The sequence below is a fragment of the Paraburkholderia tropica genome (genome assembly GCF_914484835.1).
GTDB lineage: Bacteria > Pseudomonadota > Gammaproteobacteria > Burkholderiales > Burkholderiaceae > Paraburkholderia > Paraburkholderia tropica_A.
In genome coordinates this window covers 36,305-148,035 of sequence record NZ_CAJZAR010000090.1, presented here as the reverse complement: position 1 = coordinate 148,035, position 111,731 = coordinate 36,305, and the positions used below count along the sequence as shown (strand labels likewise).

At 66.6% G+C, this 111,731-nt stretch carries 104 protein-coding genes, 2 tRNA genes, 1 pseudogene and 2 riboswitches (1 of these 109 cut by a window edge); of the genes and pseudogenes, 54 read left to right on the top strand and 53 right to left on the bottom strand.

Annotated elements, in window-relative coordinates; translation table 11 throughout:
* Positions 1–378 carry the 5' portion of a LysR family transcriptional regulator gene (locus LDO54_RS33905; protein ID WP_224016532.1) on the bottom strand. It extends 660 nt beyond the left edge of the window, so only the first 378 of its 1,038 coding nucleotides appear in the window; its start codon is at positions 376–378; its stop codon lies beyond the left edge, outside the window.
* 43 nt (positions 379–421) lie between these two features.
* A complete protein-coding gene (locus tag LDO54_RS33900) occupies positions 422–574 on the bottom strand; it encodes a hypothetical protein (protein ID WP_224016530.1) in 153 nt (50 codons plus the stop codon).
* Here LDO54_RS33900 and LDO54_RS33895 point away from each other — a divergent pair.
* The 4 genes from LDO54_RS33895 (at position 560) to ribB (ending at position 4,522) form a co-directional block, all read left to right on the top strand.
* On the top strand, positions 560–955 hold the full coding sequence (locus LDO54_RS33895) for a VOC family protein (protein WP_224016528.1): 396 nt from the start codon (positions 560–562) through the stop codon (positions 953–955). The two genes, LDO54_RS33900 and LDO54_RS33895, sit on opposite strands and share 15 nt — an antisense overlap.
* Positions 956–1,035: 80 nt before the next feature.
* Positions 1,036–2,226: an MFS transporter gene (locus LDO54_RS33890; RefSeq protein WP_224016526.1), complete on the top strand. Its 1,191-nt coding sequence runs from the start codon at positions 1,036–1,038 to the stop codon at positions 2,224–2,226.
* Between the two features lie 250 nt (positions 2,227–2,476).
* The gene (locus LDO54_RS33885; protein WP_224016523.1) at positions 2,477–3,301 is read left to right on the top strand and encodes a helix-turn-helix domain-containing protein; all 825 of its coding nucleotides are present in this window, start codon (positions 2,477–2,479) and stop codon (positions 3,299–3,301) included.
* A gap of 148 nt (positions 3,302–3,449) precedes the next feature.
* A riboswitch (FMN riboswitch) is annotated at positions 3,450–3,622 on the top strand.
* Between the two features lie 174 nt (positions 3,623–3,796).
* Positions 3,797–4,522: a 3,4-dihydroxy-2-butanone-4-phosphate synthase gene (gene ribB, locus LDO54_RS33880; RefSeq protein ID WP_224016521.1), complete on the top strand. Its 726-nt coding sequence runs from the start codon at positions 3,797–3,799 to the stop codon at positions 4,520–4,522.
* A gap of 133 nt (positions 4,523–4,655) precedes the next feature.
* Here the strand turns inward: ribB and LDO54_RS33875 are convergent, their stop codons facing one another.
* Positions 4,656–5,342 (bottom strand): HAD family hydrolase, encoded by a 687-nt coding sequence (locus tag LDO54_RS33875; RefSeq protein ID WP_224016519.1) that lies wholly within the window; start codon positions 5,340–5,342, stop codon positions 4,656–4,658.
* A 287-nt stretch (positions 5,343–5,629) separates the two neighbouring features.
* Here LDO54_RS33875 and LDO54_RS33870 point away from each other — a divergent pair, with 287 nt between their 5' ends.
* Complete coding sequence (locus LDO54_RS33870; RefSeq protein WP_224016517.1) at positions 5,630–6,007, top strand: hypothetical protein; 378 nt, start codon at positions 5,630–5,632, stop codon at positions 6,005–6,007.
* A 321-nt stretch (positions 6,008–6,328) separates the two neighbouring features.
* Here the strand turns inward: LDO54_RS33870 and LDO54_RS33865 are convergent, their stop codons facing one another.
* Positions 6,329–6,526 (bottom strand): hypothetical protein, encoded by a 198-nt coding sequence (locus tag LDO54_RS33865; protein WP_224016515.1) that lies wholly within the window; start codon positions 6,524–6,526, stop codon positions 6,329–6,331.
* Between the two features lie 877 nt (positions 6,527–7,403).
* Here LDO54_RS33865 and LDO54_RS33860 point away from each other — a divergent pair.
* Positions 7,404–8,237, top strand: a complete 834-nt coding sequence (locus tag LDO54_RS33860; RefSeq protein ID WP_310629857.1) for a ferritin-like domain-containing protein — start codon at positions 7,404–7,406, stop codon at positions 8,235–8,237.
* 113 nt (positions 8,238–8,350) lie between these two features.
* Here the strand turns inward: LDO54_RS33860 and LDO54_RS33855 are convergent, their stop codons facing one another.
* The 5 genes from LDO54_RS33855 to LDO54_RS33835 all read right to left on the bottom strand — a co-directional run bounded on the left by LDO54_RS33855 (position 8,351) and on the right by LDO54_RS33835 (position 13,599).
* On the bottom strand, positions 8,351–9,982 hold the full coding sequence (locus LDO54_RS33855; RefSeq protein ID WP_224016513.1) for a DEAD/DEAH box helicase: 1,632 nt from the start codon (positions 9,980–9,982) through the stop codon (positions 8,351–8,353).
* A gap of 227 nt (positions 9,983–10,209) precedes the next feature.
* Positions 10,210–10,830 (bottom strand): PAQR family membrane homeostasis protein TrhA, encoded by a 621-nt coding sequence (gene trhA, locus LDO54_RS33850; RefSeq protein WP_224016510.1) that lies wholly within the window; start codon positions 10,828–10,830, stop codon positions 10,210–10,212.
* A 203-nt stretch (positions 10,831–11,033) separates the two neighbouring features.
* Positions 11,034–12,329 (bottom strand): c-type cytochrome, encoded by a 1,296-nt coding sequence (locus tag LDO54_RS33845; RefSeq protein ID WP_224016508.1) that lies wholly within the window; start codon positions 12,327–12,329, stop codon positions 11,034–11,036.
* 21 nt (positions 12,330–12,350) lie between these two features.
* Complete coding sequence (locus LDO54_RS33840) at positions 12,351–13,106, bottom strand: c-type cytochrome (protein ID WP_224016507.1); 756 nt, start codon at positions 13,104–13,106, stop codon at positions 12,351–12,353.
* A gap of 145 nt (positions 13,107–13,251) precedes the next feature.
* Positions 13,252–13,599: a hypothetical protein gene (locus LDO54_RS33835; protein WP_224016505.1), complete on the bottom strand. Its 348-nt coding sequence runs from the start codon at positions 13,597–13,599 to the stop codon at positions 13,252–13,254.
* A gap of 243 nt (positions 13,600–13,842) precedes the next feature.
* Between LDO54_RS33835 and LDO54_RS33830 the strand changes: the two genes are divergently transcribed.
* Positions 13,843–14,769: a CopD family protein gene (locus LDO54_RS33830; RefSeq protein ID WP_224016503.1), complete on the top strand. Its 927-nt coding sequence runs from the start codon at positions 13,843–13,845 to the stop codon at positions 14,767–14,769.
* 40 nt (positions 14,770–14,809) lie between these two features.
* Here the strand turns inward: LDO54_RS33830 and LDO54_RS33825 are convergent, their stop codons facing one another.
* Both LDO54_RS33825 and dgoD read right to left on the bottom strand, forming a co-directional pair.
* Positions 14,810–15,109, bottom strand: a complete 300-nt coding sequence (locus LDO54_RS33825) for a hypothetical protein (RefSeq protein ID WP_224016655.1) — start codon at positions 15,107–15,109, stop codon at positions 14,810–14,812.
* A gap of 395 nt (positions 15,110–15,504) precedes the next feature.
* Positions 15,505–16,653, bottom strand: coding sequence for a galactonate dehydratase (gene dgoD, locus LDO54_RS33820; RefSeq protein ID WP_065059323.1), 1,149 nt, complete (start codon positions 16,651–16,653; stop codon positions 15,505–15,507).
* A gap of 179 nt (positions 16,654–16,832) precedes the next feature.
* On the opposite strand from dgoD, the gene LDO54_RS33815 reads away from it, so the two are divergent.
* Entirely contained in the window at positions 16,833–17,510 is a 678-nt protein-coding gene (locus LDO54_RS33815) for a FadR/GntR family transcriptional regulator (RefSeq protein WP_356792439.1), read from the top strand.
* Positions 17,511–17,647: 137 nt separating this feature from the next.
* Positions 17,648–18,658, top strand: coding sequence for a sensor domain-containing diguanylate cyclase (locus LDO54_RS33810; RefSeq protein WP_224016501.1), 1,011 nt, complete (start codon positions 17,648–17,650; stop codon positions 18,656–18,658).
* 150 nt (positions 18,659–18,808) lie between these two features.
* Here LDO54_RS33810 and LDO54_RS33805 read toward each other — a convergent pair.
* The 4 genes from LDO54_RS33805 to LDO54_RS33790 form a co-directional block, all read right to left on the bottom strand.
* A tRNA-Met gene (locus LDO54_RS33805) sits at positions 18,809–18,885 on the bottom strand.
* Between the two features lie 115 nt (positions 18,886–19,000).
* Positions 19,001–20,659 carry an MFS transporter gene (locus tag LDO54_RS33800; protein WP_224016498.1) on the bottom strand — a complete coding sequence of 553 codons (1,659 nt, stop codon included), beginning with the start codon at positions 20,657–20,659 and terminating at the stop codon, positions 19,001–19,003.
* Positions 20,660–20,994: 335 nt separating this feature from the next.
* Positions 20,995–22,611, bottom strand: a complete 1,617-nt coding sequence (locus LDO54_RS33795; RefSeq protein ID WP_224016496.1) for a sensor histidine kinase — start codon at positions 22,609–22,611, stop codon at positions 20,995–20,997.
* 12 nt (positions 22,612–22,623) lie between these two features.
* Entirely contained in the window at positions 22,624–23,412 is a 789-nt protein-coding gene (locus LDO54_RS33790) for a response regulator transcription factor (protein WP_224016494.1), read from the bottom strand.
* Positions 23,413–23,695: 283 nt separating this feature from the next.
* Between LDO54_RS33790 and recA the strand changes: the two genes are divergently transcribed.
* The 8 genes from recA to LDO54_RS33750 all read left to right on the top strand — a co-directional run bounded on the left by recA (position 23,696) and on the right by LDO54_RS33750 (position 32,784).
* Entirely contained in the window at positions 23,696–24,772 is a 1,077-nt protein-coding gene (gene recA, locus LDO54_RS33785; protein ID WP_224016492.1) for a recombinase RecA, read from the top strand.
* 341 nt (positions 24,773–25,113) lie between these two features.
* Positions 25,114–26,028, top strand: coding sequence for a recombination regulator RecX (recX, locus tag LDO54_RS33780; protein WP_224016490.1), 915 nt, complete (start codon positions 25,114–25,116; stop codon positions 26,026–26,028).
* A gap of 139 nt (positions 26,029–26,167) precedes the next feature.
* Complete coding sequence (locus LDO54_RS33775; protein WP_224016487.1) at positions 26,168–26,860, top strand: DUF2889 domain-containing protein; 693 nt, start codon at positions 26,168–26,170, stop codon at positions 26,858–26,860.
* Positions 26,861–26,911: 51 nt separating this feature from the next.
* Positions 26,912–28,078 carry an ADP-forming succinate--CoA ligase subunit beta gene (gene sucC / locus LDO54_RS33770; protein ID WP_224016485.1) on the top strand — a complete coding sequence of 389 codons (1,167 nt, stop codon included), beginning with the start codon at positions 26,912–26,914 and terminating at the stop codon, positions 28,076–28,078.
* A 94-nt stretch (positions 28,079–28,172) separates the two neighbouring features.
* A complete protein-coding gene (gene sucD, locus LDO54_RS33765; protein WP_224016483.1) occupies positions 28,173–29,054 on the top strand; it encodes a succinate--CoA ligase subunit alpha in 882 nt (293 codons plus the stop codon).
* A gap of 179 nt (positions 29,055–29,233) precedes the next feature.
* The gene (locus LDO54_RS33760) at positions 29,234–29,944 is read left to right on the top strand and encodes a TerC family protein (protein WP_224016480.1); all 711 of its coding nucleotides are present in this window, start codon (positions 29,234–29,236) and stop codon (positions 29,942–29,944) included.
* 172 nt (positions 29,945–30,116) lie between these two features.
* The gene (locus tag LDO54_RS33755) at positions 30,117–30,752 is read left to right on the top strand and encodes a pilin (RefSeq protein WP_224016478.1); all 636 of its coding nucleotides are present in this window, start codon (positions 30,117–30,119) and stop codon (positions 30,750–30,752) included.
* Positions 30,753–30,981: 229 nt separating this feature from the next.
* Positions 30,982–32,784 (top strand): PglL family O-oligosaccharyltransferase, encoded by a 1,803-nt coding sequence (locus LDO54_RS33750; RefSeq protein WP_224016476.1) that lies wholly within the window; start codon positions 30,982–30,984, stop codon positions 32,782–32,784.
* Positions 32,785–32,923: 139 nt separating this feature from the next.
* On the opposite strand, the gene moaC is transcribed toward LDO54_RS33750, so the two are convergent.
* Entirely contained in the window at positions 32,924–33,412 is a 489-nt protein-coding gene (gene moaC / locus LDO54_RS33745; protein WP_224016474.1) for a cyclic pyranopterin monophosphate synthase MoaC, read from the bottom strand.
* Between the two features lie 280 nt (positions 33,413–33,692).
* On the opposite strand from moaC, the gene LDO54_RS33740 reads away from it, so the two are divergent.
* Positions 33,693–35,732 (top strand): M48 family metalloprotease, encoded by a 2,040-nt coding sequence (locus tag LDO54_RS33740; RefSeq protein ID WP_436975745.1) that lies wholly within the window; start codon positions 33,693–33,695, stop codon positions 35,730–35,732.
* A 10-nt stretch (positions 35,733–35,742) separates the two neighbouring features.
* On the opposite strand, the gene LDO54_RS33735 is transcribed toward LDO54_RS33740, so the two are convergent.
* From LDO54_RS33735 to LDO54_RS33710, 6 genes are all read right to left on the bottom strand, one after another.
* Positions 35,743–36,369 (bottom strand): DUF2946 family protein, encoded by a 627-nt coding sequence (locus tag LDO54_RS33735; protein ID WP_224016472.1) that lies wholly within the window; start codon positions 36,367–36,369, stop codon positions 35,743–35,745.
* On the bottom strand, positions 36,362–37,477 hold the full coding sequence (locus LDO54_RS33730) for a YheT family hydrolase (protein WP_436975744.1): 1,116 nt from the start codon (positions 37,475–37,477) through the stop codon (positions 36,362–36,364). Before LDO54_RS33730 ends, LDO54_RS33735 begins: the two co-directional genes overlap by 8 nt.
* A 215-nt stretch (positions 37,478–37,692) precedes the next feature.
* Positions 37,693–38,139 carry a nuclear transport factor 2 family protein gene (locus LDO54_RS33725; RefSeq protein WP_224016470.1) on the bottom strand — a complete coding sequence of 149 codons (447 nt, stop codon included), beginning with the start codon at positions 38,137–38,139 and terminating at the stop codon, positions 37,693–37,695.
* A gap of 230 nt (positions 38,140–38,369) precedes the next feature.
* Positions 38,370–39,395 carry a lipopolysaccharide heptosyltransferase II gene (waaF, locus tag LDO54_RS33720; RefSeq protein ID WP_224016467.1) on the bottom strand — a complete coding sequence of 342 codons (1,026 nt, stop codon included), beginning with the start codon at positions 39,393–39,395 and terminating at the stop codon, positions 38,370–38,372.
* A 359-nt stretch (positions 39,396–39,754) separates the two neighbouring features.
* The gene (locus LDO54_RS33715) at positions 39,755–39,949 is read right to left on the bottom strand and encodes a zinc-finger domain-containing protein (RefSeq protein ID WP_224016465.1); all 195 of its coding nucleotides are present in this window, start codon (positions 39,947–39,949) and stop codon (positions 39,755–39,757) included.
* A 60-nt stretch (positions 39,950–40,009) separates the two neighbouring features.
* On the bottom strand, positions 40,010–40,171 hold the full coding sequence (locus LDO54_RS33710) for a hypothetical protein (RefSeq protein WP_224016463.1): 162 nt from the start codon (positions 40,169–40,171) through the stop codon (positions 40,010–40,012).
* Between the two features lie 520 nt (positions 40,172–40,691).
* Here LDO54_RS33710 and LDO54_RS33705 point away from each other — a divergent pair.
* Positions 40,692–41,891, top strand: a complete 1,200-nt coding sequence (locus LDO54_RS33705; RefSeq protein ID WP_224016461.1) for a phosphoglycerate kinase — start codon at positions 40,692–40,694, stop codon at positions 41,889–41,891.
* Here the strand turns inward: LDO54_RS33705 and LDO54_RS33700 are convergent.
* Positions 41,888–42,331 (bottom strand): hypothetical protein, encoded by a 444-nt coding sequence (locus LDO54_RS33700; RefSeq protein ID WP_224016458.1) that lies wholly within the window; start codon positions 42,329–42,331, stop codon positions 41,888–41,890. The two genes, LDO54_RS33705 and LDO54_RS33700, sit on opposite strands and share 4 nt — an antisense overlap.
* On the opposite strand from LDO54_RS33700, the gene pyk reads away from it, so the two are divergent.
* Positions 42,330–43,766 carry a pyruvate kinase gene (pyk, locus tag LDO54_RS33695; RefSeq protein ID WP_224016454.1) on the top strand — a complete coding sequence of 479 codons (1,437 nt, stop codon included), beginning with the start codon at positions 42,330–42,332 and terminating at the stop codon, positions 43,764–43,766. The two genes, LDO54_RS33700 and pyk, sit on opposite strands and share 2 nt — an antisense overlap.
* A 152-nt stretch (positions 43,767–43,918) precedes the next feature.
* Here pyk and LDO54_RS33690 read toward each other — a convergent pair whose 3' ends face one another.
* Positions 43,919–44,206, bottom strand: a complete 288-nt coding sequence (locus LDO54_RS33690; RefSeq protein WP_224016452.1) for a hypothetical protein — start codon at positions 44,204–44,206, stop codon at positions 43,919–43,921.
* A gap of 27 nt (positions 44,207–44,233) precedes the next feature.
* Here LDO54_RS33690 and fba point away from each other — a divergent pair, with 27 nt between their 5' ends.
* The 5 genes from fba (at position 44,234) to LDO54_RS33665 (ending at position 49,460) form a co-directional block, all read left to right on the top strand.
* Positions 44,234–45,298, top strand: a complete 1,065-nt coding sequence (fba, locus tag LDO54_RS33685; protein ID WP_224016449.1) for a class II fructose-bisphosphate aldolase — start codon at positions 44,234–44,236, stop codon at positions 45,296–45,298.
* Between the two features lie 198 nt (positions 45,299–45,496).
* Positions 45,497–46,387, top strand: coding sequence for a phosphoribosylaminoimidazolesuccinocarboxamide synthase (locus LDO54_RS33680; RefSeq protein ID WP_224016447.1), 891 nt, complete (start codon positions 45,497–45,499; stop codon positions 46,385–46,387).
* 76 nt (positions 46,388–46,463) lie between these two features.
* The gene (gene purE / locus LDO54_RS33675) at positions 46,464–46,982 is read left to right on the top strand and encodes a 5-(carboxyamino)imidazole ribonucleotide mutase (RefSeq protein WP_224016444.1); all 519 of its coding nucleotides are present in this window, start codon (positions 46,464–46,466) and stop codon (positions 46,980–46,982) included.
* Between the two features lie 196 nt (positions 46,983–47,178).
* Positions 47,179–48,396 (top strand): 5-(carboxyamino)imidazole ribonucleotide synthase, encoded by a 1,218-nt coding sequence (locus tag LDO54_RS33670; protein ID WP_224016441.1) that lies wholly within the window; start codon positions 47,179–47,181, stop codon positions 48,394–48,396.
* Positions 48,397–48,410: 14 nt separating this feature from the next.
* A complete protein-coding gene (locus LDO54_RS33665) occupies positions 48,411–49,460 on the top strand; it encodes an L-threonylcarbamoyladenylate synthase (RefSeq protein WP_224016437.1) in 1,050 nt (349 codons plus the stop codon).
* Positions 49,461–49,555: 95 nt separating this feature from the next.
* Here LDO54_RS33665 and LDO54_RS33660 read toward each other — a convergent pair whose 3' ends face one another.
* The 3 genes from LDO54_RS33660 to dacB form a co-directional block, all read right to left on the bottom strand.
* Complete coding sequence (locus LDO54_RS33660; protein WP_224016434.1) at positions 49,556–50,812, bottom strand: SGNH/GDSL hydrolase family protein; 1,257 nt, start codon at positions 50,810–50,812, stop codon at positions 49,556–49,558.
* A 117-nt stretch (positions 50,813–50,929) separates the two neighbouring features.
* Positions 50,930–51,847: a sterol desaturase family protein gene (locus LDO54_RS33655; protein ID WP_224016432.1), complete on the bottom strand. Its 918-nt coding sequence runs from the start codon at positions 51,845–51,847 to the stop codon at positions 50,930–50,932.
* A gap of 494 nt (positions 51,848–52,341) precedes the next feature.
* The gene (gene dacB, locus LDO54_RS33650; protein ID WP_224016430.1) at positions 52,342–54,162 is read right to left on the bottom strand and encodes a D-alanyl-D-alanine carboxypeptidase/D-alanyl-D-alanine endopeptidase; all 1,821 of its coding nucleotides are present in this window, start codon (positions 54,160–54,162) and stop codon (positions 52,342–52,344) included.
* A gap of 524 nt (positions 54,163–54,686) precedes the next feature.
* Here dacB and LDO54_RS33645 point away from each other — a divergent pair.
* The 6 genes from LDO54_RS33645 to LDO54_RS33620 all read left to right on the top strand — a co-directional run bounded on the left by LDO54_RS33645 (position 54,687) and on the right by LDO54_RS33620 (position 60,893).
* Entirely contained in the window at positions 54,687–55,349 is a 663-nt protein-coding gene (locus LDO54_RS33645; RefSeq protein WP_224016428.1) for a response regulator, read from the top strand.
* 16 nt (positions 55,350–55,365) lie between these two features.
* Complete coding sequence (locus LDO54_RS33640; RefSeq protein WP_224016426.1) at positions 55,366–56,667, top strand: ATP-binding protein; 1,302 nt, start codon at positions 55,366–55,368, stop codon at positions 56,665–56,667.
* Positions 56,668–56,936: 269 nt separating this feature from the next.
* Positions 56,937–58,451 carry a DegQ family serine endoprotease gene (locus LDO54_RS33635; RefSeq protein ID WP_224016424.1) on the top strand — a complete coding sequence of 505 codons (1,515 nt, stop codon included), beginning with the start codon at positions 56,937–56,939 and terminating at the stop codon, positions 58,449–58,451.
* Positions 58,452–58,771: 320 nt separating this feature from the next.
* On the top strand, positions 58,772–59,314 hold the full coding sequence (locus LDO54_RS33630) for a carboxypeptidase regulatory-like domain-containing protein (protein ID WP_224016422.1): 543 nt from the start codon (positions 58,772–58,774) through the stop codon (positions 59,312–59,314).
* Positions 59,315–59,714: 400 nt separating this feature from the next.
* Complete coding sequence (locus tag LDO54_RS33625; protein ID WP_224016420.1) at positions 59,715–60,080, top strand: DUF427 domain-containing protein; 366 nt, start codon at positions 59,715–59,717, stop codon at positions 60,078–60,080.
* 93 nt (positions 60,081–60,173) lie between these two features.
* On the top strand, positions 60,174–60,893 hold the full coding sequence (locus tag LDO54_RS33620) for a CoxG family protein (RefSeq protein WP_224016418.1): 720 nt from the start codon (positions 60,174–60,176) through the stop codon (positions 60,891–60,893).
* A 60-nt stretch (positions 60,894–60,953) separates the two neighbouring features.
* On the opposite strand, the gene LDO54_RS33615 is transcribed toward LDO54_RS33620, so the two are convergent.
* Positions 60,954–61,985, bottom strand: coding sequence for a helix-turn-helix domain-containing protein (locus LDO54_RS33615; RefSeq protein WP_224016416.1), 1,032 nt, complete (start codon positions 61,983–61,985; stop codon positions 60,954–60,956).
* Between the two features lie 233 nt (positions 61,986–62,218).
* Here LDO54_RS33615 and LDO54_RS33610 point away from each other — a divergent pair, with 233 nt between their 5' ends.
* Positions 62,219–62,854 (top strand): cysteine hydrolase family protein, encoded by a 636-nt coding sequence (locus LDO54_RS33610; RefSeq protein ID WP_224016414.1) that lies wholly within the window; start codon positions 62,219–62,221, stop codon positions 62,852–62,854.
* Between the two features lie 99 nt (positions 62,855–62,953).
* Here the strand turns inward: LDO54_RS33610 and LDO54_RS33605 are convergent, their stop codons facing one another.
* Entirely contained in the window at positions 62,954–63,619 is a 666-nt protein-coding gene (locus tag LDO54_RS33605; RefSeq protein ID WP_224016412.1) for a TetR family transcriptional regulator, read from the bottom strand.
* Between the two features lie 504 nt (positions 63,620–64,123).
* Here LDO54_RS33605 and LDO54_RS33600 point away from each other — a divergent pair.
* The 5 genes from LDO54_RS33600 (at position 64,124) to LDO54_RS33580 (ending at position 71,077) form a co-directional block, all read left to right on the top strand.
* A complete protein-coding gene (locus tag LDO54_RS33600; RefSeq protein ID WP_224016410.1) occupies positions 64,124–65,380 on the top strand; it encodes an efflux RND transporter periplasmic adaptor subunit in 1,257 nt (418 codons plus the stop codon).
* 15 nt (positions 65,381–65,395) lie between these two features.
* A complete protein-coding gene (locus LDO54_RS33595) occupies positions 65,396–68,641 on the top strand; it encodes an efflux RND transporter permease subunit (RefSeq protein WP_224016408.1) in 3,246 nt (1,081 codons plus the stop codon).
* Between the two features lies 1 nt (position 68,642).
* Positions 68,643–70,205, top strand: coding sequence for an efflux transporter outer membrane subunit (locus LDO54_RS33590; protein ID WP_224016406.1), 1,563 nt, complete (start codon positions 68,643–68,645; stop codon positions 70,203–70,205).
* 198 nt (positions 70,206–70,403) lie between these two features.
* Entirely contained in the window at positions 70,404–70,832 is a 429-nt protein-coding gene (locus tag LDO54_RS33585; RefSeq protein ID WP_224016404.1) for a hypothetical protein, read from the top strand.
* Positions 70,833–70,861: 29 nt separating this feature from the next.
* On the top strand, positions 70,862–71,077 hold the full coding sequence (locus LDO54_RS33580; protein WP_224016402.1) for a hypothetical protein: 216 nt from the start codon (positions 70,862–70,864) through the stop codon (positions 71,075–71,077).
* A 90-nt stretch (positions 71,078–71,167) separates the two neighbouring features.
* Here the strand turns inward: LDO54_RS33580 and LDO54_RS33575 are convergent, their stop codons facing one another.
* Complete coding sequence (locus LDO54_RS33575) at positions 71,168–72,634, bottom strand: nucleobase:cation symporter-2 family protein (RefSeq protein WP_224016400.1); 1,467 nt, start codon at positions 72,632–72,634, stop codon at positions 71,168–71,170.
* 598 nt (positions 72,635–73,232) lie between these two features.
* Here LDO54_RS33575 and LDO54_RS33570 point away from each other — a divergent pair.
* The 5 genes from LDO54_RS33570 to LDO54_RS33550 all read left to right on the top strand — a co-directional run bounded on the left by LDO54_RS33570 (position 73,233) and on the right by LDO54_RS33550 (position 77,717).
* Positions 73,233–74,717 carry a xylulokinase gene (locus tag LDO54_RS33570; RefSeq protein ID WP_224016398.1) on the top strand — a complete coding sequence of 495 codons (1,485 nt, stop codon included), beginning with the start codon at positions 73,233–73,235 and terminating at the stop codon, positions 74,715–74,717.
* A gap of 31 nt (positions 74,718–74,748) precedes the next feature.
* Positions 74,749–75,594: an S-formylglutathione hydrolase gene (fghA, locus tag LDO54_RS33565; RefSeq protein ID WP_224016396.1), complete on the top strand. Its 846-nt coding sequence runs from the start codon at positions 74,749–74,751 to the stop codon at positions 75,592–75,594.
* A gap of 174 nt (positions 75,595–75,768) precedes the next feature.
* Positions 75,769–76,152, top strand: coding sequence for a hypothetical protein (locus tag LDO54_RS33560; RefSeq protein ID WP_224016394.1), 384 nt, complete (start codon positions 75,769–75,771; stop codon positions 76,150–76,152).
* A gap of 100 nt (positions 76,153–76,252) precedes the next feature.
* A complete protein-coding gene (locus tag LDO54_RS33555) occupies positions 76,253–76,711 on the top strand; it encodes a hypothetical protein (protein WP_224016392.1) in 459 nt (152 codons plus the stop codon).
* Between the two features lie 4 nt (positions 76,712–76,715).
* Positions 76,716–77,717, top strand: a complete 1,002-nt coding sequence (locus tag LDO54_RS33550) for a CBASS cGAMP-activated phospholipase (protein WP_224016391.1) — start codon at positions 76,716–76,718, stop codon at positions 77,715–77,717.
* Between the two features lie 103 nt (positions 77,718–77,820).
* Here the strand turns inward: LDO54_RS33550 and LDO54_RS33545 are convergent, their stop codons facing one another.
* Genes LDO54_RS33545 through LDO54_RS33535 form a run of 3 tightly spaced genes read right to left on the bottom strand, consistent with a single transcriptional unit; the run spans position 77,821 to position 80,506 of the window.
* Complete coding sequence (locus LDO54_RS33545; protein WP_205997702.1) at positions 77,821–78,609, bottom strand: metal ABC transporter permease; 789 nt, start codon at positions 78,607–78,609, stop codon at positions 77,821–77,823.
* Complete coding sequence (locus LDO54_RS33540) at positions 78,602–79,549, bottom strand: ABC transporter ATP-binding protein (RefSeq protein WP_224016389.1); 948 nt, start codon at positions 79,547–79,549, stop codon at positions 78,602–78,604. Before LDO54_RS33540 ends, LDO54_RS33545 begins: the two co-directional genes overlap by 8 nt.
* 27 nt (positions 79,550–79,576) lie before the next feature.
* Positions 79,577–80,506: a metal ABC transporter solute-binding protein, Zn/Mn family gene (locus tag LDO54_RS33535; protein WP_224016387.1), complete on the bottom strand. Its 930-nt coding sequence runs from the start codon at positions 80,504–80,506 to the stop codon at positions 79,577–79,579.
* A 371-nt stretch (positions 80,507–80,877) separates the two neighbouring features.
* On the opposite strand from LDO54_RS33535, the gene LDO54_RS33530 reads away from it, so the two are divergent.
* From LDO54_RS33530 to LDO54_RS33505, 6 genes are all read left to right on the top strand, one after another.
* Positions 80,878–81,681 (top strand): L-iditol 2-dehydrogenase, encoded by an 804-nt coding sequence (locus LDO54_RS33530; protein WP_224016385.1) that lies wholly within the window; start codon positions 80,878–80,880, stop codon positions 81,679–81,681.
* Positions 81,682–81,793: 112 nt separating this feature from the next.
* A complete protein-coding gene (locus tag LDO54_RS33525) occupies positions 81,794–83,116 on the top strand; it encodes an ABC transporter substrate-binding protein (protein ID WP_224016383.1) in 1,323 nt (440 codons plus the stop codon).
* A 141-nt stretch (positions 83,117–83,257) separates the two neighbouring features.
* A complete protein-coding gene (locus LDO54_RS33520) occupies positions 83,258–84,205 on the top strand; it encodes a carbohydrate ABC transporter permease (protein ID WP_224016381.1) in 948 nt (315 codons plus the stop codon).
* Positions 84,202–85,080 carry a carbohydrate ABC transporter permease gene (locus tag LDO54_RS33515; RefSeq protein ID WP_224016379.1) on the top strand — a complete coding sequence of 293 codons (879 nt, stop codon included), beginning with the start codon at positions 84,202–84,204 and terminating at the stop codon, positions 85,078–85,080. Before LDO54_RS33520 ends, LDO54_RS33515 begins: the two co-directional genes overlap by 4 nt.
* 11 nt (positions 85,081–85,091) lie before the next feature.
* Complete coding sequence (locus tag LDO54_RS33510; protein WP_224016377.1) at positions 85,092–85,799, top strand: HAD family hydrolase; 708 nt, start codon at positions 85,092–85,094, stop codon at positions 85,797–85,799.
* An 87-nt stretch (positions 85,800–85,886) separates the two neighbouring features.
* On the top strand, positions 85,887–86,996 hold the full coding sequence (locus LDO54_RS33505; RefSeq protein ID WP_224016375.1) for an ABC transporter ATP-binding protein: 1,110 nt from the start codon (positions 85,887–85,889) through the stop codon (positions 86,994–86,996).
* A gap of 127 nt (positions 86,997–87,123) precedes the next feature.
* Here the strand turns inward: LDO54_RS33505 and LDO54_RS33500 are convergent, their stop codons facing one another.
* Both LDO54_RS33500 and LDO54_RS33495 read right to left on the bottom strand, forming a co-directional pair.
* The gene (locus LDO54_RS33500) at positions 87,124–87,573 is read right to left on the bottom strand and encodes a hypothetical protein (RefSeq protein WP_224016373.1); all 450 of its coding nucleotides are present in this window, start codon (positions 87,571–87,573) and stop codon (positions 87,124–87,126) included.
* Between the two features lie 12 nt (positions 87,574–87,585).
* Positions 87,586–88,299 carry a M35 family metallo-endopeptidase gene (locus LDO54_RS33495; protein WP_224016371.1) on the bottom strand — a complete coding sequence of 238 codons (714 nt, stop codon included), beginning with the start codon at positions 88,297–88,299 and terminating at the stop codon, positions 87,586–87,588.
* Positions 88,300–88,664: 365 nt separating this feature from the next.
* Between LDO54_RS33495 and LDO54_RS33490 the strand changes: the two genes are divergently transcribed.
* Positions 88,665–89,318, top strand: coding sequence for a hypothetical protein (locus LDO54_RS33490; protein WP_224016369.1), 654 nt, complete (start codon positions 88,665–88,667; stop codon positions 89,316–89,318).
* Between the two features lie 40 nt (positions 89,319–89,358).
* Here the strand turns inward: LDO54_RS33490 and LDO54_RS33485 are convergent, their stop codons facing one another.
* From LDO54_RS33485 to mutL, 5 genes are all read right to left on the bottom strand, one after another.
* Positions 89,359–90,312, bottom strand: coding sequence for a sugar-binding transcriptional regulator (locus LDO54_RS33485; protein WP_224016367.1), 954 nt, complete (start codon positions 90,310–90,312; stop codon positions 89,359–89,361).
* 90 nt (positions 90,313–90,402) lie between these two features.
* Entirely contained in the window at positions 90,403–91,890 is a 1,488-nt protein-coding gene (gene xylB / locus LDO54_RS33480; protein WP_224016365.1) for a xylulokinase, read from the bottom strand.
* Positions 91,891–92,042: 152 nt separating this feature from the next.
* Positions 92,043–93,449 carry a D-arabinitol 4-dehydrogenase gene (gene dalD, locus LDO54_RS33475; protein ID WP_224016363.1) on the bottom strand — a complete coding sequence of 469 codons (1,407 nt, stop codon included), beginning with the start codon at positions 93,447–93,449 and terminating at the stop codon, positions 92,043–92,045.
* A gap of 300 nt (positions 93,450–93,749) precedes the next feature.
* Entirely contained in the window at positions 93,750–94,718 is a 969-nt protein-coding gene (gene miaA, locus LDO54_RS33470; RefSeq protein ID WP_224016360.1) for a tRNA (adenosine(37)-N6)-dimethylallyltransferase MiaA, read from the bottom strand.
* 11 nt (positions 94,719–94,729) lie between these two features.
* Positions 94,730–96,919 carry a DNA mismatch repair endonuclease MutL gene (gene mutL / locus LDO54_RS33465; protein WP_224016358.1) on the bottom strand — a complete coding sequence of 730 codons (2,190 nt, stop codon included), beginning with the start codon at positions 96,917–96,919 and terminating at the stop codon, positions 94,730–94,732.
* 234 nt (positions 96,920–97,153) lie between these two features.
* Here mutL and LDO54_RS33460 point away from each other — a divergent pair, with 234 nt between their 5' ends.
* Positions 97,154–97,840, top strand: coding sequence for a VTT domain-containing protein (locus LDO54_RS33460; RefSeq protein WP_224016356.1), 687 nt, complete (start codon positions 97,154–97,156; stop codon positions 97,838–97,840).
* A gap of 176 nt (positions 97,841–98,016) precedes the next feature.
* Here the strand turns inward: LDO54_RS33460 and LDO54_RS33455 are convergent, their stop codons facing one another.
* Positions 98,017–98,841, bottom strand: coding sequence for a mechanosensitive ion channel family protein (locus LDO54_RS33455; RefSeq protein WP_224016354.1), 825 nt, complete (start codon positions 98,839–98,841; stop codon positions 98,017–98,019).
* 435 nt (positions 98,842–99,276) lie between these two features.
* Here LDO54_RS33455 and LDO54_RS33450 point away from each other — a divergent pair.
* Positions 99,277–99,891 (top strand): annotated as a pseudogene (locus LDO54_RS33450) (ParB-like protein); the annotation flags it as partial.
* 100 nt (positions 99,892–99,991) lie between these two features.
* Here LDO54_RS33450 and LDO54_RS33445 read toward each other — a convergent pair.
* Positions 99,992–100,387 carry a hypothetical protein gene (locus tag LDO54_RS33445; RefSeq protein WP_224016352.1) on the bottom strand — a complete coding sequence of 132 codons (396 nt, stop codon included), beginning with the start codon at positions 100,385–100,387 and terminating at the stop codon, positions 99,992–99,994.
* Between the two features lie 387 nt (positions 100,388–100,774).
* A complete protein-coding gene (locus tag LDO54_RS33440; RefSeq protein WP_224016350.1) occupies positions 100,775–101,692 on the bottom strand; it encodes a LysR family transcriptional regulator in 918 nt (305 codons plus the stop codon).
* Between the two features lie 106 nt (positions 101,693–101,798).
* Between LDO54_RS33440 and LDO54_RS33435 the strand changes: the two genes are divergently transcribed.
* The 3 genes from LDO54_RS33435 to LDO54_RS33425 all read left to right on the top strand — a co-directional run bounded on the left by LDO54_RS33435 (position 101,799) and on the right by LDO54_RS33425 (position 103,699).
* Positions 101,799–102,362 (top strand): cytochrome b, encoded by a 564-nt coding sequence (locus LDO54_RS33435; RefSeq protein ID WP_224016347.1) that lies wholly within the window; start codon positions 101,799–101,801, stop codon positions 102,360–102,362.
* Positions 102,363–102,452: 90 nt separating this feature from the next.
* On the top strand, positions 102,453–103,040 hold the full coding sequence (locus tag LDO54_RS33430; protein ID WP_224016345.1) for a YceI family protein: 588 nt from the start codon (positions 102,453–102,455) through the stop codon (positions 103,038–103,040).
* A gap of 68 nt (positions 103,041–103,108) precedes the next feature.
* Complete coding sequence (locus tag LDO54_RS33425; RefSeq protein ID WP_224016342.1) at positions 103,109–103,699, top strand: YceI family protein; 591 nt, start codon at positions 103,109–103,111, stop codon at positions 103,697–103,699.
* Positions 103,700–103,850: 151 nt separating this feature from the next.
* Here LDO54_RS33425 and LDO54_RS33420 read toward each other — a convergent pair whose 3' ends face one another.
* From LDO54_RS33420 to ydfG, 10 genes are all read right to left on the bottom strand, one after another.
* On the bottom strand, positions 103,851–104,294 hold the full coding sequence (locus tag LDO54_RS33420) for a BspC domain-containing protein (protein WP_224016340.1): 444 nt from the start codon (positions 104,292–104,294) through the stop codon (positions 103,851–103,853).
* 148 nt (positions 104,295–104,442) lie between these two features.
* Positions 104,443–104,518, bottom strand: a tRNA-Lys gene (locus LDO54_RS33415).
* Between the two features lie 220 nt (positions 104,519–104,738).
* Positions 104,739–105,488, bottom strand: a complete 750-nt coding sequence (gene ybgF / locus LDO54_RS33410) for a tol-pal system protein YbgF (protein WP_224016337.1) — start codon at positions 105,486–105,488, stop codon at positions 104,739–104,741.
* A gap of 24 nt (positions 105,489–105,512) precedes the next feature.
* Entirely contained in the window at positions 105,513–106,022 is a 510-nt protein-coding gene (pal, locus tag LDO54_RS33405) for a peptidoglycan-associated lipoprotein Pal (protein WP_224016334.1), read from the bottom strand.
* 18 nt (positions 106,023–106,040) lie between these two features.
* Entirely contained in the window at positions 106,041–107,333 is a 1,293-nt protein-coding gene (tolB, locus tag LDO54_RS33400; RefSeq protein WP_224016331.1) for a Tol-Pal system beta propeller repeat protein TolB, read from the bottom strand.
* 123 nt (positions 107,334–107,456) lie between these two features.
* On the bottom strand, positions 107,457–108,467 hold the full coding sequence (tolA, locus tag LDO54_RS33395) for a cell envelope integrity protein TolA (protein WP_224016329.1): 1,011 nt from the start codon (positions 108,465–108,467) through the stop codon (positions 107,457–107,459).
* Positions 108,464–108,910 (bottom strand): protein TolR, encoded by a 447-nt coding sequence (tolR, locus tag LDO54_RS33390; protein WP_224016325.1) that lies wholly within the window; start codon positions 108,908–108,910, stop codon positions 108,464–108,466. The genes tolA and tolR overlap by 4 nt, the downstream gene beginning before the upstream one ends.
* A 24-nt stretch (positions 108,911–108,934) precedes the next feature.
* Positions 108,935–109,612: a protein TolQ gene (gene tolQ, locus LDO54_RS33385; RefSeq protein ID WP_027817805.1), complete on the bottom strand. Its 678-nt coding sequence runs from the start codon at positions 109,610–109,612 to the stop codon at positions 108,935–108,937.
* A 154-nt stretch (positions 109,613–109,766) separates the two neighbouring features.
* Positions 109,767–110,270 carry a tol-pal system-associated acyl-CoA thioesterase gene (gene ybgC / locus LDO54_RS33380; protein ID WP_224016322.1) on the bottom strand — a complete coding sequence of 168 codons (504 nt, stop codon included), beginning with the start codon at positions 110,268–110,270 and terminating at the stop codon, positions 109,767–109,769.
* Between the two features lie 67 nt (positions 110,271–110,337).
* Positions 110,338–111,084 carry a bifunctional NADP-dependent 3-hydroxy acid dehydrogenase/3-hydroxypropionate dehydrogenase YdfG gene (gene ydfG, locus LDO54_RS33375; RefSeq protein WP_224016317.1) on the bottom strand — a complete coding sequence of 249 codons (747 nt, stop codon included), beginning with the start codon at positions 111,082–111,084 and terminating at the stop codon, positions 110,338–110,340.
* Between the two features lie 227 nt (positions 111,085–111,311).
* Positions 111,312–111,527: riboswitch (ZMP/ZTP riboswitch) on the top strand.
* The last annotated feature ends 204 nt before the right edge of the window (positions 111,528–111,731 follow it).

The following is a 111,731-nucleotide window of genomic DNA, read 5'->3' as shown; positions in this document are numbered from 1 at the left end:
CGTGAGCGCGAAACGCACGTCGGGATAGCGCGCGCGGAATTCGTCGAGCCACTTCATCAGCAGATTGCGCCCGAAATCCGAGGTCGCCGAAATGCGCACCTTGCCGCGCACCGCGTTCTGGCCCTCCTGGAGCGCGGCCTTGGCGTCGTCGAGCGAGCGCAGCGCGTGTTCGCTACAGGTGAGATAGGCGCGGCCTTCGTCGGTCAGACGCAGCTGGCGCGTGGTGCGGTCGAACAGGCGCGCGTGCAGCTCCGCTTCGAGCCGCGCGAGGCGGGCGCTGGCCGCCGCCGGCGTGAGACCGAGCTTGCGGCCTGCCGCCGACAGGCTGCCGAGCCGCGCGGCTTCCACGAAGAGGCGCACGTCGCCGAGATTGTCCATGTCGATACCAGGAGGATTGCCGGGCGGATCGCCGCGACGATTATTAGACCGCGTTTGAAAATCCTTCAAATGCTACGCCAATTATCAAGTCTGCGCCGAAGCCGGACAATGCGCCTGTTTTCAGAATTTCGCGCTGCGGTTGAGAGTTCGCGCCGCGCTTCACGAACGCAAGGACGCCGCCATGCAACTCGATCACGTCACGCTCGTCACGCCCGATCTGGACGGCGCGCGCCGCTTCTTCTGCGAGATCGCGGGGCTGGAGGACGGGCCGCGCCCGCCGTTTTCCGTCGATGGGCACTGGCTCTACGCGCAGGGCCGCGCGGTGATCCATCTGGTCGAGGCGACCGTACCCGCGCAGCGCGCCTCGGCGGCCATGCGCACGGCGCCGCGTCTCGATCATTTCGCGCTGCGCGTCGCGCCCGGCGACGAATGGCACGCGCTGCTCGCGCGGTTTCAGACGCACGGCGTGCCGTACCAGCTCGCCGACGTGCCACTGAGCGGCGAGCGCCAGGCGTTCGTCGCGCTCGCGCCGGGCGTGGTCGTGGAGTTCGTGACCGCGTCGGACGGCGCGGCCTGAATCGCAACGCACGCAAACGCAGACACGCAAACGCACCAGCACACACAACGCAGCACCCAGGCTGTCATTTGGAGATTTCGATGCCTATTCCCTTGCTCGCGCTGGCGATCAGCGCCTTCGCCATCGGCACCACCGAGTTCCTGATCATGGGCTTGCTGCCCGACGTCGCGCGCGATCTCGGCGTGACGATTCCCGCCGCGGGCCTGCTCGTCACCGGTTATGCGCTCGGCGTCGCCGTGGGCGCGCCGCTGCTCGCCGTGCTCACCAGCCGCATGCCGCGCAAGCTCGCGCTGCAATTGCTGATGGGCGTGTTCATCGTCGGCAACGTGATGTGCGCGGTCGCCGACAACTATTCGCTGCTGATGGTCGCGCGCGTCGTCGCTTCGTTTGCGCACGGCTCGTTCTTCGGCATCGGCGCCGTGGTCGCGGCCTCGCTCGTGCCGCAGGAAAAGCGCGCCAGCGCCATCGCGATGATGTTCACGGGCCTCACGCTCGCGACCGTGCTCGGCGTGCCGTTCGGCACCGCGATCGGCCAGCAGTTCGGCTGGCGCGTGGCGTTCTGGATCGTCAGCGGATTCGGCGTGATTTCGCTGATCGGCGTGACCGCGCTCGTGCCCAATCTGCACGATCACGCGCCCGCCGGACTCGGCCACGAAGTGCGCGTGCTGCGCGACCCGCAGGTGTGGATCGCGCTCGGCATGACGGTGCTGGGCTTCGGCGGCGTGTTCGTCGTGTTCACCTACATCGCGCCGATTCTGGAGCAGGTGAGCGGTTTCTCGCCGCACGGCGTGACGCTGATGCTCGTGCTGTTCGGCGTGGGCCTCACGCTCGGCAACATGCTCGGCGGCAAGCTGGCGGACCGCGCGCTGATGCCCTCGCTGATGGGCATTCTGGTCGCGCTCGCCGTGGTCATGGCGATCTTCACAAAGACGAGCCACGCGGAGATTCCGGCGGCGATCACGGTGTTCGTCTGGGGCATTGCGGCGTTCGCGACCGTGCCGCCGCTGCAGATGCGCGTGGTGGCGAAGGCCGCCGCCGCGCCCAACCTGGCCTCGACGCTGAACATCGGCGCCTTCAACGTGGGCAATGCGATGGGCGCGTGGCTCGGCGGCCTCGTCATCACGCGCGGCCTCGCGCTCGACGCGCTGCCGTGGGTGGCCGCCGCCGTCTCGATCGCGGCGCTCGCGCTGACCTGGCTGGCGTCGCGGCTCGATGCGCGCGAGACCGGTGTGTCGTCGGCGCGCGTGGCGGTTGGGCAGGACGCTTGCTGATCGCGTATCGCTGACGTCGCGCTTGGTTCGCTTACGTCGCTTACGTCGCTCAGGTCGCTCAGGTCGCCCGTATCGCGACTTGAGCGCACAGTCTGGACATATCGCTCCCGCGCACAAGCATTCCCGAAAACGCGCTCTGCAATGCTGATATCAGTGTGAAGATAACTTCGTTGGGCGCGGCGGGGCGCGATGCTAGTCTTGCCTCCATTCAAGCACTTGCGCCGGTTCGCGGCGCGTCTGGGAGGCTGCCATGCATTCACCGCTCGCGCTCGTGAGCCACGCGCAGGCCGATCGTCCGGCCGCACATCGCGGTACGGCGCATCGCCGCGACGACGATCTCGCCGTCGACATCGACACTGTTTCGGATCACGAAGGAATCGTTCGCGGCATCGACGAACGTTCGGCGTTCAACGCCGCGCAGGTTGCGCAAGCTACGGCGCAAACCGAGGCGCACGACAGCGCCGCCAACGCGTTCGACGCGCTCGAACATCTGGTCGGCGTGAACCTCGCGCGTCTGCGCGCCGAGCGTCAGCTTTCGCTCGATGCGCTGGCGCGCGCCTCGGGCGTGTCGCGCGCGATGCTCGCCCAGGTGGAGTCGGCGCGCAGCGTGCCGTCGATCAAGGTGCTCTGCAAGGTCGCGGCGGCGCTCAAGGTGTCGGTGTCGGCGTTTCTGCGGCGGCATGCGGTCAACGGTTTCGAGCATCTGCCCGCCGACCGCGCGCCGCGCCGCGTGAGCGCCGACGGCCGCTATTCGGCGCGCGCCCTCTATCCCGAGGACGAGCCCGCCGCCGCCGAGTTTCACGAACTGCGCATCGCGCCGCTGCACACCGAGCCGGGCACGCGCCGCGCGCCGGGCACGACGGTGAACCTCGTGGTCAGCGAGGGCACGCTCGAAGTGAGCGTGCACGACCGTCGCCAGTTGCTCGCGACCGGTGACGCCATCGTGTTCGACGCCGACCAGCCGCACAGCCTGCGCAATCCCGGCGACACCGAGGCGCGCGTGTTCCGCGTGACGCGCAACGCCGAGACGCCGCCGCGCTGGGACGTGCCGCAAGCCGCGCCGCAGCCGCTCTGAGCCCGCGGATTCCTTCGGAATTCTCGCGATGAGGCGGCGCACACGACGCGTGCGCCGCCGTTTGTCCGCCTTGTCTAGTGGATCTTTACCGCGCTGCACGATCAGGCGCGACGCGGTATGCTCCGTTCTCCGGTTCAACCGGTAATCAGTGCGTCTTCAGGGCGGGGTGCAATTCCCCACCGGCGGTATGCCGGCCGCGCCGCAAGGCCAGCCAGCGAGCCCGCGAGCGCCTGCGCGCGTTGTTTTTTCCCGCGCGCAGGGTCAGCAGATCTGGTGCGAAGCCAGAGCCGACGGTCATAGTCCGGATGAGAGAAGATGTGCAGATGGTCATGTTTGCCCATCCGCCGCGGCGTCCAGCCTGCGTGCGCGTGGCGTCGTCCGGCGTCGTGCCGGGAGCGCCGCGTCGCGCTCGCGAGCCTCCGCGTGCCGGGGATTCCTGTCTGTTTGCAATGCCCTGAAACGTTTTTCGCCCAACTCTTGCGAGGAGCGTTTCACATGTCCTTTACGTCTTTCAGCCGCAACACCCCGGTCGAGCAGCCGCTCGACGCCATCGCCGATCTTCCCTTGCTCGACACCGAGCCGGTGCCGCCGCGCATCGCCGCCGCGCTGCAGGCCATGCGCGAAGGCCGTCCCGTCGTCCTTCAGGACGATCACGACCGCGAGGACGAAGCCGATCTCGTCTGCGCCGCCGAGAACCTGACCAACGAGACGATGGCGCTGTTCATCCGCGAATGCAGCGGCATCGTCTGCCTGTGCCTCTCCGACGAGAAAGTGCGCGCGCTCGAGTTGCCGCCGATGGTCGCGCGCAACGAGAGCCGCAACCGCACCGCCTTCACCGTCTCGATCGAGGCGCGCGAGGGCGTGAGCACGGGCGTGTCGGCCGCCGACCGCGTGACGACGATCCGCGCGGCGATCGCCGCCAACGCGAAGCCCGCCGATATCGTGAGTCCCGGCCACGTGTTCCCGCTGCGCGCGCAGCCGGGCGGCGTGCTCGCGCGCCGCGGCCACACCGAAGGCACCGTCGACCTGGCGGCGCTCGCCGGTCTGGAACCCGCGGGCGTGCTGTGCGAGCTGATGAACCCGGACGGCACGATGGCGCGCGGCCAGCAAGTCGACGACTTCGCGAAGCTGCACAACTTGCCGATGCTGACGATCGCCGAGCTGGCGGCATTCCGCGCCTCGCTCGCCGTGGCGCGCGAGCGCAGCGCCGAGCTGGTGTAAGGCGCGGCTCTCGCGAATCGCGCGATTCGTGACCAGGCGGCCGGTCCTGCGTGACCGGCCCCGAAATGCAAACGGCGCGTGAGCCTTGCGGTTCACGCGCCGTTTTTTTATCGGCTTTTGTCGACGGATCGCGTTACGACTGCACGTCGCCGAACTCGCCGCGCACGCCCGCTTCGACGAGCGCGGGCAACTCGTCCATGTGTTCCATGATGCGCGTGATGCCCATCTCGCGCAGCACGTCGGCATAGCCCGACGGGATATGGCTCGCGCCGACGAACGCGATGGTCTTCATGCCCGCCGCGCGCGCGGCGTTCAGGCCCGAGAGGCTGTCCTCGACGACGAGACAGCGCGCCGGCTCCACGCCGAGCGTTTTGGCCGCATGCAGATAGACATCGGGATAAGGCTTGGGGCGCGCGACCATTTCGGCGCTGAAGATGCGCTCGCCGAAGAGGGTGTCGAGCCCGGCGCGGCGCACCGACGCGTGCACGCGCGTGAGGCGGCTGTTCGAGACCACGGCGGCGGGCAGCGCGACCTTGCGCAGCGCGTCGCGCACACCGTTGATCGGGCTCACCGATTCGGCGATCGCGACTTCGCAGTTGTGATCGATCGTCTCGAGAAAATCCTCGGGCATCGTGAGATTGAAGCGCTCGGCGACGTCGGCCAGAAAGCGCGAGGTCTGCTGGCCGAACGCGGAGGCCACGGCGGCGCGGAAATCCACGCCGGGAAAGGTGCGGCTGAGCGTATCGAAGAGTACGTGGTCGGCGATGACTTCGCTGTCGACGAGCACGCCGTCGCAGTCGCAGATGAGATGGTCGATCATGCGTAAGACGAAAAAGCAGCCGTAGAGGCCTTAGGGGCGGACGAAAACACGTGGCGGCGCTCGGACGCGCGAGGCGTGCCGCGCGGACCGGCAAGGCGGGACGCTGAAAGCCTCATGATACGTGCTTTTGCACGCGCGGCCCGGCTATTGCGTGGATGTTTTCCGATTCCCGGCGATGGCTGCCCAACGGCGCCAGGGCGTCGTTAGCCGTACGGCCAGGGTGTGGCACGCGCCGCGCGATGCGACAATGAGCGCTGGAACAATCAGTCGATTTCGGGGAGAACGCAATGCGTGGACTTGCGATGATCGGTGCGGCGATGCTCGTCGCGGGATGCGCCAATTCGTCGGGCCTGGTGGGCGCGTGGAGCAGTCCGCCGCCTTTCGCCACGCTCCAGCAGATGTGTGGCGGCGAGGCGCGCGACTATGGCGCGGACACCCAGGCGGTCTATTCGGCGGTCTACGACGCCTATGTCGCGAACCGTCACGGCAAGCTGCCGCAGGAGCGCTTTTGCAGCTTCCAGGCGGGTCTCGCGCAGCAGTACGCGGCGCATGGCGCAAGCGGCGACGCGCAGTCGCGCGATCAGTGGGTGGCGTATCTGAACGACCAGCGCGCGCAGGCGTTGAACTGGCGCGCGACCGTCGATCCGACCTTGCGCGGCGGCTGAGCACAAGCGGGCCGTCCGCGAGCAGGGCGGAGCGTGGGCGCAGCGGCGCGAAAAAAATGGTCACGCGGGCATGAAGCGCGCGGGTCCGCGTGACCATGCACTGCAGGCGCGAACGTCTACAGCCGTGCGCCTGCATCGGGGATGGGCTCGACACAGCGTTCTGGCGGACGATCCCGGCGTCCGCGCAGGTCGAGAAAAGGTCGGGCGTTGGTGCAGTTGAGCGGTGATCGAGCGGCGGTTGAGACTGGAAGGGCCGGCGGCGTCATGGCCGCGTGCTGGTCCGTCAGGCCGTCGCCGCGCAATGGCCGCGCAGCGCCCGTCTCACGAACATCGTTTGATGGCGCGTAACGCGGAGTCGCCGATTTCGGTGAGTCGCCACCGCTGGAGGCCGGAGGCCAGGCGTTCCAGCTGGACGAGCTGTCGTTCGAGCAGGGCGTCCAGTTCTTCGCGTTCCATATCGAGCTGGTTGGGGGCGTCCTTCACTAGCAGCAGAGTGGCGAATTCATGCGGACTCAGCATCGTTCTCTCCATGTTGCCGCATCAGAGGTCGACGTTCGCGGCCCGTCGTTGGGCGGCGCGGCGACAGTCATGCGGTGGGCGTGAGCGAAAGCCAGCAACGGCGCGCGGTCGGGAATCGGCTGGATGGTTGGCGGTCCGTTCGAGGCTGTCCGGGCGTGTCTTTCGCGATCATCCGTCGACCTTGCCCTGGCAACTCAAACAGCATCCAGCCCGGACGCGGCGCCGGGGAACTGGAGTGTAGTCAACGCCTTTGCGTTGTACAAACCACACCCCGAAAATATTCCCTTTGACATTCGCTGCCTGCGGCGGCGGTCGCGGCGCGCCCACGAATCCGCGAATTCACTTGAAGTTCGTGGCGCAGCGCGCAATGCGAACGGGTTCACGTCCGCGCTCGGGCACCGATTCGCCACGCATCGCGCGCGGACGCAGCAACGACGCTCAAGTTGCGCGCCGTCAACCGGGCGGTTTGGAAGTTTTCTTCGGTTCGCGTCGCGCGTTTAATGTGAGCCTTCACTTCAACATGCCTGCGGCGCTTCGCGGTCCGGTCGCGTATCGCCGCCAGGCCCGTGGCTTGCGGCTTTCAGGTGATCGGCGCGCGGTATGACGTAGCGTCGTGCTCGCGGCACGCGGTATTGCTGCGTAACAAAATCAACGCTACGACTGCCTTACAAGTCGACTCTTCCCGGAACTGGCGCTTGCGGGACTGGTCTGTGCTCTCAGACTGCAGCTTGAAGAAACAACGGCTAATATGAATTTAATATGGCCGGTACCTTTCACTACGCGGCGAGAGAGCAAATCCAGGGCACCGGCGGCGAGTCGAGCCGGTTCCGGGCGCGAGGCGCCGCGCGAGCAGATACCGCTTTCGGAGTACGACACAATGCGTAACGACATTGAGCCTGGCCACGTGATGCCCTGGCGCATCGAAGACATCGATCTCACGCGGATCGACCGCAAGCTCGCGGCCGCCAACGAAGACCTGCTGCTGCTGCTGTGCGCGGCATCGTTCATCGAAAGCGGCTCGGACCTCTACACGAGCAATCTGAGCGTGTTTTTCAACGGCGACCCGGAAGTTTCCGCCTGGCTCAACAACGAGTGGGAGCACGAGGAGCTTCAGCACGGCCGCGCGCTGAAGACCTACATCAACTACGTCTGGCCCGAGTTCGACTGGGACACGGCGTTCAACAGCTTCTTCGAGGAATACTCGAAGACCTGTTCGTTCGAGGAATTCGAAAAGACCCGCGCGCTCGAAATGGTCGCGCGCTGCGTCGTCGAAACGGGGACGGCCACCTTGTATCGCGCGATCGGCGAATGCTCGAGCGAGCCCGTGCTCAAGGAAATCACCGACAACATCCGCTCGGACGAAGTGCGCCACTACAAGCACTTTTTCCGCTACTTCAAGAAGTACAACCAGGTCGAGGGGCATGGCCGCCTCGCGGTGCTCGGTGCGCTCATGCGCCGCGTGATGGAGATCAAGAACGAGGATTCGGAGATCGCGCTGCGTCACGTGTTCGCGATTCGCTATCCCGACCGCGCGAAGGATTCGGCCTATAACCGCGAGCTCACGACGCGCGTGAACAAGCTCGTGCGCCACAATCTGTCTGCCGACATGTGTCTGAAGATGCTGCTCAAGCCGCTCGACATTCCCGCGAAGATCCAGCCGAGTGTGTTGTATCCGCTCGCGAAGATCACGCAGCACGTGTTTTTCCGCTGAACTTCCGCTGAGCGCGGCGGTTCGTACACGTTCGCGCAGGATGCAAAAAGGCCCGCTGGGAAGCGGGCCTTTTTCATGGCTGATTGCCGCGCGGCGCGGGGCCGCGCGTTGGCTTAGCGATCGCCGCGCTGACCGTCGCGGCGCGAGTTGCCGCCCGGACGGCCGCCGAGCAGGGCGCCCGGATTCGATTGCGGCTTGCGCTGCTGACGGCCGAGCGCGCTTTCGTGCGAGACGCCGCGCTGGCTTTCGCGGCGCGTATGTTCGCCGCGCGCGCCTTGCGCGCCGTGATTCGACGCCGTTTGCTGCTTCACCGGCTTGGCCGTGCGGATGCCGTTCTGCGCGGGCTTGGCCTGGCGTTGTTCGCCGCGGTTTGCATCGCGGTTACCGTCGCGATTACCACCGTTGTTGCCACCGGCGTTGGCGCGGCCTTCACCGCGGCCTTCGCCACGGCTTTCACCCCGCTGGCCGCCTTCACGCTGGCCGCCGCGCGGCGCGCCGCCGTTCGAGGCACCGCGTCCCTGGCCTTGCTGGCTCTGACCTTGCCCCTGACGCTGACCACGGCCTTGCTGCTGGCCACGGCGCTGGATCGGCTCGGGCTTGGCGTTCGGGTCCGGCTCGAAGCCCGGAATGACTTCCTGCGGCACCGCGCGCTTGATGAGCTTCTCGATGTCCTTGAGCAGCTGGTGTTCGTCCACGCAGACGAGCGACACCGCTTCGCCCGTCGCGCCCGCGCGGCCCGTGCGGCCGATACGGTGCACGTAATCTTCGGGCACGTTCGGCAGGTCGTAGTTGACCACGTGCGGCAGCTGGTCGATGTCGATGCCGCGCGCCGCGATGTCGGTGGCCACGAGCACCTGCAGCGTGCCGTCCTTGAACTCGGAGAGCGCGCGCGTGCGTGCCGACTGGCTCTTGTTGCCGTGGATCGCGAGCGCGCTGATGTCGTCCTTCGTCAGCTGTTCCGCGAGGCGGTTCGCGCCGTGCTTGGTGCGCGTGAACACGAGCACCTGGAACCAGTTGTGCTGGCGGATCAGATGCGTGAGCAGATCGCGCTTGCGGTCGCGGTCGACCGGATAGACCTTCTGCGCGACCGTTTCCGCCGTGGTGTTGCGGCGCGCGACTTCGATCAGCGCGGGCGAATCGAGCAGGCTGTCGGCGAGCGCCTTGATTTCGTCGGCGAAGGTGGCCGAGAACAGCAGGTTCTGGCGCTTCGGCGGCAGCTTCGCGAGCACGCGCTTGATGTCGTGGATGAAGCCCATGTCGAGCATGCGGTCGGCTTCGTCGAGCACGAGAATTTCGAGCTGCGAGAGGTCGATGGTCTTCTGCTGCATGTGATCGAGCAGACGGCCCGGCGTGGCGACCACGATGTCGACGCCGCGCTTGAGCGCGTCGATCTGCGGATTGATGCCGACGCCGCCGAACATCACGGTGGACTTGAGCTTCAGATACTTGCCGTAGGCGCGCACGCTTTCCTCGACCTGCGCGGCGAGTTCGCGCGTGGGCGTGAGGATCAGCGCGCGCACGACGCGCTTGCCGCCCGCGGCGGCCGGCATGTCGGTCAGGCGTTGCAGGATCGGCAGCGTGAAGCCGGCGGTCTTGCCGGTGCCCGTCTGCGCGCCCGCGAGCAGGTCGCCGCCGCCGAGCACGGCGGGGATGGCTTGCAACTGGATGGGCGTGGGCGTGGTGTAGCCGAGTTCGTTGACAGCGCGGACCAGCGGTTCGGACAAGCCGAGAGAATCGAAAGACATAAAGACCTGTTGTATTGCAGTATCGCGAGCGGCTGGGCGCTGCCGGTGACGGCGCGCCGCGTAAAGCTGAACGCGGGCGCTCGCGTGTATTCGGACGGCGCGCCAGTGCGCGCGCCGCTTGTCGACGGTTCATGCAGACCCGTCGGCTGGCATAAAGTTGCATCGCGCGGCCGCGGACACTGCGGCCGCCGCGCGACAATCTTCGTGGAGATTCCCGGTGGGATGCGTCAGGCGACGTAGCCCGCGACGCTCACGAATTGACAGACGCTCCCGGCGAGCACGAACAGATGCCAGATTCCATGTCCGTGCCGGATGCGCTCGTCGTTGATGAAAAAATAGATGCCGACGCTGTAAATGATGCCGCCGGCCAGCAGCCACGCGGTGCCCGCTGCGGGCAGCGCGCCGATGAGCGGCTTGACCGCGACCAGCGCGAGCCAGCCCATCACCACGTACAGCACCATCGACAGCATGCGCGTGCGGCGCCCGAGCGTGAGCTCCTGCACGATGCCGAACGCGGCGAGCCCCCAGCTCACGCCAAAGAGCGACCAGCCCCAAGGCCCGCGCAGCGTGACAAGCGTGAACGGAGTATAGCTGCCCGCGATCAGCAGATAGATCGCGGCATGGTCGCACTTCTGCAGCACGGCTTTCAGGCGCGGTCCGCGCACGCCGTGATACAGCGTGGAGATCGTGTAGAGCGCGCACAACATCGCGCCGTACACAGCGAAACTCACGACCTTGTATGCGTCGTGATCGAGCGCCCCGAGCGTCACGAGCGAAACCAGCCCCGCAACCGACAACATCGCGCCCACCAGGTGAGTAATGCTGTTCAGACGCTCACCAGCGTGCATGACGACCACTCCTTGTTCTTCTTGCCCTGCGTTTCTGCTTCAAAACCATCAGTTCGAGAGCGAATTCGACAGCGTGCGGCTCGCGCCGCGCGGCCTCGTGCCGCAATCAACGCGCGGCGCGCGGCCAAATAGCGAAGGGCGCAGCCGGCGGCGTTTTGCCGGCTGCGCCCTTGTCAGGCAGACGCCACTATAACAAACGTGGCTCAGTCGAGCGGCGCGGAACGCAGATCTGACACCTGTTGCGGCGAGACCGGCGTGCCCTTGTTCCCCCACGACATGCGGATAAAGGTCACGACCGCCGCCACTTCCTGATTGGACAACGACTGCGCGAACGGCGGCATGCCGTACGGGCGCGGATTGCCCTGCGTGCTGGGCGGATAGCCGCCGTTGAGCACCATACGGATCGGATTCACCGCCGATTTCATCTGGATCGACTGGTTGTTCGCGAGCGGCGGGAAATTCGGCGGCATGCCGAGGCCGTTCTCCGCGTGGCACTTTGCACACTGGTCATGGTAGATCTTCTGACCTTGCTGTAAGAGTTCGCCGCCGAACGCTTCGGAGGTTTCCATCTGCATCGTCTCGGGCGCTTCCTTGCGCTGCGGGATCGTCTTCAGATAGGTCGCCATCGCCTTGATGTCGTCGTCGGAGACGTATTGCAGACTGTTGTGGATCACGTCCGCCATCGGCCCGAACACGGCGCCGCGCTCCGAAACGCCGGTTTTCAGCAGATTGGAGATGTCCTTGATATCCCAGTCGCCGAGGCCGCCTTCGCTCGACGTGAGCGAGGGCGCGTACCAGTTCTGCAGCGGAATCAGCCCGCCCGCGAACGCCGACGAGTTGACCGGCGCGCCCATCATGTTGATCGACGTATGGCACATGCCGCAGTGGCCGAGCCCTTCGACCAGATACGCGCCGCGATTCCACTCGACCGATTTGGTCGGATCGGGCTTGTACTCGCCCTCGCGGAAGAACAGCGTGCGCCAGCCGATCAGCAGGTTGCGGTTGTTGAACGGGAACTTGAGCTCGTGCGGGCGGCTCGCCACGTGCACCGGCGGCACCGAGCGCAGATAGGCGTAGATCGCGTCCGAATCCGCGCGCGTGACCTTCGTGTAGCTCGTGAACGGGAAGGCCGGGTAGAGCAGGCTGCCGTCCTTCGAGCGGCCCGTGTGCATGGCGCGATAGAAGTCGTCGCTGCTCCATTTGCCGATGCCGAACTGGTCGTCGGGCGTGATGTTCGGCGTGTAGAGCGTGCCGAAGGGCGTCGCCATCGGCAGGCCGCCCGCGAAGGTCTTGCCGCCGCGCACGGTGTGGCAGGCGACGCAGTCGCCGGCGCGGGCCAGATATTCGCCCTTCTTGATGAGCTCGGCCTGGTCGGCGGGCGTGGCCGCCTGCGCCGAGGCGCTATGCAGATAAGTGTTGCCGGTCCACAGCACGGGCACGAGCGCCGCCGCGGCGGCGAGCACGACTGCGGACAGAGCGAACAGGGACTTGCGGTTCATATGGCTGTCTCCCCCGGCGCCTTATTGCGGTTCGCTGCCGCATGCGAGCGGCGTCTTCAACGAGCCAGCCGGGGCCGGCACGGGATTTTGCGGCGCGTTCTGCGTGGCGAGCCAGGCCGCGACGGCGTTCACGTCGTCGTCGGTGAGACGCGTGGCGATCTCGTGCATGCAGTCGGGCGCCTTGGCGTGACGCGAGCCCGAACGCCAGGCGCCGATCTGCGCGCTGATGTAGTCCGCGTGCAGCCCGACGAGGCCCGGAATGGCCGGCTCCATGCCGGTCAGCTTCGCGCCGTGGCAGGCCGCGCAGGCGGGCACCTGGCGCGCCGCGTCGCCGCGCAGGACGATGGCCTGGCCGCGCGCGAGCGTGCTCTCGCTGACCGTGGCTTTCGCGGGCGGCGGGTAGGGCGGCCGCTGCTGCGAGAAGTACGTGGCGATCTCGTGCAGGTAATCGTCGGAGAGATAGGTGACCAGATAATTCATCGGAGGGTACTTGCGGCGGCCCTCGCGGAAATTCATCAGCTGGTTGTAGAGATACTCGGCCGGTTTGCCGGCCAGACGCGGGAAGTAGTCGTTGTCGGTGCCCTGACCGTGCGTGCCGTGGCACGCCGTGCAGCCCTGCACGCGCGATTCGATCGTGTCGGGGGCTTTGGGTTGCGGGGTCTGGGCGCAAGCAGCGCTGAAGATTCCACACGTGCCGAACAGCAAGGCGGCCAGGAGCGGCGCGGCGAGCGGAATGAGCGGTCGGACGAGACGTCTTGGGGACACGCGTGACTCCATTCTTTATCGTGGACCTGCCAGGCTTCGAGCGACCCGGCTTCCAGGTTGCGCGCGATAAAAGCAGACGACCCGTGCGCGCTGCGGCGACGCAGCCGATTCTAGCATCGCCTCATAGTGACTATTTGCCACATGCGCTCCGGGCCGCCTACGCGGGCTTGCCCGAACGCGCGGTGACCCGGCCCGGATCCGATCTCCAGGATTGCGGCCAAGGGTCGCGACGTCGCCGGTTATGATTCTGCACCCGTTGGCCGATTCGTGACTCGGGATTGACCCTGCTTGACCTCGCTTCGATGCCATCCGCATGGCGGTTGATGAAGCGCAGTGAAAGCGCGCGCGACGGGATGGCGGCGAAGGCGTTTCGCTTTTGCCGCGCGTCTTCGGCGTTGCGCCGACGTTTCGCCTCGTCGCATGATTCGATCCCGTATTGACTCGAACGGCGGAACCGAACGGCGCGGCGGCTATCGAAGCAGGCGCTTGCCGGAAAGTCGCGCATCGTTACGCACCGTCGCCTGGGTCGTTGCACGGGTCGTTGCGGGGCTATGTGCCCTGCGCCGCGTCACGATCGCCTCTGGCCTCGCCCGGTTCTCGCTGCGATCCTCGTTTGCTTTCTTGTTGTTTCCTTGCCACTCGTATCGATGACTCCCATTGCACTTTCCCCGCCGATGCAGCTGCCGTCCCCGTCTCAACTTGCCGGAACCTTCGCCGGAACCCCCGAATGCCGGGAGGGCGCGCGCCGATGAAAGCTGACTGGCTCTGGATCGGGCAGGTCGCGATGGCCGCCCTCGTGAATCTCGCCTACGCCTTCGCGCTCGGCTCGACGCTCTACGGCGCGTGGCTCGAAAAGGACGCCCGCAGCGCCGTCGCGCCCGCGCGGCCCGCCTGGCTGCGCGCGCAACGCTCGCTGCGCACGGCCTCGCTCGTGCTCGTGATCGCGCTCGTCATGTGGTTGCTCTACGAGAGCGCGTCGATCAGCGGCCAGAGCTTGCCCGCGTCGTTTGGCGTGGTGCCGACGGTGCTCTCGCAGACGCACGTGGGCCACGCGTGGTCGGTGGCGTTCGGCGGCGCGCTCGTCGTGCTGTTCGCCGCGTTCGCGGGCGCGAGCCCGCTGCGCGACGGCGTGCTGTGGCTCGCGCTGATCGCCGTGGCCGCGGGCCGCGCGGGACTCGGCCATGCCGCCGATGCGGGCTTCGCCTCGGCCGCGCTCGGCCTGAACACGCTGCACGTGCTGAGCGCGAGCGCGTGGAGCGGCATCGTGATGGCGGGCGGGCTGGCGGTGTTGCCGGCGCTGGGCGCGTCGACGGCGCGCGGCGTGCTGATCCGCACGGCGGGCCAGCTCTCGAACGTCGCATTGTTCGCGGTGGGACTCGTGCTCGCGACCGGCGTGTTCAACACGCTGCGCGGCACGGGCGGCTCGCTCGACGCGCTCACGGGCAGCGAGTGGGGCCGCGTGCTGCTCGCGAAGCTCGCACTGGTGGCGCTCGCGCTCGCGCTGGGCGGCTTCAACCGCATGATGGCGATGCCAGAATTGCGTCGCTCGGCGTCGACGGGCGCGGCGCGCCGCTTCGTCAACGTGCTGCATCTCGAAGCGCTGGTGATGATGGCCGTGCTCGTGATCGCGGCCGTGCTCGGCCATAGCGTGCCGGGCTACGTGTTGCAGGGCTGAAACACGCGCCCGTCGCGCGCTGATTCTCGCCGACTCGCGCTTATTCGTAACCGAGCTTGTGGCTGAGTATCGGCGAGAAGAACAGGGCGATCGCGCAACCGATCGCCTTGCCTTCGAGTTCGGCGAGCGCGAGCACCGACGACGGATGCGCGATCAGCTCGACGAGTTGCGGCGCACACCAGAGCACCGCGAGCCCGATGAAACTCTGTTCGACGGCGAGAATGCGCCAGCCGCGCGTACAGGCGACGGCGGCGGCGATCACGCGCATCAGGCCGAAGGTGACGAGCGCACCCACGGTAGCCTGTTCGCGGATCAGGTAGTCGGGCAGCATCGCGTCCATGTGAATCCCCGTATCGTTCGATTTGTCGTACAGGGGATTCAGCAAGGAGCAGGCCAAAGCAGCGCGCCGTTGAAGCGCACGCGCCGCGCGACGCGTGCGTGATGGCGATGCCGCAGCATTTCACCTTGCGCGGCAAGGATTTAGCGTCACGCGCGAACACGCTCGCTATGTGCGAAAACGACGAACGCCGCGCCCGCCCGAAGGCGAGACGCGGCGTTGTGGTCTCAAACCGGCCTGAAACGTTACGGCGCTGAAACGTGGCGCGCGCAACGCGTCACGTAACGCGTGCGAGACGCGCTGCGCGGTTCGCGGATGAAGCTTTCGCGAAACGTGAGATCAAGTGCGCTCAAGCGTGCATACACACAATCACGCGCCGATCTGTGCGTTAGCACACATCACCATTCGGCGACGCTGCCATCCTCGTGACGCCAGACCGGATTGCGCCAGCGATGACCGACCTTCGCCATCTCGCGCACCTTCTCCTCGTTCACTTCGATGCCCAGACCCGGACCTTGCGGAATCGACACGAAGCCGTCTTCGTACTTGAAGACTTCCGGGTTCTTGATGTAGTCGAGCAGGTCGTTGCCCTGGTTGTAGTGAATGCCGAGGCTCTGTTCCTGGATGAACGCGTTGTAGCTCACCGCGTCGATCTGCAGACAGGTCGCGAGCGCGATCGGGCCGAGCGGGCAGTGCAGCGCGAGCGCCACGTCGTAGGCCTCGGCCATCGACGCGATCTTGCGGCACTCGGTGATACCGCCCGCGTGCGAGGCATCGGGCTGAATGATGTCGACGTAACCGCCCGCGAGAATGTGCTTGAAATCCCAGCGCGAATAGAGACGCTCGCCGAGCGCGATCGGCGTGCTCGTCTGATTGACGATGTCGCGCAGCGCCTCGACGTTCTCCGAGAGCACCGGCTCCTCGATGAACATCAGCTTGAACGGATCGAGTTCCTTCGCGAGCACCTTGGCCATCGGCTTGTGCACGCGGCCATGAAAGTCCACGCCGATGCCGACGTTCGGGCCCACGGCCTCGCGCACGGCCGCGACGTTGTTGATCACGCCCTGCACCTTGTCGAAGGTGTCGATGATCTGCAGTTCTTCCGAGCCGTTCATCTTCACGGCCTTGAAGCCGCGATCGACCACGGCGCGCGCGTTGTTCGCGACGTCGCTCGGACGGTCTCCGCCGATCCACGAATAGACCTTGATCTTGTCGCGCACCTGGCCGCCGAGCAGCGCGTGCACCGGCACGCCGTGATGCTTGCCCTTGATGTCCCAGAGCGCCTGGTCGACGCCCGCGATCGCGCTCATCGTGATCGGGCCGCCGCGATAGAAGCCCGCGCGATACATCACCTGCCAGTGGTCCTCGATCAGCAGCGGATCCTTGCCGATCAGGTAATCGGAGAGTTCTTCGACGGCGGCGGCGACCGTGTGCGCGCGGCCTTCGACGACGGGCTCGCCCCAGCCGATGATGCCTTCGTCCGTTTCGATCTTGAGAAAGAGCCAGCGGGGCGGCACGACGAAGGTTTCGAGCTTGGTGATTTTCATGCGGTGTCTCCAGAACGGTTCGATGGGCGCTCGGCGCGAGCGGCGTGCCCGGCGCGTCTCGGAGCACATGCTACTGCAAAACTCGCGTTTAAGTGCTATTAATAGTATTATTTTGCATCGATTCCCATTATCTGGGCGATCGCACCACGTACCCGCACCTCGTACATAAGGAGAACGTCATTCAGCGCGATCTGCACGGCACCGTCGCCTTCGAACTCGGCAGCGCGATCCTGCGCGGCGACTACGCGCCCGGCGCGACGCTGCCGCGCGAAGCGGACCTGATGGAGCGCTTCGACGTGAGCCGCACGGTGCTGCGCGAGGCGCTGCGCACGCTCACCTCGAAAGGGCTCGTGGAATCGCGGCCGAAAGTCGGCACGCGTGTGCGTTCGCGCGATGCGTGGAACCTGCTCGACGCCGACGTGCTCGACTGGTACGCGCGCGTCGCGCCGCCGCTCGCGTTCGCGCTCAAGCTGCAGGAAATGCGCGAGATGATCGAGCCGTACGCCGCGCAGCTTGCGGCCGGCGCGCACGACGAAGCGTCGTTCGCCGATCTCGCCGACGCCCACGCGGCGATGACCGATGCGCGCAACGTCGACGAATGGGTGCGCGCCGATCTGCGCTTTCACCTCGCGGTGCTCGCCGCCTGCCGCAACGAACTGCTGGTGCCGCTCGGCACGCTGATCGAGCGCACGCTCGAAGGACAGTTGCGCGTGAACGCCAAGCGCGCCGATGTGTTCAACGCGGCGCTGCCGGACCACACGAAGGTGTTCGACGCGATCGCGCGGCGCGACGCGCTCACGGCGCGCGAGGCGATGGCCGCGCTGCTGCGGCTGACGCGCGAGCGTATCGAGGGTTGAGGCAGGTTGAGCCAGGCGCGAAACGGCCCGTAAAAAGACAACGCTGAAAGCAGGGACACGAGTTTGTTATGCTTGCGCGTCCCGCCCGTGGTGCGCCTTGCTGCGCCGAAAGGGCCTTTACGCAAACGTTTGACGCCATGAAAAACGACCTCGGCGGCCCTCGGCTCGACAACGCCACGCTCCTCGAAATCATCCGCGCGCAATCCGACATCGCGAGACTCGGCCTCGATCTCGGCGGCGTGATGGCCTTCGTCGCGGAACGCACCGAACATCTGACCGGCGCGCAGGGCGCTGCCGTCGAACTCGCCGAAGGCGGCGAGATGGTCTATCGCGCGGCCTCGGGCAGCGTGGCCGGCATGCTCGGCCTGCGCCTCGCGCGCGAATCGAGCCTCTCCGGCCTGTGCGTGAGCACGGGCGAAATCCTGCGTTGCGACGACTCCGAAGCCGATCCGCGCGTGGACCGCGAAGCATGCCGCCGCGTCGGCCTGCGCTCGATGATCGTCACGCCGCTCAAGCATCTGGACGCGACCGTAGGTGTGCTGAAGGTGGTGGCCCCCGAAGTCGGCGCCTTCGACGACGACGACATCGAAACGCTCTCGCTGATGTCCGGTCTGATCGCCGCCGCGATGTTCCATGCCGCGCGCCACGAAACGAGCGAGCTTTATCTGCGCGCGACGCACGACGCGCTCACCGGCCTGCCGAACCGCGCGCTGTTCTACGACCGTCTGCGTCAGTCGGTCGATCTGGCGGTGCGCTCGGCGGGCGGGCTGGGCGTGCTCAATCTCGACATGGACGGCCTGAAGCCGATCAACGACCGCTACGGCCATCGCGCCGGCGACGCGGCGATCCGGGAAACGGCGGCGCGCATCGCGAGCAACAGCCGCCGCGTGGATACGGCCGCGCGCGTGGGCGGCGACGAGTTCGCGATGATCCTGCCCGGCATCGATGGGCGGGGCGACGCGGAGGTGTATTCGCGCAGGATTCGCGAGAAGGTCGGCGAGCCGTTCGAGTTCGAAGGCCAGTCGATCGAACTGGGCGTGAGCGTGGGCGTGGCGGTGCTGCCCGAAGACGGCGTGGAAATGACGCGGCTGCTCGATCTCGCGGATCAGGCGATGTATGTGGCGAAGCGGGGGAAGGGCGCGGGGTGAGTCTTTGATGGACAGATGGACGGCGGGCGATGCTTTGCGTTGCCCGCGCCGCACTGTGCACGCACTGTACAGAATGTGCGCTGAAGTGCATCGAAACCGGAAGCGCAATAGAAAAAGCCGCTGTCCTTGTGGGACAGCGGCTTTCGCATTTGGTGGCGAATCAGGGATTCGAACCCCGGACCTGCGGATTATGATTCCGTCGCTCTAACCGGCTGAGCTAATTCGCCGCAGAAGAAAGATTATGCGGATAGTCCCGGGGTCTGTCAAGCACTATCTCCAACTTTTTTCGAGACCACCGGGCCGGGGTTGAATCGGCCGGGCTTGAACCGCCCGGCCAGTCACTCAATCCTGCGCGTAGATATCCGAGTCCTTCGTCTCCTTCACGAACAGCATGCCGATCACGAAGGTCGCCAGCGCGATGATGATCGGATACCAGAGCCCCGAGTAGATATCGCCGCGCGCCGCCACGATCGCGAAGGCCGTCGCGGGCAGGAAGCCGCCGAACCAGCCATTGCCGATGTGATAGGGCAGCGACATCGACGTATAGCGGATCCGCGTCGGGAACATTTCCACCAGCATCGCCGCGATCGGCCCGTACACCATCGTCACGAAGATCACGAGGATGGTCAGGATCACCACGGTCATTGGCCAGTTCAACTGCGCTGGATCGGCCTTGAGCGGATAGCCCGCGCTCTTGAGCGCGCCCGAGAGCGTCTTGTCGAACGCCGCGCCTGCCTCCTTCGCGCCTGCCGCCTTGCCGTCGAAGGTGTCGATGGTCGTGTCGCCCACCTTGATCTGCGCGAGCGTGCCCGCCGGGGCGGCCACATTCGAGTAGTTCAGGCCGGCCTTCGAGAGCGCGCTCTTGGCGATGTCACACGAACTCGTGAACTTCGAGGTGCCCACCGGATTGAACTGGAACGAGCACTCGTCCGGGTTCGCGATCACGACGATCGGCGCGCGCGCCGTGGCCGCTTCGAGCGCCGGGTTCGCGTAGTGCGTGAGCGCCTTGAACAGCGGGAAGTAGGTCAGCGCGGCGATCAGGCAGCCGGCCATGATGATCGGCTTGCGGCCGATCTTGTCCGACAGCGAGCCGAAGAACAGGAAGAACGGCGTGCCGATCAGCAGCGCCAGCGCGATCAGGATGTTGGCGCTCGCGCCGTCGACCTTGAGCGTCTGCGTGAGGAAGAACAGCGCGTAGAACTGGCCCGTGTACCAGACCACGGCCTGGCCCGCCGTCACGCCGATTAGCGCGAGGATCACGACCTTGAGGTTCTTCCACTGGCCGAACGCTTCCGAGAGCGGCGCCTTCGAGATCTTGCCTTCGGCCTTGATGCGCTTGAACGCCGGCGATTCGTCGAGTTGCAGACGGATCCAGACCGAGACCGCGAGCAGCAGGATCGACGCGACGAACGGCACGCGCCAGGCCCAGGCGCCGAATGCTTCTTCGCCGACGGTCGTGCGCACGCCGAGGATCACGAGCAGCGAGAGGAACAGGCCGAGCGTGGCGGTCGTCTGGATCCATGCGGTGTAGAAGCCGCGGCGTCCGGGCGGTGCGTGTTCGGCGACGTAGGTCGCCGCGCCGCCGTATTCGCCGCCGAGCGCGAGGCCCTGCAGCAGACGCATGAGGATGAAGATCACCGGTGCCGCAATGCCGATCGACGCATAGCCGGGCAGGAAGCCGACCACGAAGGTCGACAGACCCATGATGACGATGGTGACGAGGAACGTGTGCTTGCGGCCGACGAGGTCGCCCAGACGCCCGAACACGATCGCGCCGAACGGCCGCACCGCGAAGCCTGCCGCGAAGCCGAGCAGCGTGAAGATGAAGCCCGCCGTGGGATTCACGCCGGAGAAAAAGCTCTTGCTGATGAAGGCCGCGAGCGAGCCGGCCAGATAGAAGTCGTACCACTCGAACACGGTGCCGAGGGACGACGCGAAGATCACGCGTTTTTCGTCCTTGGTCATCGGCGCGTGCGAGACTTGTCCGCCAACGGTTGCCATAGATGTCTCCAGTTTTGATATGCGTGTGGGGGCCGCTCCGGCAAACCGGTCGCGGCGGTCCTGCGATGCATTATTCGAACGGAAACTTACGGGGTTCTGACGAGTAGACGGGCTGTCGCAGCGTGGCGATGTGCGGGTTTCTGCTCATTAACGTCGCGCAAAATTTATTAATTGACTCGCAACGTCTGTTTAAATTTGCCAATTTGGTTTGGCTTGAATTGGCTGGCGACGTGCCGCTAAGGGAAAGTCCCATCCCGCCTGACGCCCAGGACTTCACCTGATGCCGTCAGTTTCAGCGACGTAATCGCCGTGAAGTTGTCGCTAAAACCCGTCGCTCAACCCGCGCCGCGCATCGCGAGCGTCACGCGCACCAGCGTCCCCGCGAGGCGCGGCGCGTCCTGATAGACGTTGTCGTCGATGGCGAGCGCGCCGCCGTGCATCGTCACGATCTCGCGCACGATCGCGAGGCCGAGGCCGCTGCCGTCGCCGTCGCGCCCGAGGATGCGGTAGAAGCGTTCGAGCACGCGCTCGCGCTCGGCCGCCGGAATGCCGATGCCCGTGTCCTCTACCTCCAGATGCACGGCGCGCGCCGTGGGCTCGGGCCGCACGCGCACGGTGATGCGCCCGCCCGCGGGCGTGTAGCGGATCGCGTTGTCGATCAGGTTCGAGAGCATTTCGCGCAGCATCACCGGATTGCCGTCGACGAGCACGGGCGTGTTGTCGATGTCATGGTCGTGATCGTCCGCGCCGGGATTGTCGGGGCCTTCGTAGCCCAGATCCATGCGCTTGGCGAGCGCCGGCTGCACCCAGTCGCGCACCGCGAGCCGCGCCACCTCGGCGATATCGACGGGCTGGAAGATCTGCCCCGTCATGCGGTTTTCGGCGCGCGCGAGCGCCAGCAATTGCGTGACGAGCCGCGCGGCGTGCTCCGAACTCGTCGCGATCTGTTCGAGCGAGCGGTGCACCTCGGCGGGCGCGTCGTGGCGCAGCGCGAGTTCGGCTTGCGTGCGCAGGCCCGCGAGCGGCGTTTTCATCTGATGCGCGGCGTCGGCGATAAAGCGCTTTTGCAGCTGCATGTTCTGTTCGAGGCGCGTGAGCAGGTCGTTGAACGAGGTCACGAGCGGCTCGATCTCGGGCGGCGCGCGGCGCGCTTCGAGCGGCGAGAGATCGTCGGGGCGGCGCATGCGCATGTTCGACTGCAGCGCGTGCAGCGGCGCGAGGCCGCGCGAGAGCCCGAACCAGACCAGCAGGATCGCGAGCGGCAGGATCACGAACTGCGGCAGGATCACGCCCTTGATGATGTCGTTGGCGAGCGCGCGGCGCTTGTCGAGCGTTTCGGCCACCTGTACGAGCACGGGCTGCGCGCCGCCCAGATGCGCGGGCTCGACCGTCGTATAGGCCACGCGGATGTCGGTGCCGTGCAGCGTGTCGTCGCGGAATTCGACCACGCCGGGCGGCGGGCGGTCGTCGTCGTGCGGCAGCGGCATGTCGCGGTCGCCGCCCACCAGTTCGCCGCGCGTGCCGAGCACCTGGTAATAGACGCTGTCGACGTTATCGGCACGCAGGAAGTCGCGCGTGGAGTCGGGCAGCGAGAGTTCGGCCACGCCGTTGACCGGATGGATCTGGCGCGCGAGCACGTAGGCGTCGGTTTCGAGCGCGCGGTCGAACGGCCCGTTGGCGATCGACTTCGCGACCAGATAGGTCACCGCGATGCTCATCGGCCAGAGCAGCAGCAGCGGCGCGAGCATCCAGTCGAGGATCTCGCCGAACAGCGAGCGCGGACGCTTGTCGGCGGCTTCGGCCTCGTCGGGCGGGGCGAACGGATTGGCGTAGCGGGCGTCGCGCGCGTCGTCGTCGTCGTCGAGTGTGTCGTCGTTGGCGGCGGCCGCGGCGTGTGGCGGGACGCCCGGCGGCGTGCCGTCGGCGGACGCGGAGCGCGCGGGCCCGGCCATGATCGTGCCCGCTTACTTGTAGTAGTGGCTGGCGGGCATCGCGGGCGCGGCGCTGCCTGTGCCCGTTGCGCCGCTCGTGCTGCTTGTGCCGCTCATGCCCGTCGTGCTGGCGGCCCCGGCGTCCTTCGCGCCGTTCGCTTCCTTTTCGAGGCAGTAGCCGAGGCCGCGCACGGTCACGATGCGCACGCCGCCCGCTTCGAGCTTCTTGCGCAGGCGGTGCACATAGACCTCGATGGCGTTGTTGCTGACTTCCTCGCCCCATTCGCACAGGTGATCGACGAGCTGCTCCTTCGAGACGAGCCGCCCGATCCGCTGCAGCAGCACTTCGAGCACGCCGAGTTCGCGCGCCGACAGATCGAGCACCTGCTCGTTGATGTGCGCGACGCGCCCGACCTGGTCGAACGCGAGCGCGCCGTGGCGCACGACGGTCGGGCCGCCGCCCGCGCCGCGCCGCGTGAGCGCGCGCACGCGCGCTTCGAGCTCGTTGAGCGCGAAGGGCTTGGCCATGTAGTCGTCGGCGCCGAGGTCGAGTCCTTTCACGCGTTCGTCGACGCTGTCGGCGGCGGTGAGGATCAGCACGGGGAGGTTGGAGTTGCGCGCGCGCAAGCGGCGCAGCACTTCGAGGCCCGTCATTCTGGGCAGGCCGAGGTCGAGGATCAGCAGGTCGAACGACTGCATCGACAAGGCTGTATCGGCGTCCACGCCGGTGGGCACGTGATCGACGGCATAGCCCGATTGGCGGAGTGATCGGACCAGACCGTCCGCGAGTATGCTGTCGTCTTCGGCAATGAGAATTCGCATGATGCGCCTGCGTCGCCTTCGAGGCGGACTGTGACTCTGGCTTTGAGCCGATCGACGTCGAGTCAGGCCTCGTCGCGCCTGCGCCATACCGCACGTAGGGCGGGCGGCGCGCGGCGGTCTCCCGAAAAATTCGCGGTTCTGGCGGGCGCGTACGAAAAAGCGTGCGAAAAACGCGCTTGCCAAAACCACTGTTTTTTTATACAGTGTCTGCGTTCATGCGTGTGTGTGCAAAAGCACGCCCGCATCGTCACGAGACGCCGTTCATCATAGCAAAGGACGATTCATGGAAGATAGCAAGAAAGGCTCGGCTGGGCTGACTGCTGAAAAGGGCAAGGCGCTGGCTGCCGCGCTCGCGCAGATCGAAAAGCAGTTCGGCAAAGGGTCGATCATGCGACTCGGCGACGGCGATGCGGTCGAAAACATTCAGGTGGTGTCCACCGGCTCGCTCGGTCTCGACATCGCGCTCGGCGTCGGCGGCCTGCCGCGCGGCCGCGTGGTCGAAATCTACGGTCCTGAATCGTCGGGTAAGACCACGCTCACGCTGCAGGTGATCGCGGAGCTGCAAAAGCTCGGCGGCACGGCGGCGTTCATCGACGCGGAACACGCGCTCGACGTGCAGTACGCGTCCAAGCTCGGCGTGAACGTGCCGGAACTGCTCATTTCGCAGCCGGACACGGGCGAGCAGGCGCTCGAAATCACCGACGCGCTGGTGCGCTCGGGCTCGATCGACATGATCGTGATCGACTCGGTCGCGGCACTGGTGCCGAAGGCTGAAATCGAAGGCGAAATGGGCGACTCGCTGCCGGGTCTGCAGGCACGTCTGATGTCGCAGGCGCTGCGCAAGCTCACCGGCACGATCAAGAAGACGAACTGCATGGTGATCTTCATTAACCAGATTCGTATGAAGATCGGCGTGATGTTCGGCAACCCGGAAACCACCACGGGTGGTAACGCGCTGAAGTTCTACTCGTCGGTGCGTCTGGACATTCGCCGTATCGGTTCGATCAAGAAGAACGACGAAGTCATCGGCAGCGAAACGCGCGTGAAGGTCGTCAAGAACAAGGTCTCGCCGCCGTTCCGCGAAGCCGTGTTCGACATCCTCTACGGCGAAGGCATCTCGCGTCAGGGCGAAATCATCGACCTGGGCGTGCAGGCCAAGATCGTCGACAAGGCAGGTGCGTGGTACAGCTATAACGGCGAACGCATTGGCCAGGGCAAGGACAACGCACGCGAATTCCTGCGCGAAAACGCAGACATCGCCCGCGAAATCGAAAACCGCATCCGCGAATCGCTCGGCGTGAACGTCATGCCGGACGGTGTCGCCGACACCGGCGAAGTCGAAATCGCAGACGAAGAATAAGTTCTGAATCGGGCCCGAGAAGGGTGGCACGAGGTGGCACGACTGTGATGCGCAAGCGTGGGTTCGTCTCAGTGCCGCCTGAGGCCGCGAAGGCTTCGTCCTCGACTTCGAGCGAGGCGGAGATTCTGCGTGAAGCCCGCAGCGGGGCGCGGGGCGTGAATCGGCGCTCTGCTTTTCCCGGCGGCGCATCCGCTGCTTCTGCCGCCGCATCAGACGCTGCTGCTTCTGATCAGTCCGGGGTTTCGCCCCGGCGTTCGGCCCGAGTTTCATCTGGTACTACCTCGCAAAGCCGCGACGCCCATTCGGGCGATCGCGGCTTTGTGCATTCCGAGCCTCAGCTTTTGCCCCAATCCTCCACGCCCGATCTCGACGACGAAGGCGGTGCCGTGTTCGAAGTGCCGTTCGAGGCGTTCTTCGACGCGTCAGCCGATCTCGCCAGCGACGCCAGCGATACCGGCGACGCAAGTACCCGCAGCGACGCCGGCACCAACAGCGCCGCAGCATCATCGTCTTCGCCAACGCCGGCATCGACCGCCGCCAACCGCGAATCGCCACGCGCGCCTGCTCGCGCGCGTCCATCCGAATCGCGCCGCGCGCCGCCTCCCGCCACGCAGTCCTTCGCCCGCCCGTCCAGCCGACGCGACGATTTCGACGAGTACGAATCGTTCGACGCGCACGACATGGCGCGCGCCGCCGAAAAAGCGATCGAAGACGGCGGCGACGGTTACGAACGCACGTCGACGATGCGCGCGGCGCGCAAGGCCAACGCGGCATCCGCGAACCGGCAACGTCCCGAGCGCTCGCTCAAGGGCCGCGCGCTCGGCTACCTCTCGCGCCGCGAGTACAGCCGCGCGGAACTCTCGCGCAAGCTCATGGCGTTCACCGACAACGCCGATGAACTAGAGGCTTTACTCGACACGCTCGAACGCGACGGCTGGCTCTCCGACGCGCGCTTCGCCGAAAGCGTCGTCTACCGCCGCGCTGCGCGCGTTGGAGCAGGGCGCATCGTCAGCGAACTCAAACGTCATGCGGTGGGCGAAGCGCTCATCGAGGAAGTGAGCACGCAGTTGCGCGAGACGGAACTTACGCGCGCCCTCGCCGTCTGGAAGAAGAAGTACGGCCAGTTGCCCGAGACGCCCGCCGAGCGCGCGCGTCAGGCGCGTTTTCTTGCCGCGCGCGGTTTTTCGATGTCGATCATCGGCAAGATTCTCAAAGGCATCGAAGACAGCTACGAAGACGGCTTCGACGGCGAGTAGTCGGAAAATCTGTAAATTTGATCCACTTGGCTCAAAAATAGCTTAATAACCGGAGCGCATAGGGCTGGCGAGATCGGTGCTGTCTCAAATACCCGGTATGCTAAACTCGGGAAGTTTTCCAATCCGGTCTTACCAACGCATGCCGCTTCCCCCGCCAGCGCCCCGTCAGTTGCGTCATCAGCGCGCGATCAGGGCGGTCGCCTATGAGCGCGAGGACGGCCTGTGGGACATCGACGCGTGCCTGACTGACCATAAGCCACGTGACGTGCCGCTCGCATCGGGTATCCGGCCCAACGGTTTGCCGATCCATGAACTCTGGCTCCGCATCACGATCGATCGCAAGCTCAACGTCGTCGACGCTCACGCGTCGTCCGACTGGGTGCCTTACGACGGTCAGTGCCAGAACGCCAATCCCGCCTATCGGGCCCTTATCGGGCTCAATCTCCTCCAGAACTTTCGCCGCGAAGCGGGCCGGCTCCTCGCCGGCACGGCTGGCTGCACGCACCTCACCGAAATGTTGGGCGTGTTGCCGACGGCCGCTATCCAGGCGTTTGTCGGAGCAGTGTGGGATTCGTCTAGCGGTTCTCCGGGCGAAGCGTCAGGACCGGAATTCGGCAAGACCGCCGACGGCGAAGCCGCCGGCGAGAAACCGCCTTTCCAGCTCGGCCGCTGCCACGCGCTGCGGTTCGACGGCGAGACGGTCAAGCAGTTTTATCCGCGCTGGTACGGACACGTGCCGCGTTCGAAAGAGCGTGGCGCGGATGTCGCCAGCGTGCGCGAAGACCTGGGCCCGGGCCGAGAGGGCAAGGCCGACGCCGTCGCGCATGAATAACAACAGCGGAAACGAAGTTCACTCCAACTCTCAGACTGAAGGGAATCACGCATGAAGATTCACGAGTACCAGGGTAAGGAAATCCTCCGGAAATTCGGTGTCGCGGTACCGCGCGGCACGCCGGTTTTCTCGGTGGATGACGCGGTCAAGGCCGCTGAAGAGCTGGGCGGTCCGGTGTGGGTCGTCAAGGCCCAGATTCACGCGGGCGGCCGCGGCAAGGGTGGCGGTGTGAAGGTTGCCAAGACGCTGGATCAAGTGCGCGAATACGCGAACCAGATCCTCGGCATGCAACTGGTCACGCACCAGACTGGCCCGGAAGGCCAGAAGGTGAACCGTCTGCTGATCGAAGAAGGCGCCGACATCAAGCAGGAACTGTATGTCAGCCTCGTCGTCGACCGCGTCTCGCAAAAGATCGTGCTGATGGGTTCGAGTGAAGGCGGCATGGACATCGAGGAAGTCGCTGAAAAGCATCCCGAGCTGATCCATAAGGTCATCGTCGATCCGAACACGGGCCTGCTCGACGCGCAAGCCGACGACCTCGCCGCGAAGATCGGCGTGCCGGCTGCTTCGATTCCGCAAGCTCGCGTGATCCTGCAAGGCCTGTACAAGGCATTCTGGGAAACCGACGCGTCGCTGGCGGAAATCAACCCGCTGAACGTGTCGAGCAACGGCACGGTCACCGCACTCGACGCGAAGTTCAACTTCGACTCGAACGCGCTGTTCCGTCACCCGGAAATCGTCGCGTACCGCGATCTGGACGAAGAAGATCCCGCTGAAATCGAAGCGTCGAAGTTCGACCTCGCGTACATCTCGCTCGACGGCAACATCGGCTGTCTGGTGAACGGCGCGGGCCTCGCAATGGCCACGATGGACACCATCAAGCTGTTCGGCGGCGAACCGGCGAACTTCCTCGACGTGGGCGGCGGCGCGACGACCGAGAAGGTCACGGAAGCGTTCAAGCTCATGCTGACGAATCCGGGCCTGAAGGCGATCCTCGTGAACATCTTCGGCGGCATCATGCGCTGCGACGTGATCGCGGAAGGCGTGATCGCTGCGTCGAAGGCCGTTGACCTGAAGGTGCCGCTCGTCGTGCGCATGAAGGGCACGAACGAGGACCTCGGCAAGAAGATGCTGGCCGATTCGGGCCTGCCGATCATCTCGGCGGACAGCATGGAAGAGGCTGCGCAGAAGGTCGTCGCGGCTGCCGAAGGCAAGTAATTTTCACCGGATACGAATGGCGTGCGTGACGGCGCGAATTCCGCATCCGTGCGGAAGACGCGACGCAGCGCGCCAAGCGAACAGAGGTCAATACATGTCGATTCTGATCAACAAAGACACCAAGGTCATCACGCAGGGCATCACCGGCAAGACCGGTCAGTTCCACACCCGCGCCTGCCGTGAATACGCCAACGGCCGCGAAGCATTCGTCGCGGGCGTGAACCCGAAGAAGGCCGGCGAAGACTTCGAAGGCATTCCTATCTACGCGAACGTGCGTGATGCGAAGGAAGCGACCGGCGCGACCGTGTCGGTCATCTACGTGCCGCCCGCAGGCGCAGCCGCAGCGATCTGGGAAGCCGTCGAGGCCGACCTCGATCTCGCGATCTGCATCACGGAAGGCATCCCCGTCCGCGACATGATCGAAGTCAAGGACCGTATGCGCCGCGAAGGCCGCAAGACGCTGCTCCTCGGCCCGAACTGCCCCGGCACGATCACGCCGGACGAGCTGAAGATCGGCATCATGCCGGGTCACATCCACGGCAAGGGCCGCATCGGCGTCGTGTCGCGTTCGGGCACGCTGACGTACGAAGCGGTTGCCCAGCTGACGGCACTCGGCCTCGGCCAGTCGTCGGCAGTCGGTATCGGCGGCGACCCGATCAACGGTCTGAAGCACATCGACGTCATGAAGATGTTCAACGACGATCCGGATACGGACGCCGTGATCATGATCGGCGAAATCGGCGGCCCGGACGAAGCCACGGCAGCCGAGTGGATCAAGGGCAACATGAAGAAGCCGGTCGTCGGCTTCATCGCGGGCGTCACGGCGCCTCCGGGCAAGCGCATGGGCCACGCCGGCGCGCTGATCTCGGGCGGTGCGGATACGGCCGAAGCGAAGCTGGAAATCATGGACGCGTGCGGCATCAAGGTCACGCGCAACCCGTCGGAAATGGGCCGTCTGCTGAAGTCGGTGCTGTAATTTGCAGATAGCGCGGCGCCGCGCGCATCACGTATGCGCGGGGCGTCGGCGTTTTTTGCTATGCTTGCGGAATCCTTTCACGAGGTTTCCGAACAAAAGCGAGGGAGCCAGTCATGGCAGCCTCGCTTTTTTATTTGGCGCGCGTTTTTTCCGCGCGCGCAGCCTAACTTCCCGCATTCATGCTCGAGTTCTTCGCGACGCTCCACTGGGGCGCTGTCATCCAGATCATCGTCATCGACATTCTGCTCGGTGGCGACAACGCCGTCGTGATCGCGCTGGCCTGCCGCGATCTGCCGGCGCAGCAGCGCCTGCGCGGCATCCTGTGGGGCACCGTGGGCGCGATCGCGCTGCGCGTCGTGCTGATCGCGTTCGCCGTCGTGCTGCTCAACGTGCCGCTGCTCAAGTTCACGGGCGGGCTGTTGCTGCTGTGGATCGGCGTGCGCCTGCTCGCGCCGTCGCATCTCGAACACGCCGACGTGAAGCCCTCGGACAAGCTGCTGGGCGCGATCAAGACCATCATCGTCGCCGATGCGGTGATGAGCCTCGACAACGTCGTGGCCATCGCGGGCGCGGCCGAGGCCGCCGATCCGCGTCATCGCATCGCGCTCGTGATCTTCGGGCTGATGGTCAGCATTCCGCTGATTGTCTGGGGCAGCCAGCTCGTGCTGAAACTGCTCGACCGCTATCCGGTGATCGTCACGCTGGGCGCGGCGCTGCTCGGCTGGATCGCGGGCGGCCTGATCATCAACGATCCCGCCGGCGACCGCTGGCCGCTGCTCGATACGCCGGTCGCCGAATACGGCATGTGCGTGGCGGGCGCGGTGTTCGTGGTGCTGGCCGGCCATCTGCTCAGACGCCGCAACGCGCGGCGCGCGCAGGGCTCGCATTGAGCGCCTGAATGCCGGCACGCGCAGGATAGGGCGCGCTGAGTCTGACGGCACACGCCGACAGCGCCGCGCCTAAGCCATCCGGCCGACTGCCGCGCGCGAGCGCTCGCCAATACGATCGAAACGCCTGCTCACCCTCCGGTGGCAGGCGTTTCCCGTTTCAGGAGCCCTGACGATGATCGTTTCCCTGCTTGCCTCGACGGCCTTCGCGCGCAACGCGCTGGCCGCACATCGATTCGCCCCGGTCGCGCGGTTCGCGCATGTTCTACGCTTTGTCCGCTTCGTGCGCGCATGCGCCGCGCGCGGCTTCACCCTCATCGAGCTGATGATCGTGCTCGCGATCGTCGGCGTGATCGCGGCCTATGCCATTCCTGCCTATCAGGACTATCTCGCGCGCAGCCGCGTGGGCGAGGGCCTGGCGCTCGCCGCCTCGGCGCGCCTCGCGGTGGCGGAGAACGCCGCGAGCGGCAATGCCTTCGACGCGGGCTACAGCGCGCCGCCGGGCACGCGCAACGTGACGTCGGTGCTCGTGGACGACGCAACCGGGCAGATCACCGTGAGCTTCACCGCGCGTATCGCGCCCGAGGGCAGCAACACGCTCGTGCTCGTGCCATCGGTGCCGGACAACGCCGATGCGCCTACCGCGCGCGTCGCGCTCGCGCAGGGCGCGGTGCAGGGCGGCACGCTCACGTGGGAATGCTTCGCGGGCGGCAAGACGGCTTCGTCGCTCGGCGCGCCGGGTGCGGGGCCGGCGCCGGCCGATGCGGCCACGCTGCCCGCCAAGCTCGCGCCGCCGGAGTGCCGCGCGTGAGGCGTGCGCCGGTGAGGCTATGATGTGAGCCCTTCACGTGAGCAGCGCGCCTGAGCCCGATGCGCGAGCGAGGCGCATGAACAAAATGCACCAAGCCCGCGCAAAAACGGCAGCTGAGCGGCAACTGAACGGAAGCTGGCGAGTGTGCGGGCGGCATTTGCTTCGCCGCCGCCCGCACAGGGACGGAAAAGTTTTGTATAGTGCGCCGTTGCTGACGCCCCCGATCCCCATGCCTTCTCCATTTGCGCGCTACCTTACGTTCGTCTTGCTGGCTCTTGCGTTGACGCTGCCTTATGCGGTCGTCAACCACACCTATCCGATCCCGACGTTCTACGCCGAATTCACCGCGCTGGCGCTCTACCTGCTGGTGGGCGCGGGCGTCTGGATGCTGGTGCGCTCCGCGCGGCCTGTCGTCGACTTTGCAGTGCCCGCGGTCGCGCTGGTGCCGTTCGGCTTCGGCTTGCTGCTCGTCGTGCAGACCGCGGTGCTGCACGTCGCGCAGCCGTCGATGAACTGGCTCGGCGCCGGTTATCTGCTGGCGGCCTTGATGGCCGTGCTCGCCGGTTACGGCATCGCCCGCGTCGGGCTCGTGCGCACCGCCGTGGTGTGGGGTTCGTGGGCGCTCGTGATCGGCGGCCTGTTTTCGGTGTTCTGCCAGGTCATCCAGTTGCTGCATCTGGAAACCAAGGTCACGCCGCTCGTCGTCGCCTATAACGTGCAGTTCCAGCGCCGGCCGTTCGGCAATATGGCGCAGGCGAACCACCTCGCCACCTACATCGCCTTCGCGATGGCGGCGGCGCTCTATCTCGTGCAGACGCGCCGTCTGAACGTGCTGCTCTGGGGCGTGCTGTCGGCGATCTATGCGGGCGGCCTCGCGCTCACCGTGTCGCGCGGACCGTGGCTGCAGATGGCGGTGATCGTCGTGGCGGGGCTCTGGATGGCATTGTCGGCGTCGCGCGGCGTGCGCGCCGAAGACGGCGCGGCGAGCATGAAGGGCGGGGCGCGCGCGTGGATCGTGCCGGTGGTGCTGGCGGTGATCTTCTTCGGCATGAACGCGTTCGTGCGCTGGGCCAACGTGCACTATCAGCTTCAGCTCGACCAGTCGGCCGCCGACCGCATGAAGGACGCGAGCCAGATCGCGCCGCGCCTCGCGCTGTGGCACTACGGTCTTGCGATGTTCAAGGCGCATCCGCTGCTGGGCGTGGGCTGGGGCGATTTCCCGATCCACCAGTTCGAACTCGCGCGCACGCTCGGCGGCGTCGAGATCGCCAACAACTCGCACGATATCTTCATCGACCTGCTGGCCAAGACCGGCGTGGTCGGCTGCGGGATCGTCGTGATCGGGCTGCTCGCGTGGTTCGTGCGCTCGCTGCTCGCGCCGCATACGCCGGAGCGCATCTTCGGCTTCATGCTGATCGGCGCGCTCGTCATGCACGCGCTCGTCGAATATCCGCAGCAGTACATGTTCTTCCTGCTGCCCGCGATGTTCGTGTTCGGCCTGTTCGACACGAAGCGGCTGCGCATCGTGCCGCCGACGCTCGTGATGGGCGTGTACGCAGTGGTGGTGTTCGGCGGTATCGCGTCGCTGTGGCCGGTGATGCGCGACTACAACCGCGCCGAAGTGCTTTACTACGGCTCGCATCCGGCGCAGCAATACGCCGATGAACCGTCGTTGCTGTTCAGCGCGTGGGGCGACTACGGCATGGCCACGCTGATGCCGATGAACGCCGCCAATCTGCCCGCCAAGCTCGCCGCGCATCAGCGCGCGATTGCGCTGCTGCCGGGCGAAACGGTGCTGCGCCGCTATGCGGTGCTGCAGGCGCTCGACGGCAATACGGAAGGCGCGTTCGACACGGTCGAGCGCCTGAAGATTTTCGCGCAGGAACTGCACGACTGGCCGACGCAGCTCGCGGCGCTCTACAGCCTCTGCGAGAACGAGCCCACGCTCGACGGCTTCAAGGCCGATCTGCTGAAGAAGTACGGCAAGCCGCCGGCGTCCGCCGAAGAGGATGACGACGATTCGGACGATTAATCGACTGGATCGACAGCGGGAGTGAAAAACGGCGAACCGAGGTTCGCCGTTTTTTTTCGTGCGGATTTGTGCGCTATGGCTTTGGCTTCGGCTTTGGCCCGCGCCAAACAGGTTCCGCGTGAATCGGCGGATCAGCGGATCAGCGCGTCAGCGGTTCCGCGACCCAATCCCCCGACTTGCCGCCGTGCTTCTCCATTACGCGCACATCGGTGATCGTCATGCCGCGATCGACGGCCTTGCACATGTCGTAGACCGTCAGCAGACCGACCTGAACGGCGGTCAGCGCTTCCATTTCCACGCCGGTGCGGCCGAAGGTTTCGACCTGCGCCGTGCAGTGCACGCCGGGCAGCGTCTCGTCGAGCGCGAAATCCACCTTGACGCGCGTGATCGCGAGCGGATGGCACAGCGGAATCAGATCGGCAGTGCGCTTCGCACCCTGGATCGCGGCGATGCGCGCAACGCCGATCACGTCGCCCTTTTTGGCGTTGCCGTCGCGCACGAGTGCGAACGTCGCGGGCAGCATGCGGATCGTGCCGCTGGCCACGGCGATGCGTTGGGTTTCGGCCTTGCCGCCGACGTCGACCATGTGTGCGTCGCCTGCGGCGTCGAAATGCGTGAGTTCGGGCATGGTGGGCTCCTGGCTGAATGGCGCCGACGACGTGCGCCGACGCGGCTTGCCGATAATGTGCGCTAAAACGCAAACTCAGTCGCGCACGCAGACGTGCGCGCGAGAAGGGCGCCTATCTTAGCAGCGCGGGCGCAGCATGATGCGCCACCATGAAAGCGGCTTCGAGGGCGGGATCGCGCGCCGTGCCGGGCGACTGCCGGGCTACAATCGGCGCGTGGCTGGCTGCCGCGCCAGCGTCCGCTTTGCGATTTGCTCGACTTGCTCTGCGTTCCCGACATCGATGCCCCTGAAACGGCTCCTTGCTGTCTGGTTGTGCGTCTCGCTTGCGGTCCCGCCGCAGGTGTCGGCGTCGGGTGCGCAAGCGTCGGCGACGAACACGGCAAACACGACAAGCGTGGCGAACGCGACAAACGCGCCGCCTCCCGCCGCCGTGCTCGATCTGCGCGCAGCCGATCTCGCGCGTTCCACCGCGCCCGCCACGTCCACCACGCCCGCCGGTACTTCCCTTGCTGCCAACGCTTCGGGCGCATCCTCGCCATCGACATCGCACGCCTTAAGCAACGTCACGCTCGCGCCCAACGCGCCGGCGCTCGTCAACGGCCCGCTCGACGAGGTCGGCGACGTCGCCTTGCCGGCCTCCATCGCGCAAGGCGTCTTCGGCACCTACGGCGGCGCGCAGTCGCGTCTGGGCGAAGTCGAATCCGCGCATCCGCTGGGCGCGGGCGTCTACGGCGGTTCCGGTGCGCGCGCGAGCGCCTGGGTGCCGCAATTGCCTGACCTCGGCGACGGCTCGGGCGGCACGCTCACGCCGCAAGCCGAGCGGCGCGTCGGCCTGCGCGTCATGCGCGACATCCGGCGCGACCCCGACTACATCGGCGACTGGCTGGTGCTCGACTATCTGAACGCGGTCGCGGAGCGGCTCGCGGCGTCGGCGTCGGCGCAGTTCATCGGCGCCTATCGGCCCGACTTCGAGATCTTCGCGATGCGCGATTACCAGATCAACGCGTTCTCGCTGCCGGGCGGTTTCATCGGCGTGAACTCGGGCTTGATCATCGCGACGCAGACCGAGTCCGAGCTGGCTTCCGTGCTCGGCCACGAGATGGGGCACGTGTTGCAGCGGCACATCGCGCGCATGCTCACGCAGAGCGAGCACAGCGGCTACGCGGCGCTCGCGGGCGTGCTGCTCGGCATTCTCGCGGGCGTGCTCGCGCATAGCGGCGACCTCGGCAGCGCGATCGCGCTCGGCGGCCAGGCCTACGCCGTCGACAGCCAGTTGCGTTTTTCGCGCGCGGCCGAGCACGAGGCGGACCGCGTCGGTTTTCAGCTGCTCGCGGGCGCGGGCTACGACCCGTGGGGCATGGTGGCGTTCTTCGAGCGGCTCGAACGCGGGTCGATGGGCGACGCGGGCGTGCCCGCCTACGCGCGCACCCATCCGCTGACCGGCGAGCGCATCGCCGACATGCAGGAGCGCGCGCGCCGCGCGGCCTATCGTCAGCCGCACCAGGCGCCCGAATACGGTTTCGTGCGGGCGCGCGTGCGCGTGCTGCAGAACCGCTCGCGTCACGAGTATCTCGATGAAATCACGCGTCTGCGTGCCGAAATCGACGACCGTACGGCGCTCAACGTGGCCGCGAACTGGTACGGGATCGCGGTCGCGCAGTCGCTGCTGGAAAACTACGACGATGCGGCCCAGTCTCTCGCCACGGCGCGCGCGGCGTTCGCCCGCTTCGAGGCCGCCGACGATGGCGAGCGTGGCCGGGCGAGTAGTTTGGTGAGCGGCTCGGCGACTCGCGCGACGACTGGCGCGACGACTCGCTCGGGGAATGTCACCGCGGCTGGCGGCAAGACATCCGCCAAATCGCGCAGCACGCCGAGTCTCGACGTGCTCGCCGCCGAGATCGCGCGCCGCGCGGGCCGCGCCGACGACGCGATCCGCCTCGCGCAGGACGCCCATGCCGCATGGCCCGCGTCGCACGCGGCCACCGACGGCTTGCTCCAGGCGCTGCTCGCGGCGCGGCGATTCAAGGAAGCGCAGACGCTCGCGCGCGACGCAACGCAAGGCGAGCCGCGTCAGCCCGCGTGGTGGCAGTACCTCGCGCAGGCGAGCGCGGGCTGTGGCGATGCGCTGACGCAGCGCCGCGCGCTGGCCGAGAAGTTCGCGCTCGACGGCGCGTGGCCATCGGCGATCCGGCAGCTGAAGGAGGCGCGCGACATGAAATCGGTGGGCTTCTACGATCTGTCGACGATCGACGCGCGCCTGCACGACTTCGAGGCGCGCTACAAGCAGGAGCGGGCGGAGGAGAAGGACAGCAAGATCTGAGCGCCCGGGCTTAGCGCGCGGTGTTTGTGGCCTTCGCGGCTTTTTCCGCGTGCTCGGGACTGGGCACGAAGGCGAAGCGCGACGGCACGTCGGCGCGCGCGAGGGTTTGCAGCGGCAGCGGCGCATCGGCGCGCCAGTGGAAGGTGCCGCTCTGGCCGTCGTCGGCGAGCGTCGCGTGTTCGGCGAACAGGCCGAGATCGTGATCGTGCAGCAGCGCCACGCGCGGCACGTGGCCCAGGCCGCCCGCATCGGCGAACAGCACGCTGCCGCTTTCGTCGATGAACGCCGCCACCGGCTCGAACGCATGGCCGGTGTGATCGGTGAGCGTGAGTGCGCCATCCACGCCATCCGCGCTGGGCACATTCGCGAGGCGCACGACCCACGGCGCGTATTCGAGCTCGACGTAGACGCATTGCGGGCCGTTCTGGAAGAACCACTGGCCCTGGTCGTCGCGCTCGTAATTGCGGTTGATGAAGGCGATCAGCGCTTCGTGGCGGATCGGCGTGCCGGGCGCGCCGGCGGCCTGATCGGCCTCGTCGCGCAGACGCCAGTGGCCGCGCGCATCGAGGCGCAGCCAGCCGGTGCAGCTGGGAACGTTGGGCCAGCGCGCGAGCGCCTGTTTGACGATGTCATCCATAAATGCGGGAGCCTGACTGCGAGATTGACGGCGAGGTTGGCAGAAACGGCGAGAGATAGCCGGTCACGCGCTGCGCGAGCCACTCGCTGCGGCCGGGAAACGGCCCCGTCATGAAGCCGACGTGGCCGCCGCGTTCGGGCTGTTCGAGTTCGACGGCGTCGCTGACCTCGTGGCGCGCGGGCAGCACGTGGCCGGGCAGGAACGGGTCGTTGCGCGCGTTGAGCAGCAGCGTCGGCACGGTGATTTCGCCGAGCTTCGGGCGCACCGTCGCCTGGGTCCAGTAGTCGTGCGCGTCGCGAAAGCCGTGCAGCGGCGCGGTGACCACGTTGTCGAATTCGTACATGTTGCGGCAGGCGAGCACGGCATCGGCATCGAACAGGCCCGGAAACTGGTCGAGCTTCTGCAGCGATTTCACCTTGAGCGTCTTGAGGAAGCTGCGCGTGTAGATGAGGCCGAAGCCGCTCGCGAGCATCTTGCCGCCCGCGTGCACATCGAGCGGCGCGGAGATCGCGGCGGCCGCGCGAACGACGCGCCGCGCGTCCTCGCGCTGCTGGGCGAGCCAGTGCAGCAGCACGTTGCCGCCGAGCGAGACGCCCGCCGCCACGAGCGGTCCCGTGTGGCGCGCGGCGAGGCGGCGCAGGACCCAGTCGACTTCGGCGGCGTCGGCGAGATGGTAGAAGCGCGGCAGCAGGTTCATCGGCCCGCTGCAGCTGCGAAAATGCGGGATCACGGCGTGCCAGCCGAGCGCGTGGGCCTCGGCCGCGAGCGCGCGCGCGTAATGCGAGCCGGAGCCGCCTTCGAGGCCGTGGAACAGCACGAAAAGCGGGGCGTTGGCGCGGGCGTCGGCGGGCGCGTCGAACCAGTCGAGTTCGATGAAGTCGCCGTCGGGCGTGTCCCAGCGCTCGCGCCGATAAGCCGGCGTGGGCAGGCGCGAGAACAGCGCGGGGATGATGGTTTCGATATGCGGGCCCGCGAGCCAGAACGGCGCACGGTAACTGGAGGGAAAGGAGCCGGGCGCACCGCGCGCGTCCGACATGCCGTCAAGGGCTGTGACGGCCGCCTTGCTGGCCGCGTCGTAGTTCGCCGCTTCATCGCCGGTCGTGCTCATGGCCTTCCCCTTCTTTCGACTGCTGCTTTCTTTCGTCGCTTCTTTGCCGCTTCTTTGCTGCTTTTGTCTGTTTATCTGGCTGACCTGCCGGTCGTGACGCCGGTTGTCGTTCAAGCCGCGCGTTGCTTCGCGTGGGTGATCCGCTTCGCTTCAACCACGCCCAACTCAATCCACCGCGCCACCAGGCTGTCCTGGCCTGTCCCGGCCTGTCCGCGTCAGTGCAGCGCGCCCTGGCCGTGGCGCAGTTTCGCGGAGAACTGGCTGGCGGCGTCGTCGGGCATACGGCTCGCGTGAATGTGCGCGATGCGCCACTCGCCGCGTTCATGAACCATCACGTAGGTCGTGAAGACCATCGCCGGGATCGCATTCGGATCGACCGGCCGATGTGCTTCCACGATCGCGTAGACCACCGTGCCCAGGCTGTCGTAGACGCGGATGTCGAGCGGTTCGATCGACACCGGCGCGGCTTCGAGCTCCGTCGCGAGGCCCGCGCGGATGTCCGGCAGACCGTGCAGATGCGCGCCCTCGGCGGTGATGCAGCTGACGAATTCCTCGTCGATCCACAGGCCCATCAACGCGTCGATGTTGACCTCAGCGACGGCCTGATAGTAGGCGTTGAGAGTGTCCGCGGCGGCTTCGAAGATGTGGGCAAAACGTGGCATGGCTCGTTGATCTGATGCGCTTCACGCGCGGGTTGGCGTTGGCTTCGACGCGCCGCGCGCGCCGTTTCGTGTCGCAGCCGCGAGCATGCGGCCCTCGCGAGGCAGGCCTGTGACGCGCTGCGCCGGCGCGATACCTGAATTGGGCGCGCCGGCAGGGCGCGGCGTCGGTGGCGTGCCGCACACACGCGCTCGCGTTGCGCAGGTGGCGAACGCGGCGCGCGGTACGGCGTTCAGCGCTGGGCGACCAGCATGCCGCGCAAATCGTCGAAGACCTGTTCGGGGCTCAGTTCGCGCAGGCAGTTCAGATGCCCGAGCGGACACTCGCGCGCAAAGCAGGGGCTGCAATCGAGATGCAGCCATTGTACCTTTGCAAGCTCGGACAAGGGCGGCGTGTGGCGCGGATCCGTCGAACCGTAGATCGCCACCAGCGGGCGGCGCAGCGCGGCGGCCACGTGCATCAGACCCGAATCGTTGGTGACCACGGCGCTCGCGCGCGAGATCAGCGCGCAGGCCTCGCCGAGCGCCGTCTGGCCGCACAGATTGCGGACATTCGGCGCCTGGTCGGCGATCGCCTGGGCGAGCGGCGAGTCCTTGGGCGACCCGAGCGCGATGATCTGCGTGTACGGGAACGACTGGCCCACCATGCGCGCGAGCGCCGCGAAATGCTCGGGCGGCCAGCGCTTGGCGGGGCCGAATTCCGCGCCGGGGCAGAACACCAGCAGCGGCACGCGCGTATCCAGATTGAAGCGCGCGGAGACCCGCGAGGCTTCGTTCGGATCCGACTCCAGACGCGGCAGCGGCAGGTCGTCGGGCGGATTCGCGCCGGGCGCGTAGGCGAGCGCCGCGTAGTGCTTGACCATCGGCGGACGCGTGTCCTTGGGCGGATTCGCGTGGCGCACGTTCAGCAGGCCATAGCGGCTCTCGCCCGTGTAGCCGATGCGCAGCGGAATGCTGGCGAGCCACGGGATCAGCGCGGATTTGAGCGAATTCGGCAGCACATAGACGGCGTCGTAGCGCTCGGCGCGCAGATCGCCCGCGAGCTGCCAGCGGCGCAGCAGTTGCAGCTTGCCGTGGGCGAGGTCGGTGGCGTAGACGTCGCGGATCTCGGGCATGCGCTCGAGAACGGGCGCAACCCAGGTAGGCGCAAGCGCATCGATCTGAATGCGCGGATGCAGTTTTACGAGCCGCGAAAAAAGCGGCTGCGCCATCAGTGCGTCACCGATCCAGTTCGGTGCGATTACCAGCGCGCGGCGCATCGGGAGTCAGGGTCCAGGAATTACAAAGGCTGCGAGCGCGGGCCGTGCGGATCGAAATCGGCAAACAGGCCAGGCGCGCGTAGCGCGGTTAAAAAAACGACGCGTCGAGCGCGTCGATGAGTGTGAACGCCGGCACGCCTGGGCACGCCGCAAGGGCGCGCGGGGCGGTCAGGCTTCATTGTGCGATAAGACGGGGGCTGGCGGCGAGCGGTGCCGGATCGCCGGGCCAATCGCGATGAAGCCGCGCGGAGGTCGCCGAGGGATGCCGCGGCAAAACCGCGAGGAATCCCAAACGTCGGCCGCGTGCGTCAAGGCGAACGCGGCCCGAGCCGCGTCAGCGCCGCCAGAATGCGCCGGCCTCAGTGGCCGTGCACGACCTCGCCGTCCTTCAGCTTGTAGCGCGTGCTGCAATACGGGCACTTCGCTTCGCCATGCGTGACGTCGATAAAGACGCGCGGATGATTGCTCCAGCGCGGCATCGACGGATTCGGGCAATAGGCCGGCAGGTCCTTGGCTTTCAGCTCGACCAGCGGCATTTCCTTGAGTTCGCTCATGAGGATGATTCTCTGTGTAGCAGTGGGGGCGCGGGTTCGTGGGGATCTGGCGCGAAACCGTCAGACCTGCGCGAGCCCGTGCGCGTAATTCTCGTTCTTGCCGGAAACCCCGTCGAAGCACGCCGGCTGTAACCCGATCACAACCCGATCGCCATCTGATCGCAGCGTCTCGATCGCGGTTATGCCTATGCCGCGCGCCAGCGTGATGACCGTGTCGCGCACCGTGCTCCGCGCGCACGAGGCAGGCGGGAGGCAAAGAGATTTATTTTAACGTCATTTGACGCCCTCCAGCGCGGCCGCGGGCGCTTGCGACGGGCTTTCGGCGCGATGTCGCCCCGGTTTCAGCCGGGATTGGCGAAAGATCCGAACAATATTGCGCGAAGAAATTCATTCGACGGCGAATGTTGCGTCGCAGCATCCGCCGATGCCTTGCGTGCTCTGCCAATGCGCGGACCCGTCCGCCATGACGGCGCGCTCAGCGTTCTCCCAAATACGCGAGATTCGCCGATGCACGTCCCGGATCATCCTGGCTATCGGCTAAAATACCGATCTCGCAATTCGATGCCGGCTCGCGCCGAGCGCCGAGCAAGCGACCCGCGGCGGCGCCTGGAGACGGCAGCCGCGCGGATCCCGCGCCGCGCCCGTCGCGCCTTAGCCGCCTGGCTGCCCGAAGCAGCGTTTCGGCGGCCCGCGGACCTGCATCGTCTTGTCACCGCCTTCCCACCATCAAGATGACATGTCCATGAACAAGGTTCTGCGTCTTTCCGATCTGATCTCCGAAGGCAAGCTCAAGGGCAAGCGGGTGTTCATCCGCGCCGACCTGAACGTGCCGCAGGACGACCACGGCAACATCACCGAAGACACCCGCGTGCGCGCCTCCGTGCCGGCCATCAAGGCCGCGCTGGATGCGGGCGCCGCCGTCATGGTCACGTCCCACCTGGGCCGCCCGACCGAAGGCGAATTCAAGCCCGAAGACTCGCTCGCGCCGGTCGCGAAGCGTCTGGCCGAACTGCTCGGCCGCGACGTGCCGCTGGTCGCGAACTGGGTTGAAAACGGCGTGAACGTCGAGCCGGGCAACGTCGTGCTGCTCGAAAACTGCCGCGTCAACAAGGGCGAAAAGAAGAATTCGGACGAGCTGTCGCAAACGATGGCGAAGCTCTGCGATATCTACGTGAACGACGCGTTCGGCACCGCGCACCGCGCCGAAGCGACCACCTACGGCATCGCGAAGTACGCGGGCATCGCCTGCGCCGGCCCGCTGCTGGCCGCCGAACTCGATGCGCTCGGCAAGGCGCTCGGCGCGCCCAAGCGCCCGCTGGTGGCGATCGTCGCCGGTTCGAAGGTCTCGACCAAGCTCACCATCCTCAAGTCGCTGGCCGACAAGGTCGATCAGCTGATCGTCGGCGGCGGCATCGCCAACACGTTCATGCTGGCCGCGGGCCTGAAGATCGGCAAGTCGCTGGCCGAAGTCGATCTCCTCGACGACGCCAGGGCGATCATCGACGCCGCGCGCGCCCGTGGCGCCTCGGTGCCGATCCCGACCGACGTCGTGACGGCCAAGGAATTCTCGCCGACGGCCAAGGCCGAAACGAAGAACGTGGCGGATGTCGCCGACGACGACATGATCCTCGACATCGGCCCGGTCACGGCCAATGCGCTCGCCGCGCAGCTCGCGCAGGCCGGCACGATCGTCTGGAACGGCCCGGTCGGCGTGTTCGAGTTCGACCAGTTCGGCAATGGCACGAAGACGCTCGCGGACGCCATCGCCAGCTCGGGCGCGTTCTCGATCGCCGGCGGCGGCGACACGCTTGCGGCCATCGCGAAGTACAACATCGCCGACAAGGTCAGCTATATCTCGACCGGCGGCGGCGCCTTCCTCGAATTCCTGGAAGGCAAGAAGCTGCCGGCGGTGGAAGTGCTCGAAACCCGGGCGGCCGGCTAAATGGCGCCGCGCGCCCCGGCCGGGAAGGCCACCAACAAGCTTCCTCGTGCCAACGCGCAGAAGCCGCGCGTGGCAACCGGGGCCGCCGCCAGGCAGAAACCGACGAAAGCGGGGGGCACGCCCCTCGCAGGCACGGTGCGGGCGGGCGCGACGCCCGCAGCCGATGCCGCTCTTGAACCGACGTCAGCGCCGACCGCTGAATCGCGCGCGACGCCGGTGAGCGAACCGAATTCCCCCGCCGGACGCACAGCCACGTCCGCCGGGCAAACCAACATGAATCGCGCCGCCACCGTCATCCAGACGGCAGCGGCGTCCTCCAAGAAAGCGACGCCGGCCATGACCGGTGCGCGTTCCGGCGCGTCCGCCTCTGCGGCGCAGCCGGCCAGCCCTTCTCGCAGCAACGGTTTTCCCAGCGATCCTTTCCAGACGAGGAGACTCATGCATCGCGCCACCAAGATTGTCGCCACCATCGGTCCGGCTTCCAGCACGCCGGACATCCTGCTGAAAATGATCCGCGCAGGATTGGACGTGGTGCGCCTCAACTTCTCGCACGGCACGGCCGACGACCACCGTCAGCGTGCCGAAACCGTGCGGGAGTGCGCCCGTCAGGCCGGCCGTGAAGTCGCGATCATGGCCGATCTGCAAGGCCCGAAGATTCGCGTCGGCAAGTTCGAGAACGGCAAGACGACGCTCGAGCCGGGTCAGCCCTTCATCCTCGACGCCGAGTGCGAACTCGGCAACGACGAGCGTGTCGGTCTCGACTACAAAGACCTGCCGCGCGACCTGAAGCCGGGCGACGTGCTGCTGCTCAACGACGGCCTGATCGTGCTCGATGTCGCGCGCGTGATCGGCAGCGAGATCCACACGATCGTGAAGATCGGCGGCGACCTGTCGAACAACAAGGGCATCAACCGCCAGGGCGGCGGCCTCACGGCGCCCGCGCTGACGGCGAAGGACATGGAAGATATCCGCACGGCGATGTCGCTGGCCGTGGATTTCGTCGCCGTGTCGTTCCCGAAGAACGCCACCGACATGGAAATGGCGCGCCAGCTCGCGAATATCGCGGGTGCGCCCTACGGCGTGAAGCCGAAGATGATCGCGAAGATCGAGCGCGCCGAAGCCATTCCGGCGCTGCAGGAGATTCTCGATTCGTCGGACGGCATCATGGTCGCGCGCGGCGACCTGGCCGTGGAAGTCGGTAACGCCGCGGTGCCGGCGCTGCAAAAGCGCATGATCCGCATGGCGCGCGAGTCGAACAAACTCGTGATCACGGCTACGCAGATGATGGAGTCGATGATCCACGCGCCGGTGCCCACGCGCGCCGAAGTCTCGGACGTCGCCAACGCCGTGCTCGACGGCACCGATGCGGTGATGCTCTCGGCCGAATCGGCGGCGGGCAAGTATCCGGTGCAGACCATCGAAACGATGGCCGCGATCTGTCTGGAAGCCGAGAAGTCCGAACACAGCGAGCTGGACAAGGATTTCCTCGACCGCACCTTCACGCGCATCGACCAGTCGATCGCCATGGGCGCGCTGTTCACGGCCTACCATCTGGGCGCGAAAGCCATCGTCGCGCTCACGGAATCGGGCTCGACCGCGCTCTGGATGTCACGTCACTGGACCCATGTGCCGATCTTCGCGCTCACGCCGCGCGTGGGCAGCGAGCGCGCGATGTCGCTCTACCGTAACGTCACGCCGCTGCATCTGGACACCAGCAGCGACCGCGACACGGCGCTCCAGCAGGCGATCGAAGTGGTCGTCAGCAAGGGTTACGCGTCGCGCGGCGACATGGTCGTGCTGACGGTCGGCGAGCCGATGGGCCAGCCGGGCGGCACGAACACGCTGAAGATCGTTCGCGTCGGCGACGTGCTGTAAATCCGCCGCGATTTTTTTCGCTTTATTTTCGAGACTGCGCGCTTTTCGGCGGTTTTTTGCCGGTTTTGGCCGATCCGGCGCGCGTCTCGAAGCGCGAAAAATAAAAAATTCCGGCGTGCGCCGACTGGTATCACATTGGTATCAGATCGGCGTTAGATAGGTGCTGGATAGGCGCTAAATCGCAGCAAAATCCCCGCATTTTCCCCGAAATTGCAGTCTGCGCGCAGATGAGGCGGCGCGCGGGCTGTCAATTCTTTTTGCATCTTCTCGCCGATCTGACGTTCCGATACGCCAATTTCATGCCAGTTACGCGATCGGCGCGGGAATTGCAGTGGCTTCGCGATAAAATCACGGCATTGAGCCCGCGTCGCGACACGCGGGGCGGCGGCTGCCAGGCCGCCCACGACCGGCTGCGCAAGACGGCCGGCGGCACGAAGCAATTCGTTTCAAATCAAAGGAGTAGCACAATGCCTCTCGTTTCAATGCGTCAACTGCTCGACCACGCGGCCGAGAACGGCTACGGCTTGCCGGCGTTCAACGTGAACAACCTGGAGCAGGTTCAGGCGATCATGGAAGCGGCGAACCAGGTCGGCTCGCCGGTGATCATGCAAGCCTCGGCAGGCGCGCGCAAATACGCGGGCGAACCGTTCCTGCGTCACCTGATCGAAGCCGCGGTCGAGTCGTTTCCGCATATTCCGGTCGTGATGCACCAGGATCACGGCCAGTCGCCGGCGGTCTGCATGGCAGCGATCCGCAGCGGTTTCACCAGCGTGATGATGGACGGCTCGCTCGAAGCCGACGGCAAGACGGTTGCATCGTACGAATACAACGTCGATGTGTCGCGTAAAGTCGTGGAAATGGCGCACTCGATCGGCGTCACGGTGGAAGCGGAACTGGGCGTGCTCGGTTCGCTGGAAACCATGAAGGGCGACAAGGAAGACGGTCACGGCGCCGAAGGCACGATGACGCGCGAGCAGCTCCTGACCGATCCGGAGCAGGCCGCCGACTTCGTGAAGCTCACGCAGTGCGACGCGCTGGCGATCGCCATCGGCACCTCGCATGGCGCGTACAAGTTCTCCAAGAAGCCCACGGGCGACATCCTGTCGATCCAGCGCATCAAGGAAATCCACGCGCGCATTCCGAACACGCACCTCGTGATGCACGGTTCGTCGTCGGTGCCGCAGGAACTGCTGGCCGAGATCCGCGAATTCGGCGGCGACATGAAGGAAACGTACGGCGTGCCGGTGGAGGAGATCCAGGAAGGCATTCGTCACGGCGTTCGCAAGATCAACATCGACACCGACCTGCGTCTGGCGATCACGGGCGCGATCCGTCGCTATATGTACGAAAATCCGTCGAAGTTCGACCCGCGCGACTACCTGAAGCCGGCTCGCGAAGCCGCGAAGAAGGTTTGCGTGGACCGCTTCCTCGCGTTCGGCTGCGAAGGCCAGGCTGGCAAGATCAAGCCGGTCTCGCTGGATGCGATCGCCGCGAAGTACAAGTCGGGCGAACTCGCGCAGATCGTCCGCTAAGCGGTGGTCGCGCGGGGCGCGCCGGCCAGTCCGGCGCGCGCCCGCAGCGAGTTGCAACGTCGCCGTTTCCGCCAGTTTCGGGGGAACGGCGATGAGCTTTTTAGCGGTTTTTAGTTTACCCTCGCATTACTTTCCGGATTCCGGCCGTCCGCGCCGGTCCCGCTTCCGTTTCGATTGTTCTTTTAGCGAATCACGACGATGTCTACCCTCTACGAATCCACGCTCCGCTCGCTGCCGCTTCTGGGCCGCGGCAAGGTCCGCGACAACTACGCCGTGGGCGACGACAAGCTGCTGATCGTCACCACCGACCGTCTGTCGGCGTTCGACGTCATCATGGGCGAGCCGATTCCGCGCAAGGGCGAGGTGCTCAACCAGATGGCCGACTTCTGGTTCGAGAAGCTCAAGCACGTCGTGCCGAACCACCTCACGGGCGTCGCGCCCGAAACCGTGGTGGCCGCCGACGAAGTCGAGCAGGTCAAGGGCCGCGCCGTGGTGGTGAAGCGCCTTGAGCCGATCCTCGTCGAAGCCGTGGTGCGCGGCTATCTGGCCGGCAGCGGCTGGAAGGACTATCAGGCAACGGGCGCCGTGTGCGGCGTCGAGCTGCCGCCGGGCCTGCAAAACGCGCAGAAGCTGCCCGAGCCGATCTTCACGCCCGCCGCGAAGGCCGAAATGGGCCATCACGACGAGAACATCACGTACGACGAGATGGAGCGCCGCATCGGCACCGAACTCTCGCGCACGATCAAAGAGATCTCCATCAAGCTGTACAAGGAAGCCGCCGACTACGCGGCGACGCGCGGCATCATCATCGCCGACACCAAGTTCGAATTCGGTCTGGATAACCACGGCCAGCTGTTCCTGATGGACGAGGCGCTCACGGCCGACTCGTCGCGCTTCTGGCCCGCCGACCAGTATCAGGTGGGCTCGAACCCGCCGTCGTTCGACAAGCAGTTCGTGCGCGACTGGCTCGAAACCCAGGATTGGGCGAAGGAGCCGCCGGCGCCGAAGCTGCCGGAAGACGTCGTCGAAAAGACCTCGGCCAAGTATCAGGAAGCGCTCGAGCGCCTCACGGGCCAGAAGCTGGCCTGAGGCCTAAGGCTGATGTACGCGGATGGCAGTCGCTTGAGGCCGCCATCGCAGTGAATAGAAGGAAGAAGGAAGCACAATGAGCGAAGTTCAGACGGCTCACCAGCATGCGGCACCCCTCGTCGGCGTGTTGATGGGTTCCAGCTCCGACTGGGAAACGATGAAGCACGCGGTCGCGATCCTGCAGGAGTTCGGCGTGGCGTACGAAGCCAAGGTCGTCTCGGCGCACCGCATGCCCGACGAGATGTTCGAGTACGCGGAGAAAGCGCGCGAGCGCGGCCTGCGCGCGATCATCGCGGGCGCGGGCGGCGCGGCGCATCTGCCGGGCATGCTGGCGGCCAAGACCACGGTGCCCGTGCTCGGCGTGCCGGCGGTCAGCAAGTATCTGAAGGGCGTGGACTCGCTCCATTCGATCGTGCAGATGCCCAAGGGCGTGCCGGTCGCGACCTTCGCCATCGGCGAGGCGGGCGCGGCCAATGCGGCGCTGTTCGCCATCTCGATGCTGAGCGTGACCGACCCGGAATACGCGAACAAGCTCGCGGCGTTCCGCGTGCGCCAGAACGAAGCGGCGCATGCGATGGTGCTGCCGGCGCTCTGAGCGCCGTGCCTTAAGTGCTGAAATTGGCGCAGATCGATGTGATTTGACGTCATTTGAAGTCTTGTTGCTCCATCGGGCGCCGCCTGAAGTGACACCGTCGAAGGCCGGCATCGCGTCCGGCCTTCGACGTTAAACCCCCGGACTGGACCGCGCGACGTACCCCACGCGCCGCGGCCAGCCGCGACCGACCACGAAGATGACTCCTGACAATTCTCCGGTTTCACCGATCCTGCCCGGCGCTTGGCTGGGCATGGTGGGTGGCGGCCAGCTCGGCCGCATGTTCTGCTTTGCCGCTCAGGCGATGGGCTATCGCGTCGCCGTGCTCGACCCGGACGCGACCAGCCCCGCAGGCGCGGTCGCCGATCGCCATATTTGCGCGGCCTACGACGACGAAGCCGCGCTGACCGAACTCGCGCGCCTGTGCGCCGCGATCTCGACTGAGTTCGAGAACGTGCCCGCCGCGAGCCTCGACGCGCTCGCCAAATCGACCTTCGTGAGCCCGGCCGGACGCTGCGTGGCCGTCGCGCAGGACCGCATCGCCGAGAAACGCTTTATCGCGGCGTCGGGCGTGCCGGTCGCGCCGCACGTGGTGATCGAGTCGTCGCAGGCGCTCGCCGGTATCGACGACGCGACGATCGCCGCCGTGCTCCCCGGCATCCTGAAAACGGCGCGCATGGGCTACGACGGTAAGGGCCAGATCCGCGTGACGAATGCCGACGAAGTGCGCGAGGCGCATGCGTCGCTCGGCGGCGTGCCGTGCGTGCTCGAAAAGCGTCTGCCGCTCAAGTTCGAAGTCAGCGCGCTGATCGCGCGTGGCGCGAACGGCGCGGCCGTGGTCTATCCGCTCGCGCAGAACACGCACCGCAACGGCGTGCTGTCGCACACGATCGTGCCCGCGCCCGACGCGAGCGAGGCGCTCGTCAAGCAGGCGCAGCAGGCAGCGCTGCAGATCGCGGCGAAGCTCGGCTACGTGGGCGTGCTGTGCGTGGAGTTCTTCATCCTCGAAGACGGTTCGCTGGTCGCCAACGAAATGGCGCCGCGTCCGCACAACTCCGGCCACTACACGACCGATGCCTGCGCGACGAGCCAGTTCGAGCAGCAGGTGCGCGCGATGACGGGCATGCCGCTCGGCGACACGCGCCAGCACTCGCCGGCCGTGATGCTCAATATTCTCGGCGATGTGTGGTTCCCGGCCGGCGCCGGCGAGGCGAAGGCGCAGAAGGGCGCCGCGCCCGTCACGCCGCCGTGGGACCAGGTCGCGGCGATGCCCGCCGCGCGCCTGCATCTGTACGGCAAGGAAGACGCGCGTCCGGGCCGCAAGATGGGCCACGTGAACTTCACCGCGCCGACGCTCGACGAAGCCCGCACGGCCGCACGCGATTGCGCGCGTCTGCTGCATATCGTCACGAGCTGAGGACGCCGCGCATCATGTCCGATCAGCCGCATTCCGCCGCTTCTTCCGCGGTTTCGACATTGACCGATGCCGATATCGAGCACGCCGCCACGCTGCTCGATGCGGGCGAACTGGTCGCGTTTCCGACCGAGACCGTCTACGGCCTCGGCGGCGATGCGGCGAGTCCCGAAGCCGTCGCGCGCATCTACGCCGCGAAGGGGCGTCCCGCCAACCATCCGGTGATCGTGCATCTGCCGCCGGGCGGCGATCCGCAGTATTGGGCCGCCGAATGGCCGGAAGCCGCGCAAAAGCTCGTCGATGCGTTCTGGCCCGGCCCGCTCACGCTGATCGTCAAGCGCCACGCGCGCATTCCCGATGCGGTGAGCGGCGGCCAGGATTCGGTGGGGCTGCGCTGCCCGTCGCATCCGGTCGCGCAGAAGCTGCTGGCCGCGTTTTCGGCGCGGCGGGGCGGACATGGCGGCGTCGCGGCGCCGTCGGCGAACCGCTTCGGCCATGTGAGCCCGACCACGGCGCAGCACGTGCGCGACGAGTTCGGCGCGGCGGTGCATGTGCTCGACGGCGGCGCGTGCGACGTGGGCATCGAATCGACGATTCTCGATCTGTCGCGCGGCTTCCCGGCGCTGCTGCGTCCGGGCCACGTGAGCCCGCACGATATCGCGCGCGTGCTCGGCGAGGCGCCGCGTCTGCCCGATGGTTCGGACGCCACGGCGCCGCGCGCCTCGGGCACGCTCAAGGCGCACTACGCGCCGCGCACGCCGCTGGCGCTGCAGCCGTTCGAGGCGCTGGAGCCGCAGCTCGCGGCCGCGCGCGACGCGGGCGAGACGGTCGCGCTGGTGGCGCGGGCTTCGCGTGCGGGTGCCTGGGCGCAGACGGCCAACGTGCATTTCGTGGCCGCGCCGGAAGAACCGCAGGCGTATGCGCGCGAGTTGTATGGCCTGCTGCGCGCGCTCGATCGGGCGAATGTCACGCGCATTCTGATCGAGAAGCTGCCGGAAACGATCGAGTGGATCGCTGTGAATGATCGGCTCGGGCGCGCGGCGGCGGCGTTTGAGGCGCAGGAGTAGGGTGGGTGTAGCGCATAACGCTCGCTCCCCAAACAAAAAGCCCGGCTTTCCAGGCCGGGCTTTTTTTCGCCCTCAAACAATGCAGGGCGGCGAACTTACTTCCCAAGCCCCTTGCTCGCAATCGTCTGCTCGACGTATTGCGCGAACAGCGCATGCGTGTGCGTGCTCGGGTGGACCGTGTCGGCGAACACATAGGTCTGGTCCGCGTTCGCCACCGTGTAGCTCTGCGGCGAGCAGAACAGCGACGACTGGAATTGCTCGCCGTACTCCGCGGCCGTCATGCCGTTTTGCAGCACTTGCGGATACTTCTGCGCGTAGGCCGTGGCGTTCTGCGCCATCAGCGTCAGGTTACAGGCCGTGCCGGTGTTGGTGACCGTGAAGCCATTCGCCTGGGCGTTCGGCAGCACGACGGTGTCGAGCCACGTGAACGCATCGGCGAGGATCACCGCGTTCGAGCTGAGCGCCGAGGCGAGCGCCGTCTCGACGATGCCGTTGTACGCCGCCGTGATGCCGGTCAGCAGCGCGGCCGCGCCGGCCGACTTCGCGTTCGCGGCCACGCCGAGCGGCGTCTGGCCGATATCGGGCACGGTCATGAAGACGACGTGCTTGCCGCCCGCCTGCAGGATGGTCTGAATCTGCGTGACCATCGCGACGGCCGCCTGGTAGACCTGCGCGTTGTTCTTCTGCAGGTAGGCGGCGATGTACTGCACCTGGCCCGCCTGCGTGTTCGGCAGCTTGCCGGCCGCGACGTAGGTCGGGTAGTCGGTTTGCAGCGCCGTGGCCAGCGCCGTCAGATTCGCCGTCGTTGCGTACTGGAAGATGTCGTTCGCGCCGCCGTTGATCAGCACGAGCTGGCCGTCGTTGAAGCTCTTGTAGGTGCTCAGGTAGTTGCTCACCTGCGTCTCGACCGGCACGGTCGTCGCTGCCGCGTTGTTCGCCGCCCAGCCTTCGCCTTCGGGGAAGGCCGCGCTGACGTCCGAGCCGCCCTGCGCGTAGCCCAGGCCGCCAGTGGCCGTGAGCGGCAGGCCGAAGCCGCCTTCGTAGGCCGGCGTGATGGTGCCGCCGTAGTATTCCGCGATCTTCTGCACCCAGATCTCGCCCGGGTTCGTCGTGAACTTGCCGCCGCCGAAGCCCGGCAGGATTTGCGGCGAGTAGGTGCCGACGTCGGAGAGGCTGTCGCCGAACGACACGACCTGCAGTTTCACGCCGCCCGCCGGCGTCGTGCTCGCGCTGCTGCTGTTGTCGTCGCCACCGCCGCCGCCGCACGCGGCGAGCAGGGCGAAAGCGGCGCTCGCGAGAGCGATCTGGGTGGCGCGCAGCAGCGTACGGTGTCTCGTTCCTTGGTGCTTCATATTCACTTCATCTCCGTGTTTTGTGGCTTGATGGCCACTGCTTCAATGCAAACTGCCGGTCGAATCTGGCTTCTGTGCTTCGTTCCCCGTTCCCTGTCCGGCAGCCTGCGCAATCTCCTAAGGCTCGCGCGGCTCGCGCTCACGCCCGCTGGTGCGGTCCATCGCGGCGCTTTGCGCGGCGAGCACAAGATCGTGGCGCGCGCACCAGTCGGGCGGCGCGAACAGCGCAGCAAGCCGCGTGCGCCAGTCCGGCATGCGCGCGCAGTCGCGCGCCATCGCGATCCATTCGTGAAAGCTCGCCTTCAGCGGGTTATCGGTGTCGAGCGGCTTGACGATGCCGTAGACGGGCGGCTCGTGCGCATCTTCCTCGACGTAGCTGCCGAACAGCCGATCCCAGATCGCCAGCACGCCGGCGTAATTGCGGTCGATATAGCGCTCGTTGCGCGCGTGATGGACGCGATGCATCGACGGCGTGTTGAACACGTATTCGAGCCAGCCGAGTTTCCCGATGGCCTGCGTATGCACGAAGAACTGGAACGCGAGATTGACGAGCACGATGCTGACGATCTGCATCGGCGTGAAGCCGATCACGGCGAGCGGGATCCAGAAAATCCACATGCCCGCGACGGGATACATCAGGCTCTGGCGGAAGGCGGTGGAAAGATTGAGGCGTCCCGACGAATGATGGACGACGTGCGCGGCCCACAGCCAGCGCACGCGATGGCTCGCGCGGTGAAACACGTAGTAGAGCAGGTCCTGCGCGACGAACAGCACGAGCCAGGCGAGCCAGCCGGGATGCCAGTCTGTCAGTCGCCCGTGGCGCCAGACCCACGCGTAGACGGGAATCGCGACGAGCCACGCGAGCTTGTCGGCGCCCTGGTGCATGAGCGCGAGCGCGGCGTTGCAGAGCGTGTCGGGCCAACTGTAGAGGGCCGCGCCGGGGCGCGAGCGGGCGAGATGCCAGGCTTCCCAGCCGATGCAGGCGAGAAACACGGGCGCGAGCGCGAGCAGCAGCCATTGTGCGTCGAACTGCACGAACGTCGTCCTCCAGGTCCCGTGTGCGGCGCTGGCGCCGCGTTGTTGTGTGTCTCGTCTCCAGAGAGCCGTCGCGGTCCCTTCCCGGTGCAAGAGGGCGTACGCGCGGCCGCCGGTGCGCGACGCATCAACTGACGCGCTACCGGACTTTGCCCGTCAGGGTACACGCGTGCGACGCGCGACGCTCGGGGCTTTGCTAGAGGAAATCTTCGAGGCAGGCCGCCGCGCGGGGCGCGGGCGGTGAGTGTCGCAACGGGAGATACGAGGATGCCGCAGGCCGTCGCGGCGTGCGTTGAGGGCGGCTTTTGCGAGCAGGAAAACGGGGCGCAACGTGGCGAACGGTGGTGCGAGCCGCGCTGCGGCCCGCTTGCGCGCGCGGTGTGCGAACGTTGCGCGAGCGCTCGGGAAAGCGCTCAGAGAAGTGCTCAGGACAGCGGACGGAACGCCGTGGCGGCGCGCCGTCCGCGCGCGCTCGATGCGCGCTCAGCTCACGCTTATTGCGCGGCGTGGTGCTTCTTCGCGGCCTTGCCGGACGCTTTGGCCGACGTCTTCGCGGGCGCTTTCGCCGAAGCCTTCGCGGGCGCCTTTTCCGAGACCTTCTCCGACGTCTTGCGGCCAACCGTTTCGCTGACGCGCTCGACCTTCACGCCTCTCACGGCGTGGCCCGCGCGCGACGCCTTCGTCGCCTTGCGCGGATGCGGATCGACATACACCGGGTGCTCCTCGGGCATGCCCTTGTAGACCCATTCGAGCAGCGCATCGTGAGCGGCGCGCGCGCCTTCCGCGCGCGGATCGTTGATCAGGCTCACGACGATCCAGCTCGAACCGTTCTCGGCGGCCACGTAGCCCGCGATCGCGCGCACGTCGCGCAGCGTGCCGGTCTTGATGTGCGCGTTGCCGCCCACGCCCGCGTTGGTGAGGCGGTTGCGCATCGTGCCGTCGACGCCCGCCACCGGCAGCGAGTCGATGAAGACCTGCGCGACCGGGCTCGCGTTCGCCGTCTGCAACAGGTTCGCGAGCGAGAGCGCGCTGATGTGCTCCTCGCGCGACAGGCCGCAGCCGTTGTCGAGCACGAGTTCCGGCATCGAGAGGCCGTTGCGGTGCAGGAAGTTCGTCACGGCCGAGGCGGCCTTCGCCGTGGTTGAAGGCGGCTTGCCCTCGACAGCGCCGAGCGTGAGGAACAGATTGCGCGCCATCACGTTGTTGCTGAATTTGTTGATGTCGTGCACGACGTCGCCGAGCGGCGGGCTCTGGTGCACGGCCAGCAGGCGCGCGCGCGGCGGGACCACGCCTTCGTGCGTCGTGCCCGCGAAGCTGCCGCCCGCCTGTTGCCAGAGCGCGAGGAAGCCGTCGGCGAAGAAGGTCGAGTGATCGACGGGCGCGGCCATGTTGAGCGTGCGCGCGCCGCAGCGCATCGCGTAGCTGCCGTCGAAGCTCGCGGTGACCACGCCGTTCGCGCCGGGCGTGACCTGCGGGCTCGGCAAGATGCCGCGGCACGCGCCGGGGCGCTCGTGGATCTGGTTGTCGATCTGCCATTGCGCGACCGGCGGCACCACGTCGATCGACACGCCTTCGCGCGACGGCGAGAACGTGAAGGACACCGATTTGAACGCGTACATCAGCGGATCGGGGCCGACGTTGTAGGGCGCGCTTTCGTCGCCGTCGAACGAGGGCAGGTCGCGCGTGGACGGATCGAACTCGCTCTTGTCGAGCACGAGCGCGCCGTCGATGCGCGTGATGCCCGCCGCGCGGATCTTCTGCACGAGGTCGATCAGTTCTTCGGGCACGAGCTTCGGATCGCCGGTGCCCTTGATGTAGAGATTGCCGTGCAGCGTGCCGCTCGCGTCGACGTCGCCGTCGGTGTAGGCCGAGGTCTTCCAGCGGTAGTCGGCGCCCAGCATCGCGAGGCCGCTCCAGGTGGTGACGAGCTTCATGGTCGAGGCGGGCATCATCGGCTGGCCGGCGTTGACGGCCAGGCTCGGCTGACGGTCGCCGACTTTTTCGATCACCACGCTCACCGACGAAAGCGGCACGTGCGCGCGTTCGAGCCCCGCCATCACCGAAGGCGGCAGCACGGTGCTGACGTTGACGGTCGGCGTGCGCGCTTCAGTGGGCTGCGCCCAGGCGGCGGGCGCGGCGCAGAACGCGGCGCTCAGCGCGGCGCAGACGAGCGTGAGCGACAGCGTGCGGCTCGCCTTGCGGGCGGGCGTGCTTGTGGACTTGAAGCTGGCAGCCTGGCGCGACGGCAGGCGCCAGAAGCGGCTCAGGGAGCGAAGGGGGCGAAGAGAGCGCGGGGACGACGAAACGGGCGGCATGAAATGCGTTGGGCGAGTGCGGGCAGTGCAGGGCCGCGCGCGGCGAGCGCCTTCTAAGGCGGCTTCGGGGGTGCGCGCGGACGCGGATTCAAGGGCGCGAAGCGTTTGCGATGCACGCGGCGGCGGCGTCGGTTGCGCGATCAGGCGCGAGCCGGGCTGGGAAGCGCGTCAGCATCGCGGCGCCGCGCGCCGCAAAAGCGCCCATTGTAAAGACCTCGCGCGGCGTGCGCGCATCGTCGGCGACAAAAGTGATGAAAGCAGGGGCGAAAGGCGCAATAAAAACGCGATACGCGCGCTTGTCATCGGGAAGTAATGACGAAGCAGGCGAGATGCAAGCAGATAACGCGCCTCGTGCGCGCTGGAAGCGATCGACGAGCCATCAGCAAACAATCGGGATGCAATCGCGACGCAATCGGGAACCCATCGCACGCCACATCGGCGTGGCGCTGTCGGTGCCGCGCTAGAATGCACCATCGTTATCCCGCAACGCGGTGCCGCGCGCGCCGCACCGTTATTTCACTACGATGCGCATACTGCTAGTCGAAGATGACCGCATGATCGCCGAAGGCGTGCGCAAGGCGCTACGCGGCGAGGGCTTTGCGGTCGATTGGGTCGAGGACGGCGAAGCCGCGCTCTCGGCCGCGAGTGGCGAAAGCTACGACCTGATGCTGCTCGATCTCGGGCTGCCCAAGCGCGACGGCCTCGACGTGCTGCGTACGCTACGCGCGCGCGGCACGGCGCTGCCCGTGCTGATCCTCACGGCGCGCGACGCCATCGCCGACCGCGTGAAGGGTCTCGACGCGGGCGCCGACGATTACCTCATCAAGCCCTTCGATCTCGACGAACTCGGCGCACGCATGCGCGCGCTGATCCGCCGTCAGTCGGGGCGCAGCGAATCCACCATTCGCCACGGCTCGATCACGCTCGATCCGGCCTCCCACCAGGTGACGCAGGACGGCGCGCCCGTGGCGCTTTCGGCGCGCGAATTCGCGCTGCTCGAAGCGCTGCTCGCGCGGCCCGGCGCGGTGCTCTCGAAGAGTCAGCTCGAAGAGAAGATGTACGGCTGGGGCGAGGAAATCGGCAGCAACACGGTCGAGGTCTATATCCACGCGCTGCGCAAGAAGCTCGGCGCCGATCTCATCCGCAACGTGCGCGGCCTCGGCTACATGATCGCGAAAGACGCGTAAGGACACACGCGCACCAATGAGTTCGATTCGACGACAACTGCTGTTCTGGCTGCTCGCGATCGTGGTCGCGGGCGTGAGCCTCGCGGGCTGGCTGATCTACCGCCAGGCGCTCGCGGAAGCCAACGAACTGTTCGACTACCAGCTGCAGGAAATCGCCTCGGCGCTGCCGTCCGAGCCCTTCAACGAGATTCTGTCGTCGCGCGACACCGGCACCGAAGGCATCGTCCTGCAGATCTGGAATCGCAACGGCGTGCTGATGTACTACTCGCATCCGCGTGCGCCGCTCGCGCCGCGCGCGGAACTGGGCTTCTCGACCGAGAAGACCGATCGCGGCGACTGGCGCGTCTATGGCGCGATCGTCGGCGACAACGTCGTGCAGCTCGCGCAGCCCGTCTCGGTGCGCAACCGGCTCGCGGCGAACGTCGCGCTGCGCACGCTGTGGCCGCTGATCGTGCTGCTGCCGTTTCTCGGCCTCGCCGTGTGGATGGTGGTGGGGCGCGGCCTCAAGCCGCTGTCGCGCGTCGCGCGCGCGCTCGACACGCGTCATCCCGAGGCGCTCGATCCGCTGCCCGAGGAGCGGCTGCCGCGTGAAGTGATGCCGCTCGTGCACGCGCTCAATGCGCTGCTCGAACGGCTCGCGCACGCGCTCGACACGCAGAAGGCCTTCGTCGCCGATGCCGCGCACGAATTGCGCACGCCGCTCGCGGCCGTGCAGATCCAGGCGCAGCTGGTCGCGCGCGCGAAGGACGACGACACGCGCCGCGAAGCGCTCGGCGATCTGCAGGCGGGCGTCACGCGCGCCACGCGTCTCGCGGAGCAACTGCTCGCGCTCGCGCGGTCGGAACCGGACGGCCATGCGCGTGCGCGCAGCGTCGATCTGCACGCGCTGCTCGACGATTGCGTGCTCAACTACGCGCCGCTCGCGCAGCAGCGCGGCGTGGATCTCGGCATCGAGGAAAGCGCCGATGCGCACGTGGACGGCGACGCCGACGCGCTGCGCGTGATGTTCAACAATCTGCTCGACAACGCCACGAAATACACGCCTGCGGGCGGCCGCGTGGACGTGAGCCTGCTGGTCGACGACGGCCATCCGCTCGTACGTATCGCGGACAGCGGCCCGGGCATTCCTGTCGACGAACGCGCGCGCGTGTTCGACCGTTTCTATCGCGTGGGCGCGGGTGCGAACCGCGCGCGCACCGATGTCGCGGGCACCGGGCTCGGGCTCGCGATCGTCAGACGGATCGCCGATCAGCACGGCGCGGCCATCGCGCTCGGCGACTCGCCCGCGGGCGGTTTGCAGGTCGACGTGCGCTTCTGAGCATTGGCGGATCGCTTGAAGATCGATGCGCGCGCAATCAAAATCCGCTTGGGCGCAGCGGGGCGCGCATGGCAGTTTCAAACAAGCTTTAATTCAGCTTTCGATTTAGCTTTCAGTTCAGCTTTCAATACGCGCCCTTATTCGCACCGCATGCCCGCAAAGCCCCTCCACACGGGGCTTTTCGCATTAGTTCCCAAATTAAGACTCCTTTAAGCGACGCCGCTTAACCTTCGTTACGTCGTGACAGCATCCCGCGCAAGGAGTCCACTATGAATACCAAAGTCTTTACCCGCAGTGCCGTGGCGATCGCCGTGGCCGTCGCGTTGTCGGCGGGCTACGTGGCCGGGCGCCGCGACGTGCCGCCGCCGCAGGTCATCACGCCCGCGCAGGCCGCGATGATGCCCGCCGAGGCTGCGGCCAAGACCGGCATTCCCGACTTCTCGGGCCTCGTCGAAACCTACGGCCCGGCCGTCGTCAACATCAGCGCGAAGCACGTCGTCAAGCAGATGGCGATGCGCGGCGGTGGTGGCGGCGGCGCGCAGCAGTTGCCGATCGATCCGAGCGATCCGTTCTACCAGTTCTTCAAGCACTTCTACGGCGGCATGCCCGGCATGGGCGGCGACGGCGGTGGTGGCGGCGGCGCGCAGCCCGACACGCCGAGCACGAGCCTCGGCTCGGGCTTCATCATCAGCCAGGACGGCTACATTCTCACCAACGCGCACGTCGTGGACGGCGCGAACGTGGTGACGGTCAAGCTCACCGACAAGCGCGAGTTCAAGGCGAAGGTCGTGGGCGCGGACAAGCAGTCCGACGTCGCCGTGCTCAAGATCGACGCCAAGGATCTGCCGACCGTGAAGATCGGCGATCCGCGCCAGAGCAAGGTCGGCCAGTGGGTGGTGGCGATCGGCTCGCCGTACGGCTTCGACAACACCGTGACCTCGGGCATCATCAGCGCGAAATCGCGCTCGCTGCCCGACGAGAACTACACGCCGTTCATCCAGACCGACGTGCCGGTGAACCCCGGCAATTCGGGCGGCCCGCTGTTTAATCTGCAGGGCGAAGTGATTGGCATCAACTCGATGATCTACTCGCAGACGGGCGGCTTCCAGGGCCTGTCGTTCGCGATCCCGATCACCGAAGCGATGAAGGTCAAGGACGACCTCGTCAAGACCGGCCACGTGAGCCGCGGACGCCTCGGCGTCGCGGTGCAGTCGATGAACCAGACGCTCGCCAATTCGTTCGGCATGGAAAAACCGCATGGCGCGCTCGTCAGCTCGGTGGACGCGAACGGCCCGGCCGCGAAGGCGGGTCTGAAGCCCGGCGACGTGATCGTGGCCGTGAACGGCGAGCAGATCGGCGATTCGTCGGATCTGCCCTCGCTGATCGCGGGCATGAAGCCGGGCACCAAGGCCGATATCCAGATCTGGCGCGACAAGACCACCAAGGATCTGAACGCGACCATCGGCACGCTTTCCGACACGAAGACTGCGTCGAACGACACGCCGCAGTCGCAGCTGCAAGGGCGCCTCGGCGTGGCCGTGCGTCCGCTCACGCCGGAGGAAAAGAGCAACAGTTCGCTCGATCACGGCCTGCTCGTCGAACAGGCGGGCGGCGCGGCGGAAAACGCGGGCATCCAGCCGGGCGACGTGATCCTCGCGGTGAACGGCCGTCCGGTGGGCAGCGCCGACCAGCTCAAGCAGATGATCGCGCAGGCGGGCAACAGCATCGCGCTCTTGATCCAGCGCGACGACGCGCAGATTTTCGTGCCGGTCGATCTCGGCTAGGCCACGCAACCGCCGTCACGTCACGATTCGCTCCAGCGGTCCGACGCGCTTTACGCTTCGTCTACCGGGATTGCCGGACCGCTTTTCCACTGCCGCCGGGGCTTGTGCCCGGCGGCAGTTTTCTTTTGTGCGCGCGGTTTTGGCGGCGCTTCGGCCGCATTTTGGCCACATTTCGGCCACGTTTTGGCCTCGCTTAGGCCACACATTCCGTCGCACCATCGGACGATCCCCTATACCTGTTTTAGTGCCGATCAGGCTGCGCACGGGCACGCGCCTTGCGCCATCCGTCTCACCGGAGAAACTTCCAAGGAGTCGTCACGATGAAGATGTTCCCTAACGCACGCCCCGTCCTTTCGGCCGCCGCGCTCGCGGCCACCCTGGCGCTCGGCTACGCGGGCAATGCGGCGGCGCAGCAGGCCATGCCGCAAGGCGGCAGCGCCGGCACGGCCGACATGAGCGGCACGCAGGGCAACGCCACGGTCGGCGGCTCGTCGACCGACGACACGAGCGCCGGCAACACCAACGGCGGCGGCATGCCGCAAGTGCAGCAACAGGGCAATGTGTCGTTCGTCTCGGGCGGCGTCGGCCAGGACGAGTCGAAGGCGCTGCAGGCGGCGCAACGTTCGTGGCCGCTGGCGCTGCGCTTCACGGGCCGCAACGCCGAGTTCCTCGCCGACGTGCGCGTGCAGATCACCGACGCCCACGGCGCAAACGTGCTCGACACCACCTCGCGCGGGCCGTACATGCTGGTGCGGGTGCGCCCGGGCCGCTATACGGTGCACGTGAGCCATAGCGGCGTCGACAAGACCAGCACCGTGACCGTCGGCTCGAACGGCAGCGCGCGCGCCGCGTTCGTCTGGTAACGGCCGCAGACGGTCCGGCGCGGTGAGCGAGACGGCCCGCGCGGCTGCCGCGCGGGCCGTTTTGCGCCCGGCGGGGCGGTTGCGGGCCGCTTGAGGCATGATCTTGACGCGTGAGCTTGACGCATAAGCTTGAGCCATGACAGCGGCATGACGGCGCCGCAATCCGGGGCGTCCCGACTGTTGCGCCGACGCCAGGCCAATGTGCGCCATCCGACATAGCCTGGCGGCGCCGTCGTGCGCGAAGTCGCGCATGCGCGCGAAGTTTGGCCGATAATGAAGCGAAAGGCCCGCCGCGCCGCGAGCCTCAGGGAGCCAGAAGGAATCCACAACGACCGGCACGCCGTGCCGGAAGAGGCCGCGCGCCGCACTGGCTGCGCCGCCCATCGATCAGGAGCTGACCATGACGGTCGAACCGGATGCCGGCCATCGCATCGAGATCGTCGTAAATCGTCACCGCGTGCGCGTGATTCACGGCGGCATCACGATCGCCGACACGCTCGCCGCGCTCACGCTCTCCGAGACCGGCGCCATCGACACCTGGTATTTCCCGCGCGCCGACGTGAACATGGCGCGCCTCGAACGCTCCACGCGCACGACGCCGTGCCCGCACAAGGGCGAGGCGGTCTACTACCATCTGCGCACCGAGGACGGCCGCATCGACGACGCCGCCTGGAGTTACGAGACGCCGCCCGACACCGTGCGCGAGATCGCGGGCTACCTGGCTTTCGACGCCGGGCGCGTCGACCGCATCGATCAGACGTCCTGATCCGCGCGCCCAGCGACACAGCAAGACACCGTACGACATCGCTTCTTACGATTACGACACACGACCTTCTCGAACCACTGCCGGGGAGCCGCCATGGAACTGAACGACGCGTTGAGGATTCCGCTCGAGCCGATTGCCGTCTGGCAAGCGCTTCAGGACGCCGCGCTCGTGCGCGCGAGTCTCGAGCATTGCGAGATGTTCCGGCGACTGGGCGCGGGCGAGTACGCGCTCACGCTGACCGTGCCACTCGGGCCGCTACGCGCGCGCTACGAGGTGCGCGCCCATATCGCCAGTGACGTCTCCACGGTGCCGCTGACGCCGCGTCGCGTGCTGAGTTTTCGCGCGCGCGCCGACGGCATCGGTTCGATGCGCGGCCAGATCGACGTGGCGCTGCGCGAGGAGGAGGTGGCCGCGGGCAAGCCGCCGAGCACGCGCATCGACTATTCGGTGTGGGCGACGCTGACCGGACCGCTTGGCGAATTGCCGCCGCGCCAGATCGAGCACGCGCTGCACGACCTCGCCGACGAGTTCTTCACCGAGTTTTGCGCCGTGGTCGCGGCCAAGCATGGCCGTGCGCCGAACCGCGCGCGCGGCAAGGAACCGCGCCGTCAGCACGTGTTCCTGAGGCCGATCAATCTCGCGGCGGTCGCACGGCGCGCGCTGCCGCACGCGGGCGGCACGCTCTCGGGCCGCGCCGCGAGCACGCTGCATCACGAACCCGCGCCGCACGCGATGCCGAGTTGGGCGTGGGCCGCGATGATCTTCTTCGTCGCGCTGCTGCTCTACGTGGCGCGCTTCTTCACGGGCGGCTGACCCTCCCGCGGGCGACGCGGTGCTTGTACGCCGCGTCGTTTCACACCGCTTACTTTCCGTTCACTTCCCCCGAAACTCGCGCCGCCACGCCGACGGCGAGGTGCTGAACGCCTGCACGAAATGCTGGCGCAGCGACGCCGCCGAGCCGAAGCCCGCGCCTTGCGCGATGGCGTCGATCGGCTGATCGGTGCTTTCGAGCAGCTGCTGCGCGCGCGCGAGCCGCTCGCCGAGCAGCCACGCGCCGACGGTCGCGCCCGTCGTCAGGCGGAACTGGCGCGTGAAGGTGCGGCGGCTCATCAGCGCGCGTTCGGCCAGCGTGTCGAGCGTGTGCGGCGCGTCCAGATTCGCGCGGATCCAGTCGAGCAGGCCCGACAGCCGGTCGCCGCGTCCGCGCGCCGCGACGGGCTGCTGCACGTACTGCGCCTGATTGCCCTGCCGATGCGGCGGCACCACGAGACGGCGCGCCACGTAATTGGCCGCGTCGGTGCCCGCGAGGCGGCGCAGCAGATGCAGGCAGCAGTCGAGTCCCGCCGCCGTGCCCGCCGACGTGAGGATGTCGCCATCGTCGACGTAGAGCACGTGCGGGTCGAAGCGCACGCGCGGGAATCGGCGCGCGAAGGCGTCGGCGGCGGCCCAGTGCGTGGTGGCCGGACGGCCGTCGAGCAGGCCCGCGTGCGCGAGCACGAAGGCGCCGAGGCACAGGCCGACCAGCACCGCGCCGCGCGCGCGGGCGTCGCGCAAGGCGTCGCAGAGCGCCTCGGGCGGCGCTTCCTCGGTGTCGCGCCAGCTCGGCACGATGACGACGTCGGCGTCGGCGAGCGCGTCGAGGCCGTGCGTCGCGCCGAGCGTGAAGCCCGCCGTGGTGGCGAGCGGACCGCTTTCCGCCGCGCACACGCGCAGCTCGAACGGCGGCACGCCGCCTTCGGCGCGGTCCTCGCTGAACACGATGCAGGGCACCGACAGGTGGAACGGAATGATGCGGTCGAAGGCGATCACGGCGATGCGGCGCGCGGGCGCGGCGGGCGTGGCGGGTGTCAGAGGACGCGCGGATGGCGCGGAAGGCTCGGGCAGGACGGCGGCGGCGGTGGACATTCGCGGACTCGCTTTTTCGGGGGCGTTTCGCAGTTAGCGGCGGGGCGGGGCCCGGGGTGGGGATTTTGGCCTGATTCTAGCGAAACTTGTCATTCGGGCCACTGTGCGCGTGCGCGCCGCCACGCAACAATGCACCATCGTCTGAACGCCGGCAGGCCGGACGATTTCAACCCGCGCCGTATCCAAAGCATTCCGAACCATCCCGAAACCTGCTCGAATCAGGAGGCCTCACCATGTCCGCACAACCGCGCCGCGCGCTCGTCGTCATCGACGTGCAGAACGAATATGTGAGCGGCGATCTGCCGATCGAATATCCCGACGTCCACACCTCGCTCGCGAATATCGGCCGCGCCATGGACGCCGCGCGCGCCGCGGGCGTGCCGGTCGTCGTCGTGCAGAACTTCGCGCCCGCGCAGTCGCCGCTGTTCGCGCGCGGCAGCGTGGGCGCCGATCTGCATGACGTGGTGGCCTCGCGCACGCGCGATCACTACGTCGAGAAGTCGCTGCCGAGCGCGTTCGCGGGCACCGATCTGGGCGCGTGGCTGGCCGCGCGCGGCATCGACACGCTCACGATCGTCGGCTACATGACGCACAACTGCGACGCCTCGACGGCCTTCGACGCCGCGCACGCGGGCCTCGCGGTCGAGTTTCTGGAGGATGCGACGGGTTCGGTGCCGTACGAGAATTCTGCGGGCGCGGCGAGCGCCGCGGAGATTCATCGCGTGTTCAGCGTGGTGATGCAGTCGCGCTTCGCGGCCGTCGCGAGCACCGATGCGTGGCTCGCGGCGCTGGCGGAAAGTGCGCCGCTGCCGCGCGACAATATCTATCTGTCGAATCAGCGGGCGCGCAAGGCGCGCGTGGCCGCGTGAGTTTCTGAGACGGGAAGAAGGGGGCGGCGCGGTTCGCTCTCGCCATGCAATCTCAGCGAAAACGTCCGCGTAGAAAATCGCGCAAAAAGCCGCGCGCCGTCACGCCTCGCCGGGCGCGCCGGCCACACCCGCCGCCGCCCGCAGCGCCGGGCTGAAGCGCAGCGCGTCGAACACCGCTTCGACGAGACGCTCGGCGTTGCTCGCCACGTCGAATGCGTCGGGCAGGATCGCCATGTCGCGCAGCGCGCCCGTGATGAACGAATGCAGCACGCGCGCGGCGCGCGCCGCGTCGAGATCGGCGGGCAACTGGCCTTTCGACATCGCGTTGCGCAAGCCTTCCTCGATGCGCATCAGTCCCTCGCGCATATTGCCCTGATGGCGCGCCATCACCGGGCCCATTTCCTCGACGAACTCGCACTTCAGAAACAGGATCTCGAACACGCGGCGGCGGCGTGCGTCGGTGGCCGTGTCGCACAGGCAAAGCGTGCACAGGTCCTTGATGCGGCCGAGCGGATCGGGCTCGCCGGGGTCGACCGAGGCGGCCTTGAGTTCGTCGAGCGGCAGGATCACGCGGTCGAACATCGCCGTGAACAGATCGCCCTTGTTCTCGAAGTGCCAGTAGATCGCGCCGCGCGTCACGCCAGCGGCTTGCGCTATGTCAGCGAGCGAGGTGCGCGAGACGCCTTTGTCAAAAAAGACGTGTTCGGCGGCGTCGAGAATGCGGTTGCGCGTCTCCAGCGCTTCCTCTTTCGTGCGTCGGGCCATGATCGGTGGGATTCGGGCGTAAGGAGTGAGGTAAGGGATTAATAAGGGCGCTTTACGCGAACAAAAGCCCCGAAAAGCGAAGGACTATTCGGCAAGAGATACAAAGGGGCGCGATCCGCAACGTATTGATTTGTAATATGGATGTCATGCGTAAATCGCTCTTGACGAACCGTTCATCGGGAATGATTCGTTCTTTTACATTCGTTCGCGAATGTATCTATAATAGCACCCCACCACCTGGGTACCTCAAGTGGTGATGTCCGGTAATATCCGTCACTGGCCCTTTGGTGGTCGTAGAAACCCCAGGCACGACGCCCGACGCGGCGGCGCGCCGAAGAATCGCCCGGACGGATGTAGCTGACCGGTATCGCGCCTTTTTCCTGAAGTACCCGGTTATCCGTCAGGTATTGCCAGATGCTGGCGTGCGCTGCCGTCCTCCTGCTTGCTCCCGCTCGCGAGGACGCCGCACGCTTTTAATTGTCAGTTATAGACAGAGGTCGCTCCATGCGCGTCGAACGGGTTCCATTCCGCCTAATCAGCTTCGCGACGGCTGCCATCGTGCTTGCAGCGTGCGGGCAAAAGCAGTCGGCGCCGCCGCCGCAAACCCCCGAAGTGGGTGTTGTCACCCTCCAGCCCACCGCTGTGCCGGTCGTGTCCGAACTGCCGGGCCGCACCAATGCCTTCCTCGTCGCGCAAGTGCGCGCACGGGTCGACGGCATCGTGCTGCGCCGCGAGTTCACCGAAGGCAGCGTCGTGAAGGCGGGTCAACGCCTGTACAAGATCGATCCGGCGCCGTACATCGCCACGCTCAATAACGCCAAGGCCACGCTCGCGAAGGCGCAGGCGAACCTCGTCACGCAGAACGCCCTCGTCACGCGCTACAAGGTGCTGGTGCAGGCCAACGCCGTGAGCAAGCAGGATTACGACAACGCCGTGTCCGCGCAGGGCCAGGCCGCCGCCGACGTCGCGGCAGGCAAGGCCGCGGTCGACACCGCGCAGATCAACCTCGGCTATACGGACGTGGTCTCGCCCATCACGGGCAAGGTCGGCATCTCGCAGGTCACGCCGGGTGCGTACGTGCAGGCGAGCGCCGCCACGCTGCTGTCGACCGTGCAGCAGATGGACCCGATGTATGTCGACCTCACGCAGTCGAGCCTCGACGGCCTGAAGCTGCGCCGCGAAATCCAGGAAGGCCGCCTGAAGACCAACGGCCCCGACGCCGCCAAGGTCTCGCTCGTCCTCGAAGACGGCCGCACCTACGCGCAGCAGGGCAAGCTCCAGTTCACCGACGTCACGGTCGACCAGACCACGGGCTCGGTCACGATCCGCGCGCTGTTCCCGAACCCGGACCGCGTGCTGCTGCCGGGCATGTTCGTGCGCGCGCGCATCGACGAAGGCACCAACGAGCGCGCCTTCCTCGTGCCGCAGATCGGCGTTCAGCACGACCAGAAGGGCCAGGCGACGGTGCTCGTCGTTAACAAGGACAACAAGGTCGAACTGCATCCGATCGTCACGTCGGGCTCGCAGGGCCAGGACTGGATCGTCGAAAGCGGCATCAACGCGGGCGACCGCGTGGTCGTGCAGGGCACGGAGAAGGTCAAGCCGGGCGCCGAGGTCAAGCCGGTCGACGCGCATCTGCCGCCGCCGCCGCCGCCGGGCGCGCCTTCGGCCGACCAGGCGACGGCATCGGGCTATGGAAGCGCAAGCGCCGCTTCGGGCGCGTCGGCTGCCTCCGCACCCGCTGCTTCCGCCGCGCAATAACAGGGAGCCTGCTTCATGGCAAAGTTCTTTATCGACCGCCCAATCTTTGCTTGGGTGGTCGCCATCATCCTGATGCTGGCGGGTGTGGCGTCGGTGTTCACGCTGCCGGTCGCGCAGTATCCGACCATCGCGCCGCCGTCCATCCAGATCAGCGCGACCTACCCGGGCGCGTCGGCCAAGACGGTGGAAGACACGGTCACCCAGGTGATCGAGCAGCAGATGAGCGGTCTCGACCACTTGCTGTATCTGTCGTCCACGTCCGATGACTCGGGCACGGCCACGATCACGCTGACGTTCGCGGCGGGCACCAACCCGGACATCGCGCAGGTGCAGGTGCAGAACAAGCTGCAGCTCGCCACGCCGATTCTGCCGCAGGTGGTGCAGCAGCTCGGCATCAAGGTCACGAAGTCGAGCAGCAGCTTCCTGCTGGTGATGGCGTTCGTCTCCGAAGACGGCAGCATGACCAAGTACGACCTCGCGAACTACGTGGCGTCGAACGTGCAGGACCCGATCAGCCGTATCGACGGCGTGGGTACGGTCACGCTGTTCGGCTCGCAGTACGCGATGCGCGTCTGGCTCGATCCGAACAAGCTCACCAACTACAGCCTCACGCCGAGCGACGTGACGGCCGCGATCACCGCGCAGAACGTGCAGATCGCGGGCGGCCAGCTGGGCGGCACGCCGTCGGTGGCGGGTCAGTCGTTCCAGGCGACCATCACCGAATCGACGCTGCTGCACACGCCTGAAGAGTTCGGCAACATCCTGCTGAAGGTGAACCAGGACGGCTCGCAGGTGCGTCTGAAGGACGTGGCGCGTATCGGTCTGGGCGGCGAAAACTACAACTTCGACACGAAGTACAACGGTGCGCCGACCGCCGGTCTGGGTATTCAGCTCGCGACGGGCGCCAACGCGCTGCAAACCGCGAAGCTGGTGCGCCAGAAGATCGACGACCTCTCGAAGTACTTCCCGCACGGTCTCGTCGTGAAGTACCCGTACGACACGACGCCGTTCGTGCGCCTGTCGATCGAGGAAGTGATCAAGACGCTGCTGGAAGGCATCGTGCTGGTGTTCCTCGTGATGTACCTGTTCCTGCAGAACCTGCGCGCGACGTTGATTCCGACGATCGCGGTGCCGGTGGTGCTGCTGGGTACGTTCGCGATCATGGCGGCGGTGGGCTTCTCGATCAACACGCTGTCGATGTTCGGCCTCGTGCTCGCAATCGGTCTGCTGGTGGACGATGCGATCGTGGTGGTGGAAAACGTCGAACGGGTGATGGTGGAAGAGGGCCTCGGGCCGAAGGAAGCCACCCGCAAGGCGATGGGCCAGATCACCGGCGCACTCGTGGGCGTGGCGCTCGTGCTGTCGGCCGTGTTCGTGCCGGTGGCGTTCTCGGGCGGTTCGGTGGGCGCGATCTATCGTCAGTTTTCGCTGACGATCGTGGCCGCGATGGTGCTGTCCGTGCTGGTGGCGTTGATTCTGACGCCCGCACTGTGCGCGACCATCCTCAAGCCGATCCCGAAGGGCCATCACGAAGAGAAGAAGGGCTTCTTCGGCTGGTTCAACCGCACGTTCGAGAAGAGCCGCGACAAGTATCACAGCGGCGTCTATCACGTCATCAAGCGCTCGGGCCGCTGGCTCATCATCTATCTCGCGGTGATCGTCGCGGTTGGCCTGCTGTTCGTGCGCCTGCCGAAGTCGTTCCTGCCCGATGAAGACCAGGGCACGATGTTCGTGATCGTGCAGACGCCGTCGGGCTCGACCCAGGAAACCACGGCACGCACGCTGGCCAACATCCAGAACTATCTGCTCAACGACGAGAAGTCGATCGTCGAGTCGACGTTCACGGTGAACGGCTTCAGCTTCGCGGGCCGCGGCCAGAACTCGGGTCTCGTGTTCGTGCGCATGAAGGATTACAAGGAACGTCAGCACGCGGACCAGAAGGTCCAGGCGCTGGTGGGCCGCGTGTTCGCGCACTACGCGGGCTACAAGGACGCGATGGTGATTCCGGTGAATCCGCCGTCGATTCCTGAACTCGGCACGGCCTCGGGCTTCGACTTCGAACTCCAGGATCGCGGCGGCGTGGGCCACGAAAAGCTGATCGAAGCGCGCAACATGCTGCTCGGCATGGCCGCGAAGGATCCGTCGCTGGCGCTCGTGCGTCCGAACGGCCTGAACGACACGCCGCAGTACAAGATCAACATCGACCGCGAGAAGGCTGAAGCGCTCGGTGTGACGGCGGCATCGGTCGACCAGACGTTCTCGATCGGCTGGGCTTCGTCGTACGTGAACAACTTCCTCGACATCGATGGCCGGATCAAGAAGGTCTACGTGATGGCCGACGCGCCGTTCCGTATGACGCCGAACGATCTGAACACCTGGTACGTGCGTAACAGCGCGGGCGGGATGGTGCCGTTCAACTCGTTCGCGAGCGGTGAGTGGACCTACGGTTCGCCGAAGCTCGAACGCTACAACGGCATCTCGGCGGTGGAAATCCAGGGTCAGGCGAGCACGGGCAAGTCGACGGGCCAGGCCATGACGGCCATGGAACAGATCGCGGCGAAGCTGCCCGCGGGCATCGGCTACGAGTGGACCGGTCTGTCGTTCCAGGAACGCCAGTCGGGTTCGCAGGCGCCGATCCTGTACGGCATCTCGATCCTCGTCGTGTTCCTGTGTCTCGCGGCACTGTACGAAAGCTGGTCGATTCCGTTCGCGGTCATCATGGTGGTGCCGCTCGGCGTGCTCGGCGCGCTGCTGGCGGTCACGCTGCGCGGTCTGGAAAACGACGTGTTCTTCCAGGTGGGTCTGTTGACCACCGTGGGTCTGTCGGCGAAGAACGCGATTCTGATCGTGGAATTCGCCCGCGACCTCCAGGCCGACGGGAAGATGGGACCGATCGAGGCGGCGCTCGAAGCCTCCCGACTGCGTCTGCGTCCGATTCTGATGACGTCGATGGCGTTCATTCTCGGCGTGCTGCCGCTCGCGATCAGTAACGGCGCGGGTTCGGCATCGCAGCACGCGATCGGCACGGGCGTGATCGGCGGCATGGTCACGGCCACGTTCCTCGCGATCTTCATGATCCCGATGTTCTTCGTCGTGATCCGCGCGAAGTTCGCAGGCGAGAAGGAAGACGCCGACGTCGCGCTCCAGCACTACGAGGAGCACCACGCGCACGACCACGACGACGACAACGGCGGCAACGCCGGCGGCACGGGTGGCAACGGCGGTGGCGACAACGGCGGCCCGGGTAAGGAAGGACATTGAGATGCATAAACTATCCGTAATTGCAGGGGCCGCTGCGCTACTGGCAGGTTGCACGATGGCGCCGTGGTACCACCGGCCGGACGCGCCGGTGTCGCAGACCTTCCCGCAGGGCGGCGTCTACGCGACGCAGCCCGGCACCGAAGCCGGCCAGGTCGGCGAAGGCGGCGAGGGCACGAGCGCCAAGAGCAGCCACAGCGCCAATGGCGCGACGGCGGCCGACATCGGCTGGCGTGACTTCTTCGTCGATCCGCGTCTGCAGCAGCTCGTCGAGATCGCGCTGAAGAACAACCGCGACCTGCGCGTTTCGGTGCTCAACGTGGACGCGGCGCGCGCGCAGTATCAGATCACGCGCGCCGAGCTGTTCCCGGCGGTCAACGCCGTGGGCACGGACACGCGCACGCGCCTGCCGCAGCAACTGGCGACGAGCTATCCGACCAATCCGTACAGCGTCTACAACGTGGGCCTGCAGGCGTCCTGGGAAATCGACTTCTGGGGCCGCATTCGCAGCCTGAAGGACCAGGCGCTCGCGCAGTATCTGTCGACGGCGTATGCGCGCAAGGCGGCGGAAATCACGCTGGTGTCGGAAGTCGCGGACCAGTACCTGACGATGCTCTCCGACGACGACCTGCTGAAGGTCACGCAGGAGACGCTGAAGACGGCGCAGGACTCGTACAACATCACGAAGGCGCAGTTCGACACCGGCACCGGCACCGAACTCGATCTGCGTCAGGCGCAGACCGTGGTCGAGTCGGCGCAGGCCAACCTGCAGGCGCAACTGCGCGCCCGTGCGCAGGCCGAGAACGCGCTCGTGCTGCTGCTCGGCGAGCCGCTGCCGGCGGACATGCCGCAAGGCCTGCCGCTCGACAGCCAGGATCTGCTCGCCGACATCCCGGAGGGGCTGCCTTCGGACATGCTCACGCGCCGTCCCGACATCATGGAAGCGGAGCAGACGCTGCTCGCCGCGAACGCCAACATCGGCGCGGCGCGCGCGGCCTTCTTCCCGAAGATCTCGCTGACGGCGGCGTTCGGCACCGAAAGCCTGTCGCTCGGCGGTCTGTTCAAGGCGGGCACGGCGGCATGGAGTTTCGTGCCGCAGGTCACGCTGCCGATCTTCGAGGGCGGTTCGAACATCGCGAACCTGCAACTCGCGAACGTGCAGAAGCGTATCGAGATCGCGAACTACGAGAAGTCGATCCAGTCGGCGTTCCGCGAAGTGGCGGACGGGCTGGCCGCGCGCGGCACCTACGATCAGCAGATCGCGGCGCTCGAACGCAACGCCTTCGCGAACCAGCGTACGCTGACGCTCTCGGAGCTGCGCTACCGGAACGGCGTGGACAGCTATCTGCCGGTCCTGACCGCGCAGACGAGCCTGTACACCTCGCAGCAGACGCTGATCAACGCGCGCCTCGCACGCTTGACCAACCTGGTCGATCTGTATCGCGCGCTCGGCGGCGGCTGGATCCAGCACGCGGGCGAAACGCCGCGCGAGCCGGATGCACCGGCCGATTACGGCTCGGCGAGCGCACCGGCGGCGGCTTCGGCGCCGGCTGCGTCGGCGGGTTGAGCGACGGTTCAGCGACGCTTTAACGACGCTTCAGCGAGTCGTGAAGTGAAAAACGCCACGGGTGACCGTGGCGTTTTTTTTACGATGCAATGACAATGCCGGTTGCCGGGGTATCGGCGAGGATGCGCAATCGATGCGCAAGCAAGCGCAGGAGAGGGCAGGCGGGGACCGCGCCTGCCCTGAATACACGATAAAAAGATGACTACACCACTAAGATCCTGGTTGATCACGGGGATGCTCGGCGTGCTGTGCGCCGCGATTTCAGCGGGGCTGAATCTGGGCCCGTTCAAGATCCATGACGGCGTTTTGCAGCCCGTTACGCTGGTCGCCGTCCATGCCGCGGCCGCGTTCGTCGGCGCCTGCCTCATGGCGCGCTTTGTCCTGGGTAGCCGCGCCGCCATGCAGGGTCCGGTCGGGCGCTCGGTGACGACTTCGGTGTTTATCGCCAGGGTCGGCGAGTTCCGGCAAACCGTGGGCGGGAAAAGCGCGTTCTTTTCGGGTTGGCGCAGCCTGCAGTTGCTCGGCTTCTTCCTCTGCCTGATGACGCAGTTCGTCTTCGTGGCCGCGCCGCCTGCGGATGGCGGCGCCGTGCCGTCCGTCGTCAAGACACGCTCCGTCGCGATCTAGCCAGCACGCGCTTCGCAACGAGTCAGCCCATGTCCACGCCATCCGGTTTTCGCCGCATCGTGCCCGTCGTGCTCATCCTGGGCGCGATCCTCTGCTTTCTTTTCGGGATCGTCTGCCTGCGGCGGGCGTTCGAAACGTTCGATGTCAACGTCGACTTCTGGGTCTGGTTCGGGCGCGCGGTCGTGGCCTTCCTGCTCGGTCTCGCCGGCGTGCATGTCGGCACGCAAAAGATCGGCCTGAAATAAAAAAACGCCACGGTCTCCCGTGGCGCCAAACCAGCAAAAGACCCCGGCCGATGCTTGCGCACAAGCGGCCGGAGCACCTCTCGCGTCGACTCAGTGTGCCGCCGTGCGCGGCATTTCGTGTCCGGCTTCCGGGCCGCCAGGCGCGTCGTGCGCGTGGCTGCCGTCGAAATCGTGACCGGCGCGGCGGATGTCGCGCTCGGCGGCGCGTTCGCTTTTCACGCCGTTGAAGATCAGGTTGAGCACCACCGCGCACACCGAGGCGAGCAGGATGCCGCTATGCAGGATCGGCGAAAGCGCGGGAGGAAGCTGCGCGAAGAAGTGCGGCGAGACCACCGGCACGAGCCCGAAACCCACGCTCACCGCGACGATGAACAGGTTGTGCTGGTTCTTCACGAAGTCCACCTTCGACAGCACCTTGATGCCGTTCGCGGCGACCATGCCGAACATCACGATGCCCGCGCCGCCCAGCACGAAGGCGGGCACCGAGGCTACCATCTGCGCCATCTTCGGAAACAGGCCGAGCAGCACGAGGATCACGCCGCCCATCGCGCACACGAAGCGGCTTTTCACGCCCGTCACGCCGATCAGCCCGACGTTCTGCGAGAACGACGTGTGCGGAAACGAGTTGAAGATGCCGCCGATCATCGTGCCCAGGCCGTCCACGCGCAGGCCGCGCACGAGCGTCGCCTGATCGACGGGGCGCTCGACCATGTCGCCGACCGCGAGGAACATGCCGGTCGATTCGATGAAGGTGACGAACATCACGATCACCATCGTCGCGATCGGCAGCACGTGGAATTTCGGCATGCCGAAGTGGAACGGCATCACGAAACCGACCCACGGCGCGTGCGTGATGCCGTCGAGGTTCACGCGGCCGAGCGCCAGTGCGATCGAGAAGCCCGCCACGATGCCGAGCAGCACCGAGATATTGGCGATGAAGCCGCGGCCGAACTTGTTGATGAGCAGGATCAGCATCAGCACGAGCAGCGAGAGGCCGAGATAGACCGGGTCGCCGTAGTGCGGATTGCCCACGCCGCCGGCGGCCCAGTTGATGCCCACTTCCATCAGCGAGAGGCCGATCACCGCGATGACGGTGCCCACCACGACGGGCGGGAAGAAGCGCAGCAGCTTGCCGATCATCGGTGAGATGACGATGCCGATGGCGCCCGCCGCGATGGTCGAGCCGAAGATATCGAGAATGCCGAGCGACGGATTCGTGCCGATGGCGATCATCGGCCCGACCGAGGCGAACGTGCAGCCCATGATGACGGGCAGGCGGATGCCGAAGATCCAGAGGCCGAGCGTCTGGATCAGCGTGGCGATGCCGCAGGCGAACAGGTCGGCGCTGATCAGAAACGCGACCTGGTCCTTCGGCAGACCGATGGCGCCGCCGATGATGAGCGGCACGGCCACCGCGCCCGCATACATCACGAGCACGTGCTGGATGCCGAGCGTGAGCAACTGGCCGAACGGCAGACGTTCGTCGCACGGATGAACCTGGTTGCCGCCACGCTGTCGGGACTGGGCCTGCTCCCGTTCCATACCCTGGGGATGCATGTCGTCTCTCTCCGTCTTCGTTTAGGAATATGGCCTCCAAGGTATGCGCGCCGAAAATATGCAACAAGACCACTGGGGACTATTCCGCGCTTTCCGGTGACGATATGCGCGCGGGCCGCGCGGCGCACGCCACGAGGGCGCGATCGTGCGCGGCGCATGAACGCGAAGCGGCGTGCGGCGATGCTGCGGCGCGTCGCGAACGGTCGGCGCGAAGGCGCGCAGATGCCGTTCGTCCCATATTTCAGGAGGTTTGCGGCGTTTGGCGGCGTGTGAGACGCGTGTCGCGCGCGCTGTGCCGCGAGCGGTCACGCCCCCAAAAAGCGACGATGTCGCGACGCGGCAGAGGCCAGTCGGGTGCGCAGGCGCATGGTGGCGTCGTTATGATCTATATTTCGCTGTTCACATGTGAGCCGTTTTGCATCGCGTCGCGCACGGGTGGGTTAACCCGCGAGCGCGTGCGTTTTGCATGACTTCGCAGGATGTCGCGGCGGCTCGCCGCGCGCCCATCGCGCCGGTATCATGGCCAGTTCCACGGGCCGTGTTTTTGTCGTTTTCGTGTCTCGCCGCCCATCCTTCCTCTTCTTTCCAGACGCTACGCATGCACGCTTCGTCCGCGCGTTTTCTCGGCATCGACCTCGGCACCGGTTCCCTCAAAGTCGCGATCGTCGATGACGAAGGCGCGGAGCGTTGCGTCGCGAGCGTCGCGTATGCGCTCGATACGCCGCAGCCCGGCTGGGCCGAAATCGACGTGACGCGCTGGTGGGACGCGCTCGTGCAGGCCTGCGCGAAGCTGCCCGAAGCGGAGCGCGCGGCGGTGCGGGCGATCGGTTTTTCCGGGCAGATGCACGGCGTCGTGCTCACCGATGCGCGCGGTCAGGCGCTGCGTTCCGCGATGCTGTGGCCCGACACGCGCGCGCACGATCTGCTCGATGCTTGGCCGGACAGTGAAGCGCATGCGCAGCCGAACCCCGTCGCGCCCGGCATGGCGGGTCCGCTGCTGCGCTGGACGATGCGCCATGAGCGCGCCGTCGCGGATGCCGCGCGCTGGGCGCTTCAGCCGAAGGACTGGCTGCGCGCGGCGCTCGCGGGCGGCGCGCCGGAAGCCTTCGTCGCCGATCCGTCCGATGCCTGCGCGACCGCGCTCGCCGCGCCCGACGGCCAGTGGGATATCGCGCTGATCGAGCGTCTGGGCTTGCCGCGCCACTGGTTCGCGCCGCTCGCGGCCTCGGGCGCGGCGAGCGGCACGCTCAGCGCCGACGCGGCGCGCGTGCTCGGCCTGCCCGCAGGCATCGTGCTCGCGACCGGCGCGGGCGACACGCCGTGCGCGGCGCTCGGCAGCGGTCTGCACGAAGACGGCGACGCGCTCGTCACCACCGGCACGGGCGGCCAGATTCTCGTCACCGCGCGCAGCGAGCCGCCCGCGCGGCGCGGCATTCATCGCTATCGCTCGGCCACGGGCGGCTGGTATGCGATGGCCGCGATGCAGAACGTGGGTGTGGCGCTCGAAGCGGCGCGCGGCTGGCTGGTCTACGATTGGCGCCTCGCGTACGACGAGGCGTTTGCCGCGCCCGCGTCGTCCGCGCTCGCGTTCCTGCCGTATCTGAGCGGCGAGCGCTCGCCGTGGCTCGATCCGTCGGCGCGCGGCGGCTGGCTCGGCGCGGGTCTCGGCGACACGCGCGGCACGCTCATGCGCGCCGCGTTCGAAGGCGTGGCGTTCGCGTTGCGCGCGGGGCTCGACGCCTTGCGCGAAGCGCAGGCGCCGCACGATGCGATGACGCCAGCGCCGATCACGTCGCTCAAACTCGCGGGCGGCGGGTCGGTCGATCCGCGCTGGCGGCAATTGCTCGCCGATGCGCTCGGCGCCGAACTGCACGCCATCGACTGTCCGAACGCGGCGACGCGCGGCGCGGCGCTGCTCGGCGGCGTGGCCTGCGGACACTGGCGCATGGACGAACTCGCGGCGCTCGCGCCCGCATCGGCGCGCGTGGCGCAGCCGCGCGAGGACGCCGTGCTCGCACAGCGCTACGCGCGCTTTATCGATTTATATGGCCGGGTGCGAAGCTGGTTCGCGCCCGTTGCTTGAATTGGCTGAACTGAGAGCGGAGGAAAACGGGATGCTGATCCTGATTGAAGAACACGCCTGCTACGGCGGCGTGCAACGCATCTATAAGCACGACTCGGAAACCATCGGCCTGCCGATGCGCTTTTCGGTCTATCTGCCGCCGCAGGCGCGCAACGCGAAGGTGCCCGCGCTGTTCTATCTCGCGGGCCTGACCTGCACCGAGGAAACCTTCCCGATCAAGGCGGGCGCGCAGCGCTTCGCCGCGCAGCACGGCATCGCGCTGATTTCGCCCGACACGAGCCCGCGCGGCGCGAACGTGCCCGGCGAAGCCGATGCGTGGGATTTTGGCGTGGGCGCGGGTTTCTATCTCGACGCCACGCGCGAGCCGTGGTCTAAGCACTGGCGCATGGGTTCGTATGTGCGCGACGAGTTGCGCGCGGCGGTCACGGAACATCTGCCGATCGACGGCGAACGCCTCGGCATCTTCGGCCACTCGATGGGCGGCCACGGCGCGCTGACGCTCGCGCTGCGCAATCCCGGGATCTATCGCTCGGTGTCGGCGTTCGCGCCGATCGCCGCGCCCACGCGCTGCCCGTGGGGCGAGAAGGCCTTCAGCGGCTATCTCGGCGACGACCGCGAAGCGTGGAAGCAGTACGACGCGAGCGAACTCGTGGCGAAGGCCGCGCACAAGTTCGAGGCGGGCATTCTCGTCGATCAGGGTCTCGCCGATCAGTTTCTGGCGAACCAGTTGAACCCGGACGTGTTCGAGGCCGCCTGCGCGGCGGCGGGCCAGCCGCTCACGCTGCGCCGTCACGAAGGCTACGATCACGGCTACTTCTTCATCCAGAGCTTTATCGAGGACCATCTCGCGCATCACGCGCGTGTGCTGTTGAAGTAAGCGGCATCACGTAGTCGGCGTAGGGCAGAAGGGCCGTCACGCAGCGCGTCGCGGCCCTTTTTCACGCGTGGGCATCTGAGGATTCGACCCCATCTTGAAATTTGAAAATCTGGTCAGGTTGGTACTAGAATCTGGTCAGGTTGATCTTATTGATCGTTATCGGGAGTCACCATCATGCGAGCACTGCGAGTCGAACCGGAAGCCGGCAAGGAAACCGTCGAGCGACGCATGGTCGATTTCCAGGCGGCCGTGAAGGCGATCGCCGCGCGCGTCGGGGCCACCGACGTCAACGCGGCCGGCACGCCCATCTCCGCGTTCAAGACCAATTATTCGAGCGTGCTCAAGCGCGTGAAGTCGGGCTCGGTGGAGATCGTCAACCAGGGCCAGGAGCCGTTCATCATCCTCGGTCTCGATCAGGCGGTCGCGCTGATGTCCAACACGGTCAGCGACCGCACCGTCGCCGAGGTGTTCGCCGGACTGCCTTCGGTGCCGGCCACGGGCAAGCTGCCGCGCGACGCGTCGATCGACGCCGAGGATCACTACCGCGTGCCGCGCTGAGCGGCCGCGGTTTCTCATCGCAGCGCAGCGCATCGCACCGGGCCGCGCCACATAACAACAACCGATCGACATTCGGGGTATTACAAGACAAAGGCCGTCCATGCCGAGATTCCTGCTGGGCACGAATACGCTCATCGACATGTGCATCGAAGACACCGCGTCGCGCAAATGGATGGAGAGCGGCGTGAAGGCGCGCGACATCAACCTCAGCGTGATCAGCGTGGCCGCCGCGCGCCAGGTGATCGCGCAGCACAAGACCAGCGAGCCGCGCCGCGCCGCCTTCAGGAAGGCGCTCGAAGCGCGGCTGGCGGCGCTCGTCGACGACGGTTCGGTGCTGCTGCCGTTCGACGAAGCCGAAGCCGCGGAGTGGGAGCAGTGGCGCGGCCATCAGCCGCTCGAAATCGAGAAGGGCGGCAAGCGCCATGCGGTCGGCCAGGACACGCGCATGGTGATCGCCACGGCCGTCGCGAACGGCTGCACGCTCGTCGAGCCCGAAGAGGCGTACCACCGCGAGCTGCGCAAGCTGCAGCTGAGCGTGGTGTCGCTGCTCGAGGAATAAGCCCTTGGACCCGCTGAACGACCAGTTCCGCGTGCCAGGCGGGCGCCTCACGCCGGCGCCCGCCTGCTGCCGCGTGCTGAGCCTCTCGGGCGGCGGCTTTCGCGGCCTCTACACGGCGCGCCTGCTCGCGCGCATCGAGGAAAGCGGCAAGTTCGGCGACGGGCCGATCGGCGCGCGTTTCGACCTGATCGCGGGCACCTCGGTGGGCGGCATTCTCGCGGCGGGGCTCGCGGCGGGCGTGAGCGCGCGCGAGCTGCACGCGATGCTCGCGCAGTGGGGGCCGTCGATCTTTCCGAAGCTCTCGCTGCGCACGCTGCAGAAACTCTTCAGCAAGAAGGTGTACGCGGCCGAGCCGCTCGAACGCGCGATCGTCGCGTGTCTCGACGGCCGCGCGCACACGCCGCTCTCCGAACTCGACAAGCCGCTGATGCTCACGACCGTGAGCTGGTCGCTCGGCGAGATCCGCCTGCTGCGCAGCCGTGGTCTCGCGGGCGATGAGGCCGATACCTGCTCGCTGCTGGCCGCCGCGCGCGCGACCTCGGCGGCGCCCGCGCATTTCCCCGCCGTGATGCTCGACGACGACTGGCACGTGGACGGCGGTCTCGCCGCCAATTGTCCCGACGCGCACGCGCTCGTCCAGGCCCAGCGTCGCGGCGCGCCGGTGCGGATGCTGAGCGTCGGCACCACGGGCGTGCGCCACAAGAACGTGCCGAGCCGCTTGCCGCTGCGCGGTTTCGCGTGGGCGCAGCCCGCGCTCGATCTGAGCATGGAGGCGCAGGAGCGGATGGCGCGGGCGACCTGCGCGCGCGAGTTGCGCGAGCGCTATCTGCATCTGAACAGCGAGGCGGGCGGCGATCAGCAGATCCTGCGCGATCTCGACGTCGCCACGCCCGACGCCAGCACGGCGCTCACGCGGCTCGCGGATCAACGCTTCGAGGCGCTGATCGCCGATGCCGAGGAGTCGCGGCGGCTGCGTTTCATCATGGGCGACGGCGAGGGCGTTTAACCGCGTCGTGCGGGCTCAGGAAAGCGATAAAAAAGGCGTTGTCCCGTACGGGAACAACGCCTTTTTTCTTGGGTACGCGTAGCGAAGCGCTGGCGATTGCGGCTTACGACTGCCGCTTGCCGATCAGGCTCGCGCCGTAGACGAACGCGGCGAGCGCGGTGATCCAGAAGCTCGTCGGCCAGTCGGTGTAGTAGGCGAGCGCGACGCCGATCCACGCCTGCGCGAGCGCGAGCAGCGCGGCCAGCACGAGGCCGGCCGAGAGCCGCGTCGTGAGGTTCTGCGCGGCGGCGGCCGGGCCGACCATCAGCGTGAACACCAGCAGCACGCCGACGATCTGCGTGCACGCGGCCACCGCGAGCGCGGCGATGCCGAGAAACAGCACCGACACGAGGCGCAGCGACACGCCTTTCGCTTCGGCCAGTTCCGGCTGCAGCGAGGCGAACAGCAGCGGACGCATGATCGCCGCGAGCGCTGCAAGGCTCGCCACCGCGAGCGCGGCGAGCACGCCGAGCGTGTCGCGGTTCACGCCGAGCACGTTGCCGAACAGCAGCGCCGTGACCTGCGTGGCGTAGGACGTGAAGAAGTGCAGGAACAACAGGCCGAAACCGAGCGCGAGCGAGAGGATCACGCCGATCGCCACGTCGCGGCCCGCGAGCTTTTCGCCGAGCGCGCCCATCGAGACGCCCGCCGCGAGCGTGAAGCCGACCATGCCCCACATCGGCGAGACGCCCAGCAGCACCGCGCCGGTCGCGCCCGTGAAGCCGACGTGCGAGAGCGCGTGGCCCGCGAAGGTCTGTCCGCGCATCACCAGAAAATAGCCGACGATGCCCGCGAGCACCGCGACGATGCCCGACGCCGCGAAGGCGTTCACCATGAAATCGTATTCAAGCATCGTGCGAGTGGCCGTGTGCGTCGTTGTCGTTATGGGCGTGCGCGTGACCGTGCGAGCCGTGCGAATGACCGTGATCGTGGCCATGATCGTGCTCGTGTTCGTGGTCGTGCTTTTCGACTTCCACGTCGCCGGACATCACGAAAATGCGGCCCTTCATGCGCATCACCTCGATCGGCGAGCCGTAGAGGCGCGAAAGCACGGGCGCGGTGATCACTTCGTCTACGCTGCCGAGCGCCGCCACGCCGTTGCCGAGATACAGCACGCGGTCGAGCGCGTTGAGGAGCGGATTGAGTTCGTGCGCCGAGAACAGCACGGCGATGCCGAGTTCGCGCTGCACGCGCCGCACGAGTTCGACCACGCCGCGCTGATGGTGCGGATCGAGGCTGATGAGCGGCTCGTCGAGCAGCAGCAGCTTCGGGTCGCCGAGCAGACATTGCGCGAGCAGCAGGCGCTGGCGCTCGCCGCCCGAGAGTTCGGAGAGCGGCCGGTCGGCCAGCTTGGTCGCGCCCACGAGGTCGAGCACGCGGGAGACGTCGGCGCGCGTGGCGGCGTCGGCGCGCGGCAGGCCCCAGCGGTGGCCGTCGGCGGCCATCGCCACGAAGTCGCGGCCGCGCACGCGGCGGCTTGCGAGCGCCGTGCGCGTCTGCGGCATGTAGCCGATCTTCGGATTGCCGCGCGCGACCGGTTCGCCGAGCACGCGGATCGCGCCGCGCGAGGCGGGCACGAGGCCGAGGATCGCGCGCATCAGCGTGGTCTTGCCCGCGCCGTTCGGTCCGAGCACGCCGATGAATTCGCCCTGGTTCACGGCGAAGTTGGCGTCGCGCAGGATCGTGCGCTCGCCGAGCGTGAGCGTCACGCCCGCGAGCGTCAGCACCGGCTGCGGCGCGCGGTGATGATGCACGTCCTGTGCGTGATGCGGAGAGGGCGCGGCCTCTGTCATTGCTTCTTTTCCCTGAATACTTCGTGTTTAGTGCTGCGCGAGCGCCTTGGCGAGCGCGTCGAGCTGCGCCAGCATCCACTGCTGGAAATTCACGCCCGCGGGCTGCGTTTCGGTCACGCTCACCGTCGGCACCTTCGATTGCTGCGCGAGGCCGAGCATGCGCCGCGTGAGCGCCTCGGTCGCCTGGCTGTTGTAGATCAGCACATGCACGCGGCGCTCGCGCAGATCGCGCTCGAAGGCGGCGATATCCGACGCGCTCGCCTCGGTGTCGTTCATCGCGGCCATCTGGAAGCGCAGATTGCGCATGTCCAGACCGATCGCATCCGACATATAGCCGAACACCGGCTCGGTCGCCGTCACGGGCACGCCCTTGTACTGCGCGCGCAGCGCGGCAACCTTCGCGTCGAGCGGCTTGAGCGAGCCGAGGAACGTGGCCAGGTTCGCATCGTACACGCTCTTGTGCGCCGGGTCCGCCGCTGCGAGCGCGGCGCTCACCGCGCGCGCCACGGAGGGCATCGTCTGCGGGTCGTACCAGAGGTGGGGATTATCGCCCGCCTTCTTGCCGACGAGGTCCGCCGCGACGATGGTCGTGCGCTGGCCGCCTTGGGTCGCGCCGAGCAGCTTGCCCATCCACGGGTCGTAATCGGCGCCGTTGTAGACCACCACGCGCGCGTGCTGGAGCGCGCGCGCCGTCTTCGGGCTCGCTTCGAACAGATGCGGGTCCTGATCGGGATTGCTCAGGATGCTCGTCACGCTCACGTTCGCGCCGCCGATCTGCTTGACGACGTCGCCGTAGAAGTTCTCCGCCGCGACCACGGGAATGGCGGTGTCGGCGTGCGCCGCGCGCGCCGGGCCCAGCAGGCCCGCGACGGCGGCGAGGGTGGTGAACGTCAGCGTGGCGGCGGCCTGCGCGAGGCGGCTGCGCGTGCGCAGCTTCGCGCGGGAAATGGCGAGCATGGTTCTATCCTTGAACGAGAGGCGAGGCCGATCGAACGGTCCAGACCGGTCTGAATAGGGCCGAATGGTGAAATTCGGTGAAGGCGAGATGATATAACGTATCACGCGGGAAGGCGAGTCAGCCAGACAGCCGATGCCGGGCGTCCGGGCGCGCGGCGTGCTCATGGCGTGCCTGAGACGTGCTTTGGGTGTGCCTAGAGCATGCTGGCTTGCGCGCCGCACCATCGAAATCCGTGCGTCGAGCGTTTGTCCGCCTTGACATGTCCGCGTCCGTATCCGATCATTCGACCACTAATAGAGCAAATGTTCATGTGTCGGGCGAGTGTTCATCAGCGCGCGCCGGCGGCACGGACAACATCGGAGACAACCCTGTGGCACATTCCGCGAACCCGGCGGCTGGACGTTTGCAGGACAAGGTGGCGGTGCTGACCGGTGCGGCGAGCGGCATCGGCGAGGCGGTCGCGCAGCGCTATCTGGACGAAGGCGCGCGCTGCGTGCTGGTCGACGTGAAACCCGCCGACGCCATCGCGGCCGAACTGGCCGCCGCGTATCCCGAGCGCGTGCTCACCGTCAGCGCCGACGTCACGCGCCGCGAGGACATCGAGCGCATCGTGCTCACGGCGGTCGAGCGTTTCGGCCGCATCGACATACTCTTCAATAACGCGGCGCTGTTCGACATGCGCCCGCTGCTCGACGAATCCTGGGACGTCTACGACCGGCTTTTCGCGGTGAACGTGAAAGGCATGTTCTTTCTGATGCAGACCGTCGCGCGCCGCATGGTCGAACAGGGGCAGGGCGGCAAGATCATCAATATGTCGTCGCAGGCCGGACGTCGCGGCGAGGCGCTTGTTTCGCACTACTGCGCAACCAAGGCGGCGGTGCTCAGCTACACGCAGTCGGCGGCGCTCGCGCTTGCGCCGCACAAGATCAACGTGAACGGCATCGCGCCGGGCGTGGTCGACACGCCGATGTGGGAGCAGGTGGACGCGCTGTTCGCGCGCTACGAGCATCGTCCGCTCGGCGAGAAGAAGCGGCTCGTGGGCGAGGCGGTGCCGCTCGGCCGCATGGGCCTGCCCGCCGATCTCACGGGCGCGGCGCTCTTTCTGGCTTCCGCCGACGCCGATTACATCACCGCGCAGACGCTCAACGTCGACGGCGGCAACTGGATGAGCTGAGCCGCGCGCGCGGCAGGCAGGCAGCAAGGCAGCACGACGTCACGTACGCAGCAGGCAAGGCAACACGCAACGCACTACGAACGCATAACGTAACAAACAAGGAGACAACGTCATGAAACCCGTTTTGAAGACCGTGCTGCGTGCCATGAGCGCGGGCGCGATGATCGCCGCGGCGGGCGCGGCCCACGCGCAGACCGTGACGATCGCGATGTTGAACAACCCGGACATGCTCGAGCTGAAGAAGCTCTCGCCGGCCTTCGAAAAAGCCAATCCGGGCATCAAGCTGAACTGGGTGATCCTCGAAGAAAACGTGCTGCGCCAGCGCGCCACGACCGACATCACGACCAACAGCGGCCAGTTCGACGTGATGATGATCGGCACCTATGAAGCGCCGCAGTGGGGCAAGCGCGGCTGGCTCGCGCCGATGACGAACCTGCCCGCCGACTACGACCTCGACGACGTGGTGAAGACCGCGCGCGACGGTCTCTCGTATAACGGCACGCTCTATGCGCTGCCGTTCTACGTCGAAAGCTCGATGACCTATTACCGCAAGGATCTGTTCGCCGCGAAGGGCCTGAAGATGCCCGAGCAGCCGACTTACGACCAGATCCGCGAATTCGCCGACAAGCTCACCGACAAGGCCTCGGGCACCTACGGCATCTGCCTGCGCGGCAAGGCCGGCTGGGGCGAGAACATGGCCTATGTGACGACGGTGGTGAACACCTTCGGCGGCCGCTGGTTTGACGAGAAGTGGCATGCGCAGCTCACCACGCCCGAGTGGAAGAAGGCGGTGGGCTTCTACGTCGACATGCTGAAGAAGGACGGCCCTCCGGGAGCCAGCTCGAACGGCTTCAACGAAAACCTCACGCTGATGTCGTCGGGCAAGTGCGCGATGTGGATCGACGCCACGGTGGCCGCGGGCATTCTGTACAACAAGTCGCAGTCGCAGGTGGCCGACAAGATCGGCTTCGCGGCCGCGCCGACGGCCGTCACGCCGAATGGCGCGCACTGGCTGTGGTCGTGGGCGCTCGCGGTGCCGAAGTCGTCGAAGTCGCAGGAGCCGGCGCGCAAGTTCATCGAATGGGCGACTTCGAAGCAATACGTCGAGCTCGTCGCGAAGGACGAGGGCTGGGCCTCGGTGCCGTCGGGCACGCGCATCTCGACCTATCAGCGTCCCGAGTACAAGCAGGCCGCGCCGTTCTCGGACTTCGTGCTGAAGGCGATCCAGACCGCCGATCCGAATCATCCGACCGCCAAGCCGGTGCCGTACACGGGTGTGCAGTTCGTCGGGATTCCTGAGTTCCAGTCGTTCGGCACGGTGGTGGGCCAGAACATCTCCGGCGCCGTGGCCGGCCAGATGAGCGTCGATCAGGCGCTGACCGCGGGCAATGCCGCCGCCGACCGCGCCGTGGCGCAGGCCGGGTATCAGAAGTAAGGCCGTGACTAACGGAGTGCTTTAACGCAGCGCCGTAACGCCGCGCAGTAACGCCGCGAGGCGCGCCCAAGGCGGCGCGCCTCGCGATGCAGATGTGGTGCCGCGCCCCCGCGCGGCGCGCTACAGAGAAGGGTGGTCCTCATGCGTCATCTCCATCTCCACATGCCTCTATTCAATCGAACGCGCGCGCCCAAACCGAACGTGCAACAGGTGGAACAGCGACGTTCGGCGTCGCGCTGGCTGGTCTCGCCCTCGGTCGCCGTCCTGCTGCTCTGGATGACGATTCCGCTCGCGATGACGATCTGGTATTCGTTCACGCGCTACAACCTGCTGAATCCCGACCTGAAGGGTTTCGCGGGCCTCGACAACTACAAGTTCCTCGCCACCGATCCGTCGTTCATCCCGTCGATCGTCCATACGATCGTGCTGATCGTCTCGGTGCTCGCGATCACCGTGATCGGCGGCGTGCTGATGGCGGTGCTGTTCGACCGCAAGTTCATCGGCCAGGGCATCGCGCGCCTGTTCGCCATCGCGCCGTTCTTCGTGATGCCCACGGTGAGCGCGCTGATCTGGAAGAACATGATCCTGCATCCGGTCTACGGCCTCGTGGCCGTGGCGATGCGCGCGGTGGGCCTCACGCCGATCGACTGGTTCGCCGTCTATCCGCTGTTCGCGGTCATCATGATCGTGGCGTGGCAATGGCTGCCGTTCGCGTTCCTGATTCTCTTCACGGCGATCCAGTCGCTCGACCAGGAGCAGAAGGAAGCCGCGAAGATCGACGGCGCGGGCGCGATCTCGATGTTCTTCTACATCACGCTGCCGCACCTGCGCCGCGCAATCGCCGTGGTGGTGATGATGGAGACCATCTTCCTGCTCTCGATCTTCGCCGAGATCTACACGACCACGGGCGGCGGTCCCGGCAACGCGACCACCAACCTCACTTACCTGATCTACTCGATGGGCCTGCAGCAGTTCGACGTGGGCATCGCTTCGGCGGGCGGCATTCTGGCCGTCGTGCTGGCGAACATCGTGTCGTTCTTCCTCGTGCGCATGCTCGCGCGCAACCTCAAAGGGGAGTACGAAAAATGAGCCAAGTCACCGCCACGCCCGCCAGCGCGCCCAATTCGCCGCACGCGGTCAACCGCGCCTCGCCGATGCAGTTCCTCGGCCGCGTGGTGCCGGGACTGCTTGCGTGGGTCATCGCGCTCGCGCTGTTCTTCCCGATCTTCTGGATGACGATCACGGCGTTCAAGACCGAGCAGCAGGCCTACATTCCGTCGCTGTTCTTCATGCCGACGCTCGACAGCTTCCGCGAGGTGTTCGCGCGCAGCAACTACTTCGCGTTCGCGTGGAATTCGGTGCTGATCTCGGCGGGCGTGACGATCGTCTGCCTGATCCTCGCCGTGCCTGCCGCGTACGCGATGGCATTCTTCCCGAACCACCGCACGCAGAAGATCCTGCTGTGGATGCTCTCGACCAAGATGATGCCGTCGGTCGGCGTGCTCGTGCCGATCTATCTGCTCTGGAAGAACACCGGCCTGCTCGACTCCGTGAGCGGACTCGTGATCGTCTACACGCTGATCAATCTGCCGATCGCGGTGTGGATGTCGTACACCTACTTCAACGAGATTCCGCGTGACATTCTCGAAGCCGGGCGCATGGACGGCGCGGCCACGTGGCAGGAGATCGTCTATCTGCTGATGCCGATGTCGGTGCCCGGACTCGCGTCCACGGCGCTCCTGCTGATCATTCTTTCGTGGAACGAAGCATTCTGGAGCATCAACCTGTCGAGTTCGAACGCGGCGCCGCTCACGGTGTTCATCGCCTCGTATTCGAGCCCCGAGGGTTTGTTCTGGGCGAAGCTTTCGGCGGCCTCGCTGCTGGCGGTCGCGCCGGTGCTGATCGTCGGCTGGCTCTCGCAGAAGCAACTGGTGCGCGGCCTCACGTTCGGCGCGGTCAAATAAACGCAAACGTCATGACGAACCTGCAAAACACGATGACGATCCAGGCGCTCATCTGCGATTGCGACGGCGTGCTGATCGACAGCGAAGCCGTGGCCGCACGCGTGCTGGTGCGCGAACTCGAAGCGCGCTGGCCCGGCGCCGATGTCGCGCCCGTGCTGATGCCGCTGCTCGGCCAGCGCATCGAGCGCGTGCTGGCGGGCGCGAGCGAAGCGCTCGCGCGCACGCTGACCAGCGCCGATGTCGACGCGATCCGCGCCGTGGCCGAAACCGAGGCCGCCGACGCGCCGCTCTTTCCCGGCGTGGCCGCGGCGCTCGACGCCATCGAGCTGCCCAAGGGCTGCGCGAGCAACAGCTACACGGCCGTGGTGCGCCACGTGCTCGCGCGCAACGGCCTCACGCGCTTCTTCGGCGAGCGCCTCTATTGCGCCGATACGGTCGAGAAACCCAAGCCCGCGCCCGACGTGTATCTCGCGGCGGCGCGCGGCATGAACGTCGCGCCCGCGGCGTGCCTCGTGGTCGAGGACAGCGTGGCCGGCGTGAGCGCGGCGCGCGCGGCGGGCATGATCGTGCTCGGCTTCGTCGGCGGCGCGCACGTGGGCGGCGAGGCGCACGCGCTCGAATTGCGCGAGATGGGCGCGCGCGAGATTTTCGACGACATGCGCGCGCTGCCCGCGCTCGTGGCGGACTGGATCCAGAGGACGGAAGCGCGCGCGCAGTGAGCGCGCGTGTTCCGGCCAGGCGAATCAAGAGTGGAATCGCGGCGGGCCAGGCAATGCGCCGGCTGCCGCAACGAATGGAGACACATCATGGCAAGCGTGATCCTGAGAAACGTGCTCAAGCGTTACGACGAAACCGAAGTGCTGCGCGACGTGAACCTCGATATCGGTGACGGCGAGTTCGTCGTGTTCGTCGGCCCGAGCGGCTGCGGCAAGACCACGCTGATGCGGATGATCGCGGGTCTCGAAGACATCAGCGGCGGCGACCTGACGATCGACGGCACGCGCATGAACGACGTGCCGCCCGCCAAGCGCGGCATCGCGATGGTGTTCCAGTCGTACGCGCTCTATCCGCACATGACGCTGTACGACAACATGGCCTTCGGCCTCAAGCTCGCGGGCGCGAAGAAGCCCGAGATCGACGCGGCCGTGAAGAACGCCGCGAAGATCCTCCACATCGACCATCTGCTCGATCGCAAGCCCAAGCAGCTTTCGGGCGGCCAGCGTCAGCGCGTGGCGATCGGGCGCGCGATCACGCGCAAGCCCAAGGTGTTCCTGTTCGACGAACCGCTCTCGAATCTCGACGCCGCGCTGCGCGTGAAGATGCGTCTGGAATTCGCGCGCCTGCACGACGAGCTGAAGACGACGATGATCTACGTGACGCACGATCAGGTCGAAGCGATGACGCTCGCCGACAAGATCGTCGTGCTGTCGGCGGGCAACGTCGAACAGGTCGGCTCGCCGAACCGGCTCTATCACGCGCCGGCGAATCGCTTCGTGGCGGGCTTCATCGGCTCGCCGAAGATGAACTTCCTCGAAGGCACGATTGCGCAGGTCGCGAGCGACGGCATCCTCGTGCGCTACGACAGCGGCGAAACGCAGAAGGTGGCGGTGGAGCCGCGCGGCGCGCGTGAAGGCGACAAGGTGACCGTGGGCATCCGGCCCGAGCATCTGCACGTGGGCGTGAGCGAGGGCGGCGTGAGCGCGAAGGCGATGACGGTGGAATCGCTCGGCGACGCGGCCTATCTCTACGCCGAATGCGCGGCCGCGCCCGATGGTCTGATCGCGCGCATTCCGCCGCTGGAACGGCACGAGCGCGGCGAAGCGCTGAAGGTGGGCGCGCCCGCCGATCATTGTCATCTGTTCGACGCGAACGGTCAGGCGTTCGAGCGCCGCTTCGCGCAGGAACTGGCGGCTTGAGGTTGTCTGGAAGGTTTTTTGTAGTCGTCGTTGTCTGAGGTTGCCTTGCCCCAACGAGGGACGCCCGCTTTCGAGCGGGCTTTTTTTTGCGCGTTGAATAAGAACCCCCGCCTGAGCGGGGTTAGCGTTATTGGCCGTCGCAACAGTTATCGGGGCAACCAGGGCTCAGTTGCACCGTGACTTCCCGACTTTCACTGTCAATCGGCTCCGTATTCGCAACGGGATAGATTTGAACCTTGATCTGCAAAGGCGCGTTGACCAAGCCATCGCCAAGCGCCTCCTGCGCGACAGTCACAGCGCGGCGCATGGCCAGTTGCTTCGACTCCTGTTCACGGTCGGCCGCACTGCCAATGATCGTTATCCAGTTCTGAATCGCATATCTCGAGTTCACAAGCGTGATCCAGTCGTTGAGCCGTGCGCGTTCAGATTGGGAAATGTCCGACTCATTCGACTTGAAAGCAACCTGATGCTGCTCGGACGGAAGGTTCTGCGATCCTTTGCACTCCGCTTGAGTGTGAGCAGCGTAGAGGCAAGCCATCGAAAGTAACGCAGTTTGAATGTATCGAGTCCTGTTCATCGCACTTATCGCTTAAATGGGGAAAAGCGGCTCGCCATAGACAACATAGCCTGTAAGGGTGTCTGCATTGCGCAGCGCCTGCCCGGGATGGTTCCTGGCCCATTCGGCAGCGGTCGGATCAATACCGTATCGAGGATCGTCGCTGGCGAACGTGTCGGCAAAGTGAGTCACTTCGTGTATCAGCGTCGAGAGACGTGAATCGCCGTACATGTTCTGATCGCGTAACCCGCTGCAAAATTTCATGCCGATGCTGACAAGCCGGCGTTCGGTATTCGGGCCGCAGACATGAGCAGCCTCACGGTCGATATTCTTCATGTTCGGCACGCAACCCAATATCCTGTCGAGGTTCGGGTCGCTTCGGACCAGGCTAGCTGGCGTTAGCGAGTTGAGCGCAGCCAGATGCCTTGAGAATCCGGTGGCGAGATATTGGCGCATATCCTGATCGCTGCGATTAAACCAATACAGCATGCGTTCTCTTGTCGCGCCATCGTAGCGATTCAAGTCTGCAATTCTTCGCTCTACGAGCGTGGCGGCCCAGCCTAAAAGCAACTTTGCCTTGATGCGAAATTCTTTATCCGTCATGTTCGGGCAGATCGGCGTGGTGTCGATCATGACTTCGACGATCGAACCCGGGATGGTGTTCGTGACGGCGGTATCGTGAATCAAAAACCATTCCTCCTCCTCGCTTTGTTTGAAACCATAGACATTGTCGCCAGCCTCTTTCATGAATCGGATCTCCCTGTGTGTCGAGTTCTCGATGCGGTCGTGGACTGAAATGCACCTGCGTTGTCGCAAAGCGTCCACTTGGGTGATCCTGCAGCGCGTCGCTGGGAGCGAGAATCAGATCAGGACTAAAGCGGGAGGAGGTCGAATCACAGAGCATGGGGGAGGAGCCTCGCCCTGAGATTCGACAAATCGGGGCAAGGTGCGCGACGGGGCGACTGACACGGATGCATGCCAACATGCGCGGACTATTCTGAGACGCCCGCTTTCGAGCGGGCTTTTTTTTGCGCATTTTCTTGCACGCGTGCAGGCGGAGAACCGAAATCGGGCGCTATCATCCTGCGTCCGAACCCCGACCGCGTGCCATCATGATTCGTAAGATCGTGTCGACTGTGTCGATCGCGAGTGCGCTTGCCGCTTCGCTCGCATTGACCGCCTTGACCACCACGAGCGCCCATGCCGCCGACGTGCCCGCGACGGTGGTGCAGCAGGTCGATTCGCGGGGCGACGCCCAGCACGAGTTGCAGCCGCCGATCATCGACGCGAGCGCGGTCATGCCCGGCGCGTGGGTCTACTTCACGGACAACACCTCGAAGCGCCCCGGCCAGACCGACAGCAACCGGCCCTACACGCTCGACGCGCATCTGATCTATCAGGACGCCGATCACGCGTGGCACGACCAGTTGTTCGACCGCTACGAGGAAGACGGCGGCATTCCGCAGATCGCGTCGGTGTTCTTCGCGCACGCGGATCACACGGCGCACAGCCGCAGCCTCGTCGTGCTCGTGCGCACGCCGCAGCAGCATGACGACTACGGCGGCGACTCCTACGACGGTTATGTCTACAAGCTGACCGGCTCAGCCGCGCGGGGCGCGGTGTTCGTGGGCTTGCAGAGCGACGCGAGCGCGCCGTTCATCGGCCAGTGCCAGTGCGGTTTCCGCGATGGCCGCACGCAGCACGCGCGCTATCCGAACGCCGCGGCGATCCGCAACGCGCTCGCCGAAAGTTTCCCCGAGAAATAAGCGCTAAAACAAGCGCTAAAACAAGCAGAAAAACAAACCATCAAACCGCCTCGCCGAGCGCCGCGCGCGCGCAGTTTTCGTCGGTGACGAGGCCCGAGAGCCAGCCGCCCTTGAGCGCGGCGATCACGGCGTCGCGCTTGCGCTCGCCGCCCGCGAAGCCGATGGTCGGGCGCTTCGGCGGCGAATCCAGATAGAGGCTCGTCACGCGGCGTCCCGTCGGCGACTCCACGCGCTTGCCGTTCGCGTCGATCGGCAAGCCAAGCATTTCGGCGATCGCGCCCAGTTCCATCAGCCCGTGCACTTCGTCGAGCGTGAGAAAGCCGTCCTCGTAAAGCGGGCAGTGCTCGCCGATATTGCCGATGCCGACGAAGGCCACATCGGCCTCGCCCGACAGCCCCTCGACGATCCGATAGAGCCGGTGATTGCACCATTGCGCGCGCTCGGCCTCGTTGTCGGCGATCAGCGGCGCGGGCAGCAGGAAGTGCTTGCCGCCGGTCTTTTCGGAGATGTGCAGCGCCACGTCGTAGCGGTTCGACGAACCGTCCTGCGCGATCGCGCCGACCATCGACACCAGCCGGTGCTGCGGACGATCGAGCTGCGCGATCTGATCGACGGCGGCCTTGAGCGTGCGCCCGCTGCTCACGGCCACGACCATCGGCCGCTCCTCGGCGAGATAGCGCTCCATCACCTGCGCGCCCGCCACGGCGAGCTTGCGGTCGATCGCGTCCTGGGCGTCGCCGTCGATCGGCACGATCTCGCAGACCGAGAGGCCGTAGCGCTTCGAGAGCCGGTCGGCGAGCGCGAGGCAGTCGGCCAGCCGATGATCGACGCGCACGCGGATCAGGTTCTTCTCGACCGCATAGGCGACGAGCCGCTGCGCGACCGGACGCGAGACCTGCAGCTTCTCGGCGATCTCGTTCTGGGTGTTGCCGGCCACGTAGTAGAGCCACGCGGCGCGGGTGGCGAGATCGAGTTTTTCGGTGGACTTGGGCACGGTGGTCTTCGGAGCGGGTTCTGCGGGTTTCGTCGGGCGCGTTCGTTTTTTCAAACGCGGCGCGAAGTGTACTGGATGCGCCGCCGGGTCTTACGCCAGCCTTTCGCGCGACGGATCGAACAGTGGCCGCACATGGCGATACAGCGCGCGATACGCTTCGAGCCGTTCGCGCAGCGCCGCGTGGCGCGAGGCGTCGGGCGCGTATTCGGCGGCCACGGGCGCTTTCGTCAGCACCTCGTCGAACGAGCCGCCCGCCGCGAGCCAGCCGAGGCGCGCCGCGCCGAGCGCCGCGCCGGTCTCGCCGCCGCCGTGCTGGCGCGTGGGCGTATTGAAGGCGTCGGCGACCAGTTGCGCCCACCAGGCGCTGCGCGCGCCGCCGCCGAGCATCGACAGCGGGCCGACCGTGGTGCCCGCCGCGGCGAGCGCGTCGAGGCCGTCGGTGAGCGCGAGCGTCACGCCTTCGAGCACGGCGTAGCCGAGCAGCGCGCGGTCGGTCGCGTGCGTCATGCCGAAGAACACGCCCTGCGCGTACGGATCGTTGTGCGGCGTGCGCTCGCCCGAGAGGTAGGGCAGAAAGAGCGGCGCCTGCGCGAGCGTGCGCGCGTCGAGCCGTTCGACTTCGGCGAGCAGCGCGGGCTCGTCGGTGCCCGTGAGCTTGCAGACCCAGCGCAGGCAGCTAGCGGCCGAGAGCACCACGCTCATCTGATGCCAGCGGTTCGGAATCGCGTGGCAGAACGCGTGCACGGCCGAAGCCGGATTGGGCGCGAAGCGGTCGCCGATCACGCACAGCACGCCCGAGGTGCCGAGCGAGACGAAGCCGTCGCCGGGCTGCACCGCGCCGATGCCGATCGCGCTCGTCGCGTTGTCGCCGCCGCCGGCCGCCACCACCACGTCCTCGCGCAGGCCGAACTCGCGCGCGACCTCGGGCAGCAGCGTGCCCGACGGCGCGCTGCCTTCGGCGAGCGCGGGCATCTGCGCGCGCGTCATGTTGCAGGCGTCGAGCAGGGCGTCGGACCAGTCGCGTTTCGCGACGTCGAGCCAGAGCGTGCCGGCCGCGTCGGACGGATCGGAGACCTTGCCGCCCGTGAGCTTCAGGCGCAGCCAGTCCTTTGGCAGCAGTACGCAGGCGGTCTGGCGGAACAGTTCGGGCTCGTGACGCGCGACCCATAGCAGCTTGGGCGCGGTGAAGCCCGGCATCGCCAGATTGCCCGCCACGCGATGCAGTTGCGGCGCGCGCGCGGTGAGTTCGGCGCATTCGTCGACGGCGCGCATGTCGTTCCAGAGGATCGCGGGACGCAGCACGGCGTCGTGGCGGTCGAGCAGCACCGCGCCGTGCATCTGCCCCGAGAGGCCGATGCCGCGCACCTGCGCGAACTCGTGCGGATGCTGGGCGCGCAGCGCGGCGAGCGCGCGGCGCGTGCCGTCCCACCAGTCGTCGGGATGCTGCTCGGCCCAGCGCGGCTGCGGACGCGAAACCGTGAACGGCGAGCCCGCGGTGCCGATCGCGCGGCCATCGGGCGCGAGCAGCAGGACTTTCACTTCGGAGGTGCCGAGGTCGATGCCGAGATACGTGGACATGGCGCGCGCAGGTTCGGAGGTGGAGGCGCTACTTTAGCCGCGCGCGCACGGCGGCGCCATGCGCGGCGACCCGGGGACGCGCGTGGTGAGACGCGGCGCGGCACAGGCCGCGCGCGCAAGAAGGGCGGTCGAGAAAGACGCCAACCGGGCGATCAAGCCGCGGACCCGCGCCGGGCGAGCCACGCATCGACGCGCGCGAGCGCTTCGCGCAGCGCGCCTTCGAGCGGCGCGCCGCCCGCGAGACCGCCCCAGAGCAGCTTGTCGGCGGCGAACGCGGCGAGCGGATCGGCGGCTTCGAACAGCTTCGCCACGGCCACGCCGTCCATCACGCCGTCCTGATACTGATACGGCAGCGCGCCCTTGTTCCAGCGTTGCAGGAAGCGCAGGAACAGCGCGGGCAGCACGGCGGTGGCGGCGGGCGTCGCACCGGCGGCGATGCGCTGCGCGATCGTCGGCGCGATAAAGCCGGGGATCTTCGAGAAGCCATCGGCGGCGACGCGCTGGTTGGTGTCCTGGATATACGGATTGCTGAAGCGCTCAAGCACCACGTCGCGGTATTTTTCGAGGTCGAGCGGGCTCGGCGTGAGGCAGGGAATCACGTCCTCGCTCACGTAGGCGTGCGCGAACGCGCGGATATCGGCGTCGTTCGTGCCTTCGTGGATATACGAGAGGCCCACCAGCGTGCCCGCCCACGCGATGCAGCTATGCGTCGCGTTGAGGATGCGGATCTTCGCTTCCTCGTAGGGCATCACCGATTCCACCATTTCCGCGCCCGCGCGCTCCCACGCGGGGCGGCCCGCGCAGAAGTGATCCTCGATCACCCACTGGATGAAGGCCTCGCCCATGACGGGGCAGGCATCGTCGACGCCGGTTGCGGCTTTGACGCGCTCGCGCACGTCGGGCGTCGGACGCGGCGTGATGCGGTCGACCATCGAATCGGGGCAGGCCGTGTTCGCGTCGAACCACGCGCGCAAGTCGCTCGCGCCGCGCAGTGCGAGGAATTCGCGCATGCCCGCGTGAAAGCGCTTGCCGTTGCTGCGCAGGTTGTCGCAGGTTTGCAGCGTGACCGGTCCGCCGCCGCGCGTCATGCGTGCTTCGAGGATCGCGGCCAGCGCACCGTAGATGGTGGTGCGCGCACCGTTCAGATCGGCGGCGAGGTCGGGATTGGCGGTGTCAAGGCGGTCGTGCTCGTCGAGGTAATAGCCGCCTTCGGTTACGGTGAACGCGATGATCTTGCAGGCCGGGTCCGCGCCCGCGTCGATCAGGCTCGCGAGGTCGGCCGACCACGGCAGCACGCGCGTGATCGAACGGATTGCCTCATAGGCGCGCTCGCCCTGCGGCGTGACGGTTTCCAGCGTGTAGACGCCGTGCTGCGCGGCGAGCGCGTCCATGACGGGGTTCATATCGGCGCGGATGTTGCCGACGCTGAGCGTCCAGTGCGGCTCATCCGGCTGGCGCGCGAGGTTCACGCGGTGCAGATACCACGCCTGATGCGCGCGGTGAAACGATCCGGCGCCGATGTGCAGGATCACGTTCGCGTCGCTGCGTTCGCTGGCCATAAGGTGTCTCCGTGTTCGCCTGTCGATGGCGATGTGCGCGCATTTCGCGTGCGCGTCTGGCTGGTTTCGATGTGTGAAGCGCCGGGCGTGGGAGTGAAGTTTCTAGAGCATTTGCCCGATCGATGAACGAATGATCGTATTCGGGCGAACGAAAGTCAAGACGAGGCGGGCGGGTTTTGGTGGCGCGCTGCGGCGCGGGAGATGGGTGCGCAGGCGTGTGTGCGCGTGCACAGGCACGCGCGGCAGGTGCCGCGCGCGATGCTGTGATGCACAACGGAAAGGAGGGTGTGGCCGGGTGGCCTAGGCGTTGATCCGCTCGACCGCCGCCACGGCCTGCGCGGTCGCATCGGCCGCACAGCAATCGACGACGATGCGCTCCGGCATCGCGCGCAGCCACGTGAGCTGCCGCTTGCAGAGCTGGCGCGTGGCGAACACGCCCTTGTCGCGCAGGGTGTCGTAGTCGATCTCGCCGTCGAGGTATTCCCACGCCTGCCGATAGCCGACGCAGCGCATCGACGGCAGATTCGCGTCGAGATCGCCGCGCGCGCGCAGCGCCTTCACTTCGTCGATCAGACCCGCCGCGAGCATTGCGTCGAAGCGCTGCTCGATGCGCCTGTGCAGCACCGCACGGTCCGACGGTTCGAGCGCGACGGGCACGAAGCGGTAGCGTGCGGCCGCGTCGTCGCGGCTCGATGGCGCGGCGAGCAGCGCCGACATCGGCTGGCCCGACAGCATCCAGATTTCGAGCGCGCGCTGGATGCGCTGCGAGTCGTTCGGCGCGAGGCGCGCGGCCGTGGCCGGATCGACTTGCGCGAGGCGCGCGTGCAGCGCGGGCCAGCCGTCGCGGGCGGCGTCGGCGTCGAGTTGCGCGCGCACGGCGGGATCGGCGCCCGGCAGATCGTTCAGGCCTTGCGTGAGCGCCTTGTAGTAGAGCATCGTGCCGCCCACGAGCAGCGGCACGTTGCCCCGCGCGACGATCTCGCCGGTCACGCGCAGCGCGTCGGCGCGGAAGTTGGCGGCGGAGTAGGCATCGGCCGGATCGACGATATCGATCAGATGATGCGGCGCCGCCGCGCGCTCTTCCGCGCTGGGCTTCGCGGTGCCGATATCCATCTCGCGATAGACGAGCGCCGAATCGACGCTGACGATTTCGACCGTGCGGCCCTGCGCGGCAGCTTGCGCCGCATAGGCCAGCGCGGCGGCGGTCTTGCCCGATGCGGTCGGCCCGAGCAGGCAGGCGACCGGCCGTGGAGATTGCGTCGTGCTCATGGTGGCTCCGCTCACTGGCCGCGCATGAACAGACGGTCGAGGTCCGCGAGCGTGAGCTGATACCAGGTCGGGCGGCCGTGATTGCACTGGTCGGCGCGTTCGGTGGCTTCCATCTGGCGCAGCAGCGCGTTCATCTCGTCGAGCGTGAGGCGGCGGTTGGCGCGCACCGCATGATGGCAGGCGAGCGTGCCGAGCATTTCGTGCTGGCGCTCGGTGAGCACGCGCGAGCCGCCGTAGGCGTGCAGGTCGGTGAGCACGGCGCGCGCGAGCGCCTGGAGGTCGGCGTCCTTGAGCAGCGCGGGCACGGCTCGGATCGCGATCGAGGTGGGCGAGAGCACGGCGAGATCGAAACCGAGCGCTTCGAGCGTGGCCTTTTCTTCCTCGACGGTGCCGGTTTCCACCGGATCGGCCTGCATCGAGATCGGGATCAGCAGCGGCTGCACGGCGAGCGAGCGCTCGGCCAGTGCCGCCTTGAACTGCTCGTAGAGGATGCGTTCGTGCGCCGCGTGCATATCGACGATCACGAGGCCGCGCGCATTCTGCGCGAGCACGTAGATGCCGTGCACCTGGCCGAGCGCGAAGCCGAGCGGATGATCGTCGCGGGCGTCGAAGGCGGGTTGCGCCGCGCTGTCGAAGGGCGCGCCGTCGGCGGCTGCATCGCCTTGCGTGACGGTCGAGCCTTGCGCGGTGCCGACGCCGACGTCCTTGCGACCGAACAGCGCGTCGTAAAGCGCGAGCGGCTGCGCGACCGGCAGCGAGCCTTGCTGCATGCGCGACTGGCGCAGCCAGGTGTTGCCGCTGCTTGCGCCGCCGGAGCCGCCGCTGGAGCCCGAGCCGCCGAAGCCCGACGCGCGTGCGCCACCGAAACCGCCTGAACTGCCCGCGCCGCCAAATGCACTCGACGATCCGCCGAAGCTGCTGGCGACGCTCGCGGTGCCGAACCGGCCCGCGCCATCGCCCGCCGATCCCGCTGAACCTGCCGATCCAGACGAAGCCGACCGCGACGCGCCCGAACTCAGCCCCACCGATCCGCCGAGCACGCCCGCGCTCGGAATCGCACGCGGTTCGATCAGCGCGGCGTGGCCGCCCGACGTCGTTTCCGGCGACGCGCCCGCGTGGCGCGCCAGCGCGCGCTGCACGGCATGGAACACGAACTGGTGAATCGAGCGCGAATCGCGGAAACGCACCTCGATCTTCGACGGATGCACGTTCACGTCGACGGCCTCGGGCGGCAGGTCGAGGAACAGCACATACGACGGATAGCGGTCGCCGTGCAGCACGTCCTCATAGGCCGCGCGCACCGCGTGCGTGAGCAGCTTGTCGCGCACGAAACGGCCGTTCACGAAGAAGTACTGCTGGTCGGCGCGGTTGCGGCTCGCCGTCGGCAGGCCCGCGCAGCCGTAGACGGCCAGCGGTCCCGCGCGCTCGTCGAGCGGCAGATGCGCGTTGGCGAAGGTCTCGCCGAGAATCTTCGAGACGCGCGTGCCCGGATCGCTCGCGTTCCAGTGCTCGACGGCGCGGCCGTTGTGCAGCACCGAGATCGCCACGTCCGGGCGCGCGAGCGCGCTGCGGCGGATCATCTCCAGGCAATGCCCGAGTTCGGTCTGCTCGCTCTTGAGAAACTTGCGGCGCGCGGGCGTGTTGAAGTACAGCTCGCGCACTTCGATGGTCGTGCCCTGGCCGCCCGCGGCGGGCGAGATCGCGCCCGTGTGCGCGTCGATTTTGACGGCGTGCGCGTCCTGCGCGGTGCGGCTCGTGATCGACATCTCGGCGACCGAGGCGATCGAGGCCAGCGCTTCGCCGCGAAACCCGAGCGTCGCGACGCTTTCGAGTTCCGCGAGCGAGCGGATCTTGCTGGTGGCGTGGCGCATCAGCGCGAGCGGCAATTCGCCTTCGGGAATGCCGCAGCCGTCGTCGGCGATCGAGATGCGTTTGACGCCGCCTTCGTCGAGCAGGATGCGCAGCGTGCTCGCGCCCGCGTCGAGCGCGTTTTCGAGCAGTTCCTTCACGACCGAGGCGGGGCGCTCGACCACTTCGCCGGCCGCGATCTGGCTGATCAGCTGGTCGGGCAGCGCCTGGATCGCGCGCGCGGGCCGTGGGCCGCGCGAGGCGGACTCGGGGGCCGCGTTGGCCTCGTCGGGCAGGGCGGAAGCGGGGGCGTCGGGCGCGGCGGCGCCGGGGAGATCGGAATTCGAGGACATGCGCGCAATTATAGCGAGTCGGGATGCGCCGGCCCGGCGCTCGACCGGGCCCCTTAAGTGTCCGTTAAGCGCCAATATGCGATCTATTGGACGCATTTTTGCCGCCGTTCACGGGAATTTTTCATGACGGCGGGGCACTTTCTGTATGATGGCGCGGTCAATTTTCCTTCTCGCGCCACACCGGGCGAGGGCGCTTCCCGCGAGCGCTCCGTCCTCGACCAATAAGGGACACTTTTGGATACGCTGCTGCAGTTCGTCAACCTTGTCTTGCACATCGACAAGTTTCTCGGAGTCTTCATCCACCAGTACGGTGCCTGGGTCTACGCGGTTCTGTTCCTGATCGTGTTCTGCGAAACCGGGCTCGTCGTGCTGCCGTTCCTGCCCGGCGATTCGCTGCTGTTCATCGGCGGCGCGTTCGCGGCCACGCACGAGATGAATCTCGGCCTGCTGCTCACGCTTCTGATCGTCGCGGCGGTTACGGGCAACACGCTCAACTACATGATCGGACGTGCGATCGGACCGGCGGTGTTCAATACGCGCATCCCCGTGCTCGAACGCTTCCTCGACCGCGCCGCGCTGCAAAAGACCCACGACTTCTACGAGCGCCACGGCGGCAAGACCATCGTGCTCGCGCGCTTCATTCCGGTCGTGCGCACCTTCGCGCCGTTCGTCGCGGGCGTCTCGCAGATGAGCATGCAGCGCTTCCAGCTGTTCAACATCGCGGGCGCGCTGTTCTGGGTGCTGCTGCTCGTGCTGCTCGGCTTTTTCTTCGGCAACATTCCATTCATCCGCCAGTACCTCAACATCATCGTGCTGGTGGGCATCGGCGCGGCGATCGTGCCGATCGTGCTCGGCGGCCTCTGGAAGATGATGCGCAAGAACAGCGGCGGCAATGCCGTGCGCGGGCCGAATGGGCGCTGATTGTCGCTGATGGTTGCTGATGCGCACTGAGCAACACTGAGCGCTCGAACGCCTGATCGCCCGATCGGCGCTTCACGAAAAAACGGCATCGCCCGCGAGGACGATGCCGTTTTTCTTTGCGCGGCCCGCTTGTGGCTGCTTGTTGCTGCTTGTGGCCGGACGTGGCCGTAGCGAGGTTACGCGCCTTGCGTGCCGATGCGCCGGATGATCGACGGCGTTTCCGGCGTCGGATAACCCGCGTCCCGGAAGGTCTCGACGATCGCGCGGTTGGTATCGAAATACACCTGCCAGTACGTCTCGTTGTTGGTGTACGGACGCACCGCGAGCAGCGGACCTTCAGGCGTGAACGAGAGGATCTCGACGTCGGGCGCGGGCTCCTGCGCGACGTTCGGGATCTTCGCGATGGCCGCGCGCAGGCGGTTGGCGGCATCGACGGGATCGACGCCGTTGGCGATCTTCGCGGTCAGCTCGACGCGGCGCACGGGCGTCGCGCTGTAGTTCGAGATGGTGTCCGAGAAGATCTTGTTGTTGCCGACGATGTTGACCACGTTGTCCGGCGAGATGATGGTCGTGCCGAAAATGCCCAGTTCCTTCACCGTGCCGGTCACGCCGCCCGCCGTCACGAAGTCGCCGACCTTGAACGGTCGCAGCACCTGCATGAACACGCCCGCCGCGAAGTGCGCGAGCAGGCCGCCCCACGCCGTGCCGATGGCGAGGCCGAGACCCGCGAGCAGCGCCGCGAACGAGGTGGTCTGCACGCCGAACACCTGCAGGATCGCGAGCACCAGCAGCAGGTTGAGCACGCCGGCGAGAATCGAGCTGAGGTAATGCGCGAGCGTCGGGTCGACGCGTTCGTTGCGGCTGAGCAGCTTGCGCAGGAAGCCGGCGATCATGTTGATGACCCAGCGCCCCACGATCCACAGGACGATCGCCGCCAAAACCTTGGTCCCGAAGTCGATGCCTCGGGTCATGATGAATACGCGGATGGTTTCGAGATCCAAGATGCCCTCGCTTGAGTCGTTGATTGAGCCGGAAAGACGCGTGAACTTCGGGACACTGCTGAACACTGCGAGCCGATGCGACTGCCTGAAACGAAAATGCGACGAAACTGCGACGAACCTGCGGCAAAACTGAAACAAACCGGGGACGGCCGTGAGGCGGGACTTCGAGCGCTGCGATGCGGGAACGACGATGACGCCGGCTGCGGGTCAACCACGCGTCATATCCGTGCATTTATAGGCGAAGTGGCGATCGCGTGCATTCAGCGTGCCCGGCGTCGTCGGGGTTGACCCCACGCAGGGCCGCGCGGCGCGCGTCAGCGTTTCATGCGCATTGCATATCGGTTAGGCGGTATCGTTGCGCGACGGTTTCTCGTCCCATTCCATCTCATCGCATCGAAACGCATCGCATCGCAACGCTCGACAAGGAGACCCGCCATGAACCTGCAGAACACGGATCTGCATCTCATCGACGTGAAGCTCGACGAACTGCGTCCCACGCAGCTCACCGTCGGCTTTCGCGAGGTGAACGCCAAGCGTGAACACTGGCAGACGCTCGACAAGAAAGGCCGCGCGGCGGCCATCGGCTCGCACTGGTTTCCGGCCGTGCTCGGGCCGAAAGGGCGCTACTACGTGGTCGACCATCACCATCTCGGGCTCGCGTGGCTGCACGAAGGCGTGCCGAGCGTGAAGGTCACGGTGCTCAAGGATCTGTCGTGGCTCGACACCACGATCTTCTGGCGGATGATGGAGCACAACCAGTGGGTGCATCCGTTCGACGCCGTCGGCGAGCGCTGCGCCTACGCCAATCTGCCGAAGCAGCTGTTCGGTCTCGACGACGATCCGTACCGCAGCCTCGCGGGCGAACTGCGCGTGGCGGGCGGCTACGCCAAGGACACCACGCCCTTCAGCGAATTCCTCTGGGCCGACTATCTGCGTCAGAAGGTGCCGTCCGCGCGCGTGCGAAAGGACTTCGACCAGGCGCTCGTTGATGCGCTCGCCCACGCGCACGACCCGGACGCGCGCTATCTGCCCGGCTGGTCCGGTGTGGTGCCGACGGCGGCGCAATCCCCGCAATCGGCACGATCGGCACAATCCGGCGGGGCAAAAGCCTCGGGCAAAGGCAAAAAGAAGTAGACGGCGGCGCGCCGTCCTACATCGGCAGCGTGGACTTGCTGTAGGGCGAGGTTTCGATCACGAGGGCGTCGCGCGACGCCTTGCGCGGCTCGCGGTCGGCGTCGTCCGCCGCCGTGCGACGGCGCGCCAGATAGCCGGCGACCAGCGCGAACAGCGCGCTCAGTCCATAAGCGGCAGCGCGCGCGAAGAAGCTGTCGACCGGCTGGCGAGCGCGCCACGCGCCGCCCGCGTCGGCGAACACGAGGAAGGTGAGCGCCGCGTCGAAGACGCAGGCGAGCGCGATCATGCCGACGAACACGCGCGTGCCGTGCAGGCGGACGTCCGGGCGCATCGCGCGGATGAACCAGCAGACCAGTTGCACGCCGGCGAGCAGGACGAGATTCGACACCAGGCAATAGACGAAGTTATCCATGTGACGTTTCGGACGTTTCGGGCAAGGCGCGAGGTGGAGCACGGCACCGCGCGGACCGTCGCGGCGCAAGGCGTCGCGCCGCCGGCTCTTGGAGCGGCGCGATCATGGCACGAGGGTCTTTCTCGAAAAATGCGCGCATCAGCCGATTGGCGCGTCCGGAGCCGTGCCGGACGGCGCGCGATGGCCGCGGCGCGCCGCGTGGCGCGGCTCAGGCGGGTTTGTGAAGCTTTGTCAGGCGCGGCGGCGCGGGTTGTATCGGCGCAACTGGGCGCGTGTGAAAGCGGCGGCGCGGCAGCTGGCGGTGCGCTTTATCGGCCTGTGGATCGGGCCTGCGGGTTGGGTGTGCGGGTTGGGTGTGCAAGCGCGGCTGCTGACGTCAGCGGCGGCTCAGCGCGCGTCGGGCAGCAGCGCTGCGGGCGGCGTGCCCTTCGTCAGATATTCGCAGAGCCACTGAGTCGCCGGGCCGGTGCCCGTATCGGTGCGATGGATCAGCGAGACGTTGTAGTTCACCGAGCTGCGGTCGGCGAGCGCGATACGCACGAGGCGGCCCGCTTCGAGGTCGGCTTCCACCAGATGACGCGGCATCGAGCCCCAGCCGAGGCCCGCGAGCAGCAGACGGTGCTTCGCGCCCAGGTCGCCGAGCTTCCACGCGCGGTTGCTATACACGCCGAACGTCTGCCCGACCGTGAGGCGGCTGCGGTCGGTGAGCACGAGCTGTGTGTGCTCGCGCGCGTCGGAGATGCGCACGGGCTGCGCGGCCTGCGCAAGCGGATGGCAGGGCGCGGCCACCATCACGAGTTCGACGGTGCCGATCGCGCGCGCCTCGATCACGTGCGGCCAGTTCTGGTTCGGCCCGCTGATGCCGAACGCGCAGTCGCCGTCGAGCACGAGCTTGAGCACGCCGCCGAGCGCTTCCATCGTCAGGTTGAGCGCGACGGTGGGGAATTCGCGCGCGAAGGCCTGCAGCGCCTGCACGAGCCGGTCCGACGGAAACATCACGTCGACGGCCACCGAGACCTCGCCTTCCAGGCCGCGCTGCAAGCCGGCGGCCTTGGCGTTAAGCTGACCCATCAGCAGGTCGAGGCGGCGCGCGTCGGCGAGAATCGCGCGGCCCGCCGCCGTCAGCTCGGGCTTGCGCTTGCCGCGCTCGAACAGCGCCACGCCCAGCAGCGCCTCCAGATTCGCGATCGTGTAGCTCACGACCGACTGCGCGCGGTCGAGCTGGCGCGCCGCCGCCGAAAAGCTGCCGGTTTCCGCCACCGCGATCAGCGCGCGCAGTTGTTCGAGGCTCGGAGAGCGGTCCATGAGCGACCTATCGAAGAATTGGATGGTAACGATCCATTCTAGACGATTGTTTGTATACCTAGCGTCGGGGTAAAGTGCGCGTTCCCCATCAAGGACGACCATGCCGATGAATCGAACCGTCAAGCCCGCCGGCCGCTACAGCGGCGTCGCCATGCTGCTGCACTGGCTGGTCGCCGTGCTGATCGTCTGGGGCTTCGCGCTCGGCTGGATCATGACCGACATCCCCGGCATCACGCCCACCAAGCTGCGCTATTTTTCGTGGCACAAGTGGATCGGCGTGACCGTGCTCGCGCTCGTGCTGGTGCGCCTGATCTGGCGCGCGACCCACGCCGCGCCCGCGCTGCCTGCCTCGACGCCCGCCTGGGAGAAGGGGCTCGCGCATCTCGGCCACTTCCTGCTTTACGTGCTGATGGTCGCGATTCCCGTGACCGGCTATCTGTACAGCTCGGCGGCCGGCATTCAGGTCGTGTATCTCGGCATCTGGCCGCTGCCCACGCTGATCGATCCCGACACCGCGCTCAAGGGCACGCTGCGGATCGTGCATGTTTCGTTGAACTACACATTGCTCGCCGTGGTGGCGCTGCACGTGCTCGCGGTCGTGAAGCATCAGTTGCTCGACCGCCAGAACATCCTCGCGCGCATGCTGCCGTTCGGCACGCCGCGCGACTGAGGCGCGCCTGCGTCACGCGGCGCGCGTGCGCTTCTTATTCTTCCCATTCGACGTTTTTTCACCGCTCATAGCGTAAATAGCGAACCGATCATGATCCACCGTCTCGTCCAGAAAGCTTCCGTCGTCGCGCTCGGCGCGGCGCTCGCCGCCGGCGCGGCCTTCACCGCTTCGTTCGCCCTGAACGCGGATGCGGCGCCCGAAGCCGGCAAGAGCGCCGTCTCGGCCGTGTTCAAGCAGATGAACGTGCCGGTCGAAGGCAAGTTCAACCACTTCAGCGCCGACGTGCATTTCGATCCGGCCAACGTCGCCGCTTCGAGCGCGAAGCTCGACGTCGAGGTCGCGAGCTTCGATCTCGGCTCGGCCGACTACAACAAGGAAGTGGCCGGCGACGAGTGGTTCGACGCGGGCAAATTCCCGCACGCGACCTTCGTCTCCACGCAGATCAAGGCCGGCGCGAACGGCGCGTACTCGGTCGCGGGCAAGCTCACGATCAAGGGCAAGACGACCGATGTCGTCGTGCCGGTGCAGTACCACAAGGACGGCGCGAACCAGGTGTTCGACGGCGCGCTGCCCATCAAGCGCCTCGCGTACAACATCGGCACGGGCGAGTGGAAAGACACCTCGATCGTCGCCGACGACGTGCAGATCAAGTTTCACATCGTGGCCGCCGCGCACTGACGCGCAACGGCTGTCCGTTTCAACCGCATTCGCTTTGTCTTAACCCCAGCATCAGGACACACGCTCACATGAAGAATACGCTTTTCGCCGCGGCTGCCGCCGCCGCACTCGCCGCCGCCATCGCCACGCCCGCTGTCGCCGCGCCGACCACCTACAACCTCGACCCGACGCACACGTACCCGAGCTTCGAGACCGACCACTTCGGCGGCGTCTCGGTGTGGCGCGGCAAGTTCACGAAGAGCTCGGGCACGGTCGTGCTCGATCCGGCTGCGAAGACCGGCACGGTCGACGTGACCATCGACGCATCGTCGATCGACACGGGCAACAAGGCGCTCGACAAGCACGTCAGCTCGGCGGAAATGCTCGACGCGGCCAAGTTCCCGACGGCCGTCTACAAGGGCACCTCGGTCAAGTACGACGGCGACAAGCCCGTCGAAGTGATCGGCACGTTCACGCTGCACGGCGTGACGAAGCCGCTGAACCTGAAGATCGACTCGTTCAAGTGCTTCCAGAACCCGATGCTCAAGCGTGAAGTGTGCGGCGCCGACGCGACCGCCACGTTCGATCGTTCGGACTACGGCGTGAACTACGGCCAGGCTTACGGCTTCAAGATGGCCACGACGCTGCAGATCCAGGTCGAAGGCATCAAGGCCGACTAAGTCTTTCCGACTGGTGGCAACGGGCGCGCGCTTTGCGCGACGCTCGTTCGGGGCCGCCGAGGCCCGCAGAAAAAAAGCCCGTGCGCATGATGCGTAACGGGCTTTTTTGTTGCGTGCGCGATGTGGCGCGACGCGCTGGCTGCGATCCGCGTCAGTGGATCGGCGAGTCGCCGTGCGTGCTGTGCGGCGCCAGCGCGACATCGACCACGTGCGTATGCCAGATACCGCACGTCGCCTTCACGGGCACCCATGCGTACTTGCCGCGCAGCTTCGCGAAGCCGCGCAGATGAATCAGCGTGTCGATGGGCGAGGCCTGCGGCACGGGGCTCGACGCGCCATCGGGCAGCGCGCCCGCAGGCACCGGGCTTTCGACCTTGGCGGTGAGCGCGCGGCGGTCGGGGACCATCAGCGAATCGTAGCGCGGCGCGCCATGCACCCACTGATCGAGGGCGGCGACGCAATTGACGACGGCGTCGGGCACCTTCATCCGCCGCAGATATTCGTAGTCTTCGGGCGGGGCTTGAACTTGCGCCTGGACGCGCAGACTGATCCAGAGCAGCGCGAGCATGACGCAGGCGAGAGTCGAGAACTTCATGTTGACGTGGCCTGTGCGGCGGGGGAACGGCGGGGTGGGGAAGTATACACGCTGAGCCGCGCGAGGCTTGTCCGGGAATGCAGGCGCGATTTTTTGCGCGCCAAAGCAAAAAGCCCAGTCCGAAGACTGGGCTTTTTGTTTCAAGCTTTGGTAGGCCGTACGGGATTCGAACCTGTGACCAACGGATTAAAAGTCCGCTGCTCTACCAGCTGAGCTAACGACCCGAAAGAAGCGGGATTATAGCAGACATGCGGAACGTGTCAACCTTATGGCGCGAGCTTCTTATCTGTTCCTTGAGCGCTCCAGCAAGACAACGCAAAAGAAAAAGCCCGGAATACGCGGTATTCCGGGCTTTTTGGGGAGTGCGAGAGGCGCGTTTGGCGAACCTGCGGCGATCACGATGACGCCGCTCATTCGCTTCACGCCAGATCGATCCAGCGGCGCTTATTTGAGCTGTGTGAGCTTGCTCTGTGCCGTCTGGGCAACTTCCGAGCTGCCGTACTGCGAAACGATCTGTTCGAGCGTGCGCTTGGCCGCAGCCTTTTGCCCTTGCTCCATCTGATTGTTCGCGATCGCCAGTAACGCCTCAGGGGCGCGCGGATGTTGCGGATAACTCTTGACCACGTTCTGCCACGTTGCCGTCGAACCCTTGTAGTCCTTCAACGCATACAGCGCGTTGCCGAGCCAGTACTGCGCCGTAGGCTGATACGGGCTCTGCGGATACTTGGAGATGAAGCTGCGGAACGACGAGGCGGCCTGCTTGAAGTCGCCGTTGCGGAACTGTTGGGACGCGGAGTTGAACGCATCCATTTCGCCCGGCTGAACGGTGCCCTGCATGCCGTCCACGGTCTCTTGCTGCGGCTCGAACTTCTTGAGACGCGTGTCGAGATCCGTGTAGTAGTCCTTCTGTTGCTTCGTCAGCGTCGTGAGCTCGTTCGCCAGATCTTCGGTCTGACCGCGCAACGTCGCGACCTGCTGGTTCAGCTGGTCCATGCGGTTGGACTGATCGAGGATCGTGCGCTGTGCCGCGGACAACTGGCTCGACAGATTGTCGTTCTTGGCGCGCAGGTCGAGAATCGCCTGGCGCGCCTGATCGTCATCGAAGAGACCCGCGTGGGCCGGGATCGCCGCAAAGGCGACGCCGGCCACGCAGGCGGCTGCGGCTGCCCGCAGCGGGGAGAAACGGTGCGACATACGCCCCTTCATCCAATGCTCAGATTACTGTTGGTACACGAGGTCGGCGCGACGGTTTTGCGCCCACGAGGCTTCGTCGTGGCCTTGTGCAACCGGCTTTTCCTTGCCCAGGCTCACAGCTTCCATCTGCGAATCGGGCACGCCCATCAGCGACAGCGCCTTGCGGACAGCTTCAGCACGCTTCTGGCCCAGTGCCAGGTTGTACTCGCTCGTGCCGCGCTCGTCGGTGTTGCCCTGGATCAGGACGTGACGTTCCGGGTGCGTCTTGAGGTATTGAGCGTGTGCCTGGACCACGCTTTGGTAGTCGTCCTTGACGGCGTAGCTGTCGAAGTCGAAGTACACGCTGCGCTTGGCGAGCGGGCTGTTCGGGTCGTTCAGCGGGTCGACGTTGACTTGGGCGACGGCGTTCGGGTTCGGCTGCGTGCTCATCGAGCCGGCGTTCGCGTTTTCGTCGGTCTTCGGAGCCGACTTACACGCGGCCAGTGCACCGATCATCAAGACGGCCAGCGCCAGGCGGAATTTGTTCGACATCATTATTGCTCTCCTGAAGTGTTATTGCATGAAAGGACCCCAGGACGGCTCGCGTACGCTGCCGCCCTGAACGGACAGGATTTGCCGCGTACGACCGTCGGTCGATACAGCAGCCAGCACGCCACGGCCGTTCACCTGTGTGGCGTAAAGAATGTACTGACCGTTCGCCGCGAAGCTGGGCGATTCGTCATGTGTCGTGTCGGTGAGCGCGGTTGCCACGCCGGACTGCAGATCTTGAATGTACAGCTTAAATCCGCCGCCCGTGCGTGAGATGTACGCCAGCTGCTTGCCGTCGGGGCTGACCCGCGGGCTCGTGTTATAGCTGCCGGTGAACGTCACGCGTTGTGCTGCGCCTGCGCTTTCACCCTGTGCTGACATCCTGTAGACCTGCGGCTGGCCGCCGCGGTCGCTCGTGAAGTAAATCGAGCGTCCGTCAGGAGAGAAGGTGGGTTCGGTGTCGATGGTCGTGCCTTGCGTCAGGCGGCGCAGACCGGAGCCGTCGGCATTGACGGCGAAGATCTGCGTGTTGCCCGTGCGCGACAGCGCGACGGCGAGCGTGCGGCCGTCCGGCGACCAGGCCGGTGCCGAGTTGTTGCCCTTTTGGTCCGAAATGACGACGCGCCGCCCCGTAGGCAGGTCGTGCACGTAGACGATGGGCTTTTTCTTTTCGAAAGAAACGTAAGCGACCTTGGTGCCGTCGGGCGACCAGGCCGGCGAGATGATCGGCTCGGGGCTCGACAGCGCGATGTGCGCGTCTTGTCCGTCGGAGTCCGAAATCTGCAACTGATAGCGGCCGCCCGTGCGGATCACGTACGACAGGCGCGTGGCGAACACGCCGCGGTCGCCCATCAGCTTCTGATAGATGTAGTCCGCGACCTTGTGCGCGCTCATGCGCAGGCCCGCGGGCGGGCTTTGCAGCACGAGACCGCCGAGGCTTTCGCCCTTGACCGTGTCGTAGAGCTTGAAGCGCACTTCGTACTGGCCGTTCGGCAGCTTGTTGACGCTGCCCGCGACGAACGCATTGGCGCCCTTGGCTTTCCAGCCGCCGAGGTCGACCGAGTCGGTTTCGGCGACCGGGGCGCTGCCCGCGTCGACGTTGGTGAATTTGCCGCTGCGCGCGAGGTCGGCGCGCACGATCGCGGCGACTTGCTGCGGCGAATTTGCTTCGCCCGCGAAGTTCGCCGTGGCGATCGGAAACTGGGTGGAGCCCACGCCGGTGACGAGGACGTTGAGTTGGGCGTTCGCGGCGCCGCCGACTGCCAGCAGGCAGGAAGCGACGAGGGTACGCAGGCCAATTTTCGTCATCAGACTCATGCTGTGATGTTTCCTGAAAAAGCGATATTTGTCACACCGCGCGACAGCAGACAGACCCGAGATGCATCGAATCGTTCCTGCCCGCCGCCGCGCGCCAGCGTTGTTGCACTCTGACTTGCGCCGTCAACCTGCCGGGCGCAAGGTAATCTTGAAGCTCGACGGCGTCTTGCCGTCGGTATCCACCGGCATCGGGTCCGAGAGCTTGACCGCGCGCAATGCGGCGTCGTCCCAGGACGCATTGCCGCTGCTGCGCGTGATCGTTGCCGAAAGCAGGGTGCCGCTCGGCGAACAGTGCACGGCGATCTCCGTCTCCAGGCCCGAGGTGTCGCCGGACCAGGTGATGTTCGGACGTACGCGACGGCGCACCTTGTCGGCATAACCCGGCGTTGCTGCATTGCCGCCCGAGCCGCTGCCGGTGCCGCTTTTCGCGAGACCGTTGCCGCTCGTGCCTTCGCCCCCGCCCATCGCGCCTTGCATCTGCGCGATGCGCGCGCGCCGTTCTGCGTCCATCTTCTTCGCCTGGGCGTCGGCTTGCGCCTTGGCCTTGGCGGCCTTGTCGGCGTCGGCCTTCTTCTGGGCGTCGAGCTTCGCCTGCTTCTGTTGCTGCTCTTGCTCCTGCTGCTTCTTCAGCGCGTCTTGCTGCTGTTGTTGCTGCTTGAGCTTTTCGGCGGCTTGCTGCTGCTGTTCCTGCTGCTGCTGTTGTTGCTTGAGCTTTGCGGCCTTCTGCTGCGCGGCGAGCTGAGCCGCCTGCTGGGCGGCCAGTTGCTGCTGACGCTTCGCCTCGGCTTCCTGCTGCTGCTTGATGCGTTGCTGCTCGGCCAGTTGCGCCTCGCGCGCCGCTTCCTGCTGCTTGCGCTTTTGCTGTTGCAGCGCAATGTCGGCGTCTTCCGTCTGCGGCGGCGGCGGGGCAGGGGTCACCGGCGCGGGCGGCGGCAACGGCTTCGGCGTCGACAGGTCCGGCACCTCGGTCCAGAGCTCCGCCTCTTCACCCGCCGGCGTGCTGTTCTGCCAGTGGATGCCGTGGTAGAGGAAAAAACCGAGCAGCACGTGCATGATCACGGCGAGCGCTATAGCACGCCCCGTGCCACGCTCGCGCGGAGGCTGCATCGGATAGGTGTCTTTCTTGCCGGTCATTGCGATTTGACGAGCAGTCCGACACGTTTGACGCCGTGCGCCTTCAAATCGGACATGACGTTCATCACGGTCTCGTACTTCACGGACTTGTCGGCGGCGATCACGACGGGCTGGTCGGGATGACTCTGCTCGCGATCGGCGACGAAGCCGTTGAGATCGGCGCGCGACATGGTTTCCTGCTGCGTGGCGCCCGAGTCGTCCTTATATTTGACGCTCAGATTGCCGTCGGGCCGGATGTTGACCACGACGGGCGGTGTTTGCTGCTGCTGCGACGCGCCGCCGACAGTCGGCAGATTGACGATGGACGGCGCCACCAGCGGCGCGGTCACCATGAAGATCACGAGCAGCACCAGCATCACGTCGATATACGGCACGACGTTGATGTCGGCCATCGCACGGCGCGAGCGGCTGCCTCGCATGCTCGAACGGACTGAGCCTCCCATCTTCGACTCCTTGCTTCGTGAAGATTAGTGGGCCTGACGCTGCAGGATGTTCGAAAACTCTTCGATGAAGGTTTCGAAGCGGATCGCCAGACGGTCGATGTCGTGCGCGTAGCTGTTGTACGCGACGACCGCCGGAATCGCGGCGAACAGACCGATGGCGGTGGCCGTCAGCGCTTCGGCGATGCCGGGCGCGACGTTCGCGAGGGTGGCCTGCTGCACGTTCGCGAGACCGCGGAACGCATTCATGATCCCCCACACCGTGCCGAACAGACCGATATACGGGCTGACCGAGCCGACCGAGGCGAGGAACGAGAGATTCGCCTCGAGCGCGTCCATTTCGCGCTGGAAGGCCGCGCGCATGGCGCGGCGGGCGCCGTCGAGCACGAGGCTCGGATCGTTCAGGCGCTTCTCTTTGGCCTTCAGGAACTCGCGCATGCCCGACTCGAAGATACGCTCGAGCGCGCCGATCGTGTGGCGGTTGTTCGCTGCGCTCTGGTAGAGCGCCTGCAGGTCGCCGCCCGACCAGAAGTCGCGTTCGAAGCGTTCGGTCTGCCGGCGTGCGCGGCGGATGGCGAACCACTTGCGGAAGATGAAGGTCCAGGAAATCAGAGACAGCAACAGGAGAAGTCCCATCACCGCCTGTGCCAGTATGCTCGCATTAAGAACGAGTGAAATGATCGACAGGTCTTGTGTAGTGTTCATAGAGGTTCGTTGTAACGTCCCGGAAGGGGCGAGCGGCTGCAAGTCAACGCGAAGCTTCCCGAAGGCAAACGGCAAGGCGGCGCGCCGTCGCGGCCGAACCCAGCTTGGTCCTGCAAAGACCCGCGCGAGTTCACTGGCGTCGTATCAACGGCAATTAAGCGGATGCCGTTGACACGGTTGGTAAGACTTTCTTCATGCCACGTTCCAAAGCTGCGTGAACGTGGTCGGGAATGGCGGACGCGCGCATGGTGCCGTCGACGTTCGCCACACAGCCGACGCGGATCTTGCCCGTGGCCAGCAAGGTGTCGCCGCGCCACGCTTCCTGCATGAAGTCGACCGACGCGCGGCCGAGTTTGTCGAGGCGGCTCACGATCGTCACGACGTCGTCGAGACGGGCGGGCACCCGGTAGTCGAGCGCGGTGCTGCGCACGACGAAGAGGGCGCCGGTTTCCTCGGAGAGCCTGCGTTGATCAACGCCGCAGGCGCGCAGCCATTCGGTGCGCGCGCGCTCGAAGAACTTCAGGTAGTTCGCGTAGAACACGATGCCGCCGGCATCGGTGTCCTCGTAGTAGACGCGTATCGGCCATGTAAAACCGGACGCGGCCTCCGAACTTGGGGCCGTACCCGGCTTGCTGGTGGAGATTTCCATGCCGCGCATTCTACCGGAACGCGCGCTGCGCACGCCGTTCGGACGACTGACATACGCAGGAAAATTGAAAGCAAATTTATCCGCGATGGATGCTCAGTCCGGCGAACGATTGCGCGACCGGCATGAGTTCGATCGTGTTGATATTGATGTGCGCGGGGCGCGTGGCGATCCAGTAGATCGAGTCGGCGATGTCCTCGGCCGTGAGCGGCTGCACGTCCTTGTAGACGTTGGCGGCCTTGGTGTCGTCGCCGCGGTAGCGCACGTTCGAGAACTCGGTGCCGCCGCACAGGCCGGGCTCGATGTCGGTCACGCGCAGCGCGGTGCCGGCGAGGTCGGCGCGCAGGTTCAGGCTGAACTGGCGCACGAAGGCCTTGGTCGCGCCGTAGACGTTGCCGCCCGGGTAAGGCCAGCGGCCCGCCACCGAACCCAGATTGAAGACGTGGCCGCGGTTGCGCGCGACCATGCCCGGCAGGAACGCATGCGTGACCTGCACCAGACCGGTGCAATTGGTCTCGATCATGGTTTCCCATTCGTCAAGGTCGGCCTTTTGCGCCGGTTCCACGCCGAGCGCGAGGCCGGCGTTGTTGACGAGCACGTCCACGTCGGCGAATTCGGGCGGCAGGGCGGCGGGCGCGGCCTCCACGGCGGCGCGGTCGCGCACGTCGAGTTCGAAGGGCAGAAGCGCGTCGCCGAGTTCGGCGGCCAGCGCGTCGAGGCGGTCCTTGCGGCGCGCCGTGGCGACGACGCGGTGTCCGCCCTTGACGAAGGCCCGCGCGATGGCGGCGCCGAATCCCGCTGATGCGCCGGTGACGAAAACGATCATGGTTGCTCCCTGGTCGGTAGAAGGCGAAGAAAGGGGAAAGCCTACTTCCAATGCGGCGCTGCGGCAAGGAAGGGTCAGAACGCGGGCGAGCCCCGCATCGACTTGCGGGCGGCACGCGGCGGCGGCTTGCGCGCGGCGGCCGGCGCCCGCTTCGGGCCCCTTCCCGAGACGTTCGGACAGCCCGCTTCGGTTGCCTATTCCGGGCCGTTCCAATACACTAACGCGCTCAATCCCTGCGTGACTGGCGATAGGGTTCCTGAATGACGGCGCGTGCATTTGCGGCTGCACCCAATGGTGTTCCAAGCGGTGTACCAGGCGGTGCAGCAAGCGGTGTAACAATCGTGCGTCATGCTGCGTTTGGCGCGGCTCGATCGGGAGCTCAAGGTGGAACGACCCACCGTGAAGCGCAGGGTGCCGTTTTGCCGTTCGCCTGGGCAGCCGAGATCCGCGCGCTTCAATGAGCGCTGCACGGGCTGTCCTGCCTCGCGTGTGCGGCACCTTCTTCCGCCACGTCAGGGCTGGCCACTTCGCCAGCAGCGCCGCGTACCTGCTACGCGTTCCGCGCGAGACCCGGTCAACCTGAACACACTTAACGGAACCCGTATGTTTGACAGAGCCGAAAGCACCATCGCCAACGTCGATCCCGA

What these genes read in the sequence shown, in the direction of transcription:
- LDO54_RS33895 (WP_224016528.1), top strand. Translation starts at nt 560, where the DNA reads ATGCAACTCGATCACGTCACGCTCGTCACGCCCGATCTGGACGGCGCG.
- LDO54_RS33890 (WP_224016526.1), top strand. Translation starts at nt 1,036, where the DNA reads ATGCCTATTCCCTTGCTCGCGCTGGCGATCAGCGCCTTCGCCATCGGC.
- LDO54_RS33885 (WP_224016523.1), top strand. Translation starts at nt 2,477, where the DNA reads ATGCATTCACCGCTCGCGCTCGTGAGCCACGCGCAGGCCGATCGTCCG.
- ribB (WP_224016521.1), top strand. Translation starts at nt 3,797, where the DNA reads ATGTCCTTTACGTCTTTCAGCCGCAACACCCCGGTCGAGCAGCCGCTC.
- LDO54_RS33875 (WP_224016519.1), bottom strand. Translation starts at nt 5,342, where the DNA reads ATGATCGACCATCTCATCTGCGACTGCGACGGCGTGCTCGTCGACAGC.
- LDO54_RS33870 (WP_224016517.1), top strand. Translation starts at nt 5,630, where the DNA reads ATGCGTGGACTTGCGATGATCGGTGCGGCGATGCTCGTCGCGGGATGC.
- LDO54_RS33865 (WP_224016515.1), bottom strand. Translation starts at nt 6,526, where the DNA reads ATGCTGAGTCCGCATGAATTCGCCACTCTGCTGCTAGTGAAGGACGCC.
- LDO54_RS33860 (WP_310629857.1), top strand. Translation starts at nt 7,404, where the DNA reads ATGCGTAACGACATTGAGCCTGGCCACGTGATGCCCTGGCGCATCGAA.
- LDO54_RS33855 (WP_224016513.1), bottom strand. Translation starts at nt 9,982, where the DNA reads ATGTCTTTCGATTCTCTCGGCTTGTCCGAACCGCTGGTCCGCGCTGTC.
- trhA (WP_224016510.1), bottom strand. Translation starts at nt 10,830, where the DNA reads ATGCACGCTGGTGAGCGTCTGAACAGCATTACTCACCTGGTGGGCGCG.
- LDO54_RS33845 (WP_224016508.1), bottom strand. Translation starts at nt 12,329, where the DNA reads ATGAACCGCAAGTCCCTGTTCGCTCTGTCCGCAGTCGTGCTCGCCGCC.
- LDO54_RS33840 (WP_224016507.1), bottom strand. Translation starts at nt 13,106, where the DNA reads ATGGAGTCACGCGTGTCCCCAAGACGTCTCGTCCGACCGCTCATTCCG.
- LDO54_RS33835 (WP_224016505.1), bottom strand. Translation starts at nt 13,599, where the DNA reads ATGCGCGACTTTCCGGCAAGCGCCTGCTTCGATAGCCGCCGCGCCGTT.
- LDO54_RS33830 (WP_224016503.1), top strand. Translation starts at nt 13,843, where the DNA reads ATGAAAGCTGACTGGCTCTGGATCGGGCAGGTCGCGATGGCCGCCCTC.
- LDO54_RS33825 (WP_224016655.1), bottom strand. Translation starts at nt 15,109, where the DNA reads ATGGACGCGATGCTGCCCGACTACCTGATCCGCGAACAGGCTACCGTG.
- dgoD (WP_065059323.1), bottom strand. Translation starts at nt 16,653, where the DNA reads ATGAAAATCACCAAGCTCGAAACCTTCGTCGTGCCGCCCCGCTGGCTC.
- LDO54_RS33810 (WP_224016501.1), top strand. Translation starts at nt 17,648, where the DNA reads ATGAAAAACGACCTCGGCGGCCCTCGGCTCGACAACGCCACGCTCCTC.
- LDO54_RS33800 (WP_224016498.1), bottom strand. Translation starts at nt 20,659, where the DNA reads ATGGCAACCGTTGGCGGACAAGTCTCGCACGCGCCGATGACCAAGGAC.
- LDO54_RS33795 (WP_224016496.1), bottom strand. Translation starts at nt 22,611, where the DNA reads ATGGCCGGGCCCGCGCGCTCCGCGTCCGCCGACGGCACGCCGCCGGGC.
- LDO54_RS33790 (WP_224016494.1), bottom strand. Translation starts at nt 23,412, where the DNA reads ATGCGAATTCTCATTGCCGAAGACGACAGCATACTCGCGGACGGTCTG.
- recA (WP_224016492.1), top strand. Translation starts at nt 23,696, where the DNA reads ATGGAAGATAGCAAGAAAGGCTCGGCTGGGCTGACTGCTGAAAAGGGC.
- LDO54_RS33775 (WP_224016487.1), top strand. Translation starts at nt 26,168, where the DNA reads ATGCCGCTTCCCCCGCCAGCGCCCCGTCAGTTGCGTCATCAGCGCGCG.
- sucC (WP_224016485.1), top strand. Translation starts at nt 26,912, where the DNA reads ATGAAGATTCACGAGTACCAGGGTAAGGAAATCCTCCGGAAATTCGGT.
- sucD (WP_224016483.1), top strand. Translation starts at nt 28,173, where the DNA reads ATGTCGATTCTGATCAACAAAGACACCAAGGTCATCACGCAGGGCATC.
- LDO54_RS33760 (WP_224016480.1), top strand. Translation starts at nt 29,234, where the DNA reads ATGCTCGAGTTCTTCGCGACGCTCCACTGGGGCGCTGTCATCCAGATC.
- LDO54_RS33755 (WP_224016478.1), top strand. Translation starts at nt 30,117, where the DNA reads ATGATCGTTTCCCTGCTTGCCTCGACGGCCTTCGCGCGCAACGCGCTG.
- LDO54_RS33750 (WP_224016476.1), top strand. Translation starts at nt 30,982, where the DNA reads ATGCCTTCTCCATTTGCGCGCTACCTTACGTTCGTCTTGCTGGCTCTT.
- moaC (WP_224016474.1), bottom strand. Translation starts at nt 33,412, where the DNA reads ATGCCCGAACTCACGCATTTCGACGCCGCAGGCGACGCACACATGGTC.
- LDO54_RS33740 (WP_436975745.1), top strand. Translation starts at nt 33,693, where the DNA reads ATGCCCCTGAAACGGCTCCTTGCTGTCTGGTTGTGCGTCTCGCTTGCG.
- LDO54_RS33735 (WP_224016472.1), bottom strand. Translation starts at nt 36,369, where the DNA reads ATGGATGACATCGTCAAACAGGCGCTCGCGCGCTGGCCCAACGTTCCC.
- LDO54_RS33730 (WP_436975744.1), bottom strand. Translation starts at nt 37,477, where the DNA reads ATGAGCACGACCGGCGATGAAGCGGCGAACTACGACGCGGCCAGCAAG.
- LDO54_RS33725 (WP_224016470.1), bottom strand. Translation starts at nt 38,139, where the DNA reads ATGCCACGTTTTGCCCACATCTTCGAAGCCGCCGCGGACACTCTCAAC.
- waaF (WP_224016467.1), bottom strand. Translation starts at nt 39,395, where the DNA reads ATGCGCCGCGCGCTGGTAATCGCACCGAACTGGATCGGTGACGCACTG.
- LDO54_RS33715 (WP_224016465.1), bottom strand. Translation starts at nt 39,949, where the DNA reads ATGAGCGAACTCAAGGAAATGCCGCTGGTCGAGCTGAAAGCCAAGGAC.
- LDO54_RS33705 (WP_224016461.1), top strand. Translation starts at nt 40,692, where the DNA reads ATGAACAAGGTTCTGCGTCTTTCCGATCTGATCTCCGAAGGCAAGCTC.
- pyk (WP_224016454.1), top strand. Translation starts at nt 42,330, where the DNA reads ATGCATCGCGCCACCAAGATTGTCGCCACCATCGGTCCGGCTTCCAGC.
- LDO54_RS33700 (WP_224016458.1), bottom strand. Translation starts at nt 42,331, where the DNA reads ATGAGTCTCCTCGTCTGGAAAGGATCGCTGGGAAAACCGTTGCTGCGA.
- fba (WP_224016449.1), top strand. Translation starts at nt 44,234, where the DNA reads ATGCCTCTCGTTTCAATGCGTCAACTGCTCGACCACGCGGCCGAGAAC.
- LDO54_RS33680 (WP_224016447.1), top strand. Translation starts at nt 45,497, where the DNA reads ATGTCTACCCTCTACGAATCCACGCTCCGCTCGCTGCCGCTTCTGGGC.
- purE (WP_224016444.1), top strand. Translation starts at nt 46,464, where the DNA reads ATGAGCGAAGTTCAGACGGCTCACCAGCATGCGGCACCCCTCGTCGGC.
- LDO54_RS33670 (WP_224016441.1), top strand. Translation starts at nt 47,179, where the DNA reads ATGACTCCTGACAATTCTCCGGTTTCACCGATCCTGCCCGGCGCTTGG.
- LDO54_RS33665 (WP_224016437.1), top strand. Translation starts at nt 48,411, where the DNA reads ATGTCCGATCAGCCGCATTCCGCCGCTTCTTCCGCGGTTTCGACATTG.
- LDO54_RS33660 (WP_224016434.1), bottom strand. Translation starts at nt 50,812, where the DNA reads ATGAAGCACCAAGGAACGAGACACCGTACGCTGCTGCGCGCCACCCAG.
- dacB (WP_224016430.1), bottom strand. Translation starts at nt 54,162, where the DNA reads ATGCCGCCCGTTTCGTCGTCCCCGCGCTCTCTTCGCCCCCTTCGCTCC.
- LDO54_RS33645 (WP_224016428.1), top strand. Translation starts at nt 54,687, where the DNA reads ATGCGCATACTGCTAGTCGAAGATGACCGCATGATCGCCGAAGGCGTG.
- LDO54_RS33640 (WP_224016426.1), top strand. Translation starts at nt 55,366, where the DNA reads ATGAGTTCGATTCGACGACAACTGCTGTTCTGGCTGCTCGCGATCGTG.
- LDO54_RS33635 (WP_224016424.1), top strand. Translation starts at nt 56,937, where the DNA reads ATGAATACCAAAGTCTTTACCCGCAGTGCCGTGGCGATCGCCGTGGCC.
- LDO54_RS33630 (WP_224016422.1), top strand. Translation starts at nt 58,772, where the DNA reads ATGAAGATGTTCCCTAACGCACGCCCCGTCCTTTCGGCCGCCGCGCTC.
- LDO54_RS33625 (WP_224016420.1), top strand. Translation starts at nt 59,715, where the DNA reads ATGACGGTCGAACCGGATGCCGGCCATCGCATCGAGATCGTCGTAAAT.
- LDO54_RS33620 (WP_224016418.1), top strand. Translation starts at nt 60,174, where the DNA reads ATGGAACTGAACGACGCGTTGAGGATTCCGCTCGAGCCGATTGCCGTC.
- LDO54_RS33615 (WP_224016416.1), bottom strand. Translation starts at nt 61,985, where the DNA reads ATGTCCACCGCCGCCGCCGTCCTGCCCGAGCCTTCCGCGCCATCCGCG.
- LDO54_RS33610 (WP_224016414.1), top strand. Translation starts at nt 62,219, where the DNA reads ATGTCCGCACAACCGCGCCGCGCGCTCGTCGTCATCGACGTGCAGAAC.
- LDO54_RS33605 (WP_224016412.1), bottom strand. Translation starts at nt 63,619, where the DNA reads ATGGCCCGACGCACGAAAGAGGAAGCGCTGGAGACGCGCAACCGCATT.
- LDO54_RS33600 (WP_224016410.1), top strand. Translation starts at nt 64,124, where the DNA reads ATGCGCGTCGAACGGGTTCCATTCCGCCTAATCAGCTTCGCGACGGCT.
- LDO54_RS33595 (WP_224016408.1), top strand. Translation starts at nt 65,396, where the DNA reads ATGGCAAAGTTCTTTATCGACCGCCCAATCTTTGCTTGGGTGGTCGCC.
- LDO54_RS33590 (WP_224016406.1), top strand. Translation starts at nt 68,643, where the DNA reads ATGCATAAACTATCCGTAATTGCAGGGGCCGCTGCGCTACTGGCAGGT.
- LDO54_RS33585 (WP_224016404.1), top strand. Translation starts at nt 70,404, where the DNA reads ATGACTACACCACTAAGATCCTGGTTGATCACGGGGATGCTCGGCGTG.
- LDO54_RS33580 (WP_224016402.1), top strand. Translation starts at nt 70,862, where the DNA reads ATGTCCACGCCATCCGGTTTTCGCCGCATCGTGCCCGTCGTGCTCATC.
- LDO54_RS33575 (WP_224016400.1), bottom strand. Translation starts at nt 72,634, where the DNA reads ATGCATCCCCAGGGTATGGAACGGGAGCAGGCCCAGTCCCGACAGCGT.
- LDO54_RS33570 (WP_224016398.1), top strand. Translation starts at nt 73,233, where the DNA reads ATGCACGCTTCGTCCGCGCGTTTTCTCGGCATCGACCTCGGCACCGGT.
- fghA (WP_224016396.1), top strand. Translation starts at nt 74,749, where the DNA reads ATGCTGATCCTGATTGAAGAACACGCCTGCTACGGCGGCGTGCAACGC.
- LDO54_RS33560 (WP_224016394.1), top strand. Translation starts at nt 75,769, where the DNA reads ATGCGAGCACTGCGAGTCGAACCGGAAGCCGGCAAGGAAACCGTCGAG.
- LDO54_RS33555 (WP_224016392.1), top strand. Translation starts at nt 76,253, where the DNA reads ATGCCGAGATTCCTGCTGGGCACGAATACGCTCATCGACATGTGCATC.
- LDO54_RS33545 (WP_205997702.1), bottom strand. Translation starts at nt 78,609, where the DNA reads ATGCTTGAATACGATTTCATGGTGAACGCCTTCGCGGCGTCGGGCATC.
- LDO54_RS33540 (WP_224016389.1), bottom strand. Translation starts at nt 79,549, where the DNA reads ATGACAGAGGCCGCGCCCTCTCCGCATCACGCACAGGACGTGCATCAT.
- LDO54_RS33535 (WP_224016387.1), bottom strand. Translation starts at nt 80,506, where the DNA reads ATGCTCGCCATTTCCCGCGCGAAGCTGCGCACGCGCAGCCGCCTCGCG.
- LDO54_RS33525 (WP_224016383.1), top strand. Translation starts at nt 81,794, where the DNA reads ATGAAACCCGTTTTGAAGACCGTGCTGCGTGCCATGAGCGCGGGCGCG.
- LDO54_RS33520 (WP_224016381.1), top strand. Translation starts at nt 83,258, where the DNA reads ATGCGTCATCTCCATCTCCACATGCCTCTATTCAATCGAACGCGCGCG.
- LDO54_RS33515 (WP_224016379.1), top strand. Translation starts at nt 84,202, where the DNA reads ATGAGCCAAGTCACCGCCACGCCCGCCAGCGCGCCCAATTCGCCGCAC.
- LDO54_RS33510 (WP_224016377.1), top strand. Translation starts at nt 85,092, where the DNA reads ATGACGAACCTGCAAAACACGATGACGATCCAGGCGCTCATCTGCGAT.
- LDO54_RS33505 (WP_224016375.1), top strand. Translation starts at nt 85,887, where the DNA reads ATGGCAAGCGTGATCCTGAGAAACGTGCTCAAGCGTTACGACGAAACC.
- LDO54_RS33500 (WP_224016373.1), bottom strand. Translation starts at nt 87,573, where the DNA reads ATGAACAGGACTCGATACATTCAAACTGCGTTACTTTCGATGGCTTGC.
- LDO54_RS33495 (WP_224016371.1), bottom strand. Translation starts at nt 88,299, where the DNA reads ATGAAAGAGGCTGGCGACAATGTCTATGGTTTCAAACAAAGCGAGGAG.
- LDO54_RS33490 (WP_224016369.1), top strand. Translation starts at nt 88,665, where the DNA reads ATGATTCGTAAGATCGTGTCGACTGTGTCGATCGCGAGTGCGCTTGCC.
- xylB (WP_224016365.1), bottom strand. Translation starts at nt 91,890, where the DNA reads ATGTCCACGTATCTCGGCATCGACCTCGGCACCTCCGAAGTGAAAGTC.
- dalD (WP_224016363.1), bottom strand. Translation starts at nt 93,449, where the DNA reads ATGGCCAGCGAACGCAGCGACGCGAACGTGATCCTGCACATCGGCGCC.
- miaA (WP_224016360.1), bottom strand. Translation starts at nt 94,718, where the DNA reads ATGAGCACGACGCAATCTCCACGGCCGGTCGCCTGCCTGCTCGGGCCG.
- mutL (WP_224016358.1), bottom strand. Translation starts at nt 96,919, where the DNA reads ATGTCCTCGAATTCCGATCTCCCCGGCGCCGCCGCGCCCGACGCCCCC.
- LDO54_RS33445 (WP_224016352.1), bottom strand. Translation starts at nt 100,387, where the DNA reads ATGGATAACTTCGTCTATTGCCTGGTGTCGAATCTCGTCCTGCTCGCC.
- LDO54_RS33440 (WP_224016350.1), bottom strand. Translation starts at nt 101,692, where the DNA reads ATGGACCGCTCTCCGAGCCTCGAACAACTGCGCGCGCTGATCGCGGTG.
- LDO54_RS33435 (WP_224016347.1), top strand. Translation starts at nt 101,799, where the DNA reads ATGAATCGAACCGTCAAGCCCGCCGGCCGCTACAGCGGCGTCGCCATG.
- LDO54_RS33430 (WP_224016345.1), top strand. Translation starts at nt 102,453, where the DNA reads ATGATCCACCGTCTCGTCCAGAAAGCTTCCGTCGTCGCGCTCGGCGCG.
- LDO54_RS33425 (WP_224016342.1), top strand. Translation starts at nt 103,109, where the DNA reads ATGAAGAATACGCTTTTCGCCGCGGCTGCCGCCGCCGCACTCGCCGCC.
- LDO54_RS33420 (WP_224016340.1), bottom strand. Translation starts at nt 104,294, where the DNA reads ATGAAGTTCTCGACTCTCGCCTGCGTCATGCTCGCGCTGCTCTGGATC.
- ybgF (WP_224016337.1), bottom strand. Translation starts at nt 105,488, where the DNA reads ATGTCGCACCGTTTCTCCCCGCTGCGGGCAGCCGCAGCCGCCTGCGTG.
- pal (WP_224016334.1), bottom strand. Translation starts at nt 106,022, where the DNA reads ATGATGTCGAACAAATTCCGCCTGGCGCTGGCCGTCTTGATGATCGGT.
- tolB (WP_224016331.1), bottom strand. Translation starts at nt 107,333, where the DNA reads ATGAGTCTGATGACGAAAATTGGCCTGCGTACCCTCGTCGCTTCCTGC.
- tolA (WP_224016329.1), bottom strand. Translation starts at nt 108,467, where the DNA reads ATGACCGGCAAGAAAGACACCTATCCGATGCAGCCTCCGCGCGAGCGT.
- tolR (WP_224016325.1), bottom strand. Translation starts at nt 108,910, where the DNA reads ATGGGAGGCTCAGTCCGTTCGAGCATGCGAGGCAGCCGCTCGCGCCGT.
- tolQ (WP_027817805.1), bottom strand. Translation starts at nt 109,612, where the DNA reads ATGAACACTACACAAGACCTGTCGATCATTTCACTCGTTCTTAATGCG.
- ybgC (WP_224016322.1), bottom strand. Translation starts at nt 110,270, where the DNA reads ATGCGCGGCATGGAAATCTCCACCAGCAAGCCGGGTACGGCCCCAAGT.
- ydfG (WP_224016317.1), bottom strand. Translation starts at nt 111,084, where the DNA reads ATGATCGTTTTCGTCACCGGCGCATCAGCGGGATTCGGCGCCGCCATC.